Annotated in this window: 114 protein-coding genes, 1 tRNA gene, 3 rRNA genes, 2 pseudogenes and 1 riboswitch (2 of these 121 only partly in view); of the genes and pseudogenes, 85 read left to right on the top strand and 35 right to left on the bottom strand. The window is 51.2% G+C overall.

The window, feature by feature from the left end; translation table 11 throughout:
* Window positions 1–513, top strand: partial view of a phosphoglycolate phosphatase gene (locus tag I2D83_RS01970; protein WP_180779245.1) — the 3' portion only. 192 nt of this gene lie to the left of the window's left edge; only the last 513 of its 705 coding nucleotides appear in the window; its start codon lies beyond the left edge, outside the window; its stop codon occupies window positions 511–513.
* Window positions 510–1,514, top strand: a complete 1,005-nt coding sequence (gene trpS, locus I2D83_RS01975) for a tryptophan--tRNA ligase (RefSeq protein WP_180779244.1) — start codon at window positions 510–512, stop codon at window positions 1,512–1,514. Before I2D83_RS01970 ends, trpS begins: the two co-directional genes overlap by 4 nt.
* 78 nt (window positions 1,515–1,592) lie before the next feature.
* Here the strand turns inward: trpS and I2D83_RS01980 are convergent, their stop codons facing one another.
* The 8 genes from I2D83_RS01980 to nirB form a co-directional block, all read right to left on the bottom strand.
* Complete coding sequence (locus I2D83_RS01980; protein ID WP_194431203.1) at window positions 1,593–3,047, bottom strand: M20 family metallopeptidase; 1,455 nt, start codon at window positions 3,045–3,047, stop codon at window positions 1,593–1,595.
* 94 nt (window positions 3,048–3,141) lie between these two features.
* Window positions 3,142–4,011 (bottom strand): transporter substrate-binding domain-containing protein, encoded by an 870-nt coding sequence (locus tag I2D83_RS01985; RefSeq protein ID WP_015841974.1) that lies wholly within the window; start codon window positions 4,009–4,011, stop codon window positions 3,142–3,144.
* 96 nt (window positions 4,012–4,107) lie between these two features.
* Window positions 4,108–4,872: an ABC transporter ATP-binding protein gene (locus I2D83_RS01990; protein ID WP_015841973.1), complete on the bottom strand. Its 765-nt coding sequence runs from the start codon at window positions 4,870–4,872 to the stop codon at window positions 4,108–4,110.
* Complete coding sequence (locus tag I2D83_RS01995) at window positions 4,869–5,603, bottom strand: ABC transporter permease (protein ID WP_015841972.1); 735 nt, start codon at window positions 5,601–5,603, stop codon at window positions 4,869–4,871. The genes I2D83_RS01990 and I2D83_RS01995 overlap by 4 nt, the downstream gene beginning before the upstream one ends.
* A complete protein-coding gene (locus I2D83_RS02000; protein ID WP_015841971.1) occupies window positions 5,603–6,319 on the bottom strand; it encodes an ABC transporter permease in 717 nt (238 codons plus the stop codon). Before I2D83_RS02000 ends, I2D83_RS01995 begins: the two co-directional genes overlap by 1 nt.
* A 494-nt stretch (window positions 6,320–6,813) precedes the next feature.
* The gene (cysG, locus tag I2D83_RS02005; protein ID WP_181847910.1) at window positions 6,814–8,193 is read right to left on the bottom strand and encodes a siroheme synthase CysG; all 1,380 of its coding nucleotides are present in this window, start codon (window positions 8,191–8,193) and stop codon (window positions 6,814–6,816) included.
* An 81-nt stretch (window positions 8,194–8,274) separates the two neighbouring features.
* The gene (nirD, locus tag I2D83_RS02010) at window positions 8,275–8,643 is read right to left on the bottom strand and encodes a nitrite reductase small subunit NirD (protein WP_015841969.1); all 369 of its coding nucleotides are present in this window, start codon (window positions 8,641–8,643) and stop codon (window positions 8,275–8,277) included.
* A complete protein-coding gene (gene nirB, locus I2D83_RS02015; RefSeq protein ID WP_205947452.1) occupies window positions 8,640–11,192 on the bottom strand; it encodes a nitrite reductase large subunit NirB in 2,553 nt (850 codons plus the stop codon). The genes nirD and nirB overlap by 4 nt, the downstream gene beginning before the upstream one ends.
* Before the next feature lie 636 nt (window positions 11,193–11,828).
* On the opposite strand from nirB, the gene I2D83_RS02020 reads away from it, so the two are divergent.
* The 7 genes from I2D83_RS02020 (at window position 11,829) to ppiA (ending at window position 19,245) form a co-directional block, all read left to right on the top strand.
* Complete coding sequence (locus I2D83_RS02020; protein ID WP_180743243.1) at window positions 11,829–12,983, top strand: mandelate racemase family protein; 1,155 nt, start codon at window positions 11,829–11,831, stop codon at window positions 12,981–12,983.
* A 99-nt stretch (window positions 12,984–13,082) separates the two neighbouring features.
* Window positions 13,083–14,693, top strand: a complete 1,611-nt coding sequence (locus I2D83_RS02025; protein ID WP_180779405.1) for an ABC transporter substrate-binding protein — start codon at window positions 13,083–13,085, stop codon at window positions 14,691–14,693.
* Between the two features lie 132 nt (window positions 14,694–14,825).
* Entirely contained in the window at window positions 14,826–15,866 is a 1,041-nt protein-coding gene (locus I2D83_RS02030; RefSeq protein WP_015841965.1) for an ABC transporter permease, read from the top strand.
* A 38-nt stretch (window positions 15,867–15,904) separates the two neighbouring features.
* On the top strand, window positions 15,905–16,786 hold the full coding sequence (locus I2D83_RS02035) for an ABC transporter permease (RefSeq protein WP_155116526.1): 882 nt from the start codon (window positions 15,905–15,907) through the stop codon (window positions 16,784–16,786).
* Window positions 16,758–17,645: an ABC transporter ATP-binding protein gene (locus I2D83_RS02040; protein WP_413232272.1), complete on the top strand. Its 888-nt coding sequence runs from the start codon at window positions 16,758–16,760 to the stop codon at window positions 17,643–17,645. Before I2D83_RS02035 ends, I2D83_RS02040 begins: the two co-directional genes overlap by 29 nt.
* A 44-nt stretch (window positions 17,646–17,689) precedes the next feature.
* Window positions 17,690–18,466 carry an ABC transporter ATP-binding protein gene (locus I2D83_RS02045; protein WP_180779403.1) on the top strand — a complete coding sequence of 259 codons (777 nt, stop codon included), beginning with the start codon at window positions 17,690–17,692 and terminating at the stop codon, window positions 18,464–18,466.
* A gap of 206 nt (window positions 18,467–18,672) precedes the next feature.
* Window positions 18,673–19,245 carry a peptidylprolyl isomerase A gene (ppiA, locus tag I2D83_RS02050; protein WP_015841961.1) on the top strand — a complete coding sequence of 191 codons (573 nt, stop codon included), beginning with the start codon at window positions 18,673–18,675 and terminating at the stop codon, window positions 19,243–19,245.
* Window positions 19,246–19,550: 305 nt separating this feature from the next.
* Here the strand turns inward: ppiA and pelZ are convergent, their stop codons facing one another.
* From pelZ to I2D83_RS02075, 5 genes are all read right to left on the bottom strand, one after another.
* Window positions 19,551–20,846 (bottom strand): pectate lyase PelZ, encoded by a 1,296-nt coding sequence (pelZ, locus tag I2D83_RS02055; protein WP_181830616.1) that lies wholly within the window; start codon window positions 20,844–20,846, stop codon window positions 19,551–19,553.
* 168 nt (window positions 20,847–21,014) lie between these two features.
* Window positions 21,015–22,139, bottom strand: coding sequence for a pectate lyase PelC (pelC, locus tag I2D83_RS02060; protein ID WP_205947453.1), 1,125 nt, complete (start codon window positions 22,137–22,139; stop codon window positions 21,015–21,017).
* 620 nt (window positions 22,140–22,759) lie between these two features.
* Entirely contained in the window at window positions 22,760–23,884 is a 1,125-nt protein-coding gene (gene pelB / locus I2D83_RS02065) for a pectate lyase PelB (protein ID WP_015841958.1), read from the bottom strand.
* Between the two features lie 660 nt (window positions 23,885–24,544).
* On the bottom strand, window positions 24,545–25,669 hold the full coding sequence (pelA, locus tag I2D83_RS02070) for a pectate lyase PelA (RefSeq protein ID WP_205947454.1): 1,125 nt from the start codon (window positions 25,667–25,669) through the stop codon (window positions 24,545–24,547).
* Window positions 25,670–26,256: 587 nt separating this feature from the next.
* Window positions 26,257–27,321, bottom strand: coding sequence for a saccharopine dehydrogenase family protein (locus I2D83_RS02075; RefSeq protein WP_205947455.1), 1,065 nt, complete (start codon window positions 27,319–27,321; stop codon window positions 26,257–26,259).
* 209 nt (window positions 27,322–27,530) lie between these two features.
* On the opposite strand from I2D83_RS02075, the pseudogene I2D83_RS22295 reads away from it, so the two are divergent.
* The 4 genes and pseudogenes from I2D83_RS22295 to argD all read left to right on the top strand — a co-directional run.
* Window positions 27,531–27,653, top strand: a pseudogene (locus I2D83_RS22295) (TetR/AcrR family transcriptional regulator); the annotation flags it as partial.
* A 51-nt stretch (window positions 27,654–27,704) separates the two neighbouring features.
* Window positions 27,705–28,127 carry a TetR/AcrR family transcriptional regulator gene (locus I2D83_RS02080; RefSeq protein WP_241007325.1) on the top strand — a complete coding sequence of 141 codons (423 nt, stop codon included), beginning with the start codon at window positions 27,705–27,707 and terminating at the stop codon, window positions 28,125–28,127.
* Window positions 28,128–28,186: 59 nt separating this feature from the next.
* Complete coding sequence (locus I2D83_RS02085) at window positions 28,187–28,762, top strand: aminodeoxychorismate synthase component II (RefSeq protein ID WP_015841954.1); 576 nt, start codon at window positions 28,187–28,189, stop codon at window positions 28,760–28,762.
* Window positions 28,763–28,881: 119 nt separating this feature from the next.
* Complete coding sequence (argD, locus tag I2D83_RS02090; RefSeq protein WP_205948125.1) at window positions 28,882–30,108, top strand: bifunctional acetylornithine/succinyldiaminopimelate transaminase; 1,227 nt, start codon at window positions 28,882–28,884, stop codon at window positions 30,106–30,108.
* Between the two features lie 120 nt (window positions 30,109–30,228).
* Here argD and crp read toward each other — a convergent pair whose 3' ends face one another.
* Window positions 30,229–30,861, bottom strand: coding sequence for a cAMP-activated global transcriptional regulator CRP (crp, locus tag I2D83_RS02095; protein WP_004090925.1), 633 nt, complete (start codon window positions 30,859–30,861; stop codon window positions 30,229–30,231).
* Between the two features lie 373 nt (window positions 30,862–31,234).
* Here crp and I2D83_RS02100 point away from each other — a divergent pair, with 373 nt between their 5' ends.
* The gene (locus tag I2D83_RS02100) at window positions 31,235–31,642 is read left to right on the top strand and encodes an OsmC family protein (RefSeq protein ID WP_015841952.1); all 408 of its coding nucleotides are present in this window, start codon (window positions 31,235–31,237) and stop codon (window positions 31,640–31,642) included.
* Between the two features lie 113 nt (window positions 31,643–31,755).
* Here I2D83_RS02100 and I2D83_RS02105 read toward each other — a convergent pair whose 3' ends face one another.
* The 3 genes from I2D83_RS02105 to I2D83_RS02115 all read right to left on the bottom strand — a co-directional run bounded on the left by I2D83_RS02105 (window position 31,756) and on the right by I2D83_RS02115 (window position 33,993).
* Entirely contained in the window at window positions 31,756–32,625 is an 870-nt protein-coding gene (locus tag I2D83_RS02105; RefSeq protein ID WP_015841951.1) for a phosphoribulokinase, read from the bottom strand.
* A gap of 125 nt (window positions 32,626–32,750) precedes the next feature.
* Entirely contained in the window at window positions 32,751–32,987 is a 237-nt protein-coding gene (locus I2D83_RS02110; RefSeq protein ID WP_015841950.1) for a YheU family protein, read from the bottom strand.
* A gap of 1 nt (window position 32,988) precedes the next feature.
* The gene (locus I2D83_RS02115) at window positions 32,989–33,993 is read right to left on the bottom strand and encodes a hydrolase (protein ID WP_194431186.1); all 1,005 of its coding nucleotides are present in this window, start codon (window positions 33,991–33,993) and stop codon (window positions 32,989–32,991) included.
* A gap of 106 nt (window positions 33,994–34,099) precedes the next feature.
* Here I2D83_RS02115 and I2D83_RS02120 point away from each other — a divergent pair, with 106 nt between their 5' ends.
* Window positions 34,100–34,702 carry a LysE family translocator gene (locus tag I2D83_RS02120; protein ID WP_015841948.1) on the top strand — a complete coding sequence of 201 codons (603 nt, stop codon included), beginning with the start codon at window positions 34,100–34,102 and terminating at the stop codon, window positions 34,700–34,702.
* Window positions 34,703–34,766: 64 nt separating this feature from the next.
* On the opposite strand, the gene I2D83_RS02125 is transcribed toward I2D83_RS02120, so the two are convergent.
* Window positions 34,767–36,674, bottom strand: a complete 1,908-nt coding sequence (locus I2D83_RS02125; RefSeq protein ID WP_205947456.1) for an ABC transporter ATP-binding protein — start codon at window positions 36,672–36,674, stop codon at window positions 34,767–34,769.
* A 125-nt stretch (window positions 36,675–36,799) separates the two neighbouring features.
* Between I2D83_RS02125 and kefG the strand changes: the two genes are divergently transcribed.
* The 4 genes from kefG to slyD all read left to right on the top strand — a co-directional run bounded on the left by kefG (window position 36,800) and on the right by slyD (window position 40,255).
* Window positions 36,800–37,351 carry a glutathione-regulated potassium-efflux system ancillary protein KefG gene (gene kefG, locus I2D83_RS02130; protein ID WP_015841946.1) on the top strand — a complete coding sequence of 184 codons (552 nt, stop codon included), beginning with the start codon at window positions 36,800–36,802 and terminating at the stop codon, window positions 37,349–37,351.
* Between the two features lies 1 nt (window position 37,352).
* Complete coding sequence (kefB, locus tag I2D83_RS02135; protein WP_205947457.1) at window positions 37,353–39,164, top strand: glutathione-regulated potassium-efflux system protein KefB; 1,812 nt, start codon at window positions 37,353–37,355, stop codon at window positions 39,162–39,164.
* A gap of 190 nt (window positions 39,165–39,354) precedes the next feature.
* Window positions 39,355–39,549 (top strand): YheV family putative zinc ribbon protein, encoded by a 195-nt coding sequence (locus tag I2D83_RS02140; protein WP_180779223.1) that lies wholly within the window; start codon window positions 39,355–39,357, stop codon window positions 39,547–39,549.
* Between the two features lie 121 nt (window positions 39,550–39,670).
* Window positions 39,671–40,255: a peptidylprolyl isomerase gene (slyD, locus tag I2D83_RS02145; protein ID WP_015841943.1), complete on the top strand. Its 585-nt coding sequence runs from the start codon at window positions 39,671–39,673 to the stop codon at window positions 40,253–40,255.
* A 103-nt stretch (window positions 40,256–40,358) separates the two neighbouring features.
* On the opposite strand, the gene I2D83_RS02150 is transcribed toward slyD, so the two are convergent.
* Window positions 40,359–40,577: a protein SlyX gene (locus tag I2D83_RS02150; protein WP_015841942.1), complete on the bottom strand. Its 219-nt coding sequence runs from the start codon at window positions 40,575–40,577 to the stop codon at window positions 40,359–40,361.
* A 282-nt stretch (window positions 40,578–40,859) separates the two neighbouring features.
* Here I2D83_RS02150 and fkpA point away from each other — a divergent pair, with 282 nt between their 5' ends.
* On the top strand, window positions 40,860–41,678 hold the full coding sequence (fkpA, locus tag I2D83_RS02155) for an FKBP-type peptidyl-prolyl cis-trans isomerase (RefSeq protein WP_205947458.1): 819 nt from the start codon (window positions 40,860–40,862) through the stop codon (window positions 41,676–41,678).
* A gap of 152 nt (window positions 41,679–41,830) precedes the next feature.
* On the opposite strand, the gene pdxR is transcribed toward fkpA, so the two are convergent.
* Window positions 41,831–43,330 carry a MocR-like pyridoxine biosynthesis transcription factor PdxR gene (pdxR, locus tag I2D83_RS02160; RefSeq protein ID WP_205947459.1) on the bottom strand — a complete coding sequence of 500 codons (1,500 nt, stop codon included), beginning with the start codon at window positions 43,328–43,330 and terminating at the stop codon, window positions 41,831–41,833.
* A 103-nt stretch (window positions 43,331–43,433) separates the two neighbouring features.
* Here pdxR and I2D83_RS02165 point away from each other — a divergent pair, with 103 nt between their 5' ends.
* Both I2D83_RS02165 and glyA read left to right on the top strand, forming a co-directional pair.
* Window positions 43,434–44,246 carry a YggS family pyridoxal phosphate-dependent enzyme gene (locus I2D83_RS02165; RefSeq protein ID WP_205947460.1) on the top strand — a complete coding sequence of 271 codons (813 nt, stop codon included), beginning with the start codon at window positions 43,434–43,436 and terminating at the stop codon, window positions 44,244–44,246.
* A 32-nt stretch (window positions 44,247–44,278) separates the two neighbouring features.
* Window positions 44,279–45,550, top strand: a complete 1,272-nt coding sequence (gene glyA, locus I2D83_RS02170) for a serine hydroxymethyltransferase (RefSeq protein ID WP_205947461.1) — start codon at window positions 44,279–44,281, stop codon at window positions 45,548–45,550.
* Window positions 45,551–45,621: 71 nt separating this feature from the next.
* On the opposite strand, the gene pmrB is transcribed toward glyA, so the two are convergent.
* The 3 genes from pmrB to eptA are packed head-to-tail and all read right to left on the bottom strand — an operon-like array spanning window position 45,622 to window position 49,018.
* Window positions 45,622–46,710, bottom strand: coding sequence for a two-component system sensor histidine kinase PmrB (pmrB, locus tag I2D83_RS02175; protein WP_015841937.1), 1,089 nt, complete (start codon window positions 46,708–46,710; stop codon window positions 45,622–45,624).
* On the bottom strand, window positions 46,707–47,375 hold the full coding sequence (pmrA, locus tag I2D83_RS02180) for a two-component system response regulator PmrA (protein WP_015841936.1): 669 nt from the start codon (window positions 47,373–47,375) through the stop codon (window positions 46,707–46,709). The genes pmrB and pmrA overlap by 4 nt, the downstream gene beginning before the upstream one ends.
* Window positions 47,372–49,018 carry a phosphoethanolamine transferase EptA gene (eptA, locus tag I2D83_RS02185; RefSeq protein ID WP_181845294.1) on the bottom strand — a complete coding sequence of 549 codons (1,647 nt, stop codon included), beginning with the start codon at window positions 49,016–49,018 and terminating at the stop codon, window positions 47,372–47,374. Before eptA ends, pmrA begins: the two co-directional genes overlap by 4 nt.
* Window positions 49,019–49,339: 321 nt before the next feature.
* Between eptA and I2D83_RS02190 the strand changes: the two genes are divergently transcribed.
* The 10 genes from I2D83_RS02190 to bfr all read left to right on the top strand — a co-directional run bounded on the left by I2D83_RS02190 (window position 49,340) and on the right by bfr (window position 56,608).
* Window positions 49,340–50,062: a helix-turn-helix transcriptional regulator gene (locus I2D83_RS02190; protein WP_010296984.1), complete on the top strand. Its 723-nt coding sequence runs from the start codon at window positions 49,340–49,342 to the stop codon at window positions 50,060–50,062.
* A complete protein-coding gene (tusD, locus tag I2D83_RS02195) occupies window positions 50,062–50,451 on the top strand; it encodes a sulfurtransferase complex subunit TusD (RefSeq protein ID WP_015841933.1) in 390 nt (129 codons plus the stop codon). The genes I2D83_RS02190 and tusD overlap by 1 nt, the downstream gene beginning before the upstream one ends.
* A 9-nt stretch (window positions 50,452–50,460) precedes the next feature.
* Window positions 50,461–50,820: a sulfurtransferase complex subunit TusC gene (tusC, locus tag I2D83_RS02200; protein ID WP_181847901.1), complete on the top strand. Its 360-nt coding sequence runs from the start codon at window positions 50,461–50,463 to the stop codon at window positions 50,818–50,820.
* Between the two features lie 17 nt (window positions 50,821–50,837).
* A complete protein-coding gene (gene tusB / locus I2D83_RS02205; protein ID WP_181847900.1) occupies window positions 50,838–51,125 on the top strand; it encodes a sulfurtransferase complex subunit TusB in 288 nt (95 codons plus the stop codon).
* A 131-nt stretch (window positions 51,126–51,256) separates the two neighbouring features.
* Window positions 51,257–51,631, top strand: coding sequence for a 30S ribosomal protein S12 (gene rpsL, locus I2D83_RS02210; protein WP_005969567.1), 375 nt, complete (start codon window positions 51,257–51,259; stop codon window positions 51,629–51,631).
* Window positions 51,632–51,727: 96 nt separating this feature from the next.
* Complete coding sequence (gene rpsG, locus I2D83_RS02215) at window positions 51,728–52,198, top strand: 30S ribosomal protein S7 (protein WP_009111198.1); 471 nt, start codon at window positions 51,728–51,730, stop codon at window positions 52,196–52,198.
* 96 nt (window positions 52,199–52,294) lie between these two features.
* Window positions 52,295–54,409, top strand: a complete 2,115-nt coding sequence (gene fusA, locus I2D83_RS02220) for an elongation factor G (protein ID WP_015841930.1) — start codon at window positions 52,295–52,297, stop codon at window positions 54,407–54,409.
* Window positions 54,410–54,478: 69 nt separating this feature from the next.
* Window positions 54,479–55,663, top strand: a complete 1,185-nt coding sequence (gene tuf / locus I2D83_RS02225) for an elongation factor Tu (RefSeq protein ID WP_012772931.1) — start codon at window positions 54,479–54,481, stop codon at window positions 55,661–55,663.
* 204 nt (window positions 55,664–55,867) lie between these two features.
* Window positions 55,868–56,062 (top strand): bacterioferritin-associated ferredoxin, encoded by a 195-nt coding sequence (gene bfd / locus I2D83_RS02230; RefSeq protein ID WP_015841929.1) that lies wholly within the window; start codon window positions 55,868–55,870, stop codon window positions 56,060–56,062.
* A gap of 72 nt (window positions 56,063–56,134) precedes the next feature.
* A complete protein-coding gene (gene bfr / locus I2D83_RS02235) occupies window positions 56,135–56,608 on the top strand; it encodes a bacterioferritin (protein ID WP_010286186.1) in 474 nt (157 codons plus the stop codon).
* A gap of 26 nt (window positions 56,609–56,634) precedes the next feature.
* On the opposite strand, the gene I2D83_RS02240 is transcribed toward bfr, so the two are convergent.
* On the bottom strand, window positions 56,635–56,790 hold the full coding sequence (locus I2D83_RS02240) for a hypothetical protein (RefSeq protein WP_205947462.1): 156 nt from the start codon (window positions 56,788–56,790) through the stop codon (window positions 56,635–56,637).
* Between the two features lie 124 nt (window positions 56,791–56,914).
* Between I2D83_RS02240 and rpsJ the strand changes: the two genes are divergently transcribed.
* The 30 genes from rpsJ to I2D83_RS02390 all read left to right on the top strand — a co-directional run bounded on the left by rpsJ (window position 56,915) and on the right by I2D83_RS02390 (window position 71,354).
* The gene (gene rpsJ / locus I2D83_RS02245) at window positions 56,915–57,226 is read left to right on the top strand and encodes a 30S ribosomal protein S10 (protein WP_001181005.1); all 312 of its coding nucleotides are present in this window, start codon (window positions 56,915–56,917) and stop codon (window positions 57,224–57,226) included.
* A gap of 32 nt (window positions 57,227–57,258) precedes the next feature.
* Window positions 57,259–57,888, top strand: coding sequence for a 50S ribosomal protein L3 (gene rplC / locus I2D83_RS02250; RefSeq protein ID WP_010304941.1), 630 nt, complete (start codon window positions 57,259–57,261; stop codon window positions 57,886–57,888).
* Window positions 57,889–57,898: 10 nt separating this feature from the next.
* The gene (gene rplD / locus I2D83_RS02255) at window positions 57,899–58,504 is read left to right on the top strand and encodes a 50S ribosomal protein L4 (RefSeq protein ID WP_015841926.1); all 606 of its coding nucleotides are present in this window, start codon (window positions 57,899–57,901) and stop codon (window positions 58,502–58,504) included.
* Complete coding sequence (gene rplW / locus I2D83_RS02260; RefSeq protein ID WP_005970277.1) at window positions 58,501–58,803, top strand: 50S ribosomal protein L23; 303 nt, start codon at window positions 58,501–58,503, stop codon at window positions 58,801–58,803. Before rplD ends, rplW begins: the two co-directional genes overlap by 4 nt.
* Before the next feature lie 17 nt (window positions 58,804–58,820).
* On the top strand, window positions 58,821–59,642 hold the full coding sequence (gene rplB, locus I2D83_RS02265) for a 50S ribosomal protein L2 (protein ID WP_015841925.1): 822 nt from the start codon (window positions 58,821–58,823) through the stop codon (window positions 59,640–59,642).
* A 16-nt stretch (window positions 59,643–59,658) separates the two neighbouring features.
* The gene (gene rpsS / locus I2D83_RS02270) at window positions 59,659–59,937 is read left to right on the top strand and encodes a 30S ribosomal protein S19 (protein ID WP_004929772.1); all 279 of its coding nucleotides are present in this window, start codon (window positions 59,659–59,661) and stop codon (window positions 59,935–59,937) included.
* Window positions 59,938–59,951: 14 nt separating this feature from the next.
* Window positions 59,952–60,284, top strand: a complete 333-nt coding sequence (gene rplV, locus I2D83_RS02275; RefSeq protein WP_005970275.1) for a 50S ribosomal protein L22 — start codon at window positions 59,952–59,954, stop codon at window positions 60,282–60,284.
* A gap of 17 nt (window positions 60,285–60,301) precedes the next feature.
* Window positions 60,302–61,003, top strand: a complete 702-nt coding sequence (gene rpsC / locus I2D83_RS02280; protein ID WP_005970274.1) for a 30S ribosomal protein S3 — start codon at window positions 60,302–60,304, stop codon at window positions 61,001–61,003.
* 12 nt (window positions 61,004–61,015) lie between these two features.
* Window positions 61,016–61,426 carry a 50S ribosomal protein L16 gene (gene rplP, locus I2D83_RS02285; RefSeq protein WP_005970273.1) on the top strand — a complete coding sequence of 137 codons (411 nt, stop codon included), beginning with the start codon at window positions 61,016–61,018 and terminating at the stop codon, window positions 61,424–61,426.
* Window positions 61,426–61,617: a 50S ribosomal protein L29 gene (gene rpmC, locus I2D83_RS02290; protein ID WP_005970272.1), complete on the top strand. Its 192-nt coding sequence runs from the start codon at window positions 61,426–61,428 to the stop codon at window positions 61,615–61,617. Before rplP ends, rpmC begins: the two co-directional genes overlap by 1 nt.
* Complete coding sequence (gene rpsQ, locus I2D83_RS02295) at window positions 61,617–61,871, top strand: 30S ribosomal protein S17 (protein WP_011095505.1); 255 nt, start codon at window positions 61,617–61,619, stop codon at window positions 61,869–61,871. Before rpmC ends, rpsQ begins: the two co-directional genes overlap by 1 nt.
* A gap of 163 nt (window positions 61,872–62,034) precedes the next feature.
* The gene (gene rplN, locus I2D83_RS02300; protein ID WP_000613954.1) at window positions 62,035–62,406 is read left to right on the top strand and encodes a 50S ribosomal protein L14; all 372 of its coding nucleotides are present in this window, start codon (window positions 62,035–62,037) and stop codon (window positions 62,404–62,406) included.
* Between the two features lie 10 nt (window positions 62,407–62,416).
* The gene (gene rplX, locus I2D83_RS02305) at window positions 62,417–62,731 is read left to right on the top strand and encodes a 50S ribosomal protein L24 (protein WP_015841924.1); all 315 of its coding nucleotides are present in this window, start codon (window positions 62,417–62,419) and stop codon (window positions 62,729–62,731) included.
* A gap of 14 nt (window positions 62,732–62,745) precedes the next feature.
* Window positions 62,746–63,285: a 50S ribosomal protein L5 gene (rplE, locus tag I2D83_RS02310; protein ID WP_005970265.1), complete on the top strand. Its 540-nt coding sequence runs from the start codon at window positions 62,746–62,748 to the stop codon at window positions 63,283–63,285.
* A gap of 13 nt (window positions 63,286–63,298) precedes the next feature.
* The gene (gene rpsN / locus I2D83_RS02315) at window positions 63,299–63,604 is read left to right on the top strand and encodes a 30S ribosomal protein S14 (RefSeq protein WP_010286114.1); all 306 of its coding nucleotides are present in this window, start codon (window positions 63,299–63,301) and stop codon (window positions 63,602–63,604) included.
* A gap of 33 nt (window positions 63,605–63,637) precedes the next feature.
* The gene (gene rpsH, locus I2D83_RS02320; RefSeq protein ID WP_005970261.1) at window positions 63,638–64,030 is read left to right on the top strand and encodes a 30S ribosomal protein S8; all 393 of its coding nucleotides are present in this window, start codon (window positions 63,638–63,640) and stop codon (window positions 64,028–64,030) included.
* A 12-nt stretch (window positions 64,031–64,042) separates the two neighbouring features.
* Entirely contained in the window at window positions 64,043–64,576 is a 534-nt protein-coding gene (rplF, locus tag I2D83_RS02325; protein WP_015841923.1) for a 50S ribosomal protein L6, read from the top strand.
* 9 nt (window positions 64,577–64,585) lie between these two features.
* Window positions 64,586–64,939, top strand: a complete 354-nt coding sequence (gene rplR / locus I2D83_RS02330; protein ID WP_010286111.1) for a 50S ribosomal protein L18 — start codon at window positions 64,586–64,588, stop codon at window positions 64,937–64,939.
* A 14-nt stretch (window positions 64,940–64,953) separates the two neighbouring features.
* Entirely contained in the window at window positions 64,954–65,454 is a 501-nt protein-coding gene (gene rpsE, locus I2D83_RS02335; protein ID WP_005970257.1) for a 30S ribosomal protein S5, read from the top strand.
* Window positions 65,455–65,459: 5 nt separating this feature from the next.
* Window positions 65,460–65,639, top strand: coding sequence for a 50S ribosomal protein L30 (gene rpmD / locus I2D83_RS02340; RefSeq protein WP_004846568.1), 180 nt, complete (start codon window positions 65,460–65,462; stop codon window positions 65,637–65,639).
* A 3-nt stretch (window positions 65,640–65,642) separates the two neighbouring features.
* Window positions 65,643–66,077 carry a 50S ribosomal protein L15 gene (gene rplO, locus I2D83_RS02345; protein ID WP_015841922.1) on the top strand — a complete coding sequence of 145 codons (435 nt, stop codon included), beginning with the start codon at window positions 65,643–65,645 and terminating at the stop codon, window positions 66,075–66,077.
* Between the two features lie 7 nt (window positions 66,078–66,084).
* Window positions 66,085–67,416, top strand: coding sequence for a preprotein translocase subunit SecY (gene secY / locus I2D83_RS02350; protein WP_005970255.1), 1,332 nt, complete (start codon window positions 66,085–66,087; stop codon window positions 67,414–67,416).
* A 33-nt stretch (window positions 67,417–67,449) separates the two neighbouring features.
* Window positions 67,450–67,566 carry a 50S ribosomal protein L36 gene (gene rpmJ, locus I2D83_RS02355; protein ID WP_002227352.1) on the top strand — a complete coding sequence of 39 codons (117 nt, stop codon included), beginning with the start codon at window positions 67,450–67,452 and terminating at the stop codon, window positions 67,564–67,566.
* A gap of 146 nt (window positions 67,567–67,712) precedes the next feature.
* Window positions 67,713–68,069, top strand: coding sequence for a 30S ribosomal protein S13 (rpsM, locus tag I2D83_RS02360; protein ID WP_010286058.1), 357 nt, complete (start codon window positions 67,713–67,715; stop codon window positions 68,067–68,069).
* A gap of 16 nt (window positions 68,070–68,085) precedes the next feature.
* Window positions 68,086–68,475 carry a 30S ribosomal protein S11 gene (gene rpsK / locus I2D83_RS02365; protein ID WP_002919257.1) on the top strand — a complete coding sequence of 130 codons (390 nt, stop codon included), beginning with the start codon at window positions 68,086–68,088 and terminating at the stop codon, window positions 68,473–68,475.
* A 30-nt stretch (window positions 68,476–68,505) separates the two neighbouring features.
* Window positions 68,506–69,126 (top strand): 30S ribosomal protein S4, encoded by a 621-nt coding sequence (gene rpsD / locus I2D83_RS02370; RefSeq protein ID WP_010286047.1) that lies wholly within the window; start codon window positions 68,506–68,508, stop codon window positions 69,124–69,126.
* A 25-nt stretch (window positions 69,127–69,151) separates the two neighbouring features.
* Window positions 69,152–70,141: a DNA-directed RNA polymerase subunit alpha gene (locus I2D83_RS02375; RefSeq protein ID WP_005970247.1), complete on the top strand. Its 990-nt coding sequence runs from the start codon at window positions 69,152–69,154 to the stop codon at window positions 70,139–70,141.
* Window positions 70,142–70,181: 40 nt separating this feature from the next.
* On the top strand, window positions 70,182–70,574 hold the full coding sequence (gene rplQ, locus I2D83_RS02380; RefSeq protein ID WP_005970246.1) for a 50S ribosomal protein L17: 393 nt from the start codon (window positions 70,182–70,184) through the stop codon (window positions 70,572–70,574).
* A 90-nt stretch (window positions 70,575–70,664) separates the two neighbouring features.
* A complete protein-coding gene (locus tag I2D83_RS02385; protein WP_180779709.1) occupies window positions 70,665–71,024 on the top strand; it encodes a DnaJ family domain-containing protein in 360 nt (119 codons plus the stop codon).
* A 117-nt stretch (window positions 71,025–71,141) separates the two neighbouring features.
* Window positions 71,142–71,354, top strand: coding sequence for an alternative ribosome-rescue factor A (locus tag I2D83_RS02390; protein WP_015841920.1), 213 nt, complete (start codon window positions 71,142–71,144; stop codon window positions 71,352–71,354).
* 30 nt (window positions 71,355–71,384) lie between these two features.
* Here I2D83_RS02390 and mscL read toward each other — a convergent pair whose 3' ends face one another.
* The 5 genes from mscL to def all read right to left on the bottom strand — a co-directional run bounded on the left by mscL (window position 71,385) and on the right by def (window position 76,160).
* A complete protein-coding gene (gene mscL / locus I2D83_RS02395) occupies window positions 71,385–71,798 on the bottom strand; it encodes a large-conductance mechanosensitive channel protein MscL (RefSeq protein WP_015841919.1) in 414 nt (137 codons plus the stop codon).
* Between the two features lie 89 nt (window positions 71,799–71,887).
* On the bottom strand, window positions 71,888–73,264 hold the full coding sequence (gene trkA, locus I2D83_RS02400) for a Trk system potassium transporter TrkA (protein WP_015841918.1): 1,377 nt from the start codon (window positions 73,262–73,264) through the stop codon (window positions 71,888–71,890).
* A gap of 56 nt (window positions 73,265–73,320) precedes the next feature.
* A complete protein-coding gene (gene rsmB / locus I2D83_RS02405; protein WP_015841917.1) occupies window positions 73,321–74,610 on the bottom strand; it encodes a 16S rRNA (cytosine(967)-C(5))-methyltransferase RsmB in 1,290 nt (429 codons plus the stop codon).
* Between the two features lie 66 nt (window positions 74,611–74,676).
* Window positions 74,677–75,624, bottom strand: coding sequence for a methionyl-tRNA formyltransferase (fmt, locus tag I2D83_RS02410; protein WP_205947463.1), 948 nt, complete (start codon window positions 75,622–75,624; stop codon window positions 74,677–74,679).
* 23 nt (window positions 75,625–75,647) lie between these two features.
* A complete protein-coding gene (gene def, locus I2D83_RS02415; protein ID WP_015841915.1) occupies window positions 75,648–76,160 on the bottom strand; it encodes a peptide deformylase in 513 nt (170 codons plus the stop codon).
* A gap of 128 nt (window positions 76,161–76,288) precedes the next feature.
* Between def and dprA the strand changes: the two genes are divergently transcribed.
* The 6 genes from dprA to I2D83_RS02445 are packed head-to-tail and all read left to right on the top strand — an operon-like array spanning window position 76,289 to window position 80,096.
* The gene (gene dprA, locus I2D83_RS02420) at window positions 76,289–77,410 is read left to right on the top strand and encodes a DNA-protecting protein DprA (protein WP_205947464.1); all 1,122 of its coding nucleotides are present in this window, start codon (window positions 76,289–76,291) and stop codon (window positions 77,408–77,410) included.
* A complete protein-coding gene (gene smg / locus I2D83_RS02425; protein ID WP_015841913.1) occupies window positions 77,382–77,855 on the top strand; it encodes a DUF494 family protein Smg in 474 nt (157 codons plus the stop codon). The genes dprA and smg overlap by 29 nt, the downstream gene beginning before the upstream one ends.
* A 20-nt stretch (window positions 77,856–77,875) precedes the next feature.
* Window positions 77,876–78,433, top strand: coding sequence for a DNA topoisomerase family protein (locus I2D83_RS02430; protein WP_180779713.1), 558 nt, complete (start codon window positions 77,876–77,878; stop codon window positions 78,431–78,433).
* Complete coding sequence (tsaC, locus tag I2D83_RS02435) at window positions 78,426–78,995, top strand: L-threonylcarbamoyladenylate synthase type 1 TsaC (RefSeq protein ID WP_205947465.1); 570 nt, start codon at window positions 78,426–78,428, stop codon at window positions 78,993–78,995. The genes I2D83_RS02430 and tsaC overlap by 8 nt, the downstream gene beginning before the upstream one ends.
* A 19-nt stretch (window positions 78,996–79,014) precedes the next feature.
* Window positions 79,015–79,842: a shikimate dehydrogenase gene (aroE, locus tag I2D83_RS02440; protein WP_205947466.1), complete on the top strand. Its 828-nt coding sequence runs from the start codon at window positions 79,015–79,017 to the stop codon at window positions 79,840–79,842.
* Window positions 79,839–80,096 carry a DUF1488 family protein gene (locus I2D83_RS02445; RefSeq protein WP_015841909.1) on the top strand — a complete coding sequence of 86 codons (258 nt, stop codon included), beginning with the start codon at window positions 79,839–79,841 and terminating at the stop codon, window positions 80,094–80,096. Before aroE ends, I2D83_RS02445 begins: the two co-directional genes overlap by 4 nt.
* Here the strand turns inward: I2D83_RS02445 and I2D83_RS02450 are convergent.
* Window positions 80,081–80,629 (bottom strand): gamma carbonic anhydrase family protein, encoded by a 549-nt coding sequence (locus I2D83_RS02450; protein WP_205947467.1) that lies wholly within the window; start codon window positions 80,627–80,629, stop codon window positions 80,081–80,083. The two genes, I2D83_RS02445 and I2D83_RS02450, sit on opposite strands and share 16 nt — an antisense overlap.
* A gap of 486 nt (window positions 80,630–81,115) precedes the next feature.
* On the opposite strand from I2D83_RS02450, the gene I2D83_RS02455 reads away from it, so the two are divergent.
* The 9 genes from I2D83_RS02455 to aceK all read left to right on the top strand — a co-directional run bounded on the left by I2D83_RS02455 (window position 81,116) and on the right by aceK (window position 92,855).
* Window positions 81,116–82,657: ribosomal RNA gene (locus I2D83_RS02455) — 16S ribosomal RNA — on the top strand.
* Window positions 82,658–82,743: 86 nt separating this feature from the next.
* A tRNA-Glu gene (locus I2D83_RS02460) sits at window positions 82,744–82,819 on the top strand.
* 259 nt (window positions 82,820–83,078) lie between these two features.
* Window positions 83,079–85,985, top strand: a 23S ribosomal RNA gene (locus I2D83_RS02465).
* A gap of 135 nt (window positions 85,986–86,120) precedes the next feature.
* Window positions 86,121–86,236 (top strand): 5S ribosomal RNA (rrf, locus tag I2D83_RS02470).
* The 16S, 23S and 5S rRNA genes sit together here with 1 tRNA gene alongside, the layout of an rRNA operon.
* Before the next feature lie 134 nt (window positions 86,237–86,370).
* On the top strand, window positions 86,371–86,742 hold the full coding sequence (locus I2D83_RS02475; RefSeq protein WP_181847265.1) for a YjaA family stress response protein: 372 nt from the start codon (window positions 86,371–86,373) through the stop codon (window positions 86,740–86,742).
* 137 nt (window positions 86,743–86,879) lie between these two features.
* Window positions 86,880–87,809 (top strand): homoserine O-acetyltransferase MetA, encoded by a 930-nt coding sequence (gene metA / locus I2D83_RS02480; RefSeq protein WP_180779201.1) that lies wholly within the window; start codon window positions 86,880–86,882, stop codon window positions 87,807–87,809.
* A gap of 283 nt (window positions 87,810–88,092) precedes the next feature.
* Window positions 88,093–89,691 (top strand): malate synthase A, encoded by a 1,599-nt coding sequence (gene aceB, locus I2D83_RS02485; protein ID WP_205947468.1) that lies wholly within the window; start codon window positions 88,093–88,095, stop codon window positions 89,689–89,691.
* A gap of 31 nt (window positions 89,692–89,722) precedes the next feature.
* Window positions 89,723–91,030, top strand: coding sequence for an isocitrate lyase (aceA, locus tag I2D83_RS02490; protein WP_015841904.1), 1,308 nt, complete (start codon window positions 89,723–89,725; stop codon window positions 91,028–91,030).
* Between the two features lie 49 nt (window positions 91,031–91,079).
* Window positions 91,080–92,855, top strand: coding sequence for a bifunctional isocitrate dehydrogenase kinase/phosphatase (aceK, locus tag I2D83_RS02495; RefSeq protein ID WP_205948126.1), 1,776 nt, complete (start codon window positions 91,080–91,082; stop codon window positions 92,853–92,855).
* Between the two features lie 198 nt (window positions 92,856–93,053).
* On the opposite strand, the gene I2D83_RS02500 is transcribed toward aceK, so the two are convergent.
* Window positions 93,054–94,043: an IS110 family RNA-guided transposase gene (locus I2D83_RS02500; protein ID WP_205947469.1), complete on the bottom strand. Its 990-nt coding sequence runs from the start codon at window positions 94,041–94,043 to the stop codon at window positions 93,054–93,056.
* A gap of 331 nt (window positions 94,044–94,374) precedes the next feature.
* Complete coding sequence (iclR, locus tag I2D83_RS02505; RefSeq protein ID WP_015841902.1) at window positions 94,375–95,205, bottom strand: glyoxylate bypass operon transcriptional repressor IclR; 831 nt, start codon at window positions 95,203–95,205, stop codon at window positions 94,375–94,377.
* Between the two features lie 241 nt (window positions 95,206–95,446).
* Here iclR and metH point away from each other — a divergent pair, with 241 nt between their 5' ends.
* The 4 genes and pseudogenes from metH to I2D83_RS02525 all read left to right on the top strand — a co-directional run bounded on the left by metH (window position 95,447) and on the right by I2D83_RS02525 (window position 104,222).
* Window positions 95,447–99,082 (top strand): methionine synthase, encoded by a 3,636-nt coding sequence (gene metH, locus I2D83_RS02510; protein ID WP_413232278.1) that lies wholly within the window; start codon window positions 95,447–95,449, stop codon window positions 99,080–99,082.
* Window positions 99,083–99,631: 549 nt separating this feature from the next.
* Window positions 99,632–100,588 carry an AraC family transcriptional regulator gene (locus tag I2D83_RS02515; RefSeq protein ID WP_205947471.1) on the top strand — a complete coding sequence of 319 codons (957 nt, stop codon included), beginning with the start codon at window positions 99,632–99,634 and terminating at the stop codon, window positions 100,586–100,588.
* A 191-nt stretch (window positions 100,589–100,779) separates the two neighbouring features.
* A pseudogene (foxA, locus tag I2D83_RS02520) lies at window positions 100,780–102,872 on the top strand (ferrioxamine B receptor FoxA).
* Window positions 102,873–103,376: 504 nt separating this feature from the next.
* Entirely contained in the window at window positions 103,377–104,222 is an 846-nt protein-coding gene (locus I2D83_RS02525; RefSeq protein ID WP_205947472.1) for an intradiol ring-cleavage dioxygenase, read from the top strand.
* 62 nt (window positions 104,223–104,284) lie between these two features.
* Here I2D83_RS02525 and I2D83_RS02530 read toward each other — a convergent pair whose 3' ends face one another.
* Window positions 104,285–105,739, bottom strand: coding sequence for a DASS family sodium-coupled anion symporter (locus I2D83_RS02530; RefSeq protein WP_015841897.1), 1,455 nt, complete (start codon window positions 105,737–105,739; stop codon window positions 104,285–104,287).
* A gap of 344 nt (window positions 105,740–106,083) precedes the next feature.
* On the opposite strand from I2D83_RS02530, the gene I2D83_RS02535 reads away from it, so the two are divergent.
* Window positions 106,084–107,730, top strand: a complete 1,647-nt coding sequence (locus tag I2D83_RS02535) for a Na/Pi cotransporter family protein (RefSeq protein WP_015841896.1) — start codon at window positions 106,084–106,086, stop codon at window positions 107,728–107,730.
* Window positions 107,731–108,064: 334 nt separating this feature from the next.
* Window positions 108,065–109,054 (top strand): IS110 family RNA-guided transposase, encoded by a 990-nt coding sequence (locus I2D83_RS02540; protein ID WP_205947469.1) that lies wholly within the window; start codon window positions 108,065–108,067, stop codon window positions 109,052–109,054.
* Between the two features lie 271 nt (window positions 109,055–109,325).
* Here the strand turns inward: I2D83_RS02540 and lysC are convergent, their stop codons facing one another.
* A complete protein-coding gene (gene lysC, locus I2D83_RS02545) occupies window positions 109,326–110,702 on the bottom strand; it encodes a lysine-sensitive aspartokinase 3 (RefSeq protein ID WP_015841895.1) in 1,377 nt (458 codons plus the stop codon).
* Window positions 110,703–110,816: 114 nt separating this feature from the next.
* Window positions 110,817–111,009, bottom strand: a riboswitch (Lysine riboswitch).
* Between the two features lie 168 nt (window positions 111,010–111,177).
* Here lysC and pgi point away from each other — a divergent pair.
* Window positions 111,178–112,827, top strand: a complete 1,650-nt coding sequence (gene pgi, locus I2D83_RS02550) for a glucose-6-phosphate isomerase (protein ID WP_205947473.1) — start codon at window positions 111,178–111,180, stop codon at window positions 112,825–112,827.
* A 43-nt stretch (window positions 112,828–112,870) separates the two neighbouring features.
* A complete protein-coding gene (locus I2D83_RS02555) occupies window positions 112,871–113,218 on the top strand; it encodes a DUF4156 domain-containing protein (RefSeq protein WP_015841893.1) in 348 nt (115 codons plus the stop codon).
* 49 nt (window positions 113,219–113,267) lie between these two features.
* Here I2D83_RS02555 and epmB read toward each other — a convergent pair whose 3' ends face one another.
* Window positions 113,268–114,307 carry the 3' portion of an EF-P beta-lysylation protein EpmB gene (gene epmB / locus I2D83_RS02560; protein WP_205947474.1) on the bottom strand. The gene runs 16 nt beyond the window's last position, so the window shows 1,040 of its 1,056 coding nt (coding positions 17–1,056); its start codon lies off the right edge, out of view; its stop codon occupies window positions 113,268–113,270.

Consider the following 114,307-nt stretch of genomic DNA (forward strand, 5'->3'; position numbering starts at 1 on the left):
GCTGGCGTTGAGCCAACGGCCGTACGCCACCAGGAAACCCGTGAGCGGTTCGATAGCTATTATGCACAGACGGTGGATAGTGGCAGCACGCTGTTTCCGCAGGTAAAAGAGACGCTGGCGCAGTTGGCGCAGCAGGGCGTGCCGATGGCGGTGGTGACCAATAAACCCACGCCGTTCGTTGCTCCGTTATTGGCAGGCCTCGGGATTGGCGACTATTTTTCGCTGATCATCGGTGGCGATGACGTCATTGTGAAAAAGCCTCACCCTGCGCCACTCTATTTGGTGCTCGGTAAGCTGGGGCTGCGTGCCAGTGAACTGCTCTTCATTGGTGATTCACGCAACGATATTCAGGCGGCACAGGCCGCGGGCTGCCGCAGCGTTGGCATGACGTATGGTTATAACTACGGTGAAGCGATTGAGCTGAGTCAGCCAGATGTTGTTCTGGATCGTTTTGCCGATATTTTGCCTCTGATCGGGCATTCTTCTTCACACAATCAGGAACCCTTAGTATGAGCAAGCCCATTGTATTTAGCGGTGCGCAGCCGTCTGGTGAATTGACCATTGGTAACTACATGGGGGCGTTACGTCAGTGGGTCAACATGCAGGACGATTACGACTGCATCTATTGCATCGTGGATTTGCACGCCATCACGGTACGTCAGGATCCGCAGGCGCTGAGAAAAGCGACGCTGGATACGCTGGCGCTGTATCTGGCCTGTGGCATCGATCCGAAAAAGAGCACCATTTTTGTTCAGTCCCACGTGCCTGAGCACAGCCAACTGAGCTGGATACTGAACTGTTACGCCTATTTCGGCGAACTGAGCCGTATGACGCAGTTCAAGGATAAATCCGCGCGTTATGAAGAGAACATCAACGCGGGTCTGTTCGATTATCCGGTACTGATGGCAGCAGACATCCTGCTGTACCAAACGAATCAGGTGCCGGTGGGCGAAGATCAGAAGCAGCATCTGGAACTGAGCCGTGACGTTGGTCAGCGCTTCAACAGCCTGTATGGCGATATTTTCAAAGTGCCTGAGCCGTTCATTCCGAAATCGGGCGCGCGCGTGATGTCGCTGCTGGAACCAACCAAGAAGATGTCCAAATCTGACGATAACCGCAATAACGTTATCGGTCTGTTGGAAGATCCGAAAGCGGTGGTGAAGAAGATCAAACGTGCGGTGACGGATTCCGACGAGCCGCCAGTCGTGCGCTATGACGTGACGAATAAAGCCGGGGTATCGAATCTGCTGGATATTCTGTCTGGCGTGACGGGAAAAAGCATCCCTGAGCTGGAGCAGGAATTCAACGGCCAGATGTATGGTCACCTGAAAGGTGCGGTGGCGGATGCGGTATCCGGCATGCTGTCTGAGCTGCAAGAACGTTATCATCGCTTCCGTAACGACGAGGCGTTTCTGCAACAGGTGATGCGTGAAGGTGCTGAAAAAGCGAGTGCTCGCGCACAGGAAACGTTGAAGAAAGTCTACGACGCCGTTGGTTTTGTTTCCCGCCCGTAAGTCTTAATCACCGTCAGGAGATGTGCTCCTGACGGTTTCCTTACTGCTTCCTACATATCCACTTCAATCAGCTTATTATCACTGCGGGATAGGCGGGAACACGTCGTCTGGAATCGGGTTTTCAAACGGTGTGTGCTGCAATCTTTCCTGATGATCGGCTTTTGCCTGTGCAATCAGCTCAGGCGTCACCAGCAGGTCGATAGCCAGTGATGCCATTGCCTTCGCTGCATACTCCATGCCTTTGTGGGCAGCACCGGTTTTCCCCTGAGCGACCAGCTGCCATGAATGCGCCGGTGTACCGATGGCGTAAGTGGCGCTGCGGATCTGCACCGTCGGCACAACCCAACTCACCGTCCCAACATCGGTGGAGCCGATGAAGGCTTCATTCGGGCTATACAGCGGATAAATCCCGTCGTGCAGCGTTAAACCCGGCTGAGGTTTGACGCCGAAACGCGCGTAGGATTCGGCAATGTCTTCGGCGCTCAGCGCCGTCTGGAACATCGCCGCCATCTTACGATCTTCGTCATCAAACGGTATCGGGCCGAGCGCCAGCAGATGTTCGTGCATACGCGCTTCCAGTGGCGGATTTGCCAGTAGGTTGGCATCACCGCTAATCACTTCGCTGCTGACCTCAGTTTCCGTCATCAGTGCCGCGCCTTCGGCAATTTTCTTCACGCGTTTGACGAGCTGGTGCAGCTCCGGCAACTGGCGTGCCCGCACGAGGTAACGCACAGTGGCGTTGGCCTGAACGACGTTCGGAGCCTGACCGCCGCTGTCGGTAATCGCGTAGTGAACGCGAGCGGAGGAAGGCATGTGTTCACGCATGTAGTTCACGCCGACGTTCATCAGCTCCACGGCATCCAGCGCGCTGCGGCCCAGATGCGGGCTGGCGGCGGCATGAGCGGCGCGACCTTTGAAGTAAAAATTCAGTTCGTTACAGGCCAGTGATACCGGGCTGTTGACGCCAGTGAAGGTTGCCGGATGCCAGCAGAGGGCGATATCGACGTCGTCAAAGACACCTTCCTTGACCATAAAACCTTTGGACGAGCCGCCTTCTTCCGCAGGGCAGCCGTAAAAACGCACGGTTCCGGTCAGCGCATGCTTTTGCAGATAATCTTTCACTGCCGTTGCCGCCTGTAGTGCTGCAGTACCGAGCAGGTTGTGTCCGCAGCCGTGACCGTTGCCCCCGTTTTCCAGCGGCTTCGGTTCTGCGACGTTCGCCTGCTGGCTCAGGCCCGGCAGCGCATCGTATTCACCCAGAATGGCGATAATCGGCAGACCTGCGCCGAATTCTCCCAATAGTGCGGTAGGCATACCGGCGATGCCTTTCGTCAGGCGAAAACCTTCCGCCTTCAGGACGGCTTCGTGCTGTGCCGCTGAACGATGCTCTTCGTAGTTCAGCTCCGGCGTATCCCAGATGCCGTCGCTCAGCGTACAGAACTGCTGTCGCTTGGCCGCAATCAGGTCGCAGATTTCTTCTACGGCTTGATGGTTGACCGCGGGCAGCGTTCCTTCATTGTGTGTTGCATTCATGCGTGGTGTGCTCGTTTGATTGTTCTGATAGGCATTGGCGAGGGCGAGTCATAGCCGGCTAGCCATGACTCACGATTCTGCAATCGGGTAATGCTTAGAGCGGCGTGGTGTCCATGCCGAACCATTTTTCGCTCAGTTTTCTGATCGTACCGTCTTGCTTGGCCTGATCGATGGCCTTGTCGAACATGGCTTTCAGCTCTGGATCGCTCTTACGCAGGCCAACGGAAGAGCCGCTGCCCAAAATGCCGCCGATGAACTGTGGCCCCGGCGTGACGATATCGGCATTGCCCGGTTTTTCCGAAATGCTTTTCAGGTAAGGTGCGGAAGCGATAACCAGATCGACACGGCCCGCTTTCAGATCCAGATCGTGTTCTTGCGTGGTTTTATATTCACGTACCTTCATCACGCCTTTCATATATTTATCCAAAAAGGCGCTGGCGATAGAGGCGGACTGTACACCAATAGTTTTGCCTTCCAGCAGCGGTTTCAGCTTCTCAATTTCAGCCTTTGCGGTGGCTTCATCGGCTGGGTTAATGGAGAAACGCTGGCCTGCGTCTGGGAACTCTTTGGCGAGTTTGCTGGATTTCAGTACGGCGAAAGTCTGTCCTGCCTGCGTGTACGGCTGGCTGAAATCGATCACCTCACGGCGTTTTTCCGTAGCGGACATACCAGAAATGATGGCGTCGAACTTACCAGCATTCAGGGCAGGAATGGTGCTGGTGAACGGTTGAACCATGATCTCGCATTTCACCTGCATGTTGTTACACAGCACTTTGTACAGTTCGATCTCCATACCATCCAGCGTGCCGTCTGGCTTGGTGAAGTTATACGGGTGGTAAGCGCCTTCGGTGGCGATGCGGACGGTCGTCCATTTCTTCTCTTCCGCTGAGGCGGTGAATGAGGCGGCCAGCGTACCTGCCATGCACAGCGAGCAGGCGAGCAGAGTCAGTTTTGATTTGATCATGATGGTTTTCTCCTGGTACTTCATATAATTATGTTTTTCCCACTTTCATCACGCGACAGAGAGATAAATCTGCACATGAAGCTAGCGGGGCTGTGTTTACCAACTGGCAATAAATTGCCGGAAGCGAGCCGACTGGCTGGCAGTGAAAACCTGCTCCGGCGTTCCCTGTTCTTCAATTTCCCCCTGATGGAGGAAGACGATACGGTTAGAGACTTCGCGGGCAAAATCCATTTCGTGAGTCACGACCAACATGGTCATCCCTTCGTCCGCCAGCGTGCGCATCACGCGCAGCACTTCGCCAACCAGCTCCGGGTCGAGCGCGGAAGTCGGTTCATCGAACAGCATCACTTTGGGTTCCATCGCGAGCGCGCGGGCAATGGCGGCGCGCTGCTGCTGTCCGCCGGACAAATGCGCAGGATAGTAGTGGCGCTTATCGGCCAGACCGACTTTCTCTAACAACTGCTCGGCGTGCTCCACACACTCTGCCTGTGGACGCTTTAAGACGTGCACGGGCGCTTCGATGATGTTTTCCAGCACGGTCTTGTGTGACCAGAGGTTAAAATTCTGGAACACCATACCCAGCTGAGTACGAATTCTGTCGATCTGTTTAGGGTTCGACGGGCGGTTCTGCCCTTTGCGGTTCGGCTTCATTTCAATCGCTTCTCCGCCGACGAGAATCTCGCCCTGATCGGGAAGCTCAAGCAGATTGCTACAGCGCAGCAGCGTCGATTTGCCTGAACCGGACGATCCCAGAATGGAGATGACTTCCCCCTGATTGGCTTCAATGGAGATCCCTTTCAGAACGTCCAGAGAACCGAAACTTTTGTGAATGTTGCGCAGGCTAATGGCGGGTGTCGTCATTGCAGGTCTCCCAATTTCTTAATTTTTTTCGCTGCCGGCTGCGCACCCGGCGCACGGAGATGAGGGGTAAGCGTAAATTCTGTCCACATCAGCAAACGTGTCAGAATGAGGTTAATAAACAGATAAATGGCACCGGCGACCAGGAAGACTTCGAGCGCACGGTAAGTTTCTGCGATGAGGCGTGCGGCGATCCCGGTGATTTCCATCAGTGTGATGATGGAAGCCAGCGAGGTCGATTTCACCATCGAGATCAGCTCGTTGCCGTAAGCAGGGAGCGCCTGACGGATCGCCAGCGGGAAAACGATTCGCTTGAAAATCATGAACGACGGCATGCCGCAGGCGCGCGCGGATTCGATCTGGCCTACCGGAACGGACTGCAATCCGCCACGGATAATCTCGCAGGCATAGGCGCCGGTACACAGGCTGAGCGACAGCAGGGCGCACCAGTGGGGTTCCCGCAGGAACGGCCACAATATGCTCTCGCGAATCCATTGAAATTGCCCCAGCCCGTAGTAAATCAGGAACAGCTGCACCAGCAGCGGCGTACCGCGGAAAAACAGCACGTAGGTTCGTGAAATTGAGCGCAGCACGGCAAAGGATGACAGCTGCATCAATGCCAGCCCTAACGCCAGAAAGAAGCCCAGAAAAACGGAGCTGACCGCCAGTTGCAGGGTCAGCGGAATACCGGGAATAATCTCCAGAAACGTGTCGTACAGAAAAGGAAAATCCATCAGCGTTTCACACCCCGGGAATAATGAGACTCGGCGCGGCGCATAATCCAGCCGGAACCGATCGAAATAAGCAGATACAGCAGTGCGGCAGCCATGAAGAAATCAAACGGTTTGCCAGTAGAGCCGGCACCGGTTTGCGACTGTGTCATCAGTTCGGCGACACCGGTAACGGAAACCAGCGCAGAGGTTTTCAGCACCAGTTGCCATACGTTGCCGAGCGCGGGGATGGCATGGCGCAGCAGAAGCGGCATGATGATGCGGCGCAGGCGTAGCATCGTTGGCATGCCGCAGGCTTTAGCGGCTTCAATTTCCCCTTTGGAAACGGCGTAGAACGCGCCGCGATAAACTTCCGTCTGCTGTGCGCCGGAGGAAATGCCGACGGCGAAGACACCAGCGAGGAAGCCGGGAAAACCGAGAAATTCGTTGCTGCCAAACAGTTTAGCCAGCAGCGTTAACGCGGAACTGCCGCCGAAATAAAGCAGGTAGATGATGAGCAGGTCCGGTATACCGCGGGTGATGGTGGTGTACCCATCAGCCAGATAGCGCACGGGGCGATTGCCGCAAATTTTGGACCAGGCGCCAATCGTGCCGATCACAGCTCCCAGCAGGAAACCGCAGATCGCCAGTGCGAGCGTCATTCCTGCCCCAATCAGTAATAATTTTCCCCAGCCATGCTCACCAAAACTGATGAGTTGCCAGAAGGTAATGTCTTCCACAAGTGACTCCAAACTGCTTACTTATTGTTCTGCCTGGCAGAACTGTTTTTTGTGATCAAAGGACTACATGCTCCGTTTCCGTTCAGAAACGAGAGTAGAAATACGTAATGACGCGATGTATCACCCTTCGATATGTACTCATGCGTGAGGCACTAATTTCGATAAACCACGATGGCTTGACGATGAAATCGGTTCGAGATGAACGACTCAGAGGTCGTGCCGCGAATCTATTAGAAAGCTAAGCAATAGTCGGGCCACGTTTTACGTAAACTATTATTGATTATTTATTCATATAGTCTGCTTATTAATGAGTTTTGTTTTAGTCAAAATAAGGCAGATATGGCCTGCGGTAAAGCATTAAAGTGACATTTTGTAAGGGGGTATGTCCAAAATAGTGCATTGTTATGCTATTTGGTGGGGCGTTGCATTATGATGGTGCAATAACCGCTATCCGGCAGAACGGACAGCGGGTGAGGAAGGAGGTAGGGAGAGGATTATGCTGTCTGGTCAGAGAACCAGCTCAACTTTTCCCGTAGCTCGACGACGTTGCCGATGATAATCAAACTCGGGCTGCTTGCCTGCTGTGCTAACTCGCTCAGTTGAGAAAGCTGTCCACTCAGGACGCGCTGTTTGGTAGAGGTGCCGTTTTCGATAATCGCGACAGGCACGGTTTCCGGTAACCGCTGTTCGATCAGCTTGCTTTGAATGTACTCGGCTTGTTGCAGCCCCATATAAAACACCAGCGTCTGCTTTTCCGCCGCGAGGCTGGACCAGTCCAGATCGGTGTCGTGTTTAACGTGTCCGGTGATCAGTCTGACGCCCTGCGAGCGATCGCGATGGGTGAGTGGGATACCGCTGTAGGCTGAACAGCCCGACGCGGCGGTAATACCAGGTACGACAGAGAACGGCACGCCCGCCTGATGCAGATGCTCCAGCTCTTCGGCGCCACGGCCGAAGATAAAAGGGTCACCGCCTTTCAGCCTGACGACGCGATGGCCCGCTCGCGCTTTTTCTTCCAGCAACTGATTGATTTGCTCCTGAGGCATGCAGTGATAGCCAGACGCTTTACCCACGAAGATGCGTTCGGCGTCGCGGCGTGACAGATTGAGGATCTCTTTCGAGACCAGACGATCGTAAACGACGATATCGGCCTGTTGTAGATGCTGTAGGCCTTTCAACGTCAGTAATCCTGCATCACCTGGTCCGGCGCCGACCAACGTCACTTCACCCCGGTCATCCAGCGGGGCGGAGAAAAGCAGTTCCGTCAGTTGCTGAACGCGTTGATGGTCTTCATTTGCCAGCGCCTGCGCCAGCCGATCGTGTACGAAGAGTTTTTCCCAGAAGCGACGGCGTGCGCTCATCTTGCAGAAACGTTTTTTCACTCGGCTGCGCAGTTCACCTGCGAATGTCGCCAGCTTACCGAGATTTTGCGGCAAAATACTTTCCAGTTTTTCCCGTAGCAGACGGGCTAATACCGGTGCGGCACCGCCAGAAGACACGGCGACCATGAGCGGTGAACGGTCAATGATCGACGGCATAATGAAGCTGGCGCGTTCTGGTGAATCGACGACATTACAGAAAATCCGACGCTCGCTGGCGCTGGCATAGACATGATTATTGACGTCCTGATCGTCAGTGGCGGCAATCACCAGCCATACCTCGTCCAGCAGTGTAGGATCAAACGTGCCGTGTACCAGCGTTAACTGCGCATCCTGCTCCCAGGCGCGGAATTGATCGTTGAAATCGAGCGCATTGACGGTAATGACTGCGCCAGCGTCCAGCAACAGCCGGGCTTTGCGCTCGGCTATTTCACCACCCCCTACCAATAGACAAGGTTTATCGTGTAGCTGACAGAATATTGGCAGGTAATCCATGTAACGCCTCTTAAGCACTCAGATTTTCTTGAAAAATCAAATGGGGTTGTGCCCTGCGGTCACAGGGCATCGACCATTTCATTAAGGTAATGGTTGGCTATTATCAACCGCAATGTCACGGTCTGCGATGGATATTTGCACATTACCGTTGGTTACCTGAGTATCGTAAGCTGCAACAGAATAGGCTCCATCCTCCAGGCAAAAGCCATCATAAAGGCGAAAATGCTGTTTTTTCAATGGGCTTGCTACCCAAAGCTCCTCATGATGTTCGGCCAGTATGCCACGGCTTAATACGCTAGCCTGCGCAAACGGATCGATATTGCTGATGGCGTAAACCTGCTCGTCGTTACGCGGTCGGAACACTGCGATCTGCTGCTGTTCGACGAGCGCGCAAACGCCGGTGCCGGGCAGGATGTCGTCTAACTTACATACGGTCGTCCACTGGCTCATGCGCTTTCCCCTTCTAGTTCAATCTGTTTCACCGGAATACGTTCAGCAGGGCGTGCCGGACGATGTTGTTGACGTTCACTGACCATTTGCACGTTCGGGTCACGTTCCGGGCTGTTAATGAAGTGGGTAAAACGTTTCTGTGCTTCCGGGGATTCCAGCGTCGCCTGCCATTCACAGACGTAGCCTTCGCGCAGCCGGGCGATATCGGCTTCAAGCTGATCGTTAATGCCCAGTTTGTCTTTCACAATCACGTTGCGCAGATAGTCGATACCGCCTTCGAGATTATCCAGCCAAACGGAGGTTCGCTGGAGCTTATCGGCTGTGCGGATATAGAACATCATGAAGCGGTCCAGATAGCGGATTAAGGTGTCGCGATCTAAGTCGGCTTCCAGCAGGTCGGCGTGGCGTGGCTTCATTCCACCGTTGCCGCACACATAGAGGTTCCAGCCTTTCTCGGTGGCGATAATCCCGACGTCCTTACCCTGTGCTTCTGCACATTCCCGCGTACAGCCGGAGACGCCAAATTTCATTTTGTGCGGCGTGCGGATGCCTTTGTAGCGGTTTTCCAGCTCGACGCCAAAGCCCACGCTGTCGCCGACGCCAAAACGGCACCAGGTGCTACCGACGCAGGTTTTTGCCATACGTAACGCCTTGGCATAAGCGTGGCCAGTTTCAAACCCGGCTTCGATGAGCTGAGCCCATACGTCCGGCAGGTCGTCTTTTTGCACGCCAAATAGCGCCATGCGCTGGGAGCCGGTCATTTTGGTGTACAGGTTATATTGCTTCGCGATGCGACCAATGGCGATCAGGCCATCCGGCGTGATTTCTCCGCCTGCGGAGCGTGGGATTACGGAGTACGTGCCGTCTTTCTGGATGTTGCCGAGGAAGTTATCGTTGGAATCCTGTAGCGGTGTGTGCTGTGGTTTGAGCACGTATTCATTCCAGCAGGAAGCCAGCAGGGACGCCACGGTCGGTTTACAGACCTCACAGCCGTAACCTGAACCGTGTTTCTCCAACAACTGATCAAATGTTTTGATTTTCTCGATTTGGATCAGGTGGTACAGCTCCTGACGTGAATAGGCGAAGTGTTCGCACAGGTGATTATTGACTTCAATCCCCTGTTTGCTGAGTTCCGCGTTCAACACCTGTGTCAACAGCGGGATGCAGCCGCCGCAGCCAGTACCGGCTTTGGTGGTTTCCTTAATGGCAGCAACGGTATGACAGCCGCCGTTAATCGCTTTGATGATGTCGCCTTTGGAGACGTCGAAGCAGGAGCAGATTTGGGCGCTTTCCGGCAGCGCATCTACACCCAGCATCGGTTTCGCACTGCCGGCCGCAGCAGGAAGAATCATCGCTTCGGGTGAATCCGGTAGCGGGATCTTGTTCAACATGAATTGCAGCAGGTTGCCGTAATCCCGCGTGTCGCCGACCAGCACAGCGCCGAGCAGCGTTTTGTTGTCGGCGCTGACGATCAGACGTTTGTAGGTTTCTTTCTGTTCATCCAGCCACATGTAGCTGCGAGCGCCCGGCGTATGGCCGTGTGCGTCGCCAATCCCGCCGACATCGACGCCCATCAGCTTCAGTTTGGCGCTCATGTCGGCGCCCTGGAAGCGGTTTTCATGCCCTAACAGATGGTCGACGGCAACCTGTGCCATCTTGTAGCCGGGCGCGACGAGACCAAACGGTCTGCCCTGCCAGGCGGCACATTCGCCGATGGCGTAAACGTCAGGGTCGGAAGTCTGGCACCAATCGTTAATGGTGATACCACCGCGTGGGCCGATTTCCAGCGCACATTGGCGCGCCAGTTTGTCCTGCGCGCGGATGCCGGTAGAGAACACGATAAAATCGACTTCCAGCGTGCTGCCGTCGGCAAACACCATCGTCTTGCGGCTTTCCAGTCCGGAATGCTGGATGGCCTGCGTATTCTTGCTGGTGTGTACGCGCACACCCATGTTTTCAATCTTGCGTTGTAGCAGAGCGCCGCCCTGCGCATCCAGCTGTTCGGCCATGAGCACCGGAGCGAACTCAATGACGTGTGTTTCTACGCCAAGGTGTTTCAGTGCGCCTGCGGCTTCCAGACCTAACAGACCTCCGCCGATCACCGCGCCACGTTTGCTGCGGCGGGCGCAGTTTTCGATGGCGTTCAGATCTTCAATGGTGCGGTAGACGAAACAGTCTTGCCCGTTTGACCCTTTGATTGCCGGGATCCAGGGATAGGAGCCAGTTGCCATGATGAGCTTGTCGTAATACACGGTACGACCGGAATTGGAGTGAATGGCTTTTTCACTGCGGTTGATGGTGATGGCACGTTCACCGAGCAGGACGTTAACGCCGTTCTTTTCGTAATAGCCTTCACGTACTAAAGAGAGTTCTTCTACCGTGTGGTGAGCGAAGTAAGAAGAGAGGTGGACACGATCGTAGGCGACGCGGGGTTCTTCACAAAAGACGGTAATTTCGTAGGTGGACGTTGGGGCCTTATCCAGCAACTCTTCGATAAAACGGTGGCCAACCATCCCGTTACCGATAACAGCGAGTCTGACTTTGTTCATTTTTGCCTCAAATTTGCTTCTTCTGAGGCTACCTTATCGCGCTACAAAGGCCGCTTATTGATGTATATCAAGTTGTCTTTTATATACTTCTTTGTGGGTATGTTGATGATTTTACTTATTTTTTATTAAGTATTGGTTTTTGTTGGAGTTTTCGTGACTGGCAAAAATGAGATCTATAGCACGCTTTTGGTCACAAGCCGACTGATTAGCGGCCAATCCGGTATCAGAGTAATCATCCCCCTCATCAATCATTCGCGCGTCTGAGCGTTTAAAAATAAAACTAAGGGATTATCCATTTGTTTAATAAGGATATGAAATTTTCTGGTGATAATGCTCACAGCTTTATGTGCGATTGCACAATTATCGGCGACATAATTTCGTCATATGGAAGAAATTGCCTAATGACTAACGGCGTAACAACCTTAATAATTGAAAATAAAACACCATTTTTTTTTAATTAGCACGCTATTTCTATTCTGTGACGTTGATCGACTTATAAGGTCGTACCAGAGAGAGTGGTGCTTTTTATCTACCCGTCCCAACGTAGTCAGTGGCGTTATTCGTTACTTATTTTATATGGCTTACATTCGCAAATCTTGTACATGAGTTGTGTTAAACATCAAGGCAGGTAGCAACGTGAAAATAGAATCAATTGATGTCACCGTCTTTACTTATCCCACACGCCGGGTTTCCGACAGTGCGGGTCATTCACACCCGGGACCTGAAAATCAGGCCAAGATGGCGCTGTTAACCATCACGGCAGATGACGGCCAAAAAGGCTACGCTTTCGCACCGCCGGAAGTGATTCGTCCTCATATTGTTAATGCTTTCTTCCGCAAGGTGCTGATTGGGCAGAACCCGTTCGACCGTGAACGTCTCTGGCAGGATCTGGTGCACTGGCAACGCGGTAGCGCCAACCAACTGACCGATCGCGCGCTGTCGATTGTGGAATCCGCACTGTGGGATCTGCAAGGCCGCGTACTTAACATGCCGGTGCATAAACTGCTCGGCGGCTATCGTGAAAAAGTCCCTGCTTACGGCAGCACCATGTGCGGTGATGAGCTGGAAGGTGGCTTATCGACGCCAGAGGAATACGGCCAGTTTGCAGAAAAGCTGGTGCAGCGCGGCTATAAAGCCATCAAGTTGCACACCTGGATGCCGCCAGTATCGTTCGCACCCAGCCCGAAGATTGACGTGAAAGCCTGTGCCGCAGTACGTGAAGCCGTTGGCCCGGACATCTGCCTGATGCTGGATGGCTACCACTGGTACAGCCGCAGCGATGCGCTGTATATCGGTCGTGAATTGCAAAAGCTCGATTTCACCTGGTTTGAAGAACCGATGGAAGAACAGAGTATGGCGTCCTATAGCTGGCTGACCAAGAGCCTGGATATCGATGTCATCGGGCCGGAAAGCCTGTCAGGTAAATACTTCAGTCGTGCTGACTGGGTTAAAGAAGGCGCATGCGACATTTTACGCGCGGGCGTGCAAGGCGTGGGCGGTCTCTGGCCGTGTATGAAGGTCGCTAGCCTGGCGGAATCCTTCGGTATGGACTGCGAAGTTCACGGTAACGGCGCGCCAAACCTCAACGTCGTTGGGGCGATCAAAAACTGCCGCTGGTATGAGCGCGGTCTGCTGCATCCTTTCCTTGATTACGACGAACCTGCTGCTTATCTGAATTCGATTGTCGATCCGATGGATGACGAGGGCTTTGTGCATCTGCCGCAACGTCCGGGGTTGGGAGAAGATATCAATTTTGACTGGATTGAGGAGCATACCCTAAGTAAAGAATAACTTTTTTGTATGAATGGTTTTTTGTTCGATCTGAAAGATAGCCTTACCTAAAAAATAAAAAGTTGTCGTCTTCCATGCTCCCACACCTGGAGAATAATGATGAAAGCACGAGCAATACTCCGTACCCTGCTGTTAGGTTCACTCTGCATGGCCGCTACGCCGGCCATTCTATCGGCAAAAACCCCTGACGATCAGCTGATCGTGGGGATGAACATGAACAACATGCTCTCACTCGATCCGGCCGCCATGACCGGTAATGAGGTGGTGGGCATTATCGTCAATCTCTATGACTCGCTGGTGGTGCTGGATCCCGCCAACCTGAGTAACATCCAGCCTTCTCTGGCGAAAAGCTGGAGCGTCAGTGATGACGGCAAAGTCATTACCTTCAATCTGGTGGATAACGCCAAATTCCACTCCGGTAACCCCGTCACGGCGCAAGACTTCGCCTGGTCGATGAAGCGTCTGCTTAACCTCAACATGGCGCAGGCCACGACGTGGAAATCCTACGGCTTCACCGCGGAAAACGTGGAGAAAATGATTCGCGCCAAAGACGACCACACCGTTGAAATTGAACTGCCAAAACCAAACGACCCCAAACTGGTGCTCTACTCGCTGGCGACGCTGGGCAGCGGCTCAGTGCTGGACAGCAAAACGGTCATGAAGCATGAGAAAAACGGTGACTGGGGCAACGGCTGGCTGACCACGAACGAAGCCGGTTCCGGCCCGTTCAAGCTGGACGTGTGGCAGGCGAAAGACGTGCTGCGCATTAGCAAAGTTGAGAACAACTGGCAGGGCGACGCTAAAATGCGGCGTGTGATCTTCCGTCATATGACCGAATCACAGGCGCTGCGCCTGATGATTGAAAAAGGCGACATTGACGTGGCCTCTGGTATGTCGGTGCCGGATATCAACGCGCTGAAACAAGATAAAGACGTTGTGGTTGATGAGGTGAAAAAAGGCACGCTGTACTACGTTGCCATGAGCCTGAAAAATGAATACTTCGCTAAACCGAAAGTGCGTGAAGCGGTTCGCTACCTGATTGATTACGATGGCGTTAATAAAACAGTGATGCCAGGCTACGGTTTCTATCATCAGCGCCCCATCCAGAAAGGGATGGATGCGACGTTGCCGGATCCGGGCTACAAGCTTGACGTGCCGCGCGCCAAAGCGCTGCTGGCCGAAGCGGGCTACCCAAATGGATTTGAAACCACGCTGCGTGTTCTGTCCGATCAGCCGTTCCTGAATCTGGCGACATCGGTACAGTCCACGTTGGCACAGGCGGGCATCAAAGCCAAAATCATCTCCGGCACCGGTAATCAGGTTTACGGCGCGATGCGCGATCGTAACTTCGATATGCTGGTTGGCCGCGGCGGTGGCGGCGTCGATCCGCATCCTCACTCCAGCCTGCGTTCTGTTGTCTATAACCCGGATAACAGCGACGAAGCCAAACTGACCAACTTCCAGGGCTGGCGCACCTCTTTCTACGACAAACCGCTGAACGACATGATCGATCAGGCGCTGTTGGAGAAAGATCCTCAGAAACAAAAGCAGATGTATATCAACGTACAGAATCGCTATGAAGAACTGTTCCCGGCCATTATTCCGGTGTCGCAGATGATCGATTCCGTGGTGTTGCGTAAGGACGTGAAAGGCTATGTGCCACATCCGTCTTCTACGACGCATCTGCGCGAGGTGTATAAGCAGCGCTAGTGTCCACACGTTAAACAGGATGATTAGCCGACACGTTCCCGGCTAATCATCCCGATCAGATACGCTAAAAAGAGATGACCGCGTGAGTGGTGATTTGCTGTCGCCGCTAACCGGGATATCAGGAGAAAGAACATGGTTTTCTCTGATTGGATCAAGCCGGGTGGAGTACTGCGTCGTTTGGCAAAGCGTCTGTTTCAGGTGATCGTCACACTGTTCGGGTTATTAATCCTGACTTTCGTGATCGGCCGCGTGATGCCAATCGATCCGGTCCTGGCTATTGTCGGACAGGATGCCGACCAAAGTACCTATCAACAGGTTTACCAACAGCTGGGGTTGGATAAGCCGCTGTATGTGCAGTTCTTTATTTACTTCAATTCGCTGATGCATGGGGATCTGGGCAATGCGCTCCTGACCGGACGACCGGTTATGGATGACATTATCCGCGTTTTCCCGGCCACCGTTGAGCTGGCGACGATGGCGATTATCGTCGGTGCCGGTCTGGGCGTGCCGCTAGGTGTGCTGGCTGCGGCGCGGCGCGGCAAGTGGGCGGATTATGTGGTGCGTTTTATCAGTTTGGCTGGTTATTCCACGCCAATATTCTGGGTCGGGATGATGGGGCTGCTGGTGTTCTATGCCTGGCTGAACTGGGTTGGAGGAGCAGGGCGGGTTGACATGGCCTATGACGGGCTGGTGGAAAACCGTACCGGTTTGCTACTGGTGGATTCGTTACTGGCGGGCGAGTGGGATGTATTCCGCAGTGCACTGAACCATTTGGTGCTGCCGGCTACGATTCTCGGTTTCCACTCGTTGGCCTATATCAGCCGTATGACGCGCAGCTTCATGCTGGCGCAGCTTTCGCAGGAATACATCATTACTGCGCGAGTGAAAGGGCTGTCGGAGTTCCGCGTTGTCTGGGCACACGCGTTTCGCAATATTCTGGTTCAGCTTCTGACGGTGGTGGCGCTGGCCTATGGCTCGTTGCTGGAAGGGGCGGTACTGATCGAAACGGTCTTCTCATGGCCGGGCTTTGGTTCCTATCTGACAGGCAGTCTGCTGCTGGGGGATATGAACGCGGTGATGGGTTGTGTGCTGCTGGTGGGGTTGATCTTTGTGACGCTTAACCTGCTGTCGGACATGTTGTATCAAATCTTTGATCCGAGGACGAACGCATGAATATTTCCTCTGAGCCGCCGGTCACTCGCGAATCGGTAATGCGGACACCGCCGGAAAAACGCGCGAGCCGGCTGCGGCTACGCGGTGCGCGGATCGCCGGGTTCCTGTTGATGATGCTGCGCAATCCGCTGACCGCGATTGGTTCTGCGATTGTGCTGATGTTGATGCTGGTCGCGATCTTCGCCCCGTGGATTGCGACACACGATCCGCTGGCGCAGGACTTGGCCAACGCGTTACAGGCACCGAGTGCCGCACACTATTTTGGCACCGATGAGTTCGGGCGCGATGTGTTTAGCCGTCTGGTCTATGGTTCACGCATCACGCTGTATATCGTTGCGCTGGTGTCCGTCACCGTCGGACCTATCGGGCTGCTACTGGGCGTGGTGGCGGGCTATTACGGCGGGATTGTCGATACCATCCTGATGCGTATCACCGATATTTTCATCTCTTTCCCTAGTCTGGTGCTGGCGCTGGCGTTTGTTGCAGCGCTTGGCCCAGGGCTGGAACATGTGGTGATTGCGATTACGCTGACGGCCTGGCCGCCGATTGCCCGTCTGGCAAGGGCGGAGACGCTGTCGCTGCGTCACGCGGACTTTGTTTCTGCCGTGAAGCTGCAAGGAGCCTCGTCTATCCGCATCCTGCTGCACCACATTGTGCCGCTGTGTCTGCCGTCGGTGATTATCCGTATCACGATGAATATGGCCGGCATCATTCTGACCGCGGCAGGTCTGGGCTTTCTGGGGTTGGGTGCACAGCCGCCCGATCCTGAATGGGGAGCGATGATCTCTGCGGGTCGTCGTTACATGATGGAGTGCTGGTGGTTAGTAACTATTCCGGGGCTGGCGATTTTGATTAACAGCCTGGCGTTCAACTTCCTTGGAGACGGCCTACGTGACATCCTCGATCCCAGAACTGAATAAGTTTTCTCAACGTGCGCCGGGAAGCTCGCCCCTGATGGAAGTGGAAAATCTGCGGGTGAGCTTCGTGAACCGCGGGGCAGTGACTGATGCCGTGCGCGGCGTGTCCTTCACACTGGGTTGTGAAAAGCTGGCGATTGTCGGCGAATCTGGCTCCGGTAAATCGACGGTCGGCCGTGCGTTATTACAACTGCATCCGCACAGTGCGCGGATTACTGCAGACAAACTGCGTTTCGGCGATACCGATCTGCTGAAAGCGGATGAGGCGCGGATGCGTCAGATTCGCGGTAAGCGCATATCGATGATTATGCAGGATCCAAAATACTCGCTGAACCCGGTGGTGTGCGTCGGCGATCAGATTGCCGAAGCCTATCTGGCACACCATAAAGTGTCGCACCGTGAGGCGAAGGAGAAGGTTATGGCGATGCTGGACGTGGTGCGTATTCGCCAGCCAGAGCGCGTCTATAATTTGTATCCTCATGAAATCTCAGGCGGGCAGGGGCAGCGCATCATGATTGCGATGATGCTGATTACAGAACCCGAAATCGTAATTGCCGATGAGCCAACCTCGGCGCTGGATGTCTCTGTGCGCTTGCAGGTGTTGGCAATGCTGGACGATCTGGTGAGCGAGCGCGGTCTGGGGCTGATTTTCATTAGTCACGACATCAATCTGGTACGCAGCTTCTGCGATCGCGTGCTGGTGATGTATGCCGGGCGCGTCGTGGAGTCCATCGCCGCCGCCGATCTGGACAACGCGCAGCATCCGTATACGCGTGGGTTGCTGAATTCGCTGCCGGATATCGATCATCGCCGTCCGCGTTTGCCGGTGATGAATCGCGATCCCACCTGGATCAATGGATAAAGGGGATAATCATGGCAACTGAAGCAATGAGTCAGCGTAAGCCGATGATCGAAGTGAATAACCTGAATCTCTCTTTTGGTCATGGCAGCGCGAAGAATCAGGTGTTGTACGATGTGAACCTCACCGTCAATGATGGCGATATCTTTGGTCTGGTGGGGGAATCGGGCTCCGGCAAAACCACGGTACTGAAGTGTCTGGCCGGGCTGTTTAACCATTGGGAAGGCACGCTGTTGATTGACGGAAAGAAACTGGCGCACCGGATCGATCAGGCGCGCTGTCGTCAGGTGCAGATGGTGTTTCAGGATCCGTATGGATCGCTGCATCCCCGTCATACGGTGGAATCTATTCTGGAAGAACCTCTGTCGATCCATCGCTTTGACGATCGTGACGATCGTATCGATAGCTTGCTGGAGAAGGTGGGGCTGGGAACGAACTTCCGTCGCCGTTATCCGCACCAGCTTTCCGGTGGGCAGCGCCAGCGTGTGGCGATTGCCCGCGCGCTGATTCTGGAGCCGAGGGTGCTGCTGCTGGATGAGCCGACGTCGGCGCTGGATGTCTCTGTGCAGGCGGAAATTCTCAATCTGCTTCTGGAGTTGCAGCAGCAGGAAAAGCTGACTTACCTGATGGTGACGCATGATTTGGGGGTGATTTCCCATTTGTGTCATAAAGTCGCAGTGATGCAGTACGGCAAGATACTGGAAACGCTGGAAACCGACGACCTGACCAGTGATGTACCGAAGGATGCGTATACCTCAATGCTGGTAGATGCCAGCCGTCAGTACAGCCGCGATCTGGCGGTGCGCTCGGAGCGTATGGGCTAGATACGTATGGACTAGGTACGCTGCGCGATAATCATCATGAGGGCCGAGCAATCGGCCCTTTTTTTATTTTATATGCAGGTTTCCGCTAACAGTTGGTTACGAACAGACTTTTATACGTAAAAAAAGGTAAATGGGTAGCGTTGAAGGGTGTGGATACTTACAATCATTACGCTTTCTGTAGTCGGCCTCTTCAAAAAGGAATTCTCATGTTCAAACGTACTCTGGTTGCTGCGGCAGCCCTTATTTCACTGACGGCATTTTCTCCCGCTTTTGCGGCTTCCGACGCCAGCACGCGTGTGCTGTTGACGACGTCCGCGGGCAATATCGAACTGTCTTTAGATAACCAAAAAGCGCCAGTTTCGGTAAAAAATTTCGTCGAGTACGTTAACAATGGTTTTTATAACGGGACGACATTTCACCGTGTGATCCCTGGTTTTATGGTACAGGGCGGCGGCTTTTCTGGCGAAATGAACCAAAAAGCGACGAATGCGCCGATCAAGAATGAAGCTGACAACGGCCTGCGTAACCAGCGTGGTACGATCGCGATGGCGCGTACCGCAGAAAAGGATAGCGCGACCAGCCAGTTCTTTATCAACGTCGCCGATAATGCGTTCCTCGATCATGGCCAGCGTGACTTTGGCTACGCCGTGTTCGGCAAGGTAGTGAAGGGCATGGAAGTGGTAGATAAGATCTCTCAGGTACAAACGAAAAATGTCGGGCCTTACCAGAATGTGCCGACCACGCCTATCGTGATTCAGTCCGCGAAAGTGCTACCCTGATTAACGCGATAGATAAGCAAAGAACCGAGAATACGCAAAGGCCACTAATGTGGCCTTTGCGTTTTTGACAAAGCTAGCAAGCGGTAGTAATGGATAGATCGTAAAGACGCTGTAAATACTTCCCTGTACGCTCGGCTTGCGCAGATATGAATCTCATCCCTGAGATTCACCCTTGTAGGGCCGTCGCTAGCGACGTTCAAAAACGTTCCTGACGTTTTTGTCCATGGCGCAAACGCTTTACTCTTCTATTCCATTACCACCGTTTTACTGCGTAGATAGACGTTATTAACGTCTCGACTACCGCATTATTCCAGCGCTTTTGCCATTTGCTGTAACCAGGCATCTACGCCTGTGCTCGGCACGTTCAACTGACGGTAGGTCGTGGTTGCAACGGGATAGCCGCCAACCTCTTCCTGACTGTTCACGAAGCCACCTGTCCGCTGTTTGAAATTCTCTACGATACGTTTATCGACGGCATCACGATCTTTCGGTCGTGCGCCTGCGCTTTGTAGTACCTGATTGGTGACGGCGCTGGCAGGTGCTGCGGTTAAGCCTGAAGGCCAAATCGGGGAGACTTTGAGTAAATTAATCCCGCTGCCTGAGGTTTGCGGCGCGGCTTTTCCCTTGGCATCGTAAGCAAGGTTATCTGACATCCAAACATCGCCGGAGCTGTTGCTTCCTACCAGCCCTAAGCCTGCTTTGGTATTCGCGCCGTAATGCATCACGTTGCCTGCAACGGAGACGCGTGGGCTGGCAGGCATGGTTTTCCCTTCCCACTCGCCTTTGACGCCACCAACGCGAACGCCCCAAATGCCAGGGTTGTAGATCAGGTTATTGACCATGACACCCGTTGAACCCGCCTTGAACCAGGCGTTGCGCTCGTTGTTGTGCGCATACAGGCTGCCAATGATTGACACATCAGTCACGTTATCGTGAACCAGCGTGCCCATCGAGTGAATGCCTTTGGTATGAGCTGAGTCGTATAAGCCTTCAGCAACAATATTATTTGAGAGCGTGATGCGGTGTGCGGTTCCCTGTGGGCCGTCATAGCGTGGGCCAGAGATAGACAAGTTTTCGTCTGTCCCCCAGGCGAAACTGGAGTGGTCGATCACGACGTTGTAGGCATCTTTACCGTTGATTGAAACATCGCGTTCAAAGCCGCTTTTTTTACCCGTACCGGCATCGCCGATGCGAAAACGGATATGCTGCATGAGCACATCATGCGTGCTAATCCCCATTCCGCCGCGAATGATGGTAATGCCGGGAGAAGGGGCGGTCTGGCCGGCAATAGTGACAAACGGCTCCGTTAAGCGGAGGTCACTTTTATTCAGGTCGATAATGCCGCCAACCTCAAAAACAATAATACGCGGCCCTTTGGCGGCCAGCGCTTCCCGGAGTGAACCAGCCCCAGAAGAGGCCAGCGTTGTGACGCGAATAATTCGCCCACCGCTGCCTGCGACGGTATCCGTCCCGAATCCTTTCAACTCTGGTGCTGCCGGTGTGGCAGCGTTAGCCATCGGTATGCCGATACTGAATACTAATCCAGCACTGAATACGACGCTGCTGCTGAACAGCGCGGCGGACAGAAGAGAACGTTTCATTTCATTTCCTTGAATATTAACGATAAAAATGAGCGAGCCCTTAGGGCTCGCTCAAGTGCGGCCCGAACGATAAACCGACGGGCGTTAAGCTTGCTTGCAGGCTCCTATAGCACAGGACAATGAGGGGCGGAGCCTGAAGTTCGCTTATTTACGCTTTACACGTAGCAATTAGTTACAGCTTGCTGCTGTCAGGACGGCAAGGTTTTTGCCCACGCCAGCATAGTTCGCCAGTTTATCCTTCACGCACTGTGGTGAAACGGTAGAGTAGCTGTAAGGAAGAGAAGGGAACGTGCCTGTGCTCTTCCAGTCTTCAGCATTCACGTAGGGCTTGGAATCTTTATCCCAGGTGATGTTGTATTTAGCGAAGTCAGCCGGGCTCATAACGTTGTTATTACGCAGATCCCACGTACCGAAGTTGGAACCGTCGTAACGTGAGGTCACTGGGTTTTTCGCATTTTCGAACCAGTTACGTTCGATCAGCGCAATCCCATTCTGGCGCACGTTCAGGCCAGAACTGGTGACGTTGGTATACAGGTTATTGTAGGCGTGAACTTTACCGCCACGTTGCAGTGGGAGACGAGCGTTAACGTCATCGTAAATATTGTGATGGTAAGTCAGGTCACGGCCCGTATCGCTGCTGCTGAAGCCGCTCAGACCGACTTTTTTGATGCCGTGAATGTAGTTGTACGATACCGTCACGTTGGTTGAGGCTTTCTTGATATCAATCGCGGATTCGAATGTGGTGTCACCGTCTTTTGTGCCTGCGCATTCAAAGTTTTTCGCGAAGATCTCGTTGTGGTCAATCCAGACGTTCGGCGTGTTATCGATACGAATCGCATCGCCGTCCTGCGCGCCGCCAGGCATGTAGCCGAAACGCATATTGCGGATGACGACATCGGATGATTTCGTCAGCCAGATCCCGAAGTTGGCGGAAGAACCGTTAGTCCCGAGGATGGTGATCCCTTTGGTGAACTCTTTGATTTCCACACCGCGTGCGTCTTTCTTCCACTGGCCGCAGATATCGTTCTCTGCGGCTTTAATCAGCGCATCTTCATTACCGCTATAGGTGATGACGAGCGGGTAAGCGCCTCCTTTGACTTTCTTACCTTTGGAATCCAGTTTCGCTTCTTCGATGATATCAATAATATCTTGCATGGAACGTGCGGTTTTTTTCACGGCACCGGCAACGTCGCCGCCGTCAGTGGTGGCATAACCCCCCGTATTTGCCGCCATTGTCGGTTGAGCCGCAAGTAATAACAGCCCAGCGGCTGCAGAAGGCAGTAGGTATTTCATTAAGGTACTCTCCTTGGAATTGAATTTTTTGGGTATAAATGATCCACATAACCCAGATTATATTATTGGGATGTTTCAATAAAAATGAAATCAAGGTTTATTGAAATCCCGATTAAGTGTTATCATAAAAATAAAATAATTCAATATTTAGGTATTAAATCTATCGGGTGAATAACGCACAAAATATTGATGACTAATAAGTGTCTATTTTAAATAGTAATATTTTTTTCATTTTTTCTAAAAAATGATGTTGAGAGTTTTTATGAAAAATAAAATTATATTTCGTTTTATTATTCTGCGATGAGGTGTTTTTGATAGCGGTGATAACTGTGAGCGATATCAATAAATAAGTAAAATTTCCTTATTGAGATGGCAGTATCAGAAAATAGTTGATGCCGATCAAATTATTAATTAATCCCGTGTTGATGAGTCACTATTCTTTTTACTCGTTAATCCTTAATCAAAGAATGGTTTCTCATTAAGCATTAGCCATTAATTCATCAATTAAATAATTAGCGTGATACTCAATTCATTGCTTTTTTATTAGATATGGCACGCGTAAGTCCCCATAAAAAACAAGCGAGCTCTAAGAGCTCGCTTGAGGGTAAATCTGACCGCGTTTATTTACAGTTAGCTGCTGTCAGGACTGCCAGGTTTTTACCTACGCCAGCATAGTTTGCCAGTTTATCTTTCACGCACTGTGCAGAAACTGGGGTGTATTTATAAGAAATGGAAGGGAACTTGCCGGTGCTTTTCCAGTCATCCGCATTGACGTGAGGAGAGGAAGGGCGGCCCCAGGTAATGTTGTATTTGGAGAAGTCTGCCGGTTTGGTGATGTTGTTATTACGCAACTCCCAGGTACCGAAGTTGGAACTGTCGTTACGTGCCGTTACTGGGTTCAACGCATTTTCAAACCAGTTGCTTTCGATCAGCGCGATCCCTTTCTGACGGACGTTAAAGCCTGAACCGGTGATACCGTCATACAGGTTGTTGTACGCATGAACCAGACCACCACGCTGTAGCGGCAGACGTGAGTTAACATCGCGATAGATATTGTGATGATAAGTCAGGTTACGACCGGTATCCGTATTGCTTGAACCGCTCAGGCCCACTTTTTTAATGCCATGGATGTAGTTGTATGACACGGTGACGTTAGTTGACCCTTTCTTGATATCGACGGCCGATTCAAAAGTGGTGTCATTGTCTGGTGTGCCTTTACACTCAAAGTTTTTGGCAAAGATCTCATTGTGGTCAATCCAGACGTTCGGCGAGTTATCAATACGAATGGCATCGCCGTCTTGCGCGCCGCCCGGCATATAGCCAAAGCGCATATTACGAACAACAACGTCAGATGAATTGATAATCCAGATACCGAAGTTGGCGGATGAGCCATTGGTGCCCTGGATGGTGATCCCTTTGGTAAACTCTTTGACTTGTACGCCGCGTGCGTCCTTACTCCACTGACCGCAGATATTTTTTTCGGCCGCTTTAATTAGCGAGTCTTCATTACCGTTATAGGTGATGATCAGCGGGTACGCACCGCCTTTGACTTTTTTGCCTTTTGAATCCACTTTTGCGGCTTCAATGATATCCACAATTTCTTGCATGGAGCGCGCGGTCTTTTTCACGGCACCGGAAACTTCTCCGCCATCCGTCGTGGCATAACCGCCCGTATTGGCGGCCATGGCTGGCTGAGCAGCGAAAAGTAACAATCCGGCGGCTGCCGTAGGCAATAGATATTTCATTCTGACTGTCTCCTTGGAATATAATTTCATGGGCATTTATTGCTCCATATGCCCGATGTCATAGGTACAAATTTTCCAAAAAAATGACGCTTCATTTTGATGAAAAACCAAGGGGAGTGTGGTCAAAAAATAAGTTCAGTTCAAGGGTGAAATGTTAAATGTATTACAGGTGAAACATTTTGTAATACTGATGATTGGATAATTTGAGTTTTATAGGAAACCGTGTTCTTTTAAAAGAATAGAAAATCAGTGGGTTATTTTTTCTACGGGTAAAGGTTTCACTTTAGTTTCTTTATTTATTGAGTTTTAGCCCGCAATTCTTCGGGGTAATTGTTACGACTAACGCAAAAATTCATCTTAAGTCAAAATATACTACCACAAGCCTATTCAATAGTGTTCTCGCTGTGCGTTAATTCTATATTGAGTTTTAGTTTGTTGATGAATAATTATTATGAACTTCTTTATAGATCGTTTTTAGGCGAGAAGAACATATACCTCATTGATCATTCCTTATTATTGACGAAATGCATGACTAGCATGAAGTCTGTTGCGATAAGGGACATGCTGGCAATCTTGTGTAGGTTTCAGTAAAAAATGAGCGAGCCAAACAGCTCGCTCAGGAGGAACCCGGCGCAAAGTGAATGCACCGGATTAACGTATTTATTTACAGTTAGCTGCTGTCAGGACTGCCAGGTTTTTACCTACGCCAGCATAGTTTGCCAGTTTATCCTTCACGCACTGTGCGGAAACCGGGGTGTAGCTATACGGGACGGCAGGGAATTTGCCAGTGCTTTTCCAATCATCCGCATTGATGTGTGGTGTGGATGGCTTACCCCAGGTGATGTTGTATTTAGCAAAATCAGACGGGCTGGTAATGTTGTTGTTACGCAATTCCCAGGTACCGAAGTTGGAGTCATCGTTACGTGCAGTCACAGGGTTGAGCGCATTTTCGAACCAGTTGCTTTCGATCAGAGCAATCCCTTTCTGGCGAACGTTAAAGCCTGAACTTTTGATGCCGTCATACAGGTTGTTGTACGCGTGCACCTGGCCACCACGTTGCAGCGGCAGACGTGAGTTAACATCGCTGTAAATATTGTGATGGTAAGTCAGGTTACGACCCGTATCCGTGTTGCTGGAACCGCTCAGACCCACCTTTTTCACGCCATGGATATAGTTGTAGGATACCGTGACGTTGGTTGAGGCTTTCTTGATATCGACAGCCGATTCAAAGGTCGTGTCGTTGTCTGGTGTACCTGCACATTCGAAGTTCTTGGCGAAAATCTCGTTGTGGTCGATCCAGACGTTCGGCGAGTTATCAATACGGATAGCATCACCATCTTTTGCGCCACCAGGCATATAGCCGAAGCGCATGTTACGTACGACAACGTTGGAAGAGTTTACAATCCAGATACCAAAGTTAGCGGAAGAACCGTTGGTCCCGAGGATGGTGATCCCTTTGGTGAACTCTTTGACTTCTACGCCACGCGGATCTTTGCTCCATTGGCCGCAGATGTTAGCTTCAGCCGCTTTGATTAACGCATCTTCATTACCGTTATAGGTGATGACGAGTGGGTAGGCGCCGCCTTTGACCGCTTTACCGCTTGAGTCCTTTTTCGCTGCCTCAATGATATCGACGATCTCTTGCAAAGAACGTGCGGTTTTTTTCACTGCGCCGGAAACGTCGCCGCCGTCAGTGGTGGCATAACCCCCCGTATTTGCCGCCATTGTTGGTTGGGCTGCGAGCAGCAACAGTCCTGCAACTGCAGAAGGCAGTAGGTATTTCATTGTGTACTCTCCTTGACATAGAATTTTTTGGGTATTTATCACTACACACCCTGTGTAATAAAATGGCTGTTTCAACAAAAGTGAAATTAAGGTTTGTCTATAAAGCCGAGCTAAGTGTTAACAGAAAAAATAAACAATACAATATGGGTTTGAAAATATATTTTTTACCTGACGTTGGAAAAGGTTTAGGGCAAGCGTGGTCTTGTGTGATAAGAAACTTATTTCTATTTTTTCTCATTAAAAATCAATACATTGATTTTTATTTATTGCTTATTAAAATAAAGTTTCTTTATTTTTCTATATTGTTTTTATGGGGTTTTTATACGAAATGGTTAATTGTGATCTGTATCAATAATAAAATTAAATCTTAAGTGGATTTCTATCAGGTCCTGATGTTAGTCGTTTTTATGACGACGTCTTTATAGCCATTCCCATTTATTTTTTGTTACTAAAAATAGTTTCTCCTGGCAATAGGGATGCCATTACAGCAGGAGAAACGCAGGTGTCAGGATGACATCATTCTTTAATTAGAATAAAGAGAATAAACTGCCATAACATTTTGCATCCCTATAATAGTCTATATGTTTTCAGGAAGGGTTATGGTGTTCTATCTGTAATCCCATTTCACGTATTGTGTCGATGTCAGCGGATAAATCGGCAGATTGCTCGGGGTAAGTCACGCCGGGAGCGGGGCTTAGCCGGTTATTTAGAGCCAAAACGCGCTCAACCTGATTGGCTGCGCTGATTGCGGTCATATGAGTTTGTCCAAGCCTATCTTTGACGCTGATTTTCTTTGTTCCCGTATCTTCAACGATTTCGAGTATAAATTCGTGTGATGCTCCCTGGCCTGGTCTGTATAGCAAGGCCCGGCGTTTCGCTACGGATAGCATTCCCCAAATGCCAGAGCGGGCAAAGAGTGCGAATGCGGCCGTGGTGGCGGTGTTGTCGAAAGCCATGCGTGCCGAGACACTTTCTGCATGGCCCGTCTTGACCAATGTTGTCTGATCCGGACTGGAAAAACGCCTGACGTTGATGACCCGCCCATTACTAAAACGTACAGGTTTAGGATCGGCCATTCCCCGTACGATGCGTTCCTGTCCTGCTTCATAAATGGTGAAAGGTTTGTGCATATCTACAAAACTTGTGACGGAATCGGGTCCGGCTTTATCTGCGGACGAAAACAAGACATCAATGTCTATGCGCCGAGCAGGGTGAGACGATTGACGATACGCCGCTGCGACGATAGCAGCGATACTCGCCATCCAGCCTGATGCTAAGACGACAGGTGAAGAAAGGCTGACGCCATGAAGTATGCGGTTAGCATCGTCTTGCCGTTTCTGCCAGCGAGCCAGATCGATGAGTGCAATACCACGGCGTGTTGCTGATAACAGCAGACGGTCGTGGTGATCATTTACCGATACGACGATTGCGTCGGGCTGGATCGGCAGGTGCTCCAGTGGATCGGTGTCTTCTACGTCAAGGTGTACGCCAGTAGCATTGGGTAATGCCCGTGCTGTTTTTTGTGCTTGGTCGAGCGATCTTCCTCCGATGAGAAGATGAAGATGGGGATGACGTTTGGCAAGCAGGGTGCAAATTTGTCCGCCAACGATGCCATAACCGCCAACAATCAGAACATTACCCGTATTAAGCATATTTTATTTCCTCATGTTTTTTATTCGTATCCAGTGAGTTTGCATTGGCCTGGGTCCTATATTGTGCTGTATGAACGTCTGCCTGATGTTGGTGAGACAGGCGAATGTTCTCTGTATTTATAAAACTGACCGCGGTCATAATGATGTGTAAAATGACCGCGGTCAATTGTAATTTTGACCACGGTCGGAAATCGTGTTATCAAGTCACGATGACAAAGCGAATACAGCAACGAACAAAAGAGACACATGCGCGACTGATCGCGACAGCCCAACAATTGATTGGTGAAGGGGGGTATGATGCTTTACGGATTGAGGAGGTCGTAACACGAGCTGGTGTAGCGAAGGGCACTTTTTTTGCCCATTTCAGCGATAAGGAAACGCTGATGGACCAACTGATTGGTGAACGTATTCATCAGTTACTCGATGAAATGGAAGCCGTTGCGATTCCTGACGGACTTGATGAATTCGTTGAACGATTGCTGCCTCGTATGCAATTCATGACATCTGAACGCTACGTCTTTGACGTTATCTTACGTCGCTCTGGTGCGGCAGGTATTGAACAGGTTGGGCCGATTGCGCTGGCATTCGATCGTTATATCGACATTATCATTCGCTGGCTTGAGGCGGGATACTTCCGGCAGGACGTGCCGATGGCTATCTTAGCTGAGGGCGTTCAGGCATTTGAGACACAGGCGATGGCGATGAATTTTTGTGCTGTTCATAGCCAGTTATCACTCCACGAGCGAATACTGCCCTACCTGCGAGCTTGGCTGTTGGTCCCTGCTTGTGAAAACGTCCCCGGTTAATTGGCGGACATCAACAGCACAATAAAATGAATCATCAATTATTTACCGATAAGTACACCATGCTCCTGATTATCGATAACTACGACTCCTTTACCTACAACCTTTACCAATACTTTTGTGAACTTGGCGCGCAAGTCGTGGTGAAGCGTAATGATGAACTGACGCTGCGTGAGATTGAGCGGCTTGCGCCTGAGCGTTTGGTTATTTCTCCGGGCCCTTGCACGCCGGATGAGGCGGGTATTTCACTCGCTGCTATTCGTCACTTTGCCGATAAATTGCCTATTCTGGGCGTGTGTCTTGGCCATCAGGCGATGGGGCAGGCGTTCGGCGCACGTGTGGTACGGGCACGGCAGGTGATGCATGGTAAAACCTCAGCGATTGCGCACAGCAATACAGGCGTTTTTGCGGGGCTCGCTCAGCCCTTGACGGTGACTCGCTATCATTCACTCATCATTGATGCCGCTTCGCTACCCGATTGCTTTGAGGTTACGGCCTGGAGCGAACATGAAGGTAAGCGAGATGAGATTATGGGGATCCGCCATCGCTCACTGCCGCTGGAAGGTGTGCAGTTTCACCCAGAGAGCATTCTTAGCCAGCAAGGACATCAGCTTTTGGATAATTTCCTTAAAATTTAGTTATATAGAAAGTTATTCTCTCCAGTAGCCGATTTAATATTGCCTGTAATTGATTTTTTATGCATATTTATTGACTATATTTTCATTCTAACGTGATGGATAGCAGAGTGAGGCAGCAAATGGTAGCAGAGCAGAAAGCAGTGACACGGGATACTCACGATAAAGTGATTTTGCCGGTTTATGCACCCGCGAAGTTTGTACCAGTGAAAGGTAAAGGGAGTCGCGTCTGGGATCAGGACGGCCGTGAGTATATCGATTTCTCCGGTGGCATTGCGGTTACGGCACTGGGTCACTGCCATCCAGCACTGGTTAATGCGTTGCAGCAGCAGGGCGAAAAGCTGTGGCACACTAGCAATATTTTCACCAACGAGCCTGCGCTGCGCCTTGCCAGCAAATTGATTGATGCCACTTTTGCCGATCGCGTGTTCTTTGTTAACTCCGGTGCGGAGGCTAACGAAGCCGCATTTAAGCTGGCGCGCCACTATGCGGTTAAACGTCACAGCCCGTATAAAACCAAGATCATCGCCTTCTACAATGCGTTTCATGGCCGTACGCTGTTTACCGTTTCGGTTGGCGGACAGCCTAAATATGCCGATGGTTTCGGACCTAAGCCTGCGGATATTGTCCATGTTCCTTTCAACGATCTGGCTGCGGTTAAAGCGGTGATGGACGATCACACCTGCGCAATCGTACTGGAACCGATTCAGGGTGAGGGCGGTATTACGCCTGCTACGCCTGAGTTCTTGCAAGGCGTTCGCGATCTGTGCGATCAGCACAAGGCGCTGCTGGTGTTTGATGAAGTGCAGAGTGGGATGGGGCGTACCGGTAAACTATTCAGTTACATGCACTACGGCATTACGCCGGATATTCTCACCACCGCTAAAGCGTTGGGCGGTGGATTCCCGATTAGCGCGATGCTGACGACGGAAGAAATCGCTTCTGTGATGACAGTTGGGGTACACGGCACCACTTATGGCGGCAACCCGCTGGCCTGTGCGGTGGCTGAAGCCGCGCTGGATATCATTAACACGCCGGAAGTGCTGTCAGGCGTGGCGGATCGGCACGATCGCTTTGTCAGTGAACTTGAGAAAATCAATCAGCAGTATGGCGTATTCGAACAGATTCGCGGTATGGGGCTCCTGCTGGGGGCGGAATTGAAACCGCAGTGGCATGGTCGCGCGGGCGAGTTTCTGGCGGCGGCAACGGCTCAGGGCCTGATGGTACTGATGGCAGGGCCGAACGTTATCCGCTTTGTGCCGTCTTTGATCATTGATGAAGATGATATTGTGCAGGGGATGGCGAAGTTCGCTAACGCTGTTGCACAGGTCGTTAACGCAGCAAACTGAGTTATGCTCTCAACGTCGCTTGCGACGGTCCGTAGGGTGGCGAGCAGGAAGCTTGCCATAAAAAAAAGCGTGAGGCCGAGGCTTCACGCTTTTTTGTTGGTAGGGTACAGCGACAGGGATTTAGCGAGTGCCGTAAACGACAATCGTTTTACCGTGCGCAGAGATCAGGTTCTGGTCTTCTAACATTTTCAGAATGCGGCCCACGGTTTCGCGCGAGCAGCCAACGATTTGCCCAATTTCCTGACGGGTAATTTTTATTTGCATGCCATCTGGATGCGTCATGGCATCAGGTTGTTTGGCCAGGTTGAGTAGGGTTTGGGCAATACGGCCGGTCACATCAAGGAAGGCGAGGTTGCCGACTTTCTCTGAGGTAACCTGGAGTCTGCTGGCCATTTGCGCAGACAGACGCATGAGAATATCAGGGTTAACCTGGATGAGCTGGCGGAATTTTTTATAGGAAATTTCAGCCACTTCACAGGCGGTTTTTGCCCGCACCCAAGCGCTGCGCTCCTGACCTTCTTCAAACAGGCCGAGCTCGCCGATAAAATCGCCCTGATTGAGGTAGGAAAGAATCATTTCCTTGCCTTCTTCATCTTTGATTAGCACTGCGACAGAGCCTTTCACGATGTAGTAAAGCGTTTCTGCTTTTTCACCTTGGTGAATAAGCGTGCTCTTCGATGGATACTTGTGGATATGACAATGGGAAAGGAACCATTCGAGAGTTGGGTCTGTCTGCGGTTTGCCGAGAACCATTCGCTATCATCCTCTGTTGTAATTCACTGCGCAAATTACAGGGGTCAGAGTTCCCTGTACGGCGTGTTTAACTGCTAAAAAATAAAATTCAGTCTAGGCAGAATGACGTCAGGGAATATACTGGAACCACTGTACCCTTGATTTTCCGGTTGCTGCCTTGCTGCAACGTAAACGTGGCTGGGTATATCTGGCTACGTCATCATCTTCTTCGTTTCTGGCTTTGTCCAGAAAAGGTCTATTCTATTTTCGTTTTAACACAGCTTTAAGGACGTGTCTTGTGTTGTCTCGCTTCAGCATGACAAAGCTCTGATTAACGCTGGTTTTTGTACAGTAACGGTATAAATTTTCAAAAAATTTTTAGTGGAGAGGCACCATGCAGGCACGGGTAAAATGGGTTGAAGGCTTAACGTTTTTGGGCGAATCCGCATCAGGGCACCAGATATTGATGGACGGCAATTCCGGCGATAAAGCGCCCAGTCCGATGGAAATGGTGTTGATGTCTGTGGGGGGATGCAGCGCGATTGATGTGGTGTCGATTCTGCAAAAAGGCCGTAACGATGTGGCAGATTGTGAAGTGAAATTGACGTCAGAGCGCCGTTCGGAAGCGCCGCGTTTATTTACTCATATCAATCTGCATTTTATCGTCACGGGGAAAGGGCTGACCGATAAAGCCGTCGAGCGCGCGGTCGCCCTGTCTGCGGAAAAATACTGCTCTGTCGCATTGATGCTGGGCAAAGCCGTTGAGGTAACGCACAGCCACGAAATTAGAGTGCTGGAATAATCCCTTTCTCTGGGCACTCATTCTGGTCACTTAAGCCTGTTATTAGGGGAAACATAGGGGGAGGTTCCCGTAGGGAGGACTCACCCCTGTGGTCGCCCCGTGTATCTCGATGCTTATTCGATGGTTTTCCCTTCCATTAACCGCTGCACCAGCGGTGCCATGATGAGCTCCATTGCCAGCCCCATTTTCCCGCCGGGAACGACCAACGTGTTGATATGGGAGATAAACGAGCCCTGCAACATGGCGAGCAGATAGGGATAATCAATGTTATCCAACCCCTGAAAGTGAATCACAACGAAGCTTTCATCCAGCGAGGGAATCGATTTGGCGGCGAATGGGTTGGAGGTGTCCACGGTAGGCACGCGCTGGAAGTTGATGTGTGTGCGAGAGAACTGTGGGGTGATGTAGGTGATGTAGTCTTCCATTGAGCGGACGACGGAATCCATCACCGCTTCACGCGAGTGGCCGCGCTCATTAACGTCACGAATCAGCTTTTGGATCCATTCCAGGTTGACGATTGGCACCACGCCGACGAGTAAATCCACATGCTGCGCCACGTCGTTTTGCTCGGTGACTACGCCACCGTGCAGCCCTTCATAGAACAGGATATCGGTGGGTTCCGGCATCGGCTCCCACGGCGTGAATGTTCCAGGAACCTGATTATAGGGAATGGCTTCATCGTAAGTATGAAGGTATTTACGCGTCTGGCCGCGGCCATGCAGGCCATATTCGATAAACGACTGTTCCAGCAGGCTGAAGTCATTCGCTTCCGGTCCGAAGTAGCTGATGTGGCGCCCTAAATCACGCGCTTTGCGAATCGCCATGTCCATTTCCGGGCGGGTATAGCGGTGAAAGCTATCGCCTTCCAACTGAGCGGCGCGCAGGTCAAACTGCTGAAAAATCTTACGGAAGGCCAGACTGGTTGTCGTGGTTCCCGCCCCGCTGGAGCCGGTAACCGCAATGATCGGATGCTGATGTGACATAAGACGCGTAACTCCGTGATCGCGATGCACGCATAGGCCGAGAGCCTGCGCGCATCCTCAAAAATGACGTAAGTTTTTATCATTGTTAGCATGTTTGGCGCATTCTTTCACGCCTTTCGGCATGCTCAATAGGGGGCATGCCCTCCGGCATTGAACTGGTCGCGCGGCATAATATTGAGGGTCTCATGTAACTCAGACCACACCAGCACCACCTCGCCGGACTTGAGCTGTCTGCGAATATCTTCCACTTTCTGCGCCAGCGACCACTCCTGTTCGCCGTAATCGGTGCCCTCCCGCAGGACGAAAGATTCGATGATGTTATCCAGCGTTTCTGGATCGAGCTGTTGCCAGGGAATAATCACGCTAGGGTTCCTGAGTCAAAGGGGAATCGGTGGCGTGGTCCAAAAATGGGCTAAGCCAGTTGGGAATGCGCTGTTCCAGCCACATTTTCGGTTTCAGCAGCGTTCCACTGACGAAACCAACATGCCCGCCGTGTTCTGTTAGCTGATATTCAATATTAGACGGTAACTGCGACAGATCGGGAATCACCTCTGACGTCATGAAAGGATCGTCCTTCGCATGGATGATTAGCAGCGGTGTGCGAATCTGAGGCAACAGCGGCAGGGCGCTACAGCGTCGATAGTAGTCGGCGGCATCGTGGAAACCGTGAATACGTGACGTAATGACGTCATCAAACTCGCGTAACTGGCGGATGCGTTTCAGTTGCGGCAACTGAATCGGCAGCGTGTCCGGGTAGGCTGCCAGCTTGCGGCCGGCATTTTGTTTCAGCAGTCGCAGCAGGTAGTGCTGATAGACGCGGGAGAAGCCTTGCTCCATGCGACGGCTACAGGGTTCGAGCATCAATGGCGCGGAAACAATGACGGCAGCAGAGAGATAACAGGATTCGCCTTGCTGCGCGAGCAGATAGGCCAGCATATTGCCACCGAGGGACACGCCGATGGCGGCGGTAGGCGCATCGCCCAGCGTCTCTTGCATCCAGCGCAGGAAATAGCTGGCATCGCTGGTTTCGCCGGAGTGATAAATACGCTTCATCCGGTTGGGTTTTCCGCTGCACCCACGAAAATGCATGACGACGGCCAGCCAGCCGCGCTGTTTACAGGCATGCAGCAGGCCGTGGGCGTAGGGGCTATGAAAGCTGCCTTCCAGCCCGTGGAACAGGACCACGCGCGGTTTGTGCCGCGCCTGTTCGGGCGCTTCGCTCCACGCCAGATCGACGAAATCGCCGTCCGGTAACTCAAGGGGCTGCCAGACTGGCGAAAACTGCGCGTGACGGCGAATCAGACGCGGCAATAGCGTTTGCAGGTGCGGGTTATGCGCGCCGCTCAGCGGATGAAAATGGTCATACATAAAGGATATAGAAATCTTGTTGTCGGCTCTTGTACGATCAATATCACACTGTTAGCTTCAATGCTGCCAGTTGGTACGACATTTGGGTCAGGAGCGCCCACAAATAATGGAACTGAGTTTATTTCTGTCGATGTTAGGGTTTTTGTGGGTGGCGGCCATCACGCCGGGGCCGAATAATATGCTGTTGACCACCTCGGGCGCGAATTTTGGTTTTATGCGTTCACTGTGGCTGATGATCGGCATCATGCTGGGCATGCAGAGTATTTTGCTGCTGGTGGCATTCGGCGTCGGTGGCTTGATTCTGATTTATCCTTCGCTGCACTTTATCCTGAAAGTCCTCGGTAGTGCCTATCTGCTTTGGCTGGCGTGGAAAATCGCCACGGCGGCTTACGAACGGCTGGAAACGTCCGTTGCGCCGCCCAAGCCGATCCGGCTTTATCAGGGGTGGTTACTGCAATTCCTGAACCCGAAAGCGTGGCTCATGGCGTTGGGCGCGGTGGCCAGTTTTAGTCTGGCGGGTGAAGAGTATAACCATTCCGTGATCGCAATAAGCATCGGGATTGTGCTGGTCAATCTGGTGTCCGGTGTTATCTGGCTCGGATTTGGCACGATCATTGGGCGACTGCTGCGCAGTAAGAAAGCGTGGATTATCTTCAATGTGTCAATGGGGCTGCTGACCGCTGCCTGCGTGCTATTGATTTGGCATTAATGCTGGTGCGATAACGTCGCGAGCGGTGTTTCGCTCGCGACTCCTTAGACGAGAGATACCGTATTTACTCGCTCTGCATCATCTGCTCTAGCTGTTCCTGCGCATCCAGCCAGGATAGCTCCGTTTCTTCCAGCTCAATTTTGACTTTGGTTTGTTGTTGCAGGCAGTCGGTGAGTTCGGCCTTGCGGCTGATGTCGTAGATGGCGCTGTCCGCCAGTCGGGCTTCAAGCTCTGCCAGCGTTTCTCCCAGCTTTTCCATCTGCTGTTCAAGCTTGGTGATTTGTTTACGCAGCGGCTGGGTTTGCGTTCTCAACTCGGCTTCGCGACGTTTCTGATCTTTTCTGCCCTGCGCGCTGTTGGCGATATTTTCTTTTGGCGTTTCAGCGGCCGCATTTTCCTGACGTTGCAGGCCGACCAGCCACTGTTGGTAGTCTTCCAAATCGCCGTCGAATGGCTCCACTTTTTGGTCGTGTACCAGATAGAGATCGTCAGTAGTCGAACGGATCAAGTGTCGATCGTGCGAAACGACAACCAGCGCGCCTTCAAAATCAATTAACGCTTCGGTCAATGCCTGACGCATATCCAGATCGAGGTGGTTGGTCGGTTCATCGAGCAGCAGGAGATTTGGACGCTGCCAGACGATCAGCGCCAATACCAGACGGGCTTTTTCGCCGCCGGAGAAGCGCTCGGTGATCTCAGTGACCTTATCGCCCTGAAAACCAAAGCCGCCGAGGTAGTCACGCAGTTGTTGTTCCGTTTCCCGCTCTGCCAGACGCACCAGATGCTGCAAAGGCGACTCGTCCGCACGCAAAAACTCTAACTGATGCTGGGCGAAGTAACCGAGCTTCACGCCCTTCGCCAGTCCGATTTCCCCTTTCAGCGGGGCAAGCGTGCCAGCAAGCAATTTGATTAGCGTGGATTTACCCGCGCCGTTATGGCCGAGCAGCCCGATGCGCGAACCCGGTACTAGATTGAGTTTAATCGATTCCAGAATCAGCTTGTCGCCATAGCCTGCGCTGACCTTTTCCATCTTCATTAAGGGATTGGGCAACGATTCCGGGGCACGAAAGCTGAAGCGGAAAGGGTTATCGACATGCGCTGGTGCAATCAGCTCCATGCGTTCCAGCATTTTTATCCGACTTTGTGCCTGCTTGGCTTTGGTTGCCTTCGCACGGAAGCGGTCAATATAGTGTTGCAGGTGCGCGACACGCTCCTGCTGGTGTTCATAGAGCGACTGTTGCTGTGCGAGACGGGTGGCACGCTGGCGTTCAAACGAAGAATAGTTGCCAGTGTATTCGTTGAGCGACTGCTGCTCGATGTGCAGAATTTTGGTCACGACCGGATCGAGGAAATCGCGGTCGTGCGAAATGAGTACCAGCGTGCCAGCATAGTTTTTCAACCACTTTTCCAGCCAGATAACCGCGTCCAGATCGAGGTGGTTAGTCGGTTCATCGAGCAGGAGCAGATCGGAGCGACAGATCAGCGCCTGCGCCAGATTCAGACGCATCCGCCAACCGCCGGAAAAGGCGCTGACAGGCTGCTGTAACTGTGACTGAGAAAAACCGAGTCCGTTGAGCAGGCTTGAGGCTCTGGCCTGAATTGTCCAGGCCTGAATCGCATCCAGCTTGCCGTGCAGTGTGGCAATGGCATTGCCGTCATTCTCTTCATTTGCGGTCTGCAACGCGGCTTCCAGTTGGCGGAACTCGCGGTCGCCGTCAATCACGTAGTCCAGCGCGGGCTTGTCCAGCGCAGGCGTTTCCTGATTGACCCAGGCCAGTGACCAGTTTTGCGGGAAGGTCGCGCTGCCGCCATCGGCGCTGATTTCACCTTTCAGTAAAGACAGCAGGGTAGATTTACCACAGCCGTTCTTGCCCACCAGACCAACTTTCTGGCCGGGATTAACTGTTGCTGTCGCGTTGTCGATCAGAACGCGTACACCACGTCGAATTTGCAGCGAAGAGAAAACAATCATAAAGCGCCGTATGTTCAGAGTATGTTAAATTATGGACATCTCAGGACACGCGGTGTCCTGTTTTTAGTCGTTGCGCAGCATGGTAACGGAAAACAATTATCATGACGACGCTTTGGAGGGGAATGATGTCGCAGCCACCGAAGATTTTGCTGCTGTATGCCCATCCGGAACCACAGGATTCGGTAGCAAACCGGGTCTTATTGCAACCGGCACAGCAGTTGGCGAATGTAACCGTGCACGATCTTTACGCGCACTATCCTGATTTTTTTATCGATATTCATCATGAACAACAGCTGCTGCGTGAGCATCAGGTCATTGTTTTCCAACATCCATTTTATACCTACAGCTGTCCGGCTTTGCTGAAAGAGTGGCTCGATAGGGTGCTATCCCGCGGCTTTGCCAATGGGATTGGCGGTAATGCGCTGGCGGGGAAATACTGGCGTTCGGTGATTACGACCGGTGAGCCGGAAGATGCCTACCATCCTGACGGGAACAACCGTTACCCGATGGAAGATTTGCTCCGTCCGTTTGAGCTGACGGCGGCAATGTGCCGTATGCATTGGATGCACCCCATGATTGTTTACTGGGCGCGTCGTTTACAGCCCGATGTGTTGTCGAGTCAAGCCAGAGCTTACGGTGAATGGCTAGCCTCCCCTTTACCTGAAGAGGAACGCTAATATGGAGAGTTCCGCGCTACTGACCGCCGGAGTCTTGTTTTTGTTTGTGGCGGTTGTAGCCGTACCGATTGCTGCCCGATTAGGTATTGGTGCCGTACTGGGCTATTTGATCGCCGGGATCGCCATTGGCCCTTGGGGACTCGGCTTTATCCGTGATGTGGACGCTATCCTGCACTTCTCGGAACTGGGCGTCGTTTTCCTGATGTTCATCATCGGCCTGGAATTGAATCCCTCGAAGCTCTGGACGCTGCGTCGCTCGATCTTTGGTGTTGGTGCGGCTCAGGTTGGCCTGAGTACGCTGCTTTTAGGCGGTGCCTTGTATCTGACTGACTTCTCGTGGCAGTCCGCGTTGATTGGCGGTGTTGGATTGGCGATGTCGTCAACGGCCATGGCGTTACAGCTGATGCGTGAAAAGGGCATGAACCGTAGCGAGTCCGGGCAGCTTGGCTTCTCTGTCCTGCTGTTTCAGGATTTGGCCGTTATCCCTGCGTTGGCGCTGATTCCGATTCTGGCGGGTGTGCAGGGCGATTTTGGCGATTGGGAACGGATTGGTCTGAAGGTTGCCGCGTTTCTCGGCATGCTAATCGGTGGCCGCTATCTGGTGCGTCCGCTGTTCCGCTTTATTGCGGCATCCGGCGTGCGTGAGGTGTTTACCGCCGCCGCGCTGTTGCTGGTGCTCGGTTCCGCGCTGTTTATGGAAACGTTAGGGCTTTCCATGGCGCTAGGCACCTTTATTGCCGGTATTCTGCTGGCGGAAAGCGAGTATCGGCATGAACTGGAAATTGCCATTGAGCCGTTTAAAGGCTTGCTGCTGGGGTTGTTCTTCATCTCCGTGGGGATGGCGCTAAACCTCGGCATCCTCTATACCCACATCGTAAAGATTATGGTGGCGGTATTGGTGCTGGTGGCGGTGAAAGCGGCGGTCCTTTATTTCCTTGCGCGGGTTAACCGGATGCGCCGCTCTGAACGTTTGCAGTTTGCCGGTGTGCTGAGTCAGGGCGGCGAGTTCGCTTTCGTCCTGTTTTCCGCAGCGACTTCATTCAACGTATTGAAAGGTGAACAGTTGCCGCTGTTACTGGTGACGGTAACGCTGTCGATGATGACGACACCGCTGCTGATGCAGTTGATCGACCGTATTCTGGCGCGTCGTTATAACGTACAAGATGTGCCGGATGAGAAACCGTATGTTGAAGACGATGAGCCGCAGGTGATTGTGGTGGGATTCGGACGTTTCGGACAGGTGATCAGCCGTTTGCTCATGGCGAACAAAATGCGGATTACGGTGTTGGAGCGGGATATCAGCGCGGTAAGCCTGATGCGCAGCTATGGCTATAAGGTTTACTATGGTGATGCCACGGAACTGGAACTGCTGCGTTCGGCGGGCGCGGATAAAGCGCGGTCAATTGTGATCACCTGTAATGCGCCAGAAGACACGATGGAGATTGTACATCTCTGTCAGCAGCATTTTCCGAATCTGGAAATTCTGGCACGGGCACGCGGACGTGTTGAAGCCCATGAACTGTTGCAGACGGGCGTCAGACATTTTTCGCGTGAAACCTTTTCCAGCGCGTTAGAGCTGGGGCGGAAAACGCTGGTGACGCTGGGTATGCACCCCCATCAGGCGATGCGTGCGCAGCAGCACTTCCGCCGGCTGGATATGCGCATGCTGCGCGAATTGATGCCGCAGCTGACGGGAGATGTCGCACAAATCTCCCGTGTGAAAGAAGCCCGCCGTGAGTTGGAAGACATTTTCCAGCGGGAAATGCAGCGCGAGCGCCGTCGGCCTAGTGTATGGGATGAGGACGACGAGTAAGAACCTATTCTCTAGGCTATTTTACTTGCCATTTTGAACCTGGGCAGTGCTCGAAATCCTCACGTACTACGTGTACGCTCCGGTTTCTGTGCGCTGTCCGAGTCCAAACTGTCTGCGCCAATAACGCCTAGTAGAATAGGTTCTAGATTTCAGGTTCTAGATTTTAGGGCGGAGATGAATGGGAGTTATCATGCGTAAACGCTTTATTGCAGGGGCAGTATGCCCGACATGTCAGGCGCAGGACACGCTGGCGGTGGGACGCGAGGATGACGTCGAGGTGGTGGTGTGCGTGAAGTGCGGATACCGCCAGAGTCAGACTGAAGAACCTGCTACGGTATCTGCCCCGCAGGCTAACGAGATCATCGGGATCTTCCGGCCTGAATGAGGGAGACGTGTCCATGATGGCATTGTCATCAACCGTCGACGTTTTTTGATTCCGGACGGTACATAGGGACATTTTTCAGCTACAATTTGCGCCAGTTTGCATTCCAACGGTAGGAGATATCATGAAAGTAGCAAAAGATCTGGTGGTCAGCCTGGCCTATCAGGTACGTACAGAAGACGGTGTGTTGGTTGATGAGTCTCCGGTGAGCGCGCCGTTGGACTATCTGCATGGTCACGGTTCCCTGATTTCTGGTCTGGAAAAAGCGTTGGAAGGCCGTGAAGCAGGTGAGAAGTTTGATGTGAACATCGGTTCAAACGACGCTTACGGCAACTATGATGAGAATCTGGTTCAGCGCGTACCGAAAGATGTCTTTATGGGCGTGGACGAACTGCAAGTTGGCATGCGTTTCCTGGCTGAGACCGATCAGGGTCCAGTGCCAGTTGAAATCACCGAAGTTGAAGACGACCACGTTGTTGTCGACGGTAACCACATGCTGGCTGGCCAGAACCTGAGCTTCAATGTTGAAGTGGTTGCTATTCGTGAAGCAACGGAAGAAGAGCTGGCGCACGGTCACGTTCATGGTGAACACGATCATGAACACGGCGACGGCTGCTGTGGCGGTCATGGCCATGATCACGACCACGATCACGGTCACCAGCACGGTAAAGGCGGCTGCGGCGGCCACGGTGGATGCGGTTGCCACTAATTAGTCGTAGCGCATAAAAAAAACCTCAGGTTGATGATTATCACCTGAGGTTTTTTTATATCTGGCCAGCAGTACTGAGTGCTGACCTGACGGGGTGCCGATCTCAATAATGCGGTGGCGGCGTCTCTTCAGATTGGGGGGCAACGAGCGAGGTTTGCTGGTTGCGTACCCTGTCGGTGAGTAGGCGTACGTGTTCGCGCAGGCGGCTAATTTCCCGCTCGTGTTGAATCACTGTTTGGTTAAGCTCTTCTATGGTGACTTCCTGAAAAGCCTGTCGGCTTTCCAGCTGTTCGAGTCGTTCTTCAAGTGCTGATGGTGACATCGCTATTCCCCTTACTTCTTGTTACCCGCGAGTTTGTCAGAAAGCGGAAACTTCTGGTAGTAAAAACGGTCGCAGTAGGGCGCAATGGGCTATCCAGAGTAGGGCATATTGATGCCAGATGGCCTTAGGACGACACAAATGATGTCGGAAAAGCTTCCTGACGTTTTTTATCAAAGGATTGTCGAGTGCGTCGTTGTGTTGTCTTCGTCCGCACAGTTATAGTAGGCGCGAATGTATTTTAATGATGGCTGGAGCGTGTTGCTCCAGATGCTGGAGAAATGGATGAAATCACTGTTTAAAGTAACGCTGTTAGCAACAACGATGGCTCTGGCTCTGAACGCAGGCCAGGTTTTGGCGGCAGACAAGGCGCAGGCGTCTGACAATACTGCGGCAGCTAAATTCAAGAACGATGAGCAGGCAGCAGCTTATGCGTTAGGTGCATCTTTAGGGCGTTATATGGATAACTCTCTGAAAGAGCAAGAAAAATTAGGCATTAAGCTGGATAAAGAGCAGCTGATTGCCGGCGTGCAGGATGCTTTTGCTGACAAGAGCAAGCTGACTGACGAAGAAATCGAGAAAACGCTGCAAGGTTTTGAAGGCAAAGTTAAAGCCGCCGCTGAAGCCAAAATGAAGCAAGATGCGAAAGATAACGCGGACAAAGGTACTAAGTATCTTGAGTCCTTCGCCAAAGAAAAAGGCGTGAAGAAAACGGCATCTGGCCTTCTGTATCAGGTTGAGAAAGAAGGTAGCGGCAATGCGCCGAAAGACAGCGATACCGTTGTGGTTAACTACAAAGGTACCCTGGTTGACGGTAGCGAGTTCGACAACTCCTACAAACGTGGTGAGCCACTTTCTTTCCGTCTGGACGGTGTGATTCCTGGCTGGACCGAAGGCCTGAAACACGTTAAGAAAGGCGGCAAAATCAAGCTGGCTATCCCACCAGCACTGGCTTATGGCGAAAACGGCGTGCCTGGCATTCCGGCTAACTCCACGCTGGTGTTCGACGTTGAACTGCTGGACATTAAATCTGAAGCTGACCTGAAAGCAGCGGATGACGCGAAAGCTGAAAAACCAGCAGTTGAAGAGAAAGCGGCTAAATAAGCATTGCTATCGCCGTGATATGACCGCAGGTTTCGGCCTGCGGTTTTTCTGCGATCTCATACCTTTCCCCGTAAACGTCTTTTAATAACGCTCATCTTCGGCCTGATTGATATTTTCCCCCTAGCCGTGATGGTTTCATCCGCTGCCATCCCTCATCGACACAGTGCACGTAACACCTTCGCTAATGTCTTGACGGCAATGTCCAGTTCATGCGGCGCGTGGGCGGCAAATCCCATAAGGAAACCGGCTTTATGCTGACCCGACGCTGCATACAGCGCGGTTAGCCCCAGCAGGTCGATACCGGCTCGGCGTGCGGATTCCACCGCGTCGTGCTCAGGAATGTCGCGGATGAACAGGCAGGGCATTTGCATGCCTCCGGTCGGCACCTGTGGTTCCACAAAGTCGGCCAGATGCTGACGGACCAACCGCGCCAGCACATCGCGGCGTTCCGCATAAACGGCGCGCATCGTGCGGACATAGGCGCCGAAATGTCCTCCTTCGATAAAACGTGCCAGCGTGAGCTGTGGAATGGGCGCGCTGTGCCCATCCATCAGGGTGCGGGCCACGGTCATCGGTGCAACCAGCTGTGGCGACAGAACCATATAGCCGATGCGCAGGCCGGGAAACAGCGATTTGGTGAAGGTGCCGATATAGATTGTGCGATCGTGCGAGTCGAGCCCCTGCACGCAGGCGGTAGGTTTGCCCGCATAGTGGAACTCGCTGTCGTAATCGTCTTCAATAATCCAGCTTTGGTGCTGCCAGGCCCATTCGATAACGGCCAGACGTCGATCCAGCGCCAGCGTTGCACCGGTGGGAAACTGGTGTGACGGCGTCAGGAATACGGCTTTCGTGGGCGTATTATATGCATTGCTTGCTTCAAGCAGATGTTCGACCTGCAAACCATCGGCGTCTAATGGGATTGGCACACACGCGAGTCCGGCCGCTTCGAATGCCTTGCGTGCGCCGTGGTATACGGGGTCTTCAAGAAAGATTCGATCGCCGGCATCCAGCAGGACATTCGCGCACAGGGTTAGCGCTTGCTGGGAACTGGTCAATACCAGCACACGATCGGGCGTAGCGCGAGCGCCCCGTTCGAGATTGACATAATCTGCGATGGCACGCCTTAACACTTCCATACCCTGCGGCGGGCTGTGCAGCAGCGCCCGTGTGCCATATTCTTTTAGTACCTGCCGTTCCAGCCGTTCCCATGTCTGGAGGGGAAAACTGCGTGTTTCTGGGACGCCGGGCGCGAACGCGCGTGGGATGATGAAATCGCGCACCCCGCCATTCTGGAACATGGCGCTACCGCGTTGACTGAGGCGCAGTTCTGCTTTGCTATCTCCCGTTTTCCGGGCTTTGCCCCGCCCTGGCAGACGTTTTGCCCGTTCTGACACGAAACTACCGCTGCCGATGCGGCGTTCGATAAATCCTTCCGCATGCAGCTGACTGTAAGCCGATTCGACTGTATCACGTGATACCCCCAATGATTTAGCCAGTGCGCGTGAGGCGGGTAAGGCTTTACCCACATCAAGAACACCATCGAGGATTAACTGGCGAATCGCCCGCTGGATGCGGGCGTGCAGTGGGAGGGCACCTTGTGCGGGGTCGCCAATCCAGGCTTTGACCGATTCAAGCTGGGCGTGTTTGAACAATTGGTCTGCCTCTTGTCAGGAAAATGGTGGGGAACATCCGGCTATTTTAAATCTATAAATGTGTTTCACAATCCATTCATTCTCTTCGTCAGGAGTTACGCTGATGCCGCTCTCTTCCGATACACCCACTCGCCACGACAGGCACGGTCGCTATCCCGAAGCCGCCACGGTTGAAGATTTCCAGATCAATCTGGCGGCGGTGCAGGCCCGCATTGAAGCGGCATGCCGCCGCGTCGATCGCGATCCCGCGACGGTACGACTGCTGCCAGTCAGCAAAACCAAGCCTGAAAGCCGCCTGCGCATGGCCCATATGGCGGGTTGTCGGGTATTGGGCGAGAACAAAGTGCAAGAGGCATACCGTAAATGGGAATCGATGCAGGACTTAGCCGACTTGCAGTGGTCGGTCATTGGGCACCTGCAAACCAACAAGGCGAAGCTAGTGGCACGCTTCGCTACCGAATTTCAGGCGCTGGACAGCCTGCGGCTGGCTGAAGCGCTGGATCGCCGATTACAGGTAGAAGGGCGCTCATTAGACGTATTCGTACAGGTGAATACCTCCGGTGAGGCCAGTAAATACGGCCTGTCTCCCGATGACGTACCGGCTTTTATTCAGGCACTTCCCACATTCTCTGCGCTACGTGTGCGTGGGCTCATGACGCTGGCGCTGTTCTCCAGCGAGGCCGAACGCGTGCGCCAGTGTTTTGTACGGTTGCGTCAGCTGCGTGAGCGATTGCAGCAAAATCTCCCGGCTGGCATCGATATGGATGAATTATCCATGGGGATGTCCGGCGATTTTGAAATAGCTATTGAGGAAGGCGCGAGCGTGGTGCGCGTCGGTCAGGCAATCTTTGGCGCCCGTCCGCTACCGGATAGCTACTACTGGCCTGACGAACCTCTCACACAATCACACGATTAAAAAACCAATGACTAACGCATAGGACAATGCCCATGTATGACGCTTCTCTTACCCTTACCGACTTCGACCCGGAGCTGGCCGACGCCATCCGGCATGAAGAACAGCGGCAGGAAACTCACATTGAACTTATCGCCTCAGAGAACTATGCCAGCCCGCTGGTGATGGCGATCCAGAACTCCGTGTTCACCAACAAATATGCGGAAGGCTACCCAGGCAAGCGCTACTACAGCGGCTGTGAGCATGTTGATGTGGCTGAACGTCTGGCGATAGAACGGGCTAAAGCGCTGTTTGACTGTGATTACGCTAACGTCCAGCCCCATGCCGGCGCGCAGGCTAATGCGGCGGTGTTTCTGGCATTGACTAATCCGGGCGATACCGTGATGGGTATGAATCTCGCTCAGGGCGGGCATCTGACCCACGGTAACCCCTCCAATTTCTCTGGTCGTCATTACAAGATCGTCCCTTATGGGTTAGATCCTGACACAGGGCTGATCGACTACGATGAAATGGAGCGTATTGCATTGGAAGCCCGGCCAAAGATGCTAATCGGCGGGTTTTCCGCCTATTCACGCCATAAGGATTGGGCACGTATGCGCGCGATTGCTGACAAGGTGGGCGCTATCTTCTGGGTGGACATGGCTCATGTTGCTGGCTTAGTGGCAGCGGGTGAATACCCGAATCCGCTCCCTCATGCGCATGTTGTGACCAGTACAACCCATAAGACTCTGCGCGGCCCGCGCGGTGGAATTATTTTAGCCAAAGGGCAGAGCGAGGAATTCTACAAAAAGCTTAACTCTGCCGTATTCCCCGGCATTCAGGGCGGTCCGTTGATGCACGTTATCGCCGCCAAAGCGGTGGCATTCAAGGAAGCGCTGCGCCCTGAATTCACGGTTTATCAGCGTCAGGTGGTGACCAACGCCTGTGCCATGGCGCGCGTCCTCCAACTGCGTGGCTACAAGATTGTCTCTGATGGCACCGACAACCACTTGTTACTGATTGACCTGTCCGCCAGACCCTATACTGGGAAGGATGCCGATGCTGCACTGAGCGAGGCTTACATCACGACAAACAAGAACTCGGTGCCTAACGATCCGCGTTCACCCTTTGTGACTTCAGGTCTGCGTATTGGAACGCCAGCCGTGACGACGCGCGGTTTTGGTGTGGCAGAGTGCGAGCAACTGGCGGGATGGCTATGTGACGTACTGGATGGGCTTGGTGAAGGGAATGACGCATTAACGGCGGTACGCGATCGTGTACGCCAGCAGGTAGTGGCGCTGTGCCGACGCTATCCTGTGTACCAATAACGCAGGCGAGGTTTGTGCACAGGGATGTGCCGTCTCACGGTTGATGAAATGTGTGGCCGCTGTTTTATTCTTCAGGCGGAATCGGGGTATTCGTCAGGCGTGGTTAGCACCACGCGGGCGAGGGCACCAGAACCTTGCGGTCGGTTGCAGAGGAAAAATTTCCCATTGTGCAATTGAGCAATGCGCGTCACGATACTCAGCCCGAGGCCGATACCACCATATCGGCTGTCCATACGCACAAACGCCTTACTTAATTCACCCACCTTGCTTTCATCGATACCCGGTCCTTCATCTTCGATCAGTAGTTCAAGGTGTTGTCGTGTAGTCAGGCTAACCGTGATCTGGCTTGCTTCCGGGCTATAGCGATAGGCATTTTCTACCAGATTACGTAACAACAACTGAAGTAACGTGGCATCACCGTGGAGAGTGACATCTTCCTGCGGTAATACCCATTTCAGCCTTTGCTGACGCTTTTGCAGCATCTCGGCCAACTCATCCTGCATGGGAAAAATGACGTCTTTCAGGAATGCGACATTTTCGTGGTGGCCTGCCGAAAATTCTTGTCCGACACGAGCAAGCAGCAAAAGCTGTTCCACCGTTTTCACCATTTTATCAATGCGCTTGATGAGCGAACTACAGTCAATCTGATGCTGTTGCTGATGTAATTCAAGATGCAGCCGGATACCGGCTAGTGGGGTTCGTAACTCATGGGCGACATCCGCAGTAAACTGCCTGTCGCGTTTCAACGTTTCGTCCAGACGCTGAAAAAGCTGGTTGATGGTGTGGGTGACGGCAGCGACTTCTTTAATATTGCTCTGCTGTGGTAGCGGCTCCAGGTTTTCGGCGGTGCGATCCTGTAATTCTTCCTGTAAGCGGGAAAGTGGGCGGGTGATCCAACTGACCGCCTGAAAACACATGAGCGACGTCAGGATGACCATCACCAGACTGGGGATACTGAGTGAGGCTATCGCCTCATTAATCTCTTGATCGATCTGCATATTCTGGGCAGTAGCGCTCAGAGATTTATCAACCAGCAGGCCGATCTGCTCTTCGCTTTCGTGCCACAGCCAGAATACGCTGATCATCTGACAAACGAGCAAGATGCCGCCCAGTGCCAGCACTAAGCGGCGACGCATACTGGTAACGGCATCGTCCTTCATGGTTGTTCACCTTTAGTCAGCAGATAGCCAAAGCCGCGTAGGGTTCGGATGCGGTCTTTTCCTATCTTCTGACGCAGATTATGGATATGTACTTCCAGTGAATTGGAGGACGGATCGTCGTTCCAGGCATAAATATCCTGGTGCAGAACCTCTCGGTGCACCTGAGAACCGGCTTTCAACACCAGCCGGGACAATATGGCAAACTCTTTCGGCGTTAGCACTATCGGCTTTTCGTCCAGCCACACCTGTTGATTGTTTAAATCCAACGTGATGTTGTCGACCTGTATCTTGCTGTTGCTTGAACCCTGATTGCGGCGAATCAGCGCGCGTACGCGCGCCTGTAATTCCGTCAGTGCGAAAGGCTTGGCGAGATAATCGTCTGCTCCCACATCCAGCCCGCTGACGCGATCGTTTACCTTATCGCGCGCCGTTAGGATGAGCACGGGATGCTGGTAGTTATTTTTACGCCAGCGAGAGAGCAGGGCGAGCCCGTCGTCGTCCGGTAAACCCAGATCGAGAATGACCAGGCTGTAGTGCGCGCTGCTGATGAGCGCGTCTGCTTCTTTGGCTGTGCCTGCGCAATCGCAGGCATAACCTTCATGACCCAACGCCAATAGCAATCCTTCCTGCAACAGCTTATCGTCTTCAACAATCAATAATTTCATGTTGCCTTATCCCTGCACGGCTGAAGGATATCGAGCTGAGGCTGATATTCTTTCGTGGCGATAGTAAACATCCCCAGTATGGTATGGAAAAGATTATCTTGCGAGTACTCCTGCTGTTTCGCGTTCTGGCGTAGACAGGTGTCCTGAATGGCCTGCTGTTGCTGGTAACCCGGTGATAACCACATCAGCATTGGCACGTGTGTTTGCTGCTTGGGCGCAATAGAGTAGGGCATGCTGTGCAGATAGATACCGTTCTCTCCTAGCGATTCGCCGTGGTCGGACAGGTAAACCAGCGAGGTATTAAATTTATCCTGATGCTGTTTCAGTAAATTGATCGCTTTATCCAGAACAAAATCGACATACAGGATCGTATTGTCATACGTGTTGGTCAGCGCTTCCTGCGTACAGGTTTGAATCTGATTGGTATCACAGGTTGGGGTAAATTTCTTAAAGGCGTCAGGGTAGCGCTGGTAATAGCTCGGGCCGTGACTGCCTATGGTGTGTAATACGATAATCCCGTCGTTATCGAGCTTATTGATATAGTCTTCGACGCCGTGGAATAACGCTTCATCGTGGCATTCGCCGCTGGTGCATAATCCCGGCAGTTTTAGCGATGTCACATCAACCATTGGCACACGCGTACAGACATCTTTGCAGCCGCCGTCATTTTCCTGCCAGAGCACGTTAACTTTTGCCCGTTGTAATATATCGAGCAACCCTTCCTGATGGCTGGCTAAGCCACCATCAAAGCCTTGGCGCGGCATGTTGGAAAACATGCACGGAACGGAAACACCTGTTGATGTGCCGCACGATGAGGTGTTGTCAAAATAAACCACGTTGTCTTTCGCCAGCAGCGGGTTGGTTTCCTTCTCATAGCCACCCAGCGAAAAGTTTTGTGCCCGTGATGTCTCGCCGACGACCAGAATAACCAGATTCTTTTTTGCCGTAGGGGATGACGATGGCACTTTGTGGGCATCCAGACCAATTTGTACCAACGGTAGATTAGCCAACGCGATGTGCTTATGGTAGGACAAGCTGGCTGCTACAATATTGCTGGGTGTAATCGCTTTTACCAACTCTTTGTTATTACGCATGAACGAGGCGTAATCTTTATAAAAGAACGCTGCGACAGATAAAATGGCGAATAACGAAATAATGACGCTAAGAAAGCGCATACCAATGTAGAGCGTCGTCGGTTTGGCTGGCTTTATTTTTATCCAGACGGCGAGCGCGGCGGGAATGACACCAATAAAGAATACCCAGGCGACAAGCTGTGGCGTAAGCAGTGAAAAAGATTCGCTAGCCGTTGTCTCCACAATATTCTGAACCATGGTGCGGTCAATGATAATGCCGTAGTTCAGCATGAAGTACTGCGCGGCGGCACCGGTCAGCAGGAAGAAAACAATGACGGCCTTACGCAGGTAAGGGACGGCAATCAGCGTGAAAATAATATTCAACGTCGTGAAAATCACAACGGGCATGCTGAGAAAGAACGGGATATTTATCCAGTCTGTCATGTCTAACAATTGCAGCGTCTGGCGGTAGTAGGCGATGTTCTGGACCAGAGTAATAAAGGCAGAAAAGATCAGCACGAACGTGATGCTGCTCAGGTGTGGTCTGCCCATCGGTATTGGTTTTTTCATACACGTCTCTCGTGATTTCCATGATGGAGAGGAAAGAAGACGCTGACTCTAGCGGGGTTAAATTAATACAACCTTAAGAGGGAGCCCGTTAAATTCAGGGACGCGAGAGTGGACATTTGCTAGACTATGTCCCTTGTCAATACAAAATAAATATACCCGTCATACTTCAAGCTGCTTGTGCGTTGGCCGCCCTTATTCACCCCAGTCACTTACTTGAGTAAGCTCCTGGGGATTTGCGCGGGGCGTTGTTTAAAACGCCGACGTTTTATCACGCAACTCGAATTATTTAGGGGTTAAATGATGCTGAGGGTGGTGTCTGCCATGTCTAATTCGCTTGTATCTGGCGAATCTTATGAGCTTGATTTGCTGGATGAACGTCCTTTCAGCCAAACGGACTATGAGATCCTGAAATCGTATGAAGCGGTGGTTGATGGCTTGGCCATGTTGATTGGCGAGCACTGTGAGATTGTGTTGCACTCGCTCGAGGATCTTAAATGTTCCGCCGTGCGTATTGCAAATGGAGAGCATACTGGCAGGAAGATTGGCTCGCCGATTACGGATCTTGCATTGCGCATGCTGCATGACATGGCAGGTGAAGATAGCAGCGTATCGAAAGCGTATTTTACCCGCGCAAAAAGCGGTGTGTTGATGAAGTCAGTCACGATTGCGATTCGTAATCGCGATCAGCGCGTGATTGGGCTGCTATGCATCAACATGAATCTGGACGTCCCTTTCTCCCAGATCGTGCAGACCTTTATTCCACCTGAAACGCATGATGCCGCATCTTCTGTTAACTTTGCGTCGTCGGTTGATGACCTCGTGGCACAAACGCTGGAATTTTCGATCGAAGAAGTCAATGCGGATCGCAACGTCTCCAATAATGCGAAAAATCGTCAAATTGTACTGAGCCTGTACGAGAAAGGTATCTTTGATATTAAAGACGCCATCAACCAGGTCGCCGAACGTCTCAATATTTCCAAACACACGGTCTACCTTTATATCCGTCAATTCAAAAGCGGCGACTTCAGCGGACATGAACGCTGATGCTGAGTTACTGTTTGCTGGTAACCGGCCCTGCTTATGGCACACAGCAAGCGAGCAGCGCGTTGCAGTTTGCGCAGGCACTGTTGGCTGAGGGGCACAGACTGAAAAGTGTGTTCTTCTATCGGGAAGGCGTGTTGAATGCCAACCAACTGACGTCACCTGCTAATGATGAATTTGATCTTGTACGCGCTTGGCAGCTGTTGGGTGAAACACATCAGGTGGCGCTGAATGTCTGTGTTGCCGCCGCGCTGCGCCGAGGCGTGACCGATGCTCAGCAAGCTGCTCAGCTCAATCTTGCAGGTGCGAATCTGCAACCCGGATTTGTTCTGAGTGGGTTGGGTGAGTTGGCACAATCGGTGTTGACCTGCGATCGGGTTATTCAGTTTTAAGGTAGCGTTATGAAGCGAGTCGCATTTGTTTTTACCCATGCTCCACATGGGAACGCTTCCGGGCGAGAGGGGCTGGATGCGCTATTGGCGGTGTCAGCACTGACAGAAGAGATTGGCGTGTTTTTTGTTGGCGATGGCGTACTTCAATTGCTGCCTCAGCAACAGCCGGACCAGATTTTGATGCGTAATTATATCGCAACGTTTGGCGTGTTGCCGCTGTACGATATCGACTGTTGCTATCTGTGCGAAACGTCCGTGCGCCAGCGCGGATTGAGCATCGATACGAACTGGGTTTTGGATGTGGAGCTGTTAGCGCCGGAAGCCTTGCGCAGCAAATTGGCCAGCTATCATTCCATCCTTTCATTCTAGCGACGGATCTTCTCTTTATGCTGCATACGCTCTCATGTTCCCCTTATCACGCTGATCTGGATACGCTGTTGCGTGGACTGGATAAAGGTGACGCTTTAGTCTTATTGCAAGATGGTGTTATCGCTGCTCTGGCTGGTGGAAACATTATCTATCGTCTTCTTGATTCCGCGGTTCCGCTCTACGCGCTTCGGCCTGATGTCGTAGCGAGAGGAATGACTGAACAAATTTCAAACAGTGTAGTGCTCATTGACTATAATGAATTTGTTCAACTGACAGTGGAGCACCCGCAGCAACTCGCGTGGTAACGCCGAATTTTTGTATATTTCTTGACTCCTTCCACTGCCAGCCCTAAAATTCTGCGTCCTCATACTTTGCCTTGCGCAAACATGAGACGATTTATTACGTGTTTACGAAGCAAAACCCAGGAGCTTTTTTAATGGCAACAATTAACCAGCTGGTACGCAAACCACGCTCCCTGAAGGCTGCTAAAAGCAACGTTCCGGCGCTGGAAGCATGCCCGCAGAAACGTGGCGTATGTACTCGTGTATATACTACCACCCCTAAAAAACCGAACTCCGCACTGCGTAAAGTATGCCGTGTTCGTTTAACTAACGGTTTTGAAGTTACCTCCTATATCGGTGGTGAAGGTCATAACCTGCAGGAGCACTCCGTGATCCTGATCCGTGGCGGTCGTGTTAAAGACCTGCCAGGTGTGCGTTACCACACCGTTCGTGGCGCGCTGGACTGCTCAGGTGTTAAAGACCGTAAGCAATCCCGTTCCAAATACGGCGTGAAGAAGCCAAAGGCTTAATGGTTCTCCGTTAAGTAAGGCCAAACGTTTTAACTTAAATGTCAAACTAAACTCGTAGAGTTTTGGACAATCCTGAATTAACAACGGAGTATTTCCATGCCACGTCGTCGCGTCATTGGTCAACGTAAAATTCTGCCAGATCCTAAGTTCGGATCAGAACTGTTGGCCAAATTTGTAAACATCCTGATGGTAGATGGTAAAAAATCTACTGCTGAAGCAATCGTCTATACCGCGCTGGAGACCCTGGCTCAGCGTTCTGGTAAAGATCATCTGGAAGCTTTTGAAGTAGCTCTGGACAACGTTCGCCCGACTGTCGAAGTTAAGTCGCGCCGCGTTGGTGGTTCTACTTATCAGGTACCAGTAGAAGTCCGTCCGGTTCGTCGTAATGCTCTGGCAATGCGTTGGATCGTAGAAGCTGCTCGTAAACGCGGTGATAAATCTATGGCTCTGCGCCTGGCGAACGAACTTTCTGATGCAGCAGAAAACAAAGGTACTGCTGTTAAGAAACGTGAAGACGTTCACCGTATGGCCGAAGCTAACAAGGCGTTCGCTCACTACCGTTGGTAATCCCTTCGCTGTAGGCATGCTAACCAAGCGGGCGCTAAAAATAGCCAACCCGCTTGGGTTAACTAAATTGAACGCCCTAGTATATAGAGGATACAAATGGCTCGTACAACACCCATCGCACGCTACCGTAACATCGGTATCAGTGCGCACATCGACGCCGGTAAAACCACTACTACCGAACGTATTCTGTTCTACACTGGTGTAAACCATAAAATCGGTGAAGTTCATGACGGCGCGGCTACCATGGACTGGATGGAGCAGGAGCAGGAACGTGGTATTACTATCACTTCCGCAGCGACTACTGCATTCTGGTCTGGTATGGCTAAGCAGTATGAACCGCATCGCGTAAACATCATCGACACCCCGGGACACGTTGACTTCACTATCGAAGTAGAACGTTCCATGCGTGTACTCGATGGTGCGGTAATGGTTTACTGCGCAGTTGGTGGTGTTCAGCCACAGTCTGAGACCGTATGGCGTCAGGCAAACAAATATAAAGTTCCACGCATTGCGTTCGTTAACAAAATGGACCGCATGGGTGCTAACTTCCTGAAAGTTGTTGGTCAGATCAAAAGCCGTCTGGGCGCGAACCCTGTTCCGTTGCAGTTGGCGATTGGTGCTGAAGAAGGTTTCACCGGTGTTGTTGACCTGGTGAAAATGAAAGCCATCAACTGGAACGACGCCGATCAGGGCGTGACCTTCGAATACGAAGATATCCCTGCTGATATGCAGGATCTGGCTGACGAATGGCACCAGAACCTGATCGAATCCGCAGCTGAAGCTTCTGAAGAGCTGATGGAAAAATACCTGGGTGGTGAAGAACTGACTGAAGAAGAGATCAAAAAAGCTCTGCGTCAGCGCGTTCTGAACAACGAAATCATCCTGGTAACCTGTGGTTCTGCGTTTAAGAACAAAGGTGTTCAGGCGATGCTGGATGCGGTAGTTGATTACCTGCCATCTCCAGTTGACGTACCTGCGATCAACGGTATTTTGGATGACGGTAAAGACACGCCGGCTGAGCGTCACGCAAGTGATGACGAGCCGTTTGCTGCGCTGGCGTTCAAAATCGCTACCGACCCATTTGTGGGTAACCTGACGTTCTTCCGCGTGTACTCTGGTGTTGTTAACTCCGGTGATACTGTACTGAACCCAGTTAAATCAGCTCGTGAACGTTTTGGTCGTATCGTTCAGATGCACGCTAACAAGCGTGAAGAGATCAAAGAAGTTCGCGCAGGCGATATCGCTGCTGCTATCGGTCTGAAAGATGTAACGACGGGTGACACTCTGTGTGATCCAGACAACGTCATCATTCTGGAGCGTATGGAATTCCCTGAGCCGGTAATCTCCATCGCGGTAGAGCCGAAAACCAAAGCTGACCAGGAAAAAATGGGTCTGGCATTGGGCCGTCTGGCTAAAGAAGACCCGTCTTTCCGCGTATGGACTGACGAAGAATCTAACCAGACTATCATCGCTGGTATGGGTGAATTGCACCTCGATATCATCGTTGACCGTATGAAGCGTGAATTCAACGTTGAAGCTAACGTAGGTAAACCTCAGGTTGCTTATCGTGAAGCGATTCGTGCGAAAGTTACCGATATCGAAGGTAAACACGCCAAGCAGTCTGGTGGTCGTGGTCAGTATGGTCATGTTGTTATCGACATGTACCCACTGGAGCCGGGCTCAAATCCGAAAGGTTACGAGTTCATCAACGACATCAAAGGTGGTGTAATTCCTGGCGAATACATCCCTGCCGTTGATAAAGGTATTCAGGAGCAGCTGAAAGCGGGTCCTCTGGCTGGTTACCCAGTGGTTGATCTCGGTGTGCGTCTGCACTTCGGTTCTTTCCATGACGTTGACTCCTCTGAACTGGCGTTTAAACTGGCTGCTTCTATCGCCTTTAAAGATGGCTTTAAGAAAGCAAAACCTGTTCTGCTTGAGCCAATCATGAAGGTTGAAGTTGAAACGCCGGAAGAGAACACTGGTGACGTCATCGGTGACCTTAGCCGTCGTCGTGGTATGCTGCGTGGTCAGGAATCTAACGTTACTGGCGTTGTGATTCACGCTGAAGTTCCGTTGTCTGAAATGTTCGGATACGCAACTCAACTGCGTTCTCTGACCAAAGGCCGTGCTTCTTACTCTATGGAGTTCCTGAAGTACGATGATGCGCCTAACAACGTTGCTCAGGCCGTAATTGAAGCCCGTGGTAAATAAGCCTCAGGGTTAAAACAAAATCCCGTGCTCTCTCCATAGGGGGAGAGCATTTGAGTAAGGAATATCGCCGTGTCTAAAGAAAAATTTGAACGTACAAAACCCCACGTTAACGTCGGTACTATCGGCCACGTTGACCATGGTAAAACGACTCTGACTGCTGCAATCACTACCGTTCTGGCTAAAACCTACGGTGGTAACGCACGTGCATTCGACCAGATCGATAACGCACCAGAAGAAAAAGCACGTGGTATCACCATCAACACGTCTCACGTTGAATACGATACCCCGTCTCGCCACTACGCGCACGTTGACTGCCCAGGACACGCCGACTATGTGAAAAACATGATCACCGGTGCTGCTCAGATGGACGGCGCTATCCTGGTTGTTGCTGCGACTGACGGCCCAATGCCTCAGACGCGTGAGCACATCCTGCTGGGTCGTCAGGTTGGCGTTCCTTTCATCATCGTGTTCCTGAACAAGTGTGACATGGTTGATGACGAAGAGCTGCTGGAACTGGTTGAGATGGAAGTGCGTGAGCTGCTGTCTCAGTACGACTTCCCAGGCGACGACACCCCAGTGGTTCGTGGTTCTGCTCTGAAAGCGCTGGAAGGCGAAGCTGAGTGGGAAGCAAAAATCATCGAACTGGCAGAGCACCTGGATTCTTATATCCCAGAGCCAGAGCGTGCAATTGACAAGCCGTTCCTGCTGCCAATCGAAGACGTATTCTCCATCTCCGGTCGTGGTACCGTTGTTACCGGTCGTGTAGAGCGCGGTATCGTTAAAGTTGGTGAAGAAGTTGAAATCGTTGGTATCAAAGATACTGCGAAATCTACCTGTACTGGCGTAGAAATGTTCCGCAAACTGCTGGACGAAGGCCGTGCGGGTGAGAACGTTGGTGTTCTGCTGCGTGGTATCAAGCGTGAAGAAATCGAGCGTGGTCAGGTACTGGCTAAGCCGGGTTCAATCAAGCCACACACCAAGTTCGAATCAGAAGTGTATATCCTGAGCAAGGATGAAGGCGGCCGTCATACTCCGTTCTTCAAAGGCTACCGTCCTCAGTTCTACTTCCGTACGACTGACGTAACGGGCACCATCGAACTGCCAGAAGGCGTAGAGATGGTAATGCCGGGCGACAACATCAAAATGGTTGTTACCCTGATCCACCCAATCGCGATGGATGACGGTTTGCGTTTCGCAATCCGTGAAGGCGGCCGTACAGTAGGCGCGGGCGTTGTTGCTAAAGTTATCGCTTAATCGCTGATAAACTCAATGCATGAAAAAGGCACTTCGGTGCCTTTTTTTACGTCTAAATCATTAAATGGAAATTGAAATAAAAATAATTCTTATTTACAATGTTGGAATTGGTTAAAAAATCGCTAGGAGCGGTTTCAAGTGCCGTTTGCAGTGTCTCGAAAGGTAACGTGAAAGACACTCGCGATAACGAAGAGTTATTCTGGTATGTATGTTTGTTTGTGCAACGCAATTTCTGACAAAGCTATTCGTAATGCTGTTCGTCAGCACCAGCCTCAATCTATGCAGCAACTACGCAAACTCGTTCCTATTGGGACAGACTGCGGCAAGTGTATTCGTCAGGCGCGTGTCATTTTCGAGGAAGAGCAAGCCAAAATTCCTGATATGTATGAAGTAGCATAAAATGTAGGGTTGTTTTTTTGACTCTCTGCTTACCGGTTCTACACTTTAAGAACTGGAGCGGAGGAGCATGTCATGAAAGGCGATAAAAAAGTCATTACACACCTGAATAAGTTATTGGGCAACGAGCTGGTAGCCATTAACCAATATTTTCTTCATGCCCGGATGTTTAAAAACTGGGGCTTAACCCGTCTTAACGATCACGAATATCATGAGTCTATCGACGAAATGAAACACGCTGATCGCTACATCGAACGAATCCTGTTTCTCGAAGGCATCCCGAATCTGCAGGATTTGGGTAAGTTAAATATTGGCGAAGATGTCGAAGAGATTTTACGTTCTGATCTTCAACTTGAGTTGGATGGTGCAAAGAATCTGCGTGAGGCGATTGCCTATGCCGATTCGGTACATGACTACGTCAGTAGGGATTTAATGATAGAAATTCTTGCCGATGAAGAAGGACACATCGACTGGCTGGAAACTGAGTTGGATTTGATTTCACGTCTTGGTATACAAAACTATCTTCAGGCGCAGTTAAAAGCGGAGTAACATGGCATCATAAATATGTTACGCACCTAGCCTAATCCGGCCGGACGCAGACGTATCACTCCGGCCGCGTTTAAAATCATTTCATCCTGCTTGTTGCTTCCCCGGCCAATTTGCGTATAATGCGCGAGCTTACCGAAACAAGGTAAGCCTGATTCAATCCGAATCAGAGGGTCAATATTCATTTATTGCACCTAAAACAATACTCCCGATATGGGGGTTATGTGCTAACGATTACACTCCCCCATCAATCGAAATGGGTGTGAGGAGTAATCATTTACGTTTATAAATAATTGGAGCTCTGGTCTCATGCAGAACCAAAGAATCCGTATCCGCCTGAAAGCGTTTGATCATCGTTTGATTGATCAATCAACTGCGGAAATCGTCGAGACTGCTAAGCGCACTGGTGCGCAAGTACGTGGTCCGATCCCGCTGCCGACCCGCAAAGAGCGCTTTACCGTTCTGATCTCTCCGCACGTCAATAAAGATGCGCGCGATCAGTACGAGATTCGCACTCACAAGCGTCTGGTTGACATCGTTGAGCCAACCGAGAAAACCGTTGATGCTCTGATGCGTCTGGATCTGGCTGCTGGTGTAGACGTGCAGATCAGCCTGGGTTAATCAGGTCATTGAGCGATTGAGAGGTTGAAACAATGATTGGTTTAGTCGGTAAAAAAGTGGGCATGACCCGTATCTTCACTGAAGATGGCGTATCTATCCCCGTAACCGTTATCGAAATTGAAGCAAACCGCGTCACTCAGGTTAAAGACCTGGCTAACGACGGTTACCGCGCTGTGCAAGTAACTACCGGTGCTAAAAAAGCAAACCGTGTTACCAAGCCAGAAGCAGGTCACTTTGCTAAAGCTGGTGTAGAAGCTGGCCGTACTCTGCGTGAATTCCGTCTGTCTGAAGGCGAAGAGTTCACTGTGGGTCAAAGCATCAGTGTTGAAATTTTCGCAGACGTTAAAAAAGTAGACGTTACTGGTACATCTAAAGGTAAAGGTTTTGCTGGCACAGTTAAGCGCTGGAACTTCCGTACCCAAGATGCTACGCACGGTAACTCCTTGTCCCACCGCGTTCCGGGTTCTATCGGTCAGAACCAGACTCCGGGCAAAGTGTTCAAAGGCAAGAAAATGGCAGGCCAGCTGGGTAACGAACGTGTAACTGTTCAGAGCCTGGACGTAGTGCGTGTTGACGCTGAGCGCAACCTGCTGCTGGTTAAAGGTGCCGTACCGGGAGCTACCGGTAGCGACCTGATCGTTAAACCAGCTGTGAAGGCGTGAGGAGATAGCAATGGAATTAGTATTGAAAGACGCGCAAAGCGCGCTGACTGTTTCCGAAACTACCTTCGGTCGTGATTTCAACGAAGCGCTGGTACACCAGGTTGTTGTTGCTTATGCAGCAGGTGCCCGTCAAGGTACTCGCGCCCAGAAGACCCGTGCTGAAGTAACTGGTTCCGGTAAAAAACCTTGGCGTCAGAAAGGTACTGGCCGTGCGCGTTCTGGTTCTATTAAGAGCCCGATCTGGCGTTCCGGTGGTGTGACCTTCGCTGCTAAGCCTCAGGACCACAGTCAGAAAGTTAACAAAAAGATGTACCGCGGCGCGCTGAAAAGCATTCTGTCCGAACTGGTACGTCAAGATCGTCTGATCGTTGTCGAGAAGTTCTCTGTAGAAGCACCGAAAACTAAGTTGCTGGCTCAGAAACTGAAAGAAATGGCACTGGAAGACGTGCTGATCATTACCGGTGAACTGGATGAGAATCTGTTCCTGGCTGCTCGTAACCTGTACAAGGTTGACGTGCGTGATGCAGCAGCAATCGATCCAGTTAGTCTGATCGCCTTCGACAAAGTCGTTATGACTGCTGACGCAGTTAAGCAAGTTGAGGAGATGCTGGCATGATCCGTGAAGAACGTCTGCTGAAAGTACTGCGCGCGCCGCACGTATCTGAAAAAGCATCTACTGCGATGGAAAAAACTAACACCATCGTTCTCAAAGTTGCTAAAGACGCGACTAAAGCAGAGATCGTTGCTGCTGTCGAGAAACTGTTCGAAGTAGAAGTTAAAGACGTAAACACCCTGGTAGTTAAGGGCAAGGTTAAGCGTCACGGACAGCGTATTGGTCGTCGTAGCGACTGGAAAAAAGCTTACGTCACCCTGAAAGAAGGCCAGAATCTGGACTTCATCGGCGGCGCTGAGTAAGTCGGAGGAGAAAGACAATGGCAGTTGTTAAATGTAAACCGACATCTCCGGGTCGTCGCCACGTTGTTAAAGTGGTTAACCCTGAGCTGCACAAGGGCAAACCTTATGCCCCGTTGCTGGAAAAGAACAGCAAATCCGGTGGCCGTAACAACAATGGTCGCATCACTACCCGTCACATCGGTGGTGGTCACAAACAGCAATATCGTCTGATTGACTTTAAACGCAATAAAGATGGTATTCCTGCGGTTGTTGAGCGTCTGGAGTATGATCCGAACCGTTCCGCGAATATCGCGCTGGTTCTGTACAAAGACGGCGAGCGTCGTTACATCCTGGCGCCGAAAGGCCTGAAAGCCGGCGACCAGATTCAATCTGGTGTTGATGCTGCGATTAAAGCGGGTAACACCCTGCCTATGCGTAACATTCCGGTTGGTTCAACGGTTCACAACGTAGAAATGAAACCAGGTAAAGGCGGCCAATTGGCTCGTTCTGCTGGTACTTACGTTCAGATCGTTGCTCGTGACGGTTCTTACGTTACCCTGCGTCTGCGTTCTGGCGAAATGCGTAAAGTCGAATCCGACTGCCGCGCTACGCTGGGCGAAGTTGGCAATGCTGAGCATATGCTGCGCGTTCTGGGTAAAGCTGGTGCTGCACGCTGGCGTGGTGTTCGTCCTACCGTTCGCGGTACGGCAATGAACCCAGTCGACCACCCACACGGTGGTGGTGAAGGTCGTAACTTTGGTAAGCACCCGGTTAGTCCGTGGGGCCTTCAGACCAAAGGTAAAAAGACCCGCAGCAACAAGCGTACTGATAAATTTATCGTACGTCGCCGTACTAAATAATCTTAGAGGATAAACCATGCCACGTTCTCTCAAGAAAGGTCCTTTTATTGACCTGCACTTGCTGAAGAAGGTAGAGAAAGCGGTGGAAAGCGGAGACAAGAAGCCTTTGCGCACTTGGTCCCGTCGTTCAACGATCTTTCCAAATATGATCGGTTTGACCATCGCTGTCCATAATGGTCGTCAGCACGTTCCGGTGTTTGTTTCCGATGAAATGGTCGGTCACAAACTGGGTGAATTCGCGCCGACTCGTACTTATCGCGGCCATGCGGCCGATAAAAAGGCCAAGAAGCGCTAAGGTAGGAGGAAGAGATGGAAACTATCGCTAAACATTGCCACGCTCGTTCTTCTGCTCAAAAGGTTCGCCTGGTGGCAGACCTGATTCGCGGTAAGAAAGTGTCGCAAGCTCTGGAAGTTCTGACCTACACCAACAAGAAAGCTGCTGGTCTGGTTAAAAAAGTGCTGGAGTCTGCTATTGCTAACGCAGAACACAACGATGGCGCTGACATTGATGATCTGAAAGTCGCGAAAATCTTCGTTGACGAAGGCCCAAGCATGAAGCGCATTATGCCGCGTGCTAAAGGTCGTGCGGATCGCATCCTGAAGCGTACCAGCCACATTACTGTGGTTGTGTCCGATCGCTGAGACTCTGGAGACTAGCAATGGGTCAGAAAGTACATCCTAATGGTATTCGCCTGGGTATTGTCAAACCTTGGAACTCTACCTGGTATGCGAATACCAAAGAATTCGCTGACAACCTGGACAGCGATTTTAAAGTTCGTAAATACCTGACGAAGGAACTGGAGAAGGCTTCCGTTTCTCGTATCGTTATCGAACGTCCTGCGAAAAGCATCCGTGTGACTATTCACACTGCTCGTCCAGGCATCGTAATCGGTAAAAAAGGTGAAGATGTTGAGAAACTGCGCAAAGTCGTAGCGGATATCGCTGGCGTACCTGCACAGATCAATATCGCAGAAGTTCGTAAACCTGAACTGGACGCAAAACTGGTTGCTGACAGCATCACTTCTCAGCTGGAACGTCGTGTTATGTTCCGTCGTGCTATGAAGCGTGCGGTACAGAATGCCATGCGTCTGGGCGCTAAAGGTATTAAAGTTGAAGTAAGCGGCCGTCTTGGCGGCGCTGAAATCGCGCGTACCGAATGGTACCGTGAAGGTCGTGTTCCGTTGCATACACTGCGCGCGGATATCGACTACAACACTTCCGAAGCGCACACCACTTATGGTGTTATCGGTGTTAAAGTGTGGATCTTCAAAGGTGAGATCCTGGGTGGTATGGCTGCCGTTGAACAACCGGAAAAACCGGCTGCTCAACCTAAAAAGCAGCAGCGTAAAGGCCGCAAGTAAGGAGAGTCGCTGATGTTACAACCAAAGCGTACAAAATTCCGTAAGGTGCACAAGGGCCGCAACCGTGGTCTGGCGCAGGGTACGGATGTTAGCTTCGGCACTTTCGGTCTGAAAGCTGTTGGCCGCGGTCGCCTGACTGCTCGTCAAATCGAAGCTGCACGTCGTGCCATGACTCGTGCTGTTAAGCGTCAAGGTAAGATCTGGATCCGTGTATTCCCGGACAAACCGATCACCGAGAAACCGCTTGAAGTTCGTATGGGTAAAGGTAAAGGTAACGTGGAATATTGGGTTGCCTTGATTCAGCCAGGTAAAGTCCTGTACGAAATGGACGGTGTGCCGGAAGAGTTAGCCCGTGAGGCATTCCAACTGGCAGCAGCGAAACTGCCTATCAAAACCACCTTTGTAACTAAGACGGTGATGTAATGAAAGCAAATGAGCTGCGTGAAAAGAGCGTCGAAGAGCTGAACACTGAACTGCTCGGCCTGCTGCGCGAGCAATTTAACCTGCGTATGCAGGCTGCCAGTGGTCAGTTGCAACAGACTCACCTGGTAAAACAAGTGCGTCACAATATTGCACGTGTTAAGACTTTACTGACTGAGAAGGCGGGTGCGTAATGACCGATAAAATCCGTACTCTGCAAGGTCGTGTTGTAAGCGACAAAATGGAGAAATCCATGGTTGTTGCTATCGAACGTTTTGTGAAACACCCGCTTTACGGTAAATTCATTAAGCGTACGACTAAGCTGCACGTACATGACGAGAACAATGAATGCGGTATCGGTGACGTGGTTGAAATCCGCGAATGCCGCCCGCTGTCCAAAACTAAGTCTTGGACACTTGTTCGCGTTGTAGAGAAAGCGATTCTGTAATAAAGTAGCGCTCTTCTCTCATGATAAACGGCTCTGCAAAGGGCCGTTTATTTTTTCTACCCATACCAAGGAAGCGGTGTTATAATGCTGCGCCCTCAATTATGGGGTATTTAATGGCCCGAAAGGGTCCTAAAGTAGTAGTTGACATTAGCGGAGCACTAAAATGATCCAAGAACAGACTATGCTGAATGTGGCCGATAATTCCGGTGCACGTCGCGTAATGTGTATCAAGGTTCTAGGTGGCTCGCACCGTCGCTACGCAGGCGTCGGCGATATCATCAAAATTACCATCAAGGAAGCAATTCCTCGCGGTAAGGTGAAAAAAGGCGATGTTCTGAAGGCGGTAGTGGTGCGCACCAAGAAGGGTGTTCGTCGCCCGGACGGTTCTGTCATTCGCTTCGATGGCAATGCTTGCGTTATTTTAAATAATAACAGCGAACAGCCTATCGGTACGCGTATTTTTGGGCCGGTAACTCGTGAACTGCGTAATGAGAAGTTCATGAAAATTATCTCTCTGGCACCAGAAGTACTTTAAGGAGCGAATCATGGCAGCGAAAATCCGTCGTGATGACGAAGTTATCGTGCTAACCGGCAAAGATAAAGGTAAGCGCGGTAAAGTAAAAAATGTCCTGTCTGCTAGTAAGGTCATTGTTGAAGGTATTAATCTGGTTAAAAAACATCAGAAGCCGGTTCCGGCCCTGAACCAACCAGGTGGCATCGTTGAAAAAGAAGCTGCAATTCAAGTTTCTAACGTTGCAATCTTCAATGCGGCAACTGGTAAGGCTGACCGTGTAGGCTTTAGATTCGAAGACGGCAAAAAAGTCCGTTTCTTTAAATCTAACAGCGAAACTATCAAGTAATTTGGAGTAGTACGATGGCGAAACTGCATGATTACTACAAAGACGAAGTAGTTAAAAAACTCATGACTGAGTTTAACTACAATTCTGTCATGCAAGTCCCTCGGGTCGAGAAGATCACCCTGAATATGGGTGTTGGTGAAGCGATCGCTGACAAGAAACTGCTGGATAACGCAGCAGCTGATCTGGCAGCAATCTCCGGTCAAAAACCGTTGATCACCAAAGCACGCAAATCTGTTGCAGGCTTCAAAATCCGTCAGGGCTATCCGATCGGCTGTAAAGTGACTCTGCGTGGCGAACGCATGTGGGAGTTCCTTGAGCGTCTGATTTCCATTGCTGTACCGCGTATTCGTGACTTCCGTGGTTTGTCCGCCAAGTCATTCGATGGTCGTGGTAACTACAGCATGGGTGTGCGTGAGCAGATCATCTTCCCGGAAATCGATTACGATAAAGTCGATCGCGTTCGTGGTTTGGACATTACCATTACCACCACTGCGAAATCCGATGATGAAGGCCGTGCGCTGTTGGCCGCCTTTAACTTCCCATTCCGCAAGTAAGGTAGGGTTACTAATGGCTAAGCAATCCATGAAAGCACGCGAAGTTGTTCGTGTGAAATTGGCTGAAAAATACCGCGCTAAACGCGAGGAATTGAAAGCTATCATCTCTGGTGTGAACTCATCTGACGAAGATCGTTGGGATGCAGTTCTTAAGCTGCAGACTCTGCCGCGTGATTCCAGCCCGTCTCGTCAGCGTAATCGCTGCCGCCAAACTGGTCGTCCGCACGCTTTCCTGCGGAAGTTCGGGTTGAGCCGTATCAAGGTCCGTGAAGCCGCTATGCGCGGTGAAATTCCGGGTCTGAAAAAGGCTAGCTGGTAATTGTCACCAATTGAATCACGGGAGTAAAGACAGATGAGCATGCAAGATCCGATCGCGGATATGCTGACCCGTATCCGTAACGGTCAAGCCGCGAACAAAGTTGCGGTCACCATGCCTTCCTCCAAGCTGAAAGTGGCAATTGCCAACGTGCTGAAGGAAGAAGGTTACATTGAAGATTTCAAAATCGAAGGCGACACCAAGCCAGTTCTGGAATTAGAACTTAAATATTTCCAGGGCAAGGCAGTGGTAGAAAGCATTCAGCGAGTAAGCCGTCCAGGTCTGCGCATCTATAAAAGAAAAGATGAGCTGCCAAAAGTTATGGCCGGTTTGGGTATCGCAGTTGTTTCTACCTCTAAAGGTGTTATGACTGATCGTGCAGCTCGCCAAGCTGGTCTTGGTGGCGAGATTATCTGCTACGTAGCTTAATCGGGAGGAAAAATGTCTCGTGTTGCAAAAGCACCCGTCGTCATTCCTGCCGGCGTAGAGGTAAAACTCAACGGTCAGGATATTTCGATTAAGGGTAAAAACGGCGAGCTGAGTCGTAAGATCCACGATGCTGTTGAAGTGAAACAAGCTGACAACGCTCTGACTTTCGCTCCGCGCGAAGGTTTCGTTGACGGATGGGCCCAGGCGGGCACCACTCGCGCTCTGTTGAACGCAATGGTTATCGGTGTTACCGAAGGCTTCACCAAGAAGCTGCAACTGGTTGGTGTTGGTTACCGTGCTGCTGTTAAAGGCAATGTGGTTAACCTGTCTCTTGGGTTCTCTCACCCAGTAGATCACGCACTGCCGGCAGGTATTACTGCAGAATGCCCAAGCCAAACTGAAATCGTACTGAAAGGTGCTGATAAGCAGGTTATTGGTCAGGTCGCTGCGGAATTACGCGCCTACCGTCGTCCTGAGCCTTACAAAGGCAAGGGTGTCCGTTACGCCGACGAAGTCGTGCGTACCAAAGAGGCTAAGAAGAAGTAAGGTAACACTATGGATAAGAAAGCAGCTCGTATCCGTCGTGCGACCCGCGCACGCCGCAAGCTCCAGGAACTGGGTGCGACGCGTCTGGTGGTACATCGTACTCCACGCCATATTTATGCGCAGGTCATTGCACCGAACGGTTCTGAAGTCCTGGTAGCCGCTTCTACTGTAGAAAAAGCTATCGCTGAACAACTGAAGTCTACCGGTAATAAAGACGCAGCAAGCGCAATAGGTAAAGCTATTGCAGAGCGCGCGTTAGAAAAAGGCATCAAAGATGTCTCTTTCGACCGTTCCGGTTTCCAATATCATGGTCGAGTCCAAGCACTGGCAGATGCTGCCCGTGAAGCTGGCCTTCAGTTCTAAGGTAGAGGTGTAAGATGGCTCACATCGAGAAACAAGCTGGCGAACTGCAGGAAAAGCTGATCGCGGTAAATCGCGTATCTAAAACCGTTAAAGGTGGTCGTATTTTCAGCTTCACCGCACTGACTGTAGTGGGTGATGGCAACGGCCGCGTAGGTTTTGGTTACGGTAAAGCTCGCGAAGTTCCAGCAGCGATCCAGAAAGCGATGGAAAAAGCCCGTCGCAATATGATGAATGTCGCGCTGAACAACGGCACCCTGCAGCACCCAGTTAAAGGTGCTCACACGGGTTCTCGTGTGTTCATGCAGCCAGCTTCCGAAGGTACCGGTATTATCGCCGGTGGTGCAATGCGCGCCGTTTTGGAAGTTGCAGGGGTTCACAACGTATTGGCTAAAGCCTATGGTTCCACCAACCCGATTAACGTGGTTCGTGCAACGATTGATGGTTTGGCCAACATGAAGTCCCCGGAAATGGTCGCTGCCAAGCGTGGTAAATCCGTTGAAGAAATTCTGGGGTAATGACCGTGGCAAAGACTATTAAAATCACTCAAACCCGTAGTGCAATCGGTCGTCTGCCGAAACATAAGGCGACACTGCTTGGCCTGGGTCTGCGTCGTATTGGTCATACTGTTGAACGTGAGGATACTCCTGCGGTTCGTGGTATGGTCAACGCGGTTTCCTACATGGTTAAAGTGGAGGAGTAACAGATGCGTTTAAATACTCTGTCTCCGGCCGAAGGTGCTAAACACGCACCGAAGCGTTTAGGTCGTGGTATCGGTTCTGGCCTGGGCAAAACTGGCGGTCGTGGTCACAAAGGTCAGAAATCTCGTTCTGGCGGTGGCGTACGTCGTGGTTTTGAAGGTGGTCAGATGCCTTTATACCGTCGTCTGCCGAAATTCGGTTTTACTTCTCGTAAAGCGATGATCACGTCAGAAGTTCGTCTGTCTGATCTTGCTAAAGTAGAAGGCGACGTAGTTGACCTGAATACGCTGAAAGCCGCTAATGTTATTGGCATTCAGATTGAATTCGCGAAAGTGATTCTGTCTGGTGAAGTTGCTCGTCCGGTAACGATTCGTGGTCTGCGTGTCACTAAAGGTGCTCGTGCTGCTATCGAAGCTGCTGGCGGTAAAATTGAGGAATAAGTAGCAGATGGCCAAACAACCAGGATTAGATTTTCAGAGTGCTAAAGGCGGAGTTGGTGAACTGAAGCGCAGACTTTTGTTTGTTATCGGTGCGCTAATTGTTTTCCGTATTGGCTCTTTTATTCCGATTCCTGGTATTGATGCCACTGTGCTTGCCAAATTGCTTGAACAGCAGCGAGGCACCATCATTGAAATGTTTAACATGTTCTCTGGTGGTGCTCTCAGCCGTGCTTCTATCTTTGCTCTGGGTATTATGCCGTATATTTCGGCATCTATTATTATCCAGTTGCTGACGGTGGTTCATCCTGCGTTGGCTGAAATAAAGAAAGAAGGGGAAGCTGGCCGTCGTAAGATCAGCCAGTATACCCGCTACGGTACCTTGGTATTGGCTATATTCCAGTCGATCGGTATTGCTACTGGTCTGCCGAATATGCCTGGAATGCAAGACTTGGTAATAAATCCAGGTTTTGCTTTCTACTTTACCGCTGTTGTGAGTCTGGTCACTGGGACAATGTTTCTGATGTGGCTGGGAGAACAGATTACGGAACGTGGTATCGGTAACGGTATCTCAATCATAATCTTTGCTGGTATTGTTGCGGGTCTACCGCCGGCCATTGGCCATACCATCGAGCAAGCTCGGCAAGGCGACCTGCACTTCCTCCTGTTGCTGTTGGTTGCAGTTTTAGTGTTTGCAGTAACCTTCTTCGTTGTTTTCATTGAGCGTGGTCAACGTCGTATCGTCGTTAATTATGCAAAACGTCAACAAGGTCGTCGTGTTTATGCAGCACAGAGTACGCATTTACCGCTGAAGGTGAATATGGCTGGGGTTATTCCCGCGATCTTCGCTTCCAGTATTATTCTGTTCCCTGCCACGATTGCATCTTGGTTTGGGGGCGGTACCGGTTGGAACTGGCTGACAACTATTTCGCTGTATTTGCAGCCCGGACAACCGCTTTATGTGTTACTCTATGCGTCTGCAATCATCTTCTTCTGTTTCTTCTACACTGCGTTGGTTTTCAACCCGCGTGAAACAGCAGATAACCTGAAGAAGTCCGGTGCATTCGTGCCAGGAATTCGTCCGGGAGAGCAAACGGCGAAATATATCGATAAAGTGATGACTCGCCTAACTCTGATTGGTGCGATGTATATTACTTTTATCTGCCTGATCCCGGAGTTTATGCGTGACGCAATGAAAGTACCTTTCTATTTCGGGGGTACATCTTTATTGATCGTTGTTGTCGTCATCATGGACTTTATGGCTCAAGTGCAAACTCTGATGATGTCGAGTCAATATGAGTCTGCATTGAAGAAAGCAAACCTGAAAGGCTATAACCGTTAATTAGGTGAGCTTGAGAAGTTACGGAGAGTAAAAATGAAAGTTCGTGCTTCCGTCAAGAAATTATGTCGTAACTGTAAGATTGTTAAGCGTAACGGTGTCGTTCGTGTGATCTGCAGTGCCGAACCGAAGCATAAACAGCGTCAAGGCTGATTATCTCGCATATTTTTCTTGCAAAGTTGGATTGAGCTGGCTAGATTAGCCAGCCAATCTTTTGTATGTAACTGCAACATTATTTGAGTATCCTGAAAACGGGCTTTTCAGAATGGTGTTGCTGTATAAAATTGTAGGAGTGCATAGTGGCCCGTATAGCAGGCATTAACATTCCTGATCATAAACATACCGTTATTGCGTTAACGTCGATTTTCGGTATCGGTAAAACCCGTTCGCAGGCTATTTGTGCTGCAACAGGAATTGCCGAAGATGTTAAGATCAGTGAGCTGTCTGAAGAGCAAATCGATAAGCTGCGTGACGAAGTTGCCAAGTTTGTTGTAGAAGGTGATCTGCGTCGTGAAGTTACCCTGAGCATCAAGCGTCTTATGGACCTTGGTACTTATCGTGGTTTGCGTCATCGTCGTGGTCTGCCGGTTCGCGGTCAGCGTACCAAGACTAACGCCCGTACCCGTAAGGGTCCGCGCAAACCGATCAAGAAATAATCGGGGTGATTGAATAATGGCAAAGGCACCTATTCGTGCACGTAAGCGTGTAAGAAAGCAAGTCTCTGACGGTGTGGCTCATATCCATGCTTCTTTCAACAACACCATCGTAACCATTACTGATCGTCAGGGTAATGCGCTGGGTTGGGCAACTGCCGGTGGTTCCGGCTTCCGTGGTTCTCGTAAATCTACGCCGTTCGCTGCTCAGGTAGCTGCAGAACGTTGCGCAGAGGCCGTGAAAGAGTACGGTATTAAGAACCTGGAAGTTATGGTTAAAGGACCTGGTCCGGGCCGTGAGTCTACTATCCGCGCATTGAACGCGGCTGGTTTCCGCATCACTAATATTACTGATGTGACTCCGATCCCTCATAACGGTTGTCGTCCGCCGAAAAAGCGCCGCGTATAACGCCGCTTTTAGGATTGTTGGAGAAAGAAAATGGCAAGATATTTGGGTCCTAAGCTCAAGCTGAGCCGTCGTGAAGGCACCGACCTGTTCCTGAAGTCTGGTGTTCGTGCGATCGATTCCAAGTGTAAAATTGAACAAGCTCCTGGCCAGCACGGTGCGCGTAAACCGCGTCTGTCTGACTATGGTGTACAGTTGCGTGAAAAGCAAAAAGTTCGCCGTATCTACGGTGTTCTGGAGCGTCAGTTCCGTAACTATTATAAAGAAGCTGCACGTCTGAAAGGCAACACAGGTGCAAACCTGCTGCAACTGCTGGAAGGTCGTCTGGATAACGTTGTTTATCGTATGGGTTTTGGTGCCACTCGTGCTGAAGCACGTCAGATGGTAAGCCATAAAGCTATCATGGTAAACGGTCGCGTTGTTAGCATCGCTTCTTATCAGGTATCCCCGAATGACGTAGTCAGCATCCGTGAGAAAGCGAAAAAGCAATCTCGCGTGAAAGCCGCTCTGGAGCTGGCTGAACAGCGTGAAAAGCCAACTTGGCTGGAAGTTGATGCTGCCAAGATGGAAGGTGTGTTCAAACGTATTCCTGAACGTACCGATCTGTCTGCGGACATTAATGAACACCTGATCGTCGAGCTTTACTCCAAGTAAAGCTTAGTACCAAAGAGAGGACACAATGCAGGGTTCTGTGACAGAGTTTCTAAAACCGCGCCTGGTTGATATCGAGCAAGTGAGTTCGACGCACGCCAAGGTGACCCTTGAGCCATTAGAGCGCGGCTTCGGCCATACTCTTGGCAACGCACTGCGCCGTATTCTGCTTTCATCCATGCCAGGTTGCGCGGTGACCGAGGTTGAGATTGATGGTGTACTGCATGAGTACAGCACCAAAGAAGGCGTACAGGAAGATATCCTGGAAATCCTGCTCAACCTGAAAGGGCTGGCGGTGAGAGTTCAAGGCAAAGATGAAGTTATTCTTACCCTGAATAAATCTGGCATTGGCCCTGTGACTGCAGCCGACATCATCCATGATGGTGATGTCGAAATCGTCAAGCCGCAGCACTTAATTTGCCATCTGACCGATGAAAACGCATCTATTAGCATGCGCATCAAAGTTCAACGTGGTCGTGGTTATGTGCCGGCATCTGCCCGTATTCATACGGAAGAAGATGAGCGCCCGATTGGTCGTCTGTTAGTTGATGCTTGCTACAGCCCTGTAGAGCGTATTGCCTACAATGTTGAAGCGGCTCGTGTAGAACAGCGTACTGACTTGGACAAGCTAGTCATCGAAATGGAAACCAATGGCACGATCGATCCTGAAGAGGCGATCCGCCGTGCGGCTACCATTCTGGCTGAACAACTTGAAGCTTTTGTTGACTTACGTGATGTTCGTCAGCCAGAAGTTAAAGAAGAGAAACCAGAATTCGATCCGATTCTGCTGCGCCCTGTTGACGATCTGGAATTGACTGTCCGCTCTGCTAACTGCCTTAAGGCAGAAGCTATCCACTACATCGGTGATCTGGTACAGCGTACCGAGGTTGAGCTGCTCAAAACGCCTAACCTGGGTAAAAAATCTCTTACTGAGATTAAAGACGTACTGGCTTCCCGTGGTTTGTCTCTGGGCATGCGCCTGGAAAACTGGCCACCGGCAAGCATTGCTGATGAGTAACCAGATCACAGGTTAAGGTTTTACTGAGAAGGATAAGGTCATGCGCCATCGTAAGAGTGGTCGTCAACTGAACCGTAACAGCAGCCATCGTCAGGCTATGTTCCGTAACATGGCTAGTTCTTTGGTTCGTCATGAAATCATCAAGACGACCCTGCCGAAAGCGAAAGAGCTGCGTCGCGTTGTTGAACCGCTGATTACTCTTGCCAAGACCGACAGCGTTGCTAATCGTCGTCTGGCATTCGCCCGTACTCGTGATAACGAGATCGTGGCAAAACTGTTTAATGAACTGGGCCCGCGTTTTGCGAGCCGTGCCGGTGGTTACACTCGTATTCTGAAGTGTGGCTTCCGTGCTGGTGACAATGCGCCGATGGCATACATCGAGCTCGTTGATCGCTCAGTCTCTCAGACAGAAGAAGTTGCTACTGCAGAGTAATCTGTAAGAGCATAAAAAAACCGGGGAAACCCGGTTTTTTTACATCTGAAATAAACTAAGCTCTATTAATGAAGCGGGTAAGAGATTGCCATGTGGTTGATTGATGAGTTAGTTGAAAAACATATCCGTAAGGCTCAGGAAGACGGCGTTTTTGACAATCTTTCAGGAACCGGTAGCCCTTTAATTCTTGATGACGATAGCGGTGTACCGCAGGAGCTAAGAACCGCCTATCGGTTACTCAAGAATGCTGGTTATTTGCCTGTAGAACTTCAAGAAAGGAAAGATGCTTTACAACTGACCGACTTTCTTAAAACAGTATCCCGTGACTCGTCTGAATATGAGGACATTTCTCGGCGCTTGCGTATGCTGGAAGTTAGCTTGCAGCAGAAAGGTGTTAATACTGATTTTCTACATCAGGAATACAAGATACAGCTCAATAAAAAGTTCTAATTGCCATATGAATTCGTTGTATTACTATTCTCATCTTTCCATTTCGGCTATATACTCCGCCTGATTTATTTATACATACATATACTGTCCATTAGCCAAACTTTCTTAGGAGTGATGATGACCACATATCGTCATAAACGTGGAAAAATCCAGGACAATGCCATTGAGGCATTGCTACATGACCCACTGTTTCGCCAGCGTATTGAAGTGAATGAAAAAGGGAAAGGAAGTTATCGTAGAAAAGACAAACATGTGAAGAAAGGTAGTTGGGAGGCCAGTGGTAAGCAATCAAATGATTATTTACCCCTGGCCTTTCTGCTTTTTGTATAACGACGTCAAAGATTAATAGAAACTCAGTTCTTACTGTTTAGGCTGTTGTTCTTTCAGCAAATCTCGAATCTCAGCTAGCAGCTTCTCTTCAGCACTAGGTTTAGGCGGTGCGGCAGGCTCATCTTCCTGTTTGCGACGCAGCTTGTTCATGAGCTTAATTGCCATAAAGATCGCGAAAGCAACGATGACAAAGTCGAAAATATTTTGAATGAAAGCGCCATAGTTCATGACAACGGCGGGAACTTCGCCTTGGGCATCACGAAGAATAAGGCTGAATTGTTTAAAATCGACCCCGCCAATCAAAAGCCCAAGCGGCGGCATAATAATATCTGATACCAGTGAAGAGACAATTTTGCCGAAAGCAGCACCAATAATGACACCCACCGCTAAATCGACAACATTGCCACGCATGGCAAACTCTCTAAATTCTTTGATGATGCTCATATCCGTTCTCCTTGCCAAAATATAAATTAATTCTAACCAATCGCCGTATCTTTGCCAGATTATCGGTTCGTGATAAATCTATTCCTACATTACAAAAAGAAGGGGCTGGGTTGAAATAGTCGTTCAACATCAGGCACAAATTTTTTGTCAGCTAAGAACATGATGACATGATCGCCTTGCTCGATTTTGCTATTTGCATTGGCAATGATGACGTCATCACCGCGCACGATTGCGCCGATAGTGGTACCGGGTGGAAGCTTAATATCTTCGATCATTCTTCCGACAACTTTCGATGTGCCCTCGTCACCGTGGGCGATAGCCTCGATTGCTTCGGCTACACCGCGGCGCAAAGAGGATACGCTGACGATATCTGCCTTGCGGACGTGGCTGAGCAGGGCAGAAATTGTTGCCTGCTGTGGGGAGATAGCGACATCAATGACACTACCCTGGACCAGATCGACATAAGCCCTGCGTTGGATGAGCACCATCACTTTTTTCGCGCCCATACGTTTGGCGAGCATTGCTGACATAATATTCGCTTCGTCATCATTGGTAATGGCGATGAATACATCAATCTGCTCAATATGTTCTTCAGCAAGGAGCTCCTGGTCTGAAGCATCACCGTGAAATACCACTGTATTTTGCAGAAGCTCAGCCAGTTCTGCTGCACGATCTGCATTTCGCTCTATCAGTTTGATGCTGTAGTCTTTTTCTAACCGCTGGGCTAACCCGGCGCCGACGTTACCTCCGCCAACGATCATGATCCTTTTATATGGTTTTTCAAGGCGCTGTAATTCGCTCATCACTGCGCGAATATGTTGGGAAGCCGCGACAAAAAACACTTCGTCACCAGCTTCGATGATAGTGGAACCTTGTGGGCGAATCGGACGATCATGACGAAAAATAGCCGCAACGCGGGTCTCTACATGAGGAATGTGTTCACGAAGAGAGGTAAGAGCGTTACCAACTAATGGGCCGCCATAATAGGCATTAACCGCAGCAAGGCTCACTTTGCCTTCAGCGAAGTTGACGACCTGAAGTGCTCCAGGATATTCGATCAGTTTGTAGATGTTATCGATTACCAATTGCTCTGGGGAGATCAGGTGGTCGATGGGAACCGCTTCTGGTAAAAACAGCTGTTCTGATTCACGGATGTATTCGGCAGCACGAATGCGCGCAATCCGGTTTGGGGTTTTGAAAAGAGAATAAGCGATCTGGCAGGCGACCATATTCGTTTCATCTGAATTGGTAACGGCGACCAGCATATCAGCATCTTCCGCTCCCGCTTCACGCAGTACTCGCGGGTGAGAGGCATAGCCCGTAACGACGCGTAGATCAAACTTATCCTGAAGCTGGCGTAACCGGTTTGCATCAGTATCAACGACAGTGATGTCATTGTTTTCACCAGCTAGATTTTCAGCCAGTGTTCCACCGACCTGACCCGCGCCAAGGATGATAATTTTCATAATAAGCCATGCCGTTTATTGATTGCTGCCTGTTGCAGACAATACTGGGTTCAATATCAGTTTTTTACCAGCTTCGCATAAAAGAAACCATCGCCACCATCAGCATGAGGCAGCATCTGTATGCCTGGCAGTTCGCGTGTTCCTGTATCAACCAGTGTTGCATCGGCATGGCGAGTCAGGAAATCCGTAACTTGTTGAGCGTTTTCTTGTGGCAGAATGGAGCAAGTCGCGTAGACCATCGTTCCGCCTACTTTGAGATGTGGCCAGATGGCGTCAAAAATCTCTTTTTGCAGAGCAACCAGTTCCTCGATATCTCTGTCCCGGCGTAACCATTTAATATCTGGATGGCGACGAATCACGCCTGTGGCGGAACAAGGGGCATCCAACAGAATACGGTCAAACATACGCCCTTCACACCATGAATCGGGGTAACGTCCATCACCCTGTTTCACTTCTGCATGCATTTGTAATCGAAGTAAATTTTCTTTTACTCGACCTAAACGGGTTTCATCAATATCGACAGCGAGTACGTGAGATTGTGGCGCAGCTTCTAAAATATGCGTCGTTTTTCCTCCAGGTGCAGCGCAGAGGTCGAGGATCTGCTCGCCATCTTGTGGATCGAGCCAATAGACGCAGCCTTGGGCAGAAGCATCTTGCACCGTTGCCCACCCTTGTGAAAATCCCGGTAATTGATCGACTGCGCAAGGAGAAGCAAGCCGTATCGCATCAGTGAATTCAGTGTGAGGGAATGCTTCAATTCCCTCTTGTGCCAGTAAATTTAAGTACGCTTCCCGCGTATGGTGTAACCGATTTACGCGTAACCACATCGGAGGACGTTGATTATTTGCCTCAACGATAGTTTGCCAGTGATTTGGATAGGCGTGCTCAATACGCGCTAGTAGCCAGCTTGGATGCAGGTAGTGAGATGAGTGATTTGCTTCACGCTGAATGAGTTCTTCCTGCTGGCGCTGGAATTGACGCAATACGCCATTAATCAGCCCCTTGAGCTGTGGCCGTTTTAGTGCGACTGCACCTTCTACCGTTTCTGCCAGAGCCGCATGTGGTGGGATTCTCGTATAGTGCAATTGGTAAATGCCGACCATGATGAGGTAATGCAGCGTGCGTTGTTTGCCCGTCAGGGGTTTTGCCATCAGTTGCTGAATACACCACTCCAACTGAGGTAAAACGCGCAATACGCCAAAGCAAAGCTCTTGTAAAAGTGCGCGATCTTTCTCGGAGACTTCACGCTGATGAACAGGTAATAAGGCACTGAGTGACTGTCCCTGATCCAGAACCTGTCCCACCACTTTTGCGGCAATACTGCGTAGATTGTATGAGCTTTTCATGTGTTAGCGATGACGTATACGTAAAAAGAGAGGATATACCGGCATGACGCTGGTATGAAAAATAGATTAGTCCAGTGTATTACCGGGAACGAACCACTCACGACGTGAGTTAAGCAGATCCTGCGCACTCATCACTTTTTTGCCTGCCGGCTGCAATTCCTGAATATTCAAGATACCAGCGGCTGTTGCCACCTGAATACCCTGTTTATCTGCCTGAAGGATGGTGCCGGGCAATGTACTATGTGCTGTAGTAATGACCTCGGCTTTCCAGACTTTCACCGGTTGTTCATCTACCGTGAAATAGCTGACAGGCCAAGGATTAAAAGCACGAATACAACGCTCAAGTTGCTCGGCAGATAACTGCCAGTTTAGACGAGCTTCTTCTTTGCTGAGCTTTTCTGCGTAGGTGGCAAGGGCGTCATTTTGTGCTTCAGCGACAGCGCTGCCGTCAGCAAGTAATTCCAGCGTTTCTAATAAGCCACGTGGCCCCAGTTCAGCAAGTTTATCGTACAACGTGGCGCTAGTATCCTGCGGCAGAATAGGGCACGAAATTTTGTGCAACATTGCGCCAGTATCGAGTCCAACGTCCATTTGCATGATCGTCACGCCCGTTTCGCTGTCTCCAGCCCACAATGCACGCTGGATGGGAGCTGCTCCACGCCAGAGAGGCAATAGGGAACCGTGGACATTAATGCAGCCAAGGCGAGGCATCGATAATACGGGCTGCGGCAGAATTAAGCCGTAGGCGACAACGACCATAACATCGGCATCTAACGCCTGAACCATCGCCTGATTTTCTGCTGGTCGCAGAGATTTAGGCTGAAAAACGGGAATGTTATGTTGCTCTGCCAGTACTTTCACCGGACTGGGGGTGAGCTTGTTGCCCCTGCCAGATGGGCGATCGGGCTGAGTGAAAACGCCAACGACCTCATGTCCTGATGATAAAAGCGCGTCAAGGTGACGCGCTGCAAAGTCAGGGGTGCCGGCAAAGATTATGCGTAAAGAATCAGACACGGTGCTTCCTGTCAGAATGAAAATTAGCGGGCTCGGCTATTCTGCTTAGCCAGTTTTTCCAGTTTTTGACGAATGCGCTGGCGTTTAAGCGGGGAAAGGTAATCGATAAACAGTTTCCCAACCAGATGATCCATTTCATGCTGGATACAAATGGCCAATAGCTCGCTTGCTTCAAGTTCAAACGTCTTACCTTCACGATCCAATGCACGCACTTTTACATGCTCTGCACGAGGAACCAGCGCGCGCGTTTCGGGGATCGACAGGCAACCCTCTTCGATACCAGTATCGCCGCTCTTTTCAATCAGTTCGGGATTGATTAGCACCAGCCGTTGGTCTCGTTCTTCAGAGACGTCAATAACAATGATACGTTGATGGATATCCACCTGTGTCGCGGCCAGTCCAATACCTTCTTCTTCGTACATGGTATCGAACATATCATCCACGATACGTTGAATATCTGCATTGACTTCTTTTACGGGCTGCGCGGTAATGCGGAGCCGCTCGTCTGGGAAATGTAATACCTGCAAAACTGCCATATATGTTTAGATCTGTATCTGAATAGTGAGAGAGTCTTAGCGCTCATTCTAGACATTTCCTGCCCCGATTGACAGCATCAGAACTGAATTGCACCACTTATCTGAACATAGCGGAATAAGGGACGCTGATGCTATCAACGGAAATTTGGCTACGTATGACGGGCGTAAAGCACCTGAGCGCCAGACGTGCTCAGGCTATTGTCAGCAAGCTTATTGATTTAAATATGTTCGATAATGAGAGTCTGAGCACATTAGGTTTGTCTGATGCTCAAATTACACAATTCTATTCTTATGAACATAAGGTCCTGGAAGAAACACTCAATTGGTTGTCTTATCCCAATCATCATCTCGTGACGTGTGAAGATGCCCTGTATCCCTTTCTGTTGAGCAATATTCGTGATTTTCCACTGTTGCTTTTTGTGTCTGGTTCTCCTGAGCTATTGGCATCGCCGCAAATATCGATTATTGGCAGCCGAAGTAGCAGTGCTTACGGCGAACGCTGGGGAGGTTTTTTTGCTCAAGAACTTGCCGCAAACGAACTCACAGTGACAAGTGGGTTAGCGATTGGCATTGATGGTATTGCTCATCGCGCTGCTTTGGATATGGGAGGGAGAACCATTGCTGTGTTGGGAAGTGGACTGGAGAATATTTATCCTAAGCGGCACGCTAAGCTTGCCGAACGTATTTGTGGCGATGGCGGCGCGCTGGTCTCCGAATTTCCCCTTGCAATGCCGCCTTTCCCAACCAACTTCCCCAGAAGAAATCGCATTATCAGCGGGCTAGGGCTGGGCGTTCTGGTCATTGAGGCGTCTATACGTAGCGGGTCTCTGGTCACGGCGCGTTATGCTTTAGAGCAAGGACGGGAGGTTTTCGCTCTGCCTGGACCAATCGGTAATCCGATGACCGAGGGGACGCACTGGTTGATCCAGCAAGGAGCCAGTCTGGTGACACATCCGAAGGATATTCTTGAGCAATTGGTGAGTGAGCTACAGTGGCTGCCAATGGAAAGCGGGCAAACTATTTCTAACGAAGAAGAGGATGGCGAATTGCCATTTGCCGACGTGTTGGCTAACGTAGGAGATGAGGTTACACCTGTTGACGTTGTCGCTGAACGTGCCGGCCAACCTGTGCCAGAGATAGTCACTAAGCTATTAGAGCTGGAGTTAGCAGGATGGATCGCAGCAGTACCCGGCGGCTATGTCCGATTAAGGAGGGCAGGCCATGTTCGACGTACTCATGTACTTGTTTGAGAGCTACATCCACAATGAAACTGAAATGCGTGTCGATCAGGATACGTTAACTGATGACCTCACCCGCGCTGGATTTGATCGTAACGATATCTATAGCGCGTTGAGTTGGCTGGAAAAATTAGCCGATATTCAGGAAGGGCAGACTGCACCGCTTTATTTGGCGAACGATCCTCTGGCTATGCGGATCTACACGCAGGATGAAACGTTGCGTCTTGATGCGGAATGTCGTGGCTTTTTATTGTTCCTTGAGCAAATTCAGGTTCTGAATCTTGAAACGCGCGAGATGGTTATCGAACGCGTCATGGCATTGGAAACGCAGGAATTTGATCTGGAAGATCTTAAGTGGGTCATTCTCATGGTGCTTTTCAATGTGCCTGGCTGTGAGAATGCCTATCAGCAAATGGAAGAATTACTCTTTGAGGTCAATGACGGTTATGTGCAATAGCCAGAGGGATAACATTTCGAATGGCTAAGTCCGTACTGTTTGCTGAAAAAAAACAGGAAATATGCCCAGACTGTGGGTCAGTGCTGGTTATCCGTTCTGGCCGGCACGGCCCATTCTTAGGCTGTTCTGCGTATCCAGAATGCGAATTTATTCGCCCACTGAAAGCGCAGGCTGATGGACATATCGTCAAAGTGTTGGATGGGCAACAGTGCCCGCTTTGTCAGTCGACGTTGGTACTAAGGCAAGGCCGTTATGGGATGTTCATCGGCTGTGGCAATTACCCTGAATGCCATCATACTGAGACTATCGATCGCCCTGATGACACGGCGATTCGATGCCCACAGTGTAATGAAGGCACGTTGTTACAGCGTAAGTCTCGCTACGGTAAGGTATTTCATTCTTGCGATCGCTATCCCGATTGCCAGTTTACGTTAAACCATAAGCCGATAGCGGGTGAATGCCCTTCTTGCCATTACGCCTTATTGTTTGAGAAAAAAACGGCACAAGGCATCAAGCTATTTTGTGCCAGTAAATTATGTGGAAAGCCGGTAGCGGCAGAAGTTGATAAGAATGAGTGATGTCTCTGATGAACTAATGATTCCTGTTTTACGGGAATTACACAATGAACAGGTTATTGCGTACCCGACTGAGGCAGTATTCGGGTTAGGCTGCGATCCTGATAGTGAAGTGGCGGTTAATCGTCTGCTAGCGTTAAAACAGCGCTCCTGGCAAAAAGGGTTGATCCTGATTGCAGCAGATTTTAGCCAACTGGCTCCTTATATTGATGACAGCGTGTTATCCGATGAGCAGAAGGCGATAATGTTTTCCACATGGCCTGGTCCGGTTACTTGGGTATTACCTGCAAAACGTACGACTCCACAATGGTTAACGGGGCAATTTTCTTCTCTTGCTGTGCGCGTTAGCGACCATCCGTTAGTTAAAGAACTGTGCCAGCGTTACGGTAAACCGTTGGTGTCGACCAGCGCCAATTTAAGTGGTCAACCTCCTTGCCGTACGGCTCAGGAAGTTTCTCAACAATTTGGTGATGATTTTTCTGTGCTAGTTGGGGATGTTGGCGGAAGAATGAACCCATCCGAAATCAGGGATGTATTAACAGGCGAGCTTATTCGTCAGGGGTAATAGCAAGTTGGAGGGGAACGTGTCTGAAGTAACGTCTTTTGCAGTTTTTGGCAATCCGATTGCGCATAGTAAATCACCTCGCATACATGAGCTATTTGCTGCACAGACGGGGATAACGTTAACGTACGAGCGCGTTTTAGCGCCTTTGGATGATTTTGAGCAAATGCTGCGTCAGTATTTTCTCAATGGTGCTGGTGGTGCGAATGTCACTGCGCCCTTTAAAGAGCGTGCCTTTGCCGAAGCTGATGAGCGTAGCGAATGCGCGGCGCTTGCAGGGGCGGTTAATACATTGAAGAGACTGAATGACGGTCGCCTGTTTGGTGATAACACAGATGGCATTGGTTTACTCAGCGATCTGCAACGCTTGGCGCTGGTGAAGCCGTCGGATCGTGTGTTGCTGGTTGGTTCTGGTGGTGCAGCACGAGGGGTTATTCAACCCTTACTGGCTTATGGCTGTACGGTTGTGCTGACGAATAGGACGTTTTCCAAGGCTGATGAATTGGTTAAGGTCTTCAGTGGTATTGGGGACATTAAAGCTGTTGCCCTAGACGATTTACATGGCCAGTCGTTCGATCTGATCATTAACGCGACATCTTCTGGGATGTACGACAGTATTCCTAACTTACCGCCAGAACTCATTTCACCGGAAACAGGCTGTTATGACATGTTCTATCTGCCACAACTGACACCTTTTTTGTCATGGTGCGTACAGCATGGTGCTATCCACTATGCAGATGGTTTGGGAATGTTGGTGGGGCAAGCGGCACATGCGTTTAAGATTTGGCATGGGGTGATGCCAGATGTAGAACCAGTAATTGCTTTGCTAAAGCAGGATCTTGCGACGTGAATCAGGCGATCCAGTTCCCAGATCGTGAAAGTTGGGATGATAAGGCCATGGCGATCCGTTGCCCTGTTTTAGTGAATGGCTTTCAGCAGGAATGCTTAGTGAGCGCAGAGCTGCTTCAGCAACGCTATGGTGGCAATAGCCCTGAACAGTGGCTGTCACTGTTCAGGGAATATCGATGGGACCTTGAAGATGAACTGGAGAAAATGATCGTTGCTGAAGAATGGGATGATGAAGGTTACTACTCGTTGTCCTGAGCGAGATATTCATCTTTCCAACGAACATAGTTGTTTGCCGAGTAAATTAATCCTTTTATTTCTTCTTGTGTCAGTGGTCTAATTTTTTTGACTGGGCTGCCGAGGTATAGATGTCCCTTTTCTAGTCGTTTTCCTGGAGGGACCAGGCTACCAGCACCAATCATGACATCATCTTCAACAATGGCGCCATCCAGAAGTATTGACCCCATTCCTACCAGAACCCGATTTCCTATTCGGCAACCGTGCAGCATCGCTTTATGACCCACCGTGACATCTTCCCCAATAATAAGCGGGTTACCTTCTGGTTTTTTCTCTGAACAGTGGGTGATATGGAGCACTGATCCATCCTGAATATTGCTTCGGGCGCCGATCGTGATGTAGTTAACATCACCGCGTATGGCGACAAGGGGCCAGATACCAACATCATCGCCTAGTGCTACTTTGCCAATCACCACGCTGGAGTGATCGACCATGACTCTTTCGCCTAAAACGGGAGAAATGCCGTTATAACGACGGAATGTTTTTGCACTCATCGACAACCTCGTAGTTATTTTCCACATACTGATATTCGCATTACAGACAAAATATCGACAGATATGAGACATCGGCAACTGAAAAGTGGTGTGGATCGAGTAAGATCTCATCGAAAGGGTCGAAAAACAGGCGAATAGAAAAAAAGATCAAGAAAGTTGTTGTGTAACGAAAACGGATCCCTATAATGCGCCTCCATCGACACGGCGCTGTGATTCACAACCGGGTCGGTAAAGAAAGAGAAAACGCTTTAAAATAAGCGTTGACTCTGAAGGTGAAAAGCGTAATATACGCCACCTCGCGAAGCGGTTAAGGCTGCAACGCACTGCTCTTTAACAATTTAATCAGACAATCTGTGTGGGCACTCACAAGACCGTATCTTAACGATATAAAAAGTCTTGAAGAGTGAACAACAGTAAATTCATTACGAATAAACAGTTTTAATTCTTTGAGCATCGCTGACGAGTTCAGCAAATCAAACAAATCTTAAATTGAAGAGTTTGATCATGGCTCAGATTGAACGCTGGCGGCAGGCCTAACACATGCAAGTCGAGCGGTAGCACAGAAGAGCTTGCTCTTCGGGTGACGAGCGGCGGACGGGTGAGTAATGTCTGGGAAACTGCCTGATGGAGGGGGATAACTACTGGAAACGGTAGCTAATACCGCATAACGTCTTCGGACCAAAGAGGGGGACCTTCGGGCCTCTTGCCATCAGATGTGCCCAGATGGGATTAGCTAGTAGGTGAGGTAATGGCTCACCTAGGCGACGATCCCTAGCTGGTCTGAGAGGATGACCAGCCACACTGGAACTGAGACACGGTCCAGACTCCTACGGGAGGCAGCAGTGGGGAATATTGCACAATGGGCGCAAGCCTGATGCAGCCATGCCGCGTGTGTGAAGAAGGCCTTCGGGTTGTAAAGCACTTTCAGCGGGGAGGAAGGCGGTGAGATTAATACTCTCACCGATTGACGTTACCCGCAGAAGAAGCACCGGCTAACTCCGTGCCAGCAGCCGCGGTAATACGGAGGGTGCAAGCGTTAATCGGAATGACTGGGCGTAAAGCGCACGCAGGCGGTTTGTTAAGTCAGATGTGAAATCCCCGAGCTTAACTTGGGAACTGCATTTGAAACTGGCAAGCTAGAGTCTTGTAGAGGGGGGTAGAATTCCAGGTGTAGCGGTGAAATGCGTAGAGATCTGGAGGAATACCGGTGGCGAAGGCGGCCCCCTGGACAAAGACTGACGCTCAGGTGCGAAAGCGTGGGGAGCAAACAGGATTAGATACCCTGGTAGTCCACGCTGTAAACGATGTCGATTTGGAGGTTGTGCCCTTGAGGCGTGGCTTCCGGAGCTAACGCGTTAAATCGACCGCCTGGGGAGTACGGCCGCAAGGTTAAAACTCAAATGAATTGACGGGGGCCCGCACAAGCGGTGGAGCATGTGGTTTAATTCGATGCAACGCGAAGAACCTTACCTACTCTTGACATCCACAGAATTCGGTAGAGATACCTTAGTGCCTTCGGGAACTGTGAGACAGGTGCTGCATGGCTGTCGTCAGCTCGTGTTGTGAAATGTTGGGTTAAGTCCCGCAACGAGCGCAACCCTTATCCTTTGTTGCCAGCGGTTCGGCCGGGAACTCAAAGGAGACTGCCAGTGATAAACTGGAGGAAGGTGGGGATGACGTCAAGTCATCATGGCCCTTACGAGTAGGGCTACACACGTGCTACAATGGCGTATACAAAGAGAAGCGACCTCGCGAGAGCAAGCGGACCTCATAAAGTACGTCGTAGTCCGGATTGGAGTCTGCAACTCGACTCCATGAAGTCGGAATCGCTAGTAATCGTAGATCAGAATGCTACGGTGAATACGTTCCCGGGCCTTGTACACACCGCCCGTCACACCATGGGAGTGGGTTGCAAAAGAAGTAGGTAGCTTAACCTTCGGGAGGGCGCTTACCACTTTGTGATTCATGACTGGGGTGAAGTCGTAACAAGGTAACCGTAGGGGAACCTGCGGTTGGATCACCTCCTTACCAAGAAGATGTGCGTTGAGTGAAGTGCTCACACAGATTGTCTGATGAAAATAATGAGCAAAAGCGTCAACAAAGTACGGTGTCGTGTCCCCTTCGTCTAGAGGCCTAGGACACCGCCCTTTCACGGCGGTAACAGGGGTTCGAATCCCCTAGGGGACGCCAGCGCATCCGACCATTCCGGTGAAAGCGGGGGTCTTCAGTAAGTCAACTACTTACCTCATATCTTAAAACTGATTAGTAATAGTCAGGGTTTAAGATATTGCTCTTTAACAATCTGGAACAAGCTGAAAATTGAAACATGACAGCTGAACGTGCGTTGATACCTTCGGGTGTCGATGACGATGCAGTCTGTCAATGAGTCTCTCAAATAATCGCAGCGCGACAGTGACTTTGATTTATCAAAGACACCTTCGGGTTGTGAGGTTAAGCGACTAAGCGTACACGGTGGATGCCTAGGCAGTCAGAGGCGATGAAGGGCGTGCTAATCTGCGATAAGCGTCGGTAAGCTGATATGAAGCGTTATACCCGACGATACCCGAATGGGGAAACCCAGTGTGTTTCGACACACTATCATTATGTGAATCCATAGCGTAATGAGGCGAACCGGGGGAACTGAAACATCTCAGTACCCCGAGGAAAAGAAATCAACCGAGATTCCCCCAGTAGCGGCGAGCGAACGGGGAAGAGCCCAGAACCTGAATCAGTTTGTGTGTTAGTGGAAGCGTCTGGAAAGTCGCACAGTAAAGGGTGATAGTCCCGTACACAAAAATGCACAGGCTGTGAGTTCGATGAGTAGGGCGGGACACGTGACATCCTGTCTGAATATGGGGGGACCATCCTCCAAGGCTAAATACTCCTGACTGACCGATAGTGAACCAGTACCGTGAGGGAAAGGCGAAAAGAACCCCGGCGAGGGGAGTGAAATAGAACCTGAAACCGTGTACGTACAAGCAGTGGGAGCATCCTTCGGGGTGTGACTGCGTACCTTTTGTATAATGGGTCAGCGACTTATATTCTGTAGCAAGGTTAACCGAATAGGGGAGCCGCAGGGAAACCGAGTCTTAACTGGGCGTTAAGTTGCAGGGTATAGACCCGAAACCCGGTGATCTAGCCATGGGCAGGTTGAAGGTTGGGTAACACTAACTGGAGGACCGAACCGACTAATGTTGAAAAATTAGCGGATGACTTGTGGCTGGGGGTGAAAGGCCAATCAAACCGGGAGATAGCTGGTTCTCCCCGAAAGCTATTTAGGTAGCGCCTCGTGAATTCATCTTCGGGGGTAGAGCACTGTTTCGGCTAGGGGGTCATCCCGACTTACCAACCCGATGCAAACTACGAATACCGAAGAATGTTATCACGGGAGACACACGGCGGGTGCTAACGTTCGTCGTGAAGAGGGAAACAACCCAGACCGCCAGCTAAGGTCCCAAAGTCATGGTTAAGTGGGAAACGATGTGGGAAGGCATAGACAGCCAGGATGTTGGCTTAGAAGCAGCCATCATTTAAAGAAAGCGTAATAGCTCACTGGTCGAGTCGGCCTGCGCGGAAGATGTAACGGGGCTAAACCATGCACCGAAGCTGCGGCAGCGACACTTAGTGTTGTTGGGTAGGGGAGCGTTCTGTAAGCCTGCGAAGGTGGCCTGTGAGGGTTGCTGGAGGTATCAGAAGTGCGAATGCTGACATAAGTAACGATAATGCGGGTGAAAAACCCGCACGCCGGAAGACCAAGGGTTCCTGTCCAACGTTAATCGGGGCAGGGTGAGTCGACCCCTAAGGCGAGGCTGAAAAGCGTAGTCGATGGGAAACAGGTTAATATTCCTGTACTGGGTGTTACTGCGAAGGGGGGACGGAGAAAGCTAGGTTATCCGGGCGACGGTTGTCCCGGTTTAAGCGTGAAGGTGGGTGACTTTGGTAAATCCGGGTCATCGTTAACACTGAGGCGTGATGACGAGTCACTACGGTGATGAAGTAACTGATGCTACGCTTCCAGGAAAAGCCTCTAAGCTCCAGGTAACACCGAATCGTACCCCAAACCGACACAGGTGGTCAGGTAGAGAATACTCAGGCGCTTGAGAGAACTCGGGTGAAGGAACTAGGCAAAATGGTGCCGTAACTTCGGGAGAAGGCACGCTGATGGTAAGTGAAGTGACTTGCTCATGGAGCTGAAATCAGTCGAAGATACCAGCTGGCTGCAACTGTTTAATAAAAACACAGCACTGTGCAAACACGAAAGTGGACGTATACGGTGTGACGCCTGCCCGGTGCCGGAAGGTTAATTGATGGGGTCAGCCGCAAGGCGAAGCTCTTGATCGAAGCCCCGGTAAACGGCGGCCGTAACTATAACGGTCCTAAGGTAGCGAAATTCCTTGTCGGGTAAGTTCCGACCTGCACGAATGGCGTAATGATGGCCAGGCTGTCTCCACCCGAGACTCAGTGAAATTGAACTCGCTGTGAAGATGCAGTGTACCCGCGGCAAGACGGAAAGACCCCGTGAACCTTTACTATAGCTTGACACTGAACCTTGAGCCTTGATGTGTAGGATAGGTGGGAGGCTTTGAAGTGTGGACGCCAGTCTGCATGGAGCCAACCTTGAAATACCACCCTTTAATGTTTGATGTTCTAACGTAGACCCGTAATCCGGGTTGCGGACAGTGTCTGGTGGGTAGTTTGACTGGGGCGGTCTCCTCCCAAAGCGTAACGGAGGAGCACGAAGGTTAGCTAATCCTGGTCGGACATCAGGAGGTTAGTGCAAAGGCATAAGCTAGCTTGACTGCGAGAGTGACAGCTCGAGCAGGTGCGAAAGCAGGTCTTAGTGATCCGGTGGTTCTGAATGGAAGGGCCATCGCTCAACGGATAAAAGGTACTCCGGGGATAACAGGCTGATACCGCCCAAGAGTTCATATCGACGGCGGTGTTTGGCACCTCGATGTCGGCTCATCACATCCTGGGGCTGAAGTAGGTCCCAAGGGTATGGCTGTTCGCCATTTAAAGTGGTACGCGAGCTGGGTTTAGAACGTCGTGAGACAGTTCGGTCCCTATCTGCCGTGGGCGTTGGAAGATTGAGAGGGGTTGCTCCTAGTACGAGAGGACCGGAGTGAACGCACCACTGGTGTACGGGTTGTGATGCCAATTGCATTGCCCGGTAGCTAAGTGCGGAAGAGATAACCGCTGAAAGCATCTAAGCGGGAAACTTGCCTCGAGATGAGTCTTCCCTGGACACTAGATGTCCCTGAAGGGCCGTTGAAGACGACGACGTAGATAGGCTGGGTGTGTAAGCGTAGCGATACGTTGAGCTAACCAGTACTAATGACCCGAGAGGCTTAACCTTACAACACCGAAGGTGTTTTGTGAGATGACTCATAGAGAACGATATTCAGCTTGTTCGAAGATTGGTTCTGGTGGTTACGGAGATGACAAAGAAATAAGGTCATGTTAAGTAACGGTCGGAATGAAACAGAATTTGCCTGGCGGCGATAGCGCGGTGGTCCCACCTGACCCCATGCCGAACTCAGAAGTGAAACGCCGTAGCGCCGATGGTAGTGTGGGGCTTCCCCATGTGAGAGTAGGGAACTGCCAGGCATCAAACAAGTGGAAAGCCCCTGTCGGAAGACAGGGGCTTTTTGCTATGGGGAATTTGGGATGTTATCTGCAACGATTTGCTCGCTGTTTGTACGTAGAGAAACCCATATGGAATAATAAATACAGGGAGATTCATGACGATCTTATATGTTCAAATCCGTAAGAATCAAATGACGGTTCGTAATCCGGAAACACGTCAGGAATTTAGGGACTCTAGCCTGGTTTTTAGTAACTCTCGTATATTGATTGCTGATTTCTTTAGCGCGGAAAAAGTGCTGCAAGATTTACTCAAGAAATTTATACCATTCAGATGGTTCAAATTTGGTCGAGATATCCTCGTTGTTCACGCTCTTGAAATGAATGAAGGTGGGCTATCTCAGGTAGAAGAGCGGGTGCTGTTGGAAGTTTCGTTTGGCGCATCACGCAATGCCCATGTGATTATCGTAGGGCATGCTAGGGGGCTAACGGATTCTGAGGTCATTGAACAAGCTAAGAAAAAATTATAATCACAATAGCGTTTTCTTAGGCACAGTGAAACATTTTCACCTTATGCGCTGAGCACTCGACATTAGTACGAAAACTCGCTATCTTCGGGCATCTGGATGTCTAAACGTTTAAACGTATGCTTTGAGGATATAAGGTTATGCCAATTCGGGTTCCTGATGAGTTACCAGCCGTCAATTTTCTGCGTAATGAGAACGTCTTTGTCATGACGTCCTCGCGTGCTAAAACGCAGGAAATTCGTCCCCTCAAAGTGCTGGTGCTGAACCTGATGCCTAAAAAGATCGAGACTGAAAACCAGTTTCTGCGCCTGTTATCCAACTCTCCCCTACAGATTGATATCCAGCTGTTGCGTATTGATAGCCGTGAATCAAAGAATACGCCGGCCGAGCATTTGAATAACTTCTACTGCGATTTCGACGATATTCAGAACGATAATTTTGATGGCCTGATTGTGACGGGCGCACCGTTGGGATTAGTCGATTTCTGCGATGTTGTTTATTGGCCACAGATTGCGCGTGTCATCGAGTGGGCAAAAGAGCATGTTACCTCCACATTATTTGTGTGTTGGGCTGTGCAGGCCGCTCTCAATATCCTCTACGGTATTCCTAAGATGACCCGCAAGGAAAAGCTCTCTGGCGTTTATTCGCATCAGACGTTACAGCCCCATGCGTTGCTGACCCGCGGTTTTGATGAAACGTTTCTGGCTCCACATTCGCGCTATGCGGATTTCCCGGTTGATGTGATTCGGCAGCATACAGATTTGGATATTCTGGTTGAGTCGGAGCAGGCTGGCGCCTATTTGTTTGCCAGCAAAGATAAGCGTCTGGCGTTTGTTACCGGACACCCAGAGTACGACGCCCTAACGTTGGCTGGAGAGTTTTTCCGTGATTATGATGCCGGATTGGATCCTGCTGTACCGGTTAACTATTTCCCCGATGACAATCCTGAACTGGCACCGAAAGCGAGCTGGCGCAGTCACGGTCATCTGCTTTTTGTTAACTGGCTGAATTACTACGTCTACCAGATTACGCCTTACGATTTACGTCGAATGAACCCTACGCTGGACTAATCCATCCTCGTTCTTTCTCTGAGGCACCTTTTAAGGTGCCTTTCTTTTTTGTGCTGAACCATCGCCATTTCTGCTGATAAGTGAAAGTCATTTCTCTTCTTCTTCTATTTTAATTTTCATTTTTATTAATGAGTTAATCTCACATAGATTAAAAAATGGAAATTGTTTTTGATTTTGATTTTTCTTGTATTACGCTTAATTCTGTCGGCTAAGAAATGTACATACTGGTTTGCCGATTTGGCGGTTGTTGATGAATGAAGCGGAATCTGAAAAGGAACCACGAATGATGCAGCAGACGATAAACAGAGAATTGGCGTTTAGTCAGCGTTTTGGTGAAGGTGAGAAGCAAATTCTTACGGAGGAAGCGATTGATTTCTTAACGGAGCTGGTCGCGCATTTCACGCCGGCACGTAATCAGTTGCTCGCCGAACGACAGGTACAGCAGCGTAATATCGATCAGGGTAAGCTTCCTGATTTTATTTCAGAAACGGCTTCCATTCGTGATAAGACGTGGACAATACGCGGTATTCCCGATGACCTTCAGGATCGTCGCGTTGAGATTACCGGCCCGGTTGAACGCAAGATGGTAATCAATGCATTGAATGCCAATGTGAAAGTTTTCATGGCGGACTTTGAAGATTCATTGTCGCCGGGATGGGAAAAGGTCATCGACGGGCAAATCAACTTGCGGGATGCCGTACGCAGTACGATTTCCTATATCAACGAAGCAGGAAAAATTTACCAGTTGAAGCCCAATCCTGCTGTATTGATTTGCCGCGTGCGTGGGTTGCATTTGCCTGAAAAACACGTGTCCTGGCAGGGGGAGGCCATTCCTGGCAGCCTGTTTGATTTCGCACTGTATTTTTTCCACAACTATCAGGAATTGCTGAAGAAAGGTAGCGGCCCTTACTTCTATCTGCCCAAGACGCAGTCATGGCAGGAAGCGGCCTGGTGGAATGACGTCTTCTGTTATACGGAAGATCGTTTTGACCTGCCGCGTGGGACGATCAAAGCGACGGTGTTGATTGAAACACTGCCTGCCGTTTTCCAGATGGACGAAATCCTCTATCACTTGCGCGATCATATCGTTGGGCTGAACTGCGGGCGCTGGGATTATATATTCAGCTATATCAAAACATTAAAGAACCACAGCGATCGCGTGCTGCCTGACCGCCAGTCGGTAACGATGGAAAAACCCTTCCTTAGCGCTTACTCACGACTGTTGATCAAAACCTGCCATCGCCGTGGCGCGTTCGCCATGGGTGGGATGGCAGCGTTCATTCCGAGTAAGGATGCGGAACGCAATAACTGGGTATTGGATAAGGTACGTAAAGACAAAGAGTTGGAAGCTCACAATGGGCATGATGGCACCTGGGTGGCTCATCCGGGGCTGGCAGATGCCGTGATGGAGGTGTTCGATCGAGCGTTAGGTGAGCGTAAAAATCAGCTCAATATCGGCCGTGAACAGGATGCCCCCATTCGTGCCGAGGAATTGCTTGAGCCTTGTCCGGGAGAGCGCACGGAAGTGGGGATGCGCGCGAATATTCGCGTTGCGGTGCAGTACATCGAGGCATGGATATCCGGTAATGGCTGCGTCCCGATTTATGGGCTGATGGAGGATGCGGCGACGGCAGAAATCTCCCGCACCTCAATCTGGCAGTGGATTCGCCACGGCAAGACATTGAGCGATGGTCGAGTGATCACCAAGGCGCTGTTCCGACAGATGCTGGCCGAAGAAATGTTTGTGATTCAGGAGGAGCTCGGCGATGCCCGTTTCAGCGGAGGGCGCTTTGATGACGCCGCCCGGCTGATGGAGCAAATCACCACGCAAGATGAGCTGATCGACTTCCTGACGTTACCCGGCTACGCATTGCTTGATTAATCCTGACTGATAATAAAAAGGAACCTCTGCTATGACGACCTCTCGTACCCAACAAGTCCAGCATATTGAAAAAGAGTGGAAAACCGCGCGCTGGGAAGGTATTACGCGCCCCTACAGCGCAGAAGATGTGATTAATCTACGGGGTTCGGTGAACCCGGAATGTACGCTCGCGCAGCTCGGTGCTGCGAAGCTGTGGAACCTGCTACATGGTGATGCGCGCAAAGGCTATGTGAATTGCCTGGGGGCGCTGACCGGCGGACAGGCTTTACAGCAGGCGAAAGCTGGCATTGAGGCGATTTACCTCTCCGGTTGGCAGGTGGCGGCGGATGCCAATCTGGCATCCAGTATGTATCCCGATCAGTCGCTCTACCCAGCGAACTCTGTGCCCGCGGTGATTGAACGCATCAATAACACGTTTCGGCGTGCCGATCAGATTCAGTGGGCGAATCATATTGAGCCGGGCGACAAGCGCCATACCGACTACTTCCTGCCGATTGTGGCGGATGCGGAGGCGGGATTTGGCGGCGTGTTGAATGCGTTTGAGCTGATGAAATCGATGATTGAAGCGGGTGCCGCAGCGGTGCACTTTGAGGATCAACTGGCATCGGCGAAGAAATGCGGGCACATGGGGGGCAAAGTGCTGGTGCCGACGCAGGAAGCCATTCAGAAACTGGTTGCGGCGCGTCTGGCGGCGGATGTCTTGGGTGTGCCGACCTTACTGGTTGCGCGAACCGATGCGGATGCGGCGGATTTGCTGACGTCCGACTGCGACGAATATGACCGTGATTTCATCACTGGAGAACGCACGGTAGAAGGCTTCTATCGTACGCGTGCCGGAATTGAGCAGGCAATCAGCCGTGGTCTGGCTTACGCGCCTTATGCCGATCTGGTGTGGTGCGAAACCTCAACGCCGGATTTATCGCTGGCGCGTCGTTTTGCAGAAGCAATTCATGCGAAGTTCCCCGGTAAGCTGCTGGCGTACAACTGTTCGCCTTCCTTTAACTGGAAGAAAAATCTGGATGACAGCACGATTGCGCGTTTTCAGGATGAGCTGTCGGCGATGGGCTATAAGTACCAATTCATTACGCTGGCTGGCATTCATAGCATGTGGTTCAACATGTTTGATCTGGCGCACGCCTATGCACAGGGTGAAGGGATGCGGCACTACGTAGAAAAAGTGCAACAGCCTGAATTTGAAGCGATTAAAGACGGCTATACCTTCTCATCGCATCAGCAGGAGGTCGGTACCGGCTACTTCGATAAGGTGACGAACATCATTCAGGGAGGCGAGTCTTCAGTGACGGCGCTGACGGGATCGACGGAAGAACAACAGTTTTGATCCTGACCCGGTCAGTGTAAGGCTGGCCGGGTTTTATCTGGAGATCATGATGACGCGTGACCTTGAAAAGTTGGTGGCGCAGACGATCCTGCAGGGATTTGATGCGCAATATGGACGTTTTCTTGAAGTGACGGCGGGGGCGCAGCAGCGCTTTGAACAGGCTGACTGGCCTGCCGTACAGCAGGCGATGAAACAGCGTATTCACTTATACGATCACCACGTCGGTCTGGTGGTCGAACAACTGCGCTGTATTACGGGTATCCGCTGTGATGATGCGGATTTTTTAGCGCGCGTGAAGCATATCTACACCCGTTTACTGCCGGACTATCCGCGTTTTGAGATTGCCGAGAGTTTCTTTAATTCCGTCTACTGCCGGCTGTTTAACCATCGTGAACTGACGCCGGATAAGCTGTTTGTTTTCAGCTCTCAGCCTGAACAGCGCTTTCGTGAAATCCCCCGGCCTATCGCCAAGACGTTTGTGCCCACTGACGGCTGGCAGAATATGTTGGAAAAGCTGCTGAGTGATGTGCCACTGCGGTTACCGTGGGAAGATTTACCGCGTGATATTGGCTATATCGTTGCGTATTTACAGCGCACGTTTTCTGCGGAGCAGCTTGCTCAGGCGACGCTACAGGTGGCTAACGAACTGTTTTATCGCAACAAAGCGGCCTGGCTGGTGGGCAAGTTGTCGTTCCCTGACGGTATTTTTCCGTTCCTGCTGCCGATTCATCACAATGAACGTGGTGCGCTATTTATTGATACCTGCTTAACCAGTCAGGCAGACGCCAGCATCGTGTTCGGTTTCGCCCGCTCGTATTTTATGGTGTATGCCCCGTTGCCGTCTGCGCTGGTTGCCTGGCTGCGGGATATTTTGCCGGGGAAGACGACGGCGGAGCTTTACCTGGCGATTGGCTGCCAGAAGCACAGTAAAACCGAGTATTACCGTGAATATTTGCACTACATTGCCGAATCAGAAGAGCAGTTCATCATCGCACCCGGCGTGAAAGGGATGGTGATGCTGGTGTTTACGCTGCCTTCTTTCGATCGCGTATTTAAGGTCATCAAAGATCGTTTTGCGCCACAGAAAGAGGTGAGTGCGGAGCGGGTCATGGCGTGCTATCAACTGGTGAAAGAACACGATCGCGTCGGGCGCATGGCGGACACGCAGGAATATGAAAATTTCGTCATTGATAAGCAACGTATTAGCTCGGAATTGCTGGATGAACTTTGGCGTGAGGTGCCGGATAAGCTGGAAGATCTGGGCGATCGGTTGGTGATCCAGCATTTGTACATGGAACGCCGGATGACGCCGTTGAATCTCTATCTGGAGCAGGCAAACGCACAGCAGTTGCATGATGTGATTGAAGAGTATGGCAATGCCATCAAGCAGCTGGCTGCGGCGAATATTTTCCCCGGCGATATGCTCTTTAAGAACTTCGGCGTCACGCGTCATGGGCGAGTCGTGTTCTATGACTACGATGAAATTTGCTATATGACCGAGGTGAATTTCCGCAAGATACCGCCGCCGCGTCACCCGGAAGATGAGCTGGCCGCAGAACCGTGGTACAGCGTCGCGCCGAATGATGTGTTTCCCGAAGAGTTTCCCCATTTCCTGTGTAGCGACCGCCACATTCGTACGCTGTTTGAGGAAATGCACGGCGATCTGTTTTGCGCGGATTACTGGCGAGCACTACAACAGCGTATTAGGGAAGGGCACATTGAGGATGTGTACGCCTACCGACGCCGCAAGCGCTTCAGCCAGCGTGCTGATCCGCGATACACAACTGCTGAGAATGATTCTGGCTTTTGTCGTAACCCGGCGTAAAAAATTATGCTGAGGAGATAGCAGGCTTAGGATGAGCCGCAGGACGCGGCGAAAGCTTGCGCCACGTATGGAACGTGTCGCAAGCGGTCCGTTAAGTCTGATACCGACGAAGGAACCGCGTCAGCGGCATAATTTAGCCGGAAAGCCTGGGTACACAGGGCGGCGGCGATTGAGTAACCGTGTTGCCGGTCAAGCATTTTAATGGGTTACTATCCCATAATTTTTATCATAGGGTTGCTGAGTATGAAGTACGCCATAACATAGATGAACCAATTTCCTCATCGCCGCACCTATTGCCAACATCTTCGACTTTCCTTTTAGCAACAGCCGTTCGTACTGCGCTTTTACATGATGATTATGGCTGATGGCAGCTATGGCACCCATATAGAGTTTTGCCCGAATGCCTGGTGGCCCTATTTTTGATAACCTTGCCCGACCACGTACCGAGCTGCCTGAGCGACGTTCAACAGGGATAACCCCCAGATATGAGGCCACCTGTTCTGCACTCCTAAAGTTATTGCTTCGGATTATTGCTAGCATGTTCCATCCGATTTGTTCACCAATACCACTAATCGACTTCAGAAGTGTCAGGTCATTTTTTAGCCTAGGATGCTTATCTATATGCTCCGCGATCAGACGCTCAATCCTTGCCAGTTCGTCCTTTAAATTTTGCTCAATCGATTCCAATGACCCCAAAATTTCTTCTGGAGGTCTTGTGGATTTTAGCGTGTTCAGACGATTTTCTATGCGTTGTTTATCATTCAGCAGATTATCCCTGTGCTGTAGCAATGCCTTGAGTTTCCTTACTGCTTCCGAAGGGGGAGCCCAGCTATCCGGTTGTTTTAAGCAGCCGTAACAGGCAAGCACATAAGCATCAACCTTATCCGTTTTGGTCAATATCCCCATTCCTTTGGCGAATTCTCGTATCCGATGTGGATTTATCACGGACACCAGAATACCAGCCTGATGGAGACCATAGGCCAGGTGTTCGTGATAAATACCGGTGGATTCTATTATGATATGAGCCTGAACGGGCTCGCACTTTTGCAACGCTAACCATTGCGCCAGAGATTCTGTCGAGCTTGTGCCATTGGGTAAAACTTTTGTCTTACGCTTACCTTTAATGCCATCAACCAATAAGCACACATCAATAAAACGTTTACTGATATCAATACCGACGTAATACATAATGATTTCCCCTTTCACAGAAACCGTCACGCCCGTTCCGCTTGTACATTCAGAGTCAATTCAATGCTCTTGGTAACCGTTCAATGTCAGTGTTGGCGTGAAAGGTGAAACAGAGGGTTTTAACTCAATCACAAGGTTTATCTTTGCCGCCCGTTGAAACTCTCTCTGTCCCATGTGGGGATAGCTAATCACCACATGGGATAAGATACAAGCGCCCTGTGTCGGGCGCGTGCTACGAGGTAGCATGAAAATAACGACATCATCGCGCACGAAACCTCCCAGAGTCTGCATAAACATGCACCTGAAAGGCCTGACGAGAAATACACTTTATTCATAGCCCACTGTATTCCTGCATCACCTGTTTCGCAGCTTTGATTACCAGCGCGCCGAGTTCCGTGACGCGGTCGTCCGTGATGCGAGATACGGGGCCAGAGATGGAAATGGCAGCGAAGGCTTCCTGATGTTCATCCAGAATACAGGCCGCGATACAGCGTAACCCCAGCGCATGCTCTTCATCATCGAAGGAGTAACCCTGCTTGCGAATCAGCGACAAATTTTCCTTTAGGGCTTGTGGCGAGCTGAAAGTGTGCGGTGTGTAGCCGTGCAGCCCTTTCTTGTGCAGCAGTTGCGTGACCTGCGCATCGGGTAAATGCGCCAGAAACGCTTTCCCGGCACCGGAAGCATGCATCGGCAGCTTACCGCCGATCGGTGCAGACATACGCATCAGCGCCGTACATTGCACCTGATCGATGATGATCGCCTGACTGTCGGTCTGATCGAGTACAGCCAGATTGACGGTTTCGCCCGAGTCTTCCATCAACTTTCGTACTATCGGATGCACAATCGCCAGCAGGTTGCGGCTTTGCAGAAAGCTGCTGCCGACGATAAACGCGTGTGAGCCAATCGTCCACAGCCCCAGATCGCCAACCTGACGCACAAAGCCCTGCTGTTGCATAGTGGTGAGCAGACGGTGAGTGGTGGAATTCGGTAAACCGGCCTGCTGAGCGAGGTCGGTTAGCGCCACGCTGCCGTTGGCTTTGGCGATATATTCAAGCAGCGTCAGGCCACGGGTCAGCGACTGAACCTGCCCGGTTGGCTGTGCAGCGGTGCCCGTGCTGGCTCTGGGTTTTTTCCCGCGTTTAGCTGGCTCTGGTGGCGTCATGGCGTCGATTCCTTTTTGTGGTAATGGAATTGATTTTCGTTTTTTTACCGCAGAATGCAACTCTTCTTTCTCTGTGTTTTTTATCGGTAAATGACCTGAAAAAGTCTCATGCTACACCGCGTTAGTACCTTTACGACTTATGCTAGGATAGGCGCAATATACATCGTATTTATTGGCCGGGGATGGGGTTCGCGTGAGTAATCGGGTAGACGAATTGCGGCGTCAGTTGGCGCAACGCATCATGGTGCTGGATGGTGGTATGGGAACCATGATCCAGGGTTATCGCCTGCAGGAAGCAGATTATCGCGGGGAGCGCTTTGCCGACTGGCCGAGCGATGTGAAGGGAAATAACGATCTACTGGTGCTCACCAGACCGCAGGTGATTAGCGAAATCCATGATGCCTATCTGGAAGCCGGTGCCGACATTCTCGAAACCAACACCTTCAACGCCACCACGATTGCGATGGCGGACTATGACATGCAATCGCTGTCGGCGGAAATTAATACCGTCGCCGCACAGCTCGCGCGTGCCAGCGCGGACAAATGGACGGCGTTAACGCCGGATAAACCGCGTTATGTCGCGGGTGTGCTTGGCCCGACGAACCGCACTGCATCGATCTCTCCCGATGTTAACGATCCTGCATTTCGCAACGTGAGTTTTGATCAACTGGTGGACGCGTATCGTGAATCGACACGTGCACTGATCGCGGGCGGCGTCGATCTGATCATGATCGAAACCATTTTCGATACGTTGAATGCTAAAGCGGCGAGCTTCGCGGTCGAAAGCGAATTTGAGGCACTGGGGATCGTCTTGCCAGTGATGATTTCCGGCACGATTACGGATGCGTCAGGACGTACGCTATCCGGCCAGACAACTGAAGCGTTTTACAACTCTCTACGCCATTCTCGTCCGCTCTCGTTCGGTTTGAACTGTGCGCTGGGGCCGGATGAGTTGCGTCAGTATGTCGCCGAGCTGTCACGTATTTCAGAATGCTATGTGAGTGCGCACCCCAACGCAGGGTTGCCTAACGCCTTTGGGGAGTACGATTTAGATCCGGCCGATATGGCGAAACATATTGGCGAATGGGCGCGATCCGGTTTTCTGAATATCGTCGGTGGTTGCTGCGGATCGACTCCCGCGCATATTGCCGCGATGGCGAAAGTGGTGGAAGGCGTGCCGCCGCGCAAGCTGCCGGAGATCCCGGTCGCCTGCCGCTTATCCGGCCTGGAACCGCTGACTATCGATGCCAATACCCTGTTTGTTAACGTAGGTGAGCGGACCAACGTTACCGGTTCTGCACGTTTTAAACGACTGATTAAAGAAGAAAAATACAACGAAGCGCTGGATGTCGCCCGTCAGCAGGTGGAAAGCGGCGCGCAGATCATCGATATCAACATGGATGAAGGCATGCTGGATGCGGAGGCGGCGATGATCCGTTTCCTGAATCTTATTGCTGGCGAGCCGGATATTGCCCGTGTGCCGATCATGATCGACTCCTCAAAATGGGACGTGGTTGAGAAAGGGCTTAAATGCATTCAGGGCAAGGGGATTGTTAACTCGATCTCCATGAAGGAAGGCGTGGAGGCCTTTGTCCACCATGCCAAACTGGTACGGCGCTATGGTGCCGCCGTGGTGGTCATGGCCTTTGATGAAGTCGGTCAGGCAGATACTCGCGCACGTAAAATTGAAATTTGTCGCCGGGCCTACCGCATCCTGACGGAAGAAGTCGGTTTTCCACCGGAAGATATCATCTTCGATCCGAACATTTTCGCTGTGGCAACGGGGATCGACGAGCATAACAACTACGCGGTGGATTTCATTGAGGCCTGTGCAGACATCAAGGCGCAACTGCCGCATGCGATGATCTCCGGCGGCGTGTCTAACGTCTCCTTCTCATTCCGTGGCAACGATCTGGTGCGTGAAGCGATCCACGCTGTCTTCCTCTATCACGCCATCCGCAACGGCATGGACATGGGGATCGTGAATGCCGGGCAATTGGCGATCTATGACGATCTCCCTGCGGAACTACGTGATGCGGTGGAGGATGTGATCCTGAACCGTCGCAGCGATGCCACCGAGCGCATGCTTGAGCTGGCGGAAAAATATCGCGGCAGCAAAACAGAAGATGAAGGCAGTAAAACGCAGGCGGAATGGCGCGGCTGGGATGTGAAGAAGCGTCTGGAATATTCGCTGGTGAAAGGCATTACCGAATTTATTGAACTGGATACTGAAGAAGCGCGTCAGCAGGCCGCACGGCCGATAGAGGTCATTGAAGGCCCGTTGATGGATGGGATGAACGTTGTCGGCGACCTGTTCGGTGCAGGGAAAATGTTTCTGCCACAGGTAGTGAAATCTGCGCGTGTCATGAAGCAGGCGGTGGCCTACCTCGAACCCTATATTGAAGCCAGTAAAGCCAAAGGTACGTCAGCCGGAAAGATCCTGCTGGCGACGGTAAAAGGCGACGTTCACGATATCGGTAAAAATATCGTCGGCGTGGTGCTGCAATGTAACAACTACGAGATTATCGATCTGGGCGTGATGGTGCCGACGGATAAAATTCTGAAGACCGCGCGTGAAGAGAAGGTCGATATCATCGGGCTGTCTGGGCTGATTACGCCGTCGCTGGATGAAATGGTCAATGTGGCGAAAGAGATGGAGCGTCAGGGCTTTACTCTGCCGCTACTGATTGGTGGCGCGACGACCTCTAAAGCGCACACCGCCGTGAAGATTGAACAAAACTATAGCGGCCCGACGGTCTACGTACAAAATGCGTCCCGCTCTGTCGGTGTGGTGTCGGCGCTGCTGTCCAGTACGCAACATGACGACTTTGTGGCGCGTACCCGTAAAGAGTACGAAACCGTGCGTATTCAGCACGCGCGTAAAAAGCCGAGAACGCCGCCGGTGACGCTGGAAACAGCGCGTGCTAATGCCTCTGATCTGGATTGGGAAAGTTACACGCCGCCGATTGCGCACCGTCTGGGCGTTCAGGAAGTGACTGCCAGCATTGAAACGCTGCGCAACTACATTGACTGGACGCCGTTCTTTATGACCTGGTCGCTGGCGGGGAAATATCCCCGCATTCTGGAAGATGAGGTGGTGGGAGAAGAAGCCAAGCGCCTGTTCGCCGATGCCAATGCGATGTTGGATGATTTATCCGTACGCGGGGCGCTGAATCCCCGTGGGGTAGTGGGATTATTCCCGGCGAATCGCGTTGGGGATGACGTCGTGATTTATACCGATGAACGACGCGACACGGTGCTGTCAGTCAGTCACCATCTGCGCCAACAGACGGAGAAAACCGATTTTCCGAACTACTGTCTATCCGACTTCGTGGCACCGAAGTCCAGCGGTAAACCGGATTATCTTGGTGCCTTCGCGGTGACCGGCGGGTTTGAAGAAGATACGTTGGCCGACCAGTGGGAAGCCCAGCATGATGATTACAATAAGATCATGGTGAAGGCGATCTCTGACCGTCTGGCGGAAGCCTTTGCAGAATACCTGCATGAGCGTGTGCGTAAGGTCTACTGGGGCTATGCGCCGAATGAGAACCTCAGTAATGAGCTGTTGATTCGAGAAAACTATCAGGGGATTCGCCCCGCGCCGGGCTATCCGGCTTGTCCAGATCACACGGAGAAAGTGCAAATCTGGCAGTTGCTGGATGTGGAAAAGCATACTGGCATGAAGTTAACTGAATCCTATGCCATGTGGCCGGGCGCATCGGTATCCGGTTGGTACTTCAGCCACCCCGACAGCAAATACTTCGCCGTCGCGCAAATCCAACACGATCAGGTTGAGGATTACGCGGTGCGCAAAGGTATGGAAGTGAGTGACGTTGAGCGCTGGTTAGCACCAAATTTGGGCTATGATGCGGATTAAATTGCGACCTAAGTCGAGTATGACAACATCAACCTTGGAGAGGTTGTCATCTCAACTATGTCAGTGAGGGGGCGTTTCGTGCGTGATAGACCACATTATTTCTCTGTGGCACTAGCGCCACGCCCGCTCAGGGCGCTCAATCGCCGCTGCCCTGAGAACCCAGGCTTTCTGGCGAAATTATACCGCTGCGCGGTTCCTTCGGCATTCGAGAACGCTAATCGTGCCGCTAGTGACGCGCTCCCGGCGCGGCACTAGCTTTCGCAGCGTCCATGCTGCTCACACGGCGTCCTCGTCCGCCTCAGTATAATTTTTAACGCCAGTTGGAAAACAAAACTGATTAGCTCGTGGATGTTTTCTGCCTCTAAACCTGTCATCACATGAAACTCATTATGATGAGAATAGTTATCAGTCTTATTGATGCGATTTCATGGGAATGGTAAGGTGATCACCAATTAAGCAGAACGCGTTTTTCTGTTTTCATTCCATGCTTTTCCGTTAACTGCAGGCCTGATTCTGGGCGTTAAACAGGATGAGGGTATCTTCCCGCTCATGCTAAAACGACTCTTTTCCATTGAGGATTTCTTCGACATCGGTGAACGTTACGGGATTGATTACCACTTCCCGCAGCTGTCGTCTTGCCGCGATCGCACGAAAGAAAAGCGTATCGTTGTGCAGGGGGATGTCGAAGAGATGACGCTATCTTCCGGTATTTGCCTGACGAACTCCAATGTGCGCGTGTTGCAGCCTTACGAATCGACCTCTTTGCACTGCTGCCCGTTTTATACGCTGGTGGTGCTGGAAGGGTGCGTCGCGCTGCGCCTGAACGGTAAGGAGTTTGTTGTGCGATCGGGCATGGCATTCAGTACCCGGCTGGGTGACCCGTTAGTCATGAACGCCAGCCACCTTGCGGATTGTCATCTTCGCACCGTATCGCTGGGTATTTTTCCCGCCACTTTCGCTTTGGATCCACTGTTAGGCTCGCTGCTGAACGAGTGGCAACAAGGGGGAAATCCGACGTTTTTATGGCAGGTTCCCGGCTACTTATTATCTGGGCTACAACACGCGCTGGAAAATACCACGCCGGGGCTATCGCGCCAGATGATGCTGGAAGGTGTGATGCTACAGCTGCTGGGGCAAGGCCTGTCATTTGGGCAGCGTGGCGGAGAACGGCGCGTATTGCCTCCGCCCGGCGAACAGGAGCGGCTGGAGAATGTTCGACGACGTCTGGCACAACAGCCTGAAAAAGATTACACCCTTAATGAACTGGCGCAGCTGGCCGCGATGAGCAGCAGTAGCCTGCGTACCAAGTTTCGTCAGGCATATGGTCATTCGGTCTTTGACTACCTGCGCGACTGCCGGCTGGAATTGGCTCGGCGCTATCTGGCGCAGGGATACAGCGTGCAGCAGGCGGCCTGGATGTCGGGCTACCAGCACGCGACCAACTTTGCTACGGCTTTCCGGCGACGCTACGGTATGGCTCCGAGCGATGCGCGCATGGTCAGCTAGTATTCCTTCTGTTATCCCCCTTCTGAGCCTCATGTATGCCAGATACCGCCTTTTGTTTACTTGTCTGATGTTTTCTCACTGAGTTCCCGTTTTGTCACTACGCATACGCAAGCTGTCATTGCGCATAGCTACTGCAAGACTAAAAACGGTAATAATTCTTATTTACAATAATAAGGTCTGTGGAGATTCCCATGTTCAGAAAAACGCGGCTGGCGCTGGTGGTTGGCTGCCTTACCAGTGGATTTACGGTGTCGGCACTGGCGCAGGATACGCCATCCTCTTCTTCTCAGGGTGATACGGTCGTCGTCACGTCTCAAACGCAACGCGGTGCGACCAAGCTGGAAACGCCCGATATCGAGACTCCTCAGGCCGTTTCTATCATTACGCGCGATCAGATTCAGGAACAGGGTGCGATTAGCGTTCGGCAAGCGGTTGGTTATACGCCGGGTGTGTACAACAACCAGATCGGTGGGTCCAACCGCTTTGACTACATGGTGCTGCGCGGCTTTTCCGATGGCAGTCTTGATAACGTCTATCTCGACGGGCTGAAGATGATGGGGGATACCAACTCTCATAGCTCGCTGGTTATCGATCCCTGGTTCCTCGACAGCATTGAAGTGGTCAGAGGCCCGGCGTCTGTGCTCTACGGGCGCTCTTCTCCGGGTGGGATTGTGGCGCTGAACTCCCGTCAACCGTCGTTCGATCGCAGCGGACAGATCAAACTGTTTGCTGGCAATAATGCGCAGCGTGGCGCTGCGTTCGATGTCACCGGCCCGCTGGATGACGATGAGCGTTTTGCGTTCCGTCTGGGCGGCATTGTGCGTGAAGCCGATACGCAGTTCAAAAAGACCAAAGAAGAACGCTACGCGATTGCGCCCAGCCTGCTGTGGCGGATTTCCGACAAGACGCGGCTGGAGTTGATGGCTTACCTGCACCGCGATCCTGAAGGCGGTAGCCACTCGGGGTTGCCGTATGACGGTACTGTGGTGGCGCATAACGGGCGGAAAATCTCGAACACCTTCTATGAAGGGGAAGAGAATTATGAGAAATACGACCGTAAGCAAAACATGGTGGGGTACAACTTTGAGCATGGTTTCGATAACGGCTGGGCGGTGCGCCAAAAGCTGCGTTATCTGCGTACCAAAGTGCATTTGGATCAGGTGTACGCCTACGGCTGGACGCAGCCGAGCGCCGATACGCTGACTCGTTATTACTCGGGTTCCCGTGAGTCGCTGTCCGCATTAACGTTAGATAATCAGCTTGATGGCAGCGTGGATACGGGAGCCGTGAACCATCGTCTGCTGGTGGGGATCGACTATCAGCAGCGTAATAATAATATGGACTGGCCTTCTGGCACCTTCCCGGCGATTGACGCGTTTAACCCCGTTTATGGTTCCGGACCAACAAGTATGTCCAGCTCGCAGGAAAGACACAAACTGCAACAGACGGGGATCTACGTACAGGATCAAATGAGCTGGGATCGCTGGGTGGTCGCCACGATCAAGTAAAAGTGACCCACGTTAACCACACCAAAGGAACACACAGCGAGTTGGATAAAAACAACTTTAGCTCACGTGCTGCCTTGCTCTATCTGTTTGATAACGGCTTTGCGCCATATGTCAGCTATTCCACGGCCTTTACGCCAACCAGCTTCGCCGATGATAACGGCAACGTACTGGAACCAATGAAAGGCAAGCAGTGGGAAGCCGGGATGAAGTATCAGCCTGAAGGTTCTCAGGATCAGTACAGTCTGTCGGTATTCCGCATTAATCAGAAGAACGTGGCGACAAAAGTTCAGCCTAACGACCCTTACCGTTCCATTGGTGAAATCGAATCGGAAGGGGTGGAGTTGGAGGCCGTGAGCCATCTTACTGATAATCTGCGTCTGCAAGCGGCTTATACCTATACGGATATTCGCTATAAGAAAAGCAGTGTGGCTGAGCAAGGAAAGCGTGCGGTGTACGCACCGCGCAATCAGGCCAGCGCCTGGGCGAACTATGATGTCAAAAGTGGTCCGCTGGACGGTCTGACGATTGGTTCCGGTGTGCGTTACGTGAACGGCGTGACCTCCGATCGTGCCAATACCCACACGCTGCCTTCTTATACGCTGGTGGATATGGCGATAGGATACGATCTCTCGAAGGTGGGGTTGAAAGGGCTAAGCGCGCAGCTTAATGTCAACAACCTGACCGATAAACGTTATGTTGCTTCCTGTAACTCGCTGGAATTCTGTTACTTCGGTGCCGAGCGCAGCGTAGTCGGCAGCGTATCTTATTCGTTCTGATGCCTTCGCCGTCCTGCTTTAACGGGTAGGACGGCCACTTTTATGAAAATTTATATCCATAAATCTTCTATTCTCCCTCCAATATTTGAATATATTAATCCTGATAGCGAATAGTGATAATATTCTGCTACTGCATATCTATTTCAGCTATTTTCCGCAAGTAGTTAAATATCGTTCTGATTCATTGAATAAAATAAATAATAGTGAATTTATATTTCCTGTATTTATATTTTTCAGGTGTAATTAATACCGTTGACCTTTTTATATGTGGCAATACGTGGCTTTTATATCCGATGTGCTGGACATTTTAACGACTGAAAATAATACTTCTGTGGCGGGTGATATTTGGTGGCCTTATCGAACGTCATATTCATTAATTGGTCAGTAAGAGATTAATCGACGCATGGATCAGTAATGGAGTGATGTCGCACTTATTATCCCTGAAAATAATTTCACTACTTATTATTTGAAACGCTATTTACATAGCGCATGTGAGGCATAGCAATGGAATTGAATAATAAAAATAGACGGTTTTTCTTTATTAGCTCTGCGAAACGAATCATTGGAACCGTCGGTTTATTATCGTTAGCGAATATACCGTTCTATACGAGGGCGAATGACGTAGCGGATAAGACAAAGAACGTTGGGATAAAGACGTGCCCACTCACGACGGAACAAATTGTAGGGCCTTATTTTGTGGATTATAAAATACTACGGCGTGATATTACCGAGTCTCAACCTGGCATCCCGCTGCTGTTGAAGATAAAAGTGATCGATGGGGTGTCTTGTGAACCCGTGGATAACATATTGGTTGATATCTGGCACTGTAACGCCCGAGGAAAATACTCAGGTTGGAGCTTCATTAGCCCTGATAAAGAAGCGACAACAGATGAGGTCGGGACCGTTAACAGAACAGATAGCACCAGCTTCTTTCGGGGTATACAGCCAACAGACCAGAATGGTGTGGTGAGGTTCACGACGATATTCCCCGGGGTCTATGCTGGCAGGGCGACACATATTCATGTTGCGATAAGGCGGCCAAGTAAAAATCCTCTGGAAAAAGAGCACTTTGCTTTTGTCGGGCAGTTATATTTCCCAGAGGATCTTTGTCGTGTGGTTTATAATAACGAACCCTATAGTCCAAGGGATATCACGCGAGTGACCAACACTGAAGATGAATATTTTACCAAGATGAATGGCGCGCAATCGCTACTTACGGTAAATAAAATCAATGAAGGTGATTTCAATGATGGGTTCACGGGGGAAATCATTTTGTCTATTGATAAGAATGCGACCTCTACCTACCTCACTCAGCGTGATTTATACAAGTATACGGTTTCACAAGAGTAGAAACGATAATGGGGCAGCGGTACTGCCCCTTTTTTATCCCACCGTGTCAACGGCACACCACGTTAATACAAGCCAATGACCTTCCACCACAGCAGACCCGCGCTCATAAAGATCGCCTGATTGGCCAGACTGACGACGAAACCGGTGCGCCACCAGATGGCGGTGGGCACGTAGCCCGCGCCGAACAGGATCGGGCCGCGCGCGTGAGTGTATTGTGTCAGTGAACAGTACAGGCTACTGGTAAATGCCAGCATGAACGCCATCGGCACTGCGGGAATGTTCAGGTTGATCCCGACACCGAGGAACACCGCAAAAAGCGCGGCGATCTGCGCGTTGCCGCTGGCGAAGAAATAGTGGGTGTAGAAATAGGCCGCATTTAGTAGCAATAGCACCAACACCCAGCTCGTTCCCTGCATCAAATGGCCAATATTACTGCCGATAAGATCGCCAAACCAGTTGGTGAAACCGAGCTTTTTTAACTGATTTGCCATCATCAGCAGAGCGGCGAACCAAATCAGCGTATCCCATGCGCCCTTTTCACTCTTCACGTCTTCCCAGCTCAGTACGCCGGTTAGCAGCAGGAAGGACAGGCCGACGAACGAGGCCGTTGTCGCATCCACGCCTAAGCGATCGCCAAAAATCCATAGCACCAGAAGGAGGATAACGGTGAAGGCCATCAGCCATTCGCCGCGGCTCATGTTGCCCATCTTTGCCAGTTCGGCGACGGCCAGTTTTGGCGCATCCGGCGTATGACGAATTTCCGGTTTGGTTAGCCAATAGACGAGCAGGGGGACAACGGCCAGAGAAATCAAACAAGGCACGAGCGCCGCCAGAAACCAGCTTCCCCAGGTAATGGTCACGCCCGCATTGGCCGCGAGTTTTACCGCCAGCAGGTTGCCAGTGTAGGCGGTCATAAACAACGCTGCCGTCACATCGTTAACGTTACCGATACAGGTAATCAGGAAGGTACCGATCTTACTGCGCGAAGCATCTTCCGGTTTGGAATCAAAGCTGCGCGATAGCGAATCGGCAATGGGATAAATAATTCCGCCGCAGCGTGCGGTATTGCTCGGCATCGCAGGGGACAGCACCAGATCGGCGAAGGCCAGGCCGTAAGCCAGGCCCAGCGTACGCTTTCCAAGCAGGCGAATCATCTGCAGGGCGATACGGCGACCCAGCCCCGTTTTGATAAACCCGCGAGCGATCATGAATGCTACAACAATTAGCCAGATCAGCGAGCTGTTCAGGTCACTGAGCGCGGTCTGTATCGCGCCGCTGGCTGTCGTATCTCCCGCGGCGTACGTCAACGCAAAGAGCGTGATACTGATAATACCGATAGCCCCAATCGGGAGCACGTTAGCAACAATAGACACGATCGTTGCGACGAAAATGACAGCGGAGTGCCAGGCGGCTGGGCTCAAGCCTGTTGGGGGTTCCATTCGCCAAAAAAAAGCGGCGATGGCAAGAATCACGATCAGCGGGAACCAGTTCAGTCCATACGAGGTTTTTGTCTTCATCCATTTTCCTTACTAAAAAGTCAGAAGGAGTACAGGGCATACGCTAATGCATGCAATGTGCTAAATGTTAAGCATGCTTAAAGTTTTACAGGCATATAACCCATAAGAGTTATATGAATAAAAAGAGCATAGCGCTAACCGGGGACGGTGTGAGGCGAAAAGAACCGTCTTATTGATTTGGATTCTGTTTTTTAAATATTGTCAGTTAATTAATTTTTATCATTAATTGATTGCCGGGATGATTTTGCTCTGACGCGGGCTGTCTCGCAGTATGGTCAGCCAACATCTGATAAGATGGTGTTCATTACGTCATCAACACATGATTAGCTGGAGGCGCGGACTTTTTGTTAACACTGCTAAATCTCCTTTCTGCGATTGCGTTACTGGTGTGGGGTACCCACATTGTCCGCACCGGTATCATGCGGGTTTATGGCACCCAGCTACGGCGGGTTCTCAGCGATAGCGTTGAGAAAAAGCCGCTGGCTTTTATGGCTGGCATTGGCGTCACTGCGCTGGTGCAGAGCAGCAATGCAACCGCGTTGCTGACGACCTCTTTTGTCTCACAAGGGTTGGTGGCATTAACGCCTGCGCTGGTGATTATTCTCGGAGCGGATGTCGGTACGGCGCTGATGGTGCGCATCCTGACGTTCGATCTGTCCTGGCTTTCTCCGCTGCTGATTTTTCTTGGCGTAATATTTTTCCTCAGCCGTAAGCAGACGCGGGTTGGTCAGATTGGCCGTGTAGCGATTGGGCTCGGGCTGATTTTGCTGGCGCTGGAAATGATTGTCGTGGCAGCGGCCCCCATTACCCAAACGTCGGGCGTGAAGGTGCTGTTTTCCTCGTTGACGGGCGACGTCATGCTGGATGCGCTGGCTGGCGCGCTGTTCGCGGTGATTACCTATTCCAGTCTGGCGGCGGTGCTGCTGACGGCTACCTTGACGGCAAGCGGTGTGATTTCGCTGGAAGTGGCGATGTGTCTGGTCATTGGTGCCAATCTGGGCAGCGGGTTACTGACGATGATGAGCACCTCGACGCAGAATGCGGAGGGGCGACGCGTGGCGCTCGGCAGCATGCTGTTCAAGCTGATTGGGTGTCTGGCTGTGTTGCCGCTGGTTGAACCGCTGTCGCGCTGGCTGACGCGTATTCCGTTGGGTGCCGAAGAGCTGGTGATCTACTTCCACCTGTTTTACAACCTGATTCGTTGCCTGCTGCTGATTCCGCTTACCGGCGTGGTGGCGCGCCTGTCCTGCGCGATGATTGCTGATTCACCGCAGGTCGATCTCCAGATGAAACCGCGCCATCTGGATACCAGTTCGCTGGACACGCCAGCGCTGGCATTGACCAACGCCGCACGGGAAACGCTGCGAATTGGCGATGTGCTGGAGCAGATGCTGCGCTTGTACCGCGAAGTGTTGCAGGGCGACCATATGCAGCGGCGGGAGATTCGCCGACTCGATGATGATGTCGATATTCTTTATACCGCGATTAAGCTGTATCTGGCGCAGATTCAGAAAGACGGGCTGGATGAGCGAGATTCCCGGCGCTGGGCGGAAGTGATCGAAGTGGCGCTGAATCTGGAACAGGCGGGGGACATTATCGAACGCATGGCAGACGACATCGCGAACCATTCTTCTGGCGTGCGTATGGCGTTTTCTACACAGGGACTGGAAGAGCTGAACCAGTTACATGAACAACTGCTGGCGAATCTGCGTCTGGGGCTGTCGGTTTTCCTGTCGGAGGATATCACCAGCGCGAAGCGCCTGCGTCGTGCCAAACATCGCTTCCGTATTATGAACCGTCGTTATGCGCATGCTCACGTCGATCGCTTGCATCAGCACAACGTACAAAGTCTGGAAACCAGTTCGCTCCATTTGAGCTTACTCGGGGACATGAACCGACTGAATTCCTTGTTCTGTGCGGTCGCGTATAACGTATTGATTGTGCCGCAGGACGGGGACGAAGAACGAGAAGAGTCACCGCTGACACTGTGATTCCCTTTGTGGGGTCTCACTGGATACAGCCGCCTATTTTTATGCTGACTGATAGATAGTTTCGTGCGCGATAATGCTGCCATTTTCATGCTACCTCGTAGCACGCGCCCGACACGGGGCGGCTTGTATCTTATCCCATGTGGTGATTAGCTATCCCCACATGGGACAGAGAGAGTTTCAACGGGCGGCAAAGATAAACCTTGTGATTGAGTTAAAACCCTCTGTTTCACCTTTCACGCCAACACTGACATTGAACGGTTACCAAGAGCATTGAATTGACTCTGAATGTACAAGCGGAACGGGCGTGACGGTTTCTGTGAAAGGGGAAATCATTATGTATTACGTCGGTATTGATATCAGTAAACGTTTTATTGATGTGTGCTTATTGGTTGATGGCATTAAAGGTAAGCGTAAGACAAAAGTTTTACCCAATGGCACAAGCTCGACAGAATCTCTGGCGCAATGGTTAGCGTTGCAAAAGTGCGAGCCCGTTCAGGCTCATATCATAATAGAATCCACCGGTATTTATCACGAACACCTGGCCTATGGTCTCCATCAGGCTGGTATTCTGGTGTCCGTGATAAATCCACATCGGATACGAGAATTCGCCAAAGGAATGGGGATATTGACCAAAACGGATAAGGTTGATGCTTATGTGCTTGCCTGTTACGGCTGCTTAAAACAACCGGATAGCTGGGCTCCCCCTTCGGAAGCAGTAAGGAAACTCAAGGCATTGCTACAGCACAGGGATAATCTGCTGAATGATAAACAACGCATAGAAAATCGTCTGAACACGCTAAAATCCACAAGACCTCCAGAAGAAATTTTGGGGTCATTGGAATCGATTGAGCAAAATTTAAAGGACGAACTGGCAAGGATTGAGCGTCTGATCGCGGAGCATATAGATAAGCATCCTAGGCTAAAAAATGACCTGACACTTCTGAAGTCGATTAGTGGTATTGGTGAACAAATCGGATGGAACATGCTAGCAATAATCCGAAGCAATAACTTTAGGAGTGCAGAACAGGTGGCCTCATATCTGGGGGTTATCCCTGTTGAACGTCGCTCAGGCAGCTCGGTACGTGGTCGGGCAAGGTTATCAAAAATAGGGCCACCAGGCATTCGGGCAAAACTCTATATGGGTGCCATAGCTGCCATCAGCCATAATCATCATGTAAAAGCGCAGTACGAACGGCTGTTGCTAAAAGGAAAGTCGAAGATGTTGGCAATAGGTGCGGCGATGAGGAAATTGGTTCATCTATGTTATGGCGTACTTCATACTCAGCAACCCTATGATAAAAATTATGGGATAGTAACCCATTAAAATGCTTGACCGGCAACACGGTTACTCAGACGCCGCTCGCCCCGTGACCCCAGGCTTTCGGCGGAAATTATGCCGCTGACGCGGTGCCTTCGTCGATATCGGGCTTAACGGACCGCTTGCGACACGTTCCCGACGTGGCGCAAGCTTTCGCCGCGTCCATGCGGCTCATCCTAAGCCTGCCATCTCCTCTGCATAATTTTTTACGCCGAATAACGGCAAAATCCGCGTCTGCATAAAAATATGACGAAGAGACCGACTATGCGTCGTGAATTTACTCGAACAGGCTGCGGTGCAGCGTCTGAACTACTCGCTCGGCATCATCACCCGGTACCAGGAAGCACAGGTTGTTGCTGCTGGCACCGTAGCAGATCAGGCGAATACGGAAAGGTTCCAGTACGCCAAACACTTCTTTTCCGACGCCACAGGCTTGAGACAGTTTGTTGCCGATCAGCGCGACCAGCGACAGATTCTCTTCAACCTCGACCCGGCACAGCGATGACAGTTCGGTCAGCAGGGCGCTGGACAGCAGGCTGTCGCCCGTTGAGGTGGAACCGGTGGTGTCGAGCGTTAGCGCTACGTTGACTTCTGACGTGGTGATCAGGTCAACGGAGATGTTGTGACGCGCCAGAATGCTGAACACTTCGGCCAGAAAACCGCGAGCGTGCAGCATGTTCAGGCTATACAGGGTGAGCAGCGTTTGTTTACGACGCAGCGCCAGCGCGCGGAACAGCGGTGGGTTTTCGGTTTTATTGCACACCAGCGTACCGCCTGCGGCCGGATCTTTGCTGGAGCCGACGAACACCGGTATATCGCTACGCACAGCGGGCAGCAGCGTCGCGGGGTGCAGGACTTTCGCACCAAATGTCGCCATTTCGGCGGCTTCTTCAAACATGATCTGGTCGATGCGTTTTGCCGTCGGCACCACGCGTGGGTCGGTCGTGTAGATGCCGGGAACATCGGTCCAGATATCAATCCGGCTGACGTTGAGAGCTTCGCCCAGCAGCGCCGCAGTATAATCGCTACCGCCGCGACCCAGCGTAGTCGTGCGGCCTTTCGCTTCACTCCCGATGAAGCCCTGTGTGATCACCAGACCTTGCTCAAGACGCGGCTGCAGCTGGCTGCGCGTCAGTTCGCCCAGCACATCGCAGTCCGGTTGTGCACGGCCAAAGTTATCGTCGGTACGCATGATTTTGCGCACATCGAACCATTCTGCCACGACGTCACGCTGACGCAGGATTTCGACAAACAGCAGGGTAGACATCAATTCGCCATGGCTGACGAGCTCATCGGTCAGCGCGTTGGACGTCGCGAGCGCCGCGGCTTCAGACAGAGTAGTGACATTGTCCAGCATGCGGTCAATCTCATCACGAATGACGCTCTGATTGGTCAGTCTGTCGATGATGGCGTATTGGATCTGGCGGATCTTCGCCAGATTTTCAGCACGCGTTTCGGGCGCCTGACCCTCTGCGAGTGCGACCAGTAAATTGGTGATACCTGCCGATGCCGACAGCACCACAACGCGTACATTCGGATTAGATAACACCACATCGGCGCTGCGATTCATGGCGTCAAAGTCCGCCACGCTGGTGCCGCCAAATTTGGCAATAACGGTAGGGTTCGCGTTTGCGGATACTTCAGTTACAGACATGTCAAAAACCTCGTGTCAGGGGGTAGGCTGTTTTCAGTAAACAGCATTCCATTAATCAGCCTTGGCACAGGGGGAGAGCAGAAGTAGGGGGCAGGCGTAGAAAATCGCTACGATACACCCAGAAGCGCTCCACCTTGCTGAACGTCCATCAGGACGAATCCGGTGACAACCCAGAGGATTCAGCCTCTGTAGTCGATAGGGTGAAAGCCGTATTTCACCGCATCTCGGCGTCGCTCCCCCTCGGATATCATCAGCGGATTACGGTTCCTCCGATACCTTACCTGGGCGACGCGCCTCTTCTGGCTTGCACACCGAGTGTGCAAGTACGGTGTTACAAATAACGGGTTATGCGGTTTCTGTCAATAAACAAAAGGACATGAATCGCTTTTAGCAAGAAAAGGGATCTCAATCGGGATTTTAAGGGATACAATCGATTCAGTCACTTTGAACTCATGCTTAGAGAGAAAGTCGCATTATGAAAAATATCAATCCAAGCCAAACTGCCGCCTGGCAGGCATTACAACACCATTTTGACGCGATGAAAGAGGTGCAAATCAGCGAGCTGTTTGCACAGGATAGCGATCGTTTCGCGCATTTTTCCGCGACGTTCGACGATCTGATGCTGGTGGATTACTCCAAAAACCGCATCACGACGGAAACGATGGAAAAACTGCACGCGCTGGCGCGGGAAACCGACCTGTCTGCGGCGATTCAGTCCATGTTTGCTGGCGAGAAAATCAACCGCACGGAAGACCGCGCCGTTCTGCACGTTGCTCTACGTAACCGCAGCAACACGCCGATTCTGGTAGATGGCAAAGATGTGATGCCGGAAGTCAACGCGGTGCTGGCGAAGATGAAAGATTTCAGCGAGCGCGTGATCGGCGGTGAGTGGAAAGGCTATACCGGGAAAACGATCACTGACGTGGTGAATATCGGTATCGGCGGCTCTGACCTGGGGCCGTTCATGGTAACGGAAGCGCTGAAGCCCTATAAAAATCACCTCAACATGCACTTTGTCTCCAACGTTGACGGCACGCATATTGCTGAAACGTTGAAGCCGCTAAACCCGGAAACCACGCTGTTCCTCGTTGCGTCAAAAACCTTCACCACGCAGGAAACCATGACCAACGCGCATAGCGCACGCGACTGGTTCCTGAACACGGCGAAGGACGAGAAGCACGTTGCCAAGCACTTTGCCGCGCTGTCTACCAACGCGAAAGCCGTCGGCGAATTTGGTATCGATACCAACAACATGTTTGAGTTCTGGGACTGGGTGGGCGGACGCTACTCCCTGTGGTCGGCAATTGGACTGTCGATCATTCTTTCTCTGGGCTTTGAGAACTTTGAAAAACTGCTCAGCGGCGCGCATGCGATGGACAAGCACTTTGCTTCCACGCCCGCAGAGAAAAACCTGCCTGTGCTGCTGGCGCTGATCGGCATTTGGTACAACAATTTCTTCGGTGCCGAAACCGAAGCGATTCTGCCGTATGACCAGTACATGCACCGCTTCGCCGCCTATTTCCAACAGGGAAATATGGAATCCAACGGCAAATCTGCCGATCGCAATGGCAATCCGGTGGATTACCAGACCGGGCCGATTATTTGGGGTGAGCCGGGCACGAACGGCCAGCATGCCTTCTACCAGTTGATTCATCAGGGCACCAAGCTGATACCGTGTGATTTCATTGCACCGGCTGTTAGCCATAACCCATTGAGCGATCACCACAGCAAGCTGCTGTCGAACTTCTTTGCACAGACGGAAGCGCTGGCGTTTGGTAAGAGCCGTGACGTAGTAGAAGCGGAATTTGCAGCGGCCGGCAAAAGTGCCAAAGATGTGGAACACGTGGCGCCGTTTAAAGTCTTTGAAGGCAACTGCCCAACCAACTCCATCCTGTTGCGCGAAATCACCCCGTATAGCCTGGGTGCGCTGATTGCGCTGTATGAACACAAGATCTTTACTCAGGGTGCGATCCTGAACATCTTCACGTTCGATCAGTGGGGCGTAGAGTTAGGTAAACAACTGGCGAACCGTATCCTGCCAGAGCTGGAAAATGACAGTACGATCGACAGCCATGACAGTTCCACTAACGGACTGATCAACCGCTTCAAAGCGTGGCGTAACTAATCGGGCCTGTGCCCTTTGGTTTTTCAATCGCAAGGAGGAAGACATGCAGGTTCGTATTTTGTTGGGACTAGCCGCGGCAGTGTTGCTGGCGGGATGCAGCAGTAGCAGTAGCCAACTCAGCGCCGCCGGGCAGGCCGTGACGTTCACGGATACCAAGCCAGGCAGCGAATGTCAGTTGTTGGGGCAGGCCAGCGGTAGCCAGTCTAACTGGCTGGCAGGCAACCATAGCGACGGAAGCTCTATGCGCGGTGCGGCAAACGATCTGCGTAATAAAGCGGCGGCGATGGGGGGCAATACGGTCTATGGCGCAACCAGCCCGAGTGAGACCTTCTGGTCAAGCTTTGCGCCGCTGGACAGCAAGATGAACGGCAGCGTCTACAAATGTCCTTAAGCTAGAGAGAAACCCGGTGAGAGTGGGGAAACCTGCTCTCACCTTATAATTACTCCACCGATCGCTCAGTGTCGTCCTGATGCTGCTTCATCCCTAAATCCAGCGGCGTTTTACTGGCTTCACCACCAATTTCTCGCGCCAGACGCGGCACCAGATAGCCGGATACCTTCTTCAACAGCGCTTTGACCAAGATGCGCGCCTCGTTGTCATCCACCAGAAAATGCGCGGCACCCTGTACCTTATCCAGTACGTGCAGGTAATAAGGCAGAATGCCTGCGTCAAATAGTGCATTGCTGAGCTGGGCGAGCGTGTCCGCGCTGTCATTCACCCCGCGCAGCAGCACGCTTTGGTTGAGCAGCGTCACGCCTGCACGGCGTAAACGCGCCATACCTTGTGTTAAATCAGGATCAATTTCCTGCGGGTGGTTAATATGCGTCACCAGCAACACCTGAAGCGAACTGCGGGACAGACGATCGCATAGCGCGTCGGTAATGCGGGCAGGGATCACCACCGGCAAGCGGCTGTGAATACGCAGACGTTTCAGATGTGGAATATGTTCCAGCTCGGTGATCAGCCAGTCCAGTTCGTGATCCTTGGCCATCAGCGGGTCGCCGCCGGAAAAAATGATTTCATCCAGTTCGGGATGCTGGCGGATATAATCCAGCGCCTGACGCCAGTTAGCCTTATTGCCTTGATTATCCTGATAGGGGAAATGGCGGCGGAAGCAGTAGCGGCAGTTCACCGCGCAGCCGCCTTTAACCAGCAGTAACGCACGGTTGTGATATTTGTGCAGTAGCCCCGGCACGACGCTGTGTTGCTCATCAAGCGGATCGTGGGTGAAGCCTGGCGTGGCAGTAAACTCCTCACGCGCGGTCAATACCTGTAGCAGCAACGGATCGTCAGGATTGCCTTTTTGCATCCGTGCAGCGAAGGCGCGCGGTACTCGCAGAGCAAAAAGTCTGCGTGCATCATTGCCTTGCCGAAGTTTTGCGTGATCGCTCAGTGCCAAAAGTTGCAGTAATTCATCAGGATCGGTAATTACGTCTGCAAGTTGCTGCAACCAATCTTCTCTGGAAGGTATATTTAGGG

This window comes from Pectobacterium aroidearum (assembly GCF_015689195.1).
GTDB classification, from domain to species: domain Bacteria; phylum Pseudomonadota; class Gammaproteobacteria; order Enterobacterales; family Enterobacteriaceae; genus Pectobacterium; species Pectobacterium aroidearum.

Excerpts from the sequence above, each read along its gene's own strand:
- trpS (WP_180779244.1), top strand. The coding sequence starts at position 510 with ATGAGCAAGCCCATTGTATTTAGCGGTGCGCAGCCGTCTGGTGAATTG.
- I2D83_RS01980 (WP_194431203.1), bottom strand. The coding sequence starts at position 3,047 with ATGAATGCAACACACAATGAAGGAACGCTGCCCGCGGTCAACCATCAA.
- I2D83_RS01985 (WP_015841974.1), bottom strand. The coding sequence starts at position 4,011 with ATGATCAAATCAAAACTGACTCTGCTCGCCTGCTCGCTGTGCATGGCA.
- I2D83_RS01990 (WP_015841973.1), bottom strand. The coding sequence starts at position 4,872 with ATGACGACACCCGCCATTAGCCTGCGCAACATTCACAAAAGTTTCGGT.
- I2D83_RS01995 (WP_015841972.1), bottom strand. The coding sequence starts at position 5,603 with ATGGATTTTCCTTTTCTGTACGACACGTTTCTGGAGATTATTCCCGGT.
- cysG (WP_181847910.1), bottom strand. The coding sequence starts at position 8,193 with ATGGATTACCTGCCAATATTCTGTCAGCTACACGATAAACCTTGTCTA.
- nirD (WP_015841969.1), bottom strand. The coding sequence starts at position 8,643 with ATGAGCCAGTGGACGACCGTATGTAAGTTAGACGACATCCTGCCCGGC.
- nirB (WP_205947452.1), bottom strand. The coding sequence starts at position 11,192 with ATGAACAAAGTCAGACTCGCTGTTATCGGTAACGGGATGGTTGGCCAC.
- I2D83_RS02025 (WP_180779405.1), top strand. The coding sequence starts at position 13,083 with ATGAAAGCACGAGCAATACTCCGTACCCTGCTGTTAGGTTCACTCTGC.
- I2D83_RS02030 (WP_015841965.1), top strand. The coding sequence starts at position 14,826 with ATGGTTTTCTCTGATTGGATCAAGCCGGGTGGAGTACTGCGTCGTTTG.
- I2D83_RS02035 (WP_155116526.1), top strand. The coding sequence starts at position 15,905 with ATGCGGACACCGCCGGAAAAACGCGCGAGCCGGCTGCGGCTACGCGGT.
- I2D83_RS02045 (WP_180779403.1), top strand. The coding sequence starts at position 17,690 with ATGATCGAAGTGAATAACCTGAATCTCTCTTTTGGTCATGGCAGCGCG.
- ppiA (WP_015841961.1), top strand. The coding sequence starts at position 18,673 with ATGTTCAAACGTACTCTGGTTGCTGCGGCAGCCCTTATTTCACTGACG.
- pelZ (WP_181830616.1), bottom strand. The coding sequence starts at position 20,846 with ATGAAACGTTCTCTTCTGTCCGCCGCGCTGTTCAGCAGCAGCGTCGTA.
- pelC (WP_205947453.1), bottom strand. The coding sequence starts at position 22,139 with ATGAAATACCTACTGCCTTCTGCAGCCGCTGGGCTGTTATTACTTGCG.
- pelB (WP_015841958.1), bottom strand. The coding sequence starts at position 23,884 with ATGAAATATCTATTGCCTACGGCAGCCGCCGGATTGTTACTTTTCGCT.
- pelA (WP_205947454.1), bottom strand. The coding sequence starts at position 25,669 with ATGAAATACCTACTGCCTTCTGCAGTTGCAGGACTGTTGCTGCTCGCA.
- I2D83_RS02075 (WP_205947455.1), bottom strand. The coding sequence starts at position 27,321 with ATGCTTAATACGGGTAATGTTCTGATTGTTGGCGGTTATGGCATCGTT.
- I2D83_RS02080 (WP_241007325.1), top strand. The coding sequence starts at position 27,705 with ATGGACCAACTGATTGGTGAACGTATTCATCAGTTACTCGATGAAATG.
- I2D83_RS02085 (WP_015841954.1), top strand. The coding sequence starts at position 28,187 with ATGCTCCTGATTATCGATAACTACGACTCCTTTACCTACAACCTTTAC.
- argD (WP_205948125.1), top strand. The coding sequence starts at position 28,882 with ATGGTAGCAGAGCAGAAAGCAGTGACACGGGATACTCACGATAAAGTG.
- crp (WP_004090925.1), bottom strand. The coding sequence starts at position 30,861 with ATGGTTCTCGGCAAACCGCAGACAGACCCAACTCTCGAATGGTTCCTT.
- I2D83_RS02100 (WP_015841952.1), top strand. The coding sequence starts at position 31,235 with ATGCAGGCACGGGTAAAATGGGTTGAAGGCTTAACGTTTTTGGGCGAA.
- I2D83_RS02105 (WP_015841951.1), bottom strand. The coding sequence starts at position 32,625 with ATGTCACATCAGCATCCGATCATTGCGGTTACCGGCTCCAGCGGGGCG.
- I2D83_RS02115 (WP_194431186.1), bottom strand. The coding sequence starts at position 33,993 with ATGTATGACCATTTTCATCCGCTGAGCGGCGCGCATAACCCGCACCTG.
- I2D83_RS02120 (WP_015841948.1), top strand. The coding sequence starts at position 34,100 with ATGGAACTGAGTTTATTTCTGTCGATGTTAGGGTTTTTGTGGGTGGCG.
- I2D83_RS02125 (WP_205947456.1), bottom strand. The coding sequence starts at position 36,674 with ATGATTGTTTTCTCTTCGCTGCAAATTCGACGTGGTGTACGCGTTCTG.
- kefG (WP_015841946.1), top strand. The coding sequence starts at position 36,800 with ATGTCGCAGCCACCGAAGATTTTGCTGCTGTATGCCCATCCGGAACCA.
- kefB (WP_205947457.1), top strand. The coding sequence starts at position 37,353 with ATGGAGAGTTCCGCGCTACTGACCGCCGGAGTCTTGTTTTTGTTTGTG.
- I2D83_RS02140 (WP_180779223.1), top strand. The coding sequence starts at position 39,355 with ATGCGTAAACGCTTTATTGCAGGGGCAGTATGCCCGACATGTCAGGCG.
- slyD (WP_015841943.1), top strand. The coding sequence starts at position 39,671 with ATGAAAGTAGCAAAAGATCTGGTGGTCAGCCTGGCCTATCAGGTACGT.
- I2D83_RS02150 (WP_015841942.1), bottom strand. The coding sequence starts at position 40,577 with ATGTCACCATCAGCACTTGAAGAACGACTCGAACAGCTGGAAAGCCGA.
- fkpA (WP_205947458.1), top strand. The coding sequence starts at position 40,860 with ATGAAATCACTGTTTAAAGTAACGCTGTTAGCAACAACGATGGCTCTG.
- I2D83_RS02165 (WP_205947460.1), top strand. The coding sequence starts at position 43,434 with ATGCCGCTCTCTTCCGATACACCCACTCGCCACGACAGGCACGGTCGC.
- glyA (WP_205947461.1), top strand. The coding sequence starts at position 44,279 with ATGTATGACGCTTCTCTTACCCTTACCGACTTCGACCCGGAGCTGGCC.
- pmrB (WP_015841937.1), bottom strand. The coding sequence starts at position 46,710 with ATGAAGGACGATGCCGTTACCAGTATGCGTCGCCGCTTAGTGCTGGCA.
- pmrA (WP_015841936.1), bottom strand. The coding sequence starts at position 47,375 with ATGAAATTATTGATTGTTGAAGACGATAAGCTGTTGCAGGAAGGATTG.
- eptA (WP_181845294.1), bottom strand. The coding sequence starts at position 49,018 with ATGAAAAAACCAATACCGATGGGCAGACCACACCTGAGCAGCATCACG.
- I2D83_RS02190 (WP_010296984.1), top strand. The coding sequence starts at position 49,340 with ATGTCTAATTCGCTTGTATCTGGCGAATCTTATGAGCTTGATTTGCTG.
- tusD (WP_015841933.1), top strand. The coding sequence starts at position 50,062 with ATGCTGAGTTACTGTTTGCTGGTAACCGGCCCTGCTTATGGCACACAG.
- tusC (WP_181847901.1), top strand. The coding sequence starts at position 50,461 with ATGAAGCGAGTCGCATTTGTTTTTACCCATGCTCCACATGGGAACGCT.
- tusB (WP_181847900.1), top strand. The coding sequence starts at position 50,838 with ATGCTGCATACGCTCTCATGTTCCCCTTATCACGCTGATCTGGATACG.
- rpsL (WP_005969567.1), top strand. The coding sequence starts at position 51,257 with ATGGCAACAATTAACCAGCTGGTACGCAAACCACGCTCCCTGAAGGCT.
- rpsG (WP_009111198.1), top strand. The coding sequence starts at position 51,728 with ATGCCACGTCGTCGCGTCATTGGTCAACGTAAAATTCTGCCAGATCCT.
- fusA (WP_015841930.1), top strand. The coding sequence starts at position 52,295 with ATGGCTCGTACAACACCCATCGCACGCTACCGTAACATCGGTATCAGT.
- bfd (WP_015841929.1), top strand. The coding sequence starts at position 55,868 with ATGTATGTTTGTTTGTGCAACGCAATTTCTGACAAAGCTATTCGTAAT.
- bfr (WP_010286186.1), top strand. The coding sequence starts at position 56,135 with ATGAAAGGCGATAAAAAAGTCATTACACACCTGAATAAGTTATTGGGC.
- I2D83_RS02240 (WP_205947462.1), bottom strand. The coding sequence starts at position 56,790 with ATGAATATTGACCCTCTGATTCGGATTGAATCAGGCTTACCTTGTTTC.
- rpsJ (WP_001181005.1), top strand. The coding sequence starts at position 56,915 with ATGCAGAACCAAAGAATCCGTATCCGCCTGAAAGCGTTTGATCATCGT.
- rplC (WP_010304941.1), top strand. The coding sequence starts at position 57,259 with ATGATTGGTTTAGTCGGTAAAAAAGTGGGCATGACCCGTATCTTCACT.
- rplD (WP_015841926.1), top strand. The coding sequence starts at position 57,899 with ATGGAATTAGTATTGAAAGACGCGCAAAGCGCGCTGACTGTTTCCGAA.
- rplW (WP_005970277.1), top strand. The coding sequence starts at position 58,501 with ATGATCCGTGAAGAACGTCTGCTGAAAGTACTGCGCGCGCCGCACGTA.
- rplB (WP_015841925.1), top strand. The coding sequence starts at position 58,821 with ATGGCAGTTGTTAAATGTAAACCGACATCTCCGGGTCGTCGCCACGTT.
- rpsS (WP_004929772.1), top strand. The coding sequence starts at position 59,659 with ATGCCACGTTCTCTCAAGAAAGGTCCTTTTATTGACCTGCACTTGCTG.
- rplV (WP_005970275.1), top strand. The coding sequence starts at position 59,952 with ATGGAAACTATCGCTAAACATTGCCACGCTCGTTCTTCTGCTCAAAAG.
- rpsC (WP_005970274.1), top strand. The coding sequence starts at position 60,302 with ATGGGTCAGAAAGTACATCCTAATGGTATTCGCCTGGGTATTGTCAAA.
- rplP (WP_005970273.1), top strand. The coding sequence starts at position 61,016 with ATGTTACAACCAAAGCGTACAAAATTCCGTAAGGTGCACAAGGGCCGC.
- rpmC (WP_005970272.1), top strand. The coding sequence starts at position 61,426 with ATGAAAGCAAATGAGCTGCGTGAAAAGAGCGTCGAAGAGCTGAACACT.
- rpsQ (WP_011095505.1), top strand. The coding sequence starts at position 61,617 with ATGACCGATAAAATCCGTACTCTGCAAGGTCGTGTTGTAAGCGACAAA.
- rplN (WP_000613954.1), top strand. The coding sequence starts at position 62,035 with ATGATCCAAGAACAGACTATGCTGAATGTGGCCGATAATTCCGGTGCA.
- rplX (WP_015841924.1), top strand. The coding sequence starts at position 62,417 with ATGGCAGCGAAAATCCGTCGTGATGACGAAGTTATCGTGCTAACCGGC.
- rplE (WP_005970265.1), top strand. The coding sequence starts at position 62,746 with ATGGCGAAACTGCATGATTACTACAAAGACGAAGTAGTTAAAAAACTC.
- rpsN (WP_010286114.1), top strand. The coding sequence starts at position 63,299 with ATGGCTAAGCAATCCATGAAAGCACGCGAAGTTGTTCGTGTGAAATTG.
- rpsH (WP_005970261.1), top strand. The coding sequence starts at position 63,638 with ATGAGCATGCAAGATCCGATCGCGGATATGCTGACCCGTATCCGTAAC.
- rplF (WP_015841923.1), top strand. The coding sequence starts at position 64,043 with ATGTCTCGTGTTGCAAAAGCACCCGTCGTCATTCCTGCCGGCGTAGAG.
- rplR (WP_010286111.1), top strand. The coding sequence starts at position 64,586 with ATGGATAAGAAAGCAGCTCGTATCCGTCGTGCGACCCGCGCACGCCGC.
- rpsE (WP_005970257.1), top strand. The coding sequence starts at position 64,954 with ATGGCTCACATCGAGAAACAAGCTGGCGAACTGCAGGAAAAGCTGATC.
- rplO (WP_015841922.1), top strand. The coding sequence starts at position 65,643 with ATGCGTTTAAATACTCTGTCTCCGGCCGAAGGTGCTAAACACGCACCG.
- secY (WP_005970255.1), top strand. The coding sequence starts at position 66,085 with ATGGCCAAACAACCAGGATTAGATTTTCAGAGTGCTAAAGGCGGAGTT.
- rpmJ (WP_002227352.1), top strand. The coding sequence starts at position 67,450 with ATGAAAGTTCGTGCTTCCGTCAAGAAATTATGTCGTAACTGTAAGATT.
- rpsK (WP_002919257.1), top strand. The coding sequence starts at position 68,086 with ATGGCAAAGGCACCTATTCGTGCACGTAAGCGTGTAAGAAAGCAAGTC.
- rpsD (WP_010286047.1), top strand. The coding sequence starts at position 68,506 with ATGGCAAGATATTTGGGTCCTAAGCTCAAGCTGAGCCGTCGTGAAGGC.
- I2D83_RS02375 (WP_005970247.1), top strand. The coding sequence starts at position 69,152 with ATGCAGGGTTCTGTGACAGAGTTTCTAAAACCGCGCCTGGTTGATATC.
- rplQ (WP_005970246.1), top strand. The coding sequence starts at position 70,182 with ATGCGCCATCGTAAGAGTGGTCGTCAACTGAACCGTAACAGCAGCCAT.
- I2D83_RS02385 (WP_180779709.1), top strand. The coding sequence starts at position 70,665 with ATGTGGTTGATTGATGAGTTAGTTGAAAAACATATCCGTAAGGCTCAG.
- I2D83_RS02390 (WP_015841920.1), top strand. The coding sequence starts at position 71,142 with ATGACCACATATCGTCATAAACGTGGAAAAATCCAGGACAATGCCATT.
- mscL (WP_015841919.1), bottom strand. The coding sequence starts at position 71,798 with ATGAGCATCATCAAAGAATTTAGAGAGTTTGCCATGCGTGGCAATGTT.
- trkA (WP_015841918.1), bottom strand. The coding sequence starts at position 73,264 with ATGAAAATTATCATCCTTGGCGCGGGTCAGGTCGGTGGAACACTGGCT.
- rsmB (WP_015841917.1), bottom strand. The coding sequence starts at position 74,610 with ATGAAAAGCTCATACAATCTACGCAGTATTGCCGCAAAAGTGGTGGGA.
- def (WP_015841915.1), bottom strand. The coding sequence starts at position 76,160 with ATGGCAGTTTTGCAGGTATTACATTTCCCAGACGAGCGGCTCCGCATT.
- dprA (WP_205947464.1), top strand. The coding sequence starts at position 76,289 with ATGCTATCAACGGAAATTTGGCTACGTATGACGGGCGTAAAGCACCTG.
- smg (WP_015841913.1), top strand. The coding sequence starts at position 77,382 with ATGTTCGACGTACTCATGTACTTGTTTGAGAGCTACATCCACAATGAA.
- I2D83_RS02430 (WP_180779713.1), top strand. The coding sequence starts at position 77,876 with ATGGCTAAGTCCGTACTGTTTGCTGAAAAAAAACAGGAAATATGCCCA.
- tsaC (WP_205947465.1), top strand. The coding sequence starts at position 78,426 with ATGAGTGATGTCTCTGATGAACTAATGATTCCTGTTTTACGGGAATTA.
- I2D83_RS02450 (WP_205947467.1), bottom strand. The coding sequence starts at position 80,629 with ATGAGTGCAAAAACATTCCGTCGTTATAACGGCATTTCTCCCGTTTTA.
- I2D83_RS02475 (WP_181847265.1), top strand. The coding sequence starts at position 86,371 with ATGACGATCTTATATGTTCAAATCCGTAAGAATCAAATGACGGTTCGT.
- metA (WP_180779201.1), top strand. The coding sequence starts at position 86,880 with ATGCCAATTCGGGTTCCTGATGAGTTACCAGCCGTCAATTTTCTGCGT.
- aceB (WP_205947468.1), top strand. The coding sequence starts at position 88,093 with ATGATGCAGCAGACGATAAACAGAGAATTGGCGTTTAGTCAGCGTTTT.
- aceA (WP_015841904.1), top strand. The coding sequence starts at position 89,723 with ATGACGACCTCTCGTACCCAACAAGTCCAGCATATTGAAAAAGAGTGG.
- aceK (WP_205948126.1), top strand. The coding sequence starts at position 91,080 with ATGACGCGTGACCTTGAAAAGTTGGTGGCGCAGACGATCCTGCAGGGA.
- I2D83_RS02500 (WP_205947469.1), bottom strand. The coding sequence starts at position 94,043 with ATGTATTACGTCGGTATTGATATCAGTAAACGTTTTATTGATGTGTGC.
- iclR (WP_015841902.1), bottom strand. The coding sequence starts at position 95,205 with ATGACGCCACCAGAGCCAGCTAAACGCGGGAAAAAACCCAGAGCCAGC.
- metH (WP_413232278.1), top strand. The coding sequence starts at position 95,447 with ATGGTGCTGGATGGTGGTATGGGAACCATGATCCAGGGTTATCGCCTG.
- I2D83_RS02515 (WP_205947471.1), top strand. The coding sequence starts at position 99,632 with ATGCTAAAACGACTCTTTTCCATTGAGGATTTCTTCGACATCGGTGAA.
- I2D83_RS02525 (WP_205947472.1), top strand. The coding sequence starts at position 103,377 with ATGGAATTGAATAATAAAAATAGACGGTTTTTCTTTATTAGCTCTGCG.
- I2D83_RS02530 (WP_015841897.1), bottom strand. The coding sequence starts at position 105,739 with ATGAAGACAAAAACCTCGTATGGACTGAACTGGTTCCCGCTGATCGTG.
- I2D83_RS02540 (WP_205947469.1), top strand. The coding sequence starts at position 108,065 with ATGTATTACGTCGGTATTGATATCAGTAAACGTTTTATTGATGTGTGC.
- lysC (WP_015841895.1), bottom strand. The coding sequence starts at position 110,702 with ATGTCTGTAACTGAAGTATCCGCAAACGCGAACCCTACCGTTATTGCC.
- pgi (WP_205947473.1), top strand. The coding sequence starts at position 111,178 with ATGAAAAATATCAATCCAAGCCAAACTGCCGCCTGGCAGGCATTACAA.
- I2D83_RS02555 (WP_015841893.1), top strand. The coding sequence starts at position 112,871 with ATGCAGGTTCGTATTTTGTTGGGACTAGCCGCGGCAGTGTTGCTGGCG.